We start from the raw sequence: 111,032 nt of genomic DNA, 5'->3' as shown, positions 1-111,032 counted from the left end.
GTCCACCTCGAGGTGGAGCTTCACCTTGGTCCACGCCTTGTGCTTCGCCCAGGTGTTCCACTCATTGCCGGCGCCGGCCGCGGGGTGGTAGCCGCGCTCCTCCTTGGCCTTCTTGCCGGTGAGGTACGGAACGGCCCGCAGGATCGCGTCGTGGGGGCTCATGTCGTACTTCGTGTCGTAGCTGTAGGCCACGAGCGCCCACGCCTTGGCCACGGCGGTGGCGTCGCGACGGTCCGGCTTCGGCTCTTCGGGCACGTGCGCGTCGGGACCGAGCGGTTTCGCCGAGGGCAGCGGGGCCTTCTCGGCGAACGAGGGCTGAGTCGGTTTGGCCTTCGGCTCGGGCCGGTCCAGACCGGGAAGGCCACAGCCCGCGAGCACGCACAGGCTCGCGGCGACCGCCGTGGCCAGACCTGCTCGTCGTGCGCCGGCCGGCGTCATGATTGCCACCGCGAACCCCCCGCTTCCCGCCGTCATTTCTTCCCGATCCCGAGCCATGGGGCCGGGTCCACGTACTGACCGTCCACCTGCACCTCGAAGTGGCAGTGTGCACCGGTGGAGAAGCCCGTGGAACCCACCGCCCCCACCTGGTCGCCGGTCTTGACCTCCTGCCCCACATGGACGTTGATCGCCGACATGTGGTTGTACGTCGTGGACACCTTCTTGCCGTCCATCGTGCCGTGCGAGACCACCACGCGGTTGCCGTAACCCGTCGACCAGCCCGCGAAGGTCACCTTGCCCGCCAGCGCGGCCCGCATCGGGGTGCCCATCGGAGCCCCGAAGTCGATGCCGGTGTGGAGCTTGCGGACGTGCAGCGTCGGATGCATGCGCATGCCGTAGGGCGAGGTCACCGGCGGATTGCCGCCTACCGGCATGGCCATCTTCTGGCCTGCGGGAATCGTGACGCCGCCGCCCTGGGCCTGTTCGTACTTGGCGATCAGCGACTTGATCCGCGCCACATACGCGGTCGTCTCGTCGTACGGCGGCATGCCGTTGTATTTCTGGACCGCGCCGGGGCCCGCGTTGTACGCGGCGAGCGCCAGATCGAGGACGTTACCGCTCTTCGCATACGGTTTGATCTGCCGGGCGAGTGCGCAATCGTAACGGCCCTGAGCCATGATGGCGTCGCCCGCGTCGTACGGAGATATCGTGCCGCTGTTGTCGTCGTCCCGGCCCCAGGTTTTCCATGTGCCGGGCATGAACTGCGACAGCCCTTCGGCGCCGACCGGAGACACGGCTTTCGGGTTCCAGCCCGATTCCGCCTCGATCTGCGCGGCGATGACCGCCGGTCCGATTTCCGCACACTGCGCACCGGATTTCAGTACCCAGGGCACGTATTCCGCGGGGACCTGCTTGCTGTTGAGTCCGCCGGTGCCGGTGGAGGGCGGGTCCGGGTCGTCTCCGTCGCCACCTGTAACGCCCATGAAAAGGACAACAGGTGCCAAAACCACGGCCACCGCGCCCCCGACTATCCATGCGGCAGCACCGCCCCCACCCCGTGACATGCGATCCCCCATGCGCTTGCAGATGTCTGGGTAGCGCGTACCTTATCGCGGCTGGCATCATGTGCCGCACAGGTATCGACTGAACCATCGTCATCCTGTTACGCAATGCTGGCGCGTGGCCATGTGACTTCTTGTGAGTTCTTGGGCGGGCCCGGCGAATTGATGGTTACGGGGGAGAGAAGATCAGTGCGGGGGAGTGTGGCGGAGACGCCCTTTGGACCCGAAATCTGGGTCCGGGGGCCGGTGGTGACGGAAAGCGGATTGCCGCCTTCCGATTCTCGTGCGGAACCCCAACAGCGTTCCGCGCCACAGCAGTTTTCCTGGGTGAATGTCCACGGCGGTGCGGGCGCATCGACCCTTTCGGGGCTGCTCGGCGGTGCTGACGTAGGGCAGCGCTGGCCGGACCTCGCACGCGGTGAGCCGCCCGTCCTGCTGCTCGTGGCGCGTACGCACGCGGCCGGACTGCGGGGCGTATCCCAGACGTTGGACATCTTCCGCCGCGGTGAGCAGCCGGCCGGTCTGCAGATCGCCGCCGTGGTGCTCGTCGCCGACGCCCCCGGCCGCCTGCCGCGAGAGCTCAACCAGCGGATAAAGATCCTCGGTTCGGCGGTCGCCGTGCACCGGGTGCCCTGGATCGCGGCCTGGCGGACGGGCGCAAAGCTCGATGGCTCGATTCCCCGGGAACTGCTGGCGCTGGCGCGCCTCGTCGGTCACCCCGTCCAGTGATGTGGAGCAAAAGTGAACGCATTTTTGTTGGCGGGGCCGCCCTCGAACGTGACGACACCGCTGAATGAAGCCATGGGCTACGTCGCCTGGGTGGCCACGGCGGCGGGGGTCATGGGAATACTGATCGTCGGGGCCAGGATGGCGCTTTCGCTGCGCCAGGGTGAAGGCCAGGAGCACATCGTCCAGCTCGGCACCGTGCTGGCCGCCTGTGTCATCGCGGCCACCGCCGGGCCCCTCGTGAACTTCATTCTCTAGCAGGCCTAAGCCGGGACTCGCAGAAGTCGTCGGCCTCGCCGGTGAGTTCGATCACCGCGCGGACAAGAATTCCCACTCGCTTGTGATATCGAGCCGGACCGGCCGTAGCGAGTGGTCCATAAACGAACAAGGAGAATGCCATGAAGATGGCAGACGTATATCGCTACCTGGCCGACGGTGGTGTGCCCCAGCCGACGAAGAACGCCCCGGACGCACTCACCAACAAGGTGGACACGGTGCTCGGCATCGTGGCCTGGGCGGGCACGGCGGCGGGTGTCGCCGGAGTACTCATCACCGGCGCCATGATGGCGATGTCGATGCGCCGTGGCGAGGGGTCCGAGCACATGGGCCGGCTCGGCATGGTGCTGGGCGGCTGTGTCCTGGTCGCCACGGCCGGGCCGCTCGTCAACTTCGTGTTTGCCTGAGCCGGCGGAATAAGGAGACGTAACCGATGGCAGCGAAGCGTTCGCAGAGCAGCGGCGAGTGGGAGAAGCCGTTCTGGCAGCAGCGCGGCTGGGTCATTTCGGCGGGCTTCCTGCTGGCCATGCTGGCACTTGCCGCGGTGGCGTTCATGATGCGCAGCGGAGGTCCGGACCAGCCGGCGGCCGAGGACCCGACGCCGCACGCTTCGCCGTCGGCGACGAAGGGGGGCGGCTCGCAGGCCGACGACCGGCCGGCGGGCTGCAAGACGGACGACAGCGACCAGGAGAAGCCGACGAAGGCGCCGGCGGACATGCTGTGGAAGAGCTACGGGAGCGTTCCGGTTCCGGTGTCCTCGACCTACGGGCCGACGAAGTTCGACGGCAATGTCTGGTCGTGCTATTCCCACACCCCCATGGGTGCGGCGCTGGCGGTCAACGCCATCACGGACAAGCTGCCGTACCCCGGCTGGCGTGACGTGGTGGAGAAGCAGTTCGTGCCCGGAGACGCGCGCGACAAGCTGATGCGGGACCGCGCCAAGGAAAAGGACGACCCCCGGAACAGCACGAAGGAATCCGGCGGAAATTTCTACGGATTCTCCGTTTTGACGTACTCCAAGGAGCAGGCGACTGTTCAGGTCCTCCTCAGGATCGGCGATGAGTACGCCACGACCTCCGTGTCCCTCAAGTGGCTCGACGGTGACTGGAAGGTCGAGGCGCAGCCGAACGGCTCGCCGTACAGCGGTTTCTCGCAGACCTCGGGCCCCGATGGCTTTGTGAAGTGGGGCAATTGACATGGGGATGGGGGAGTGCATCAAGCACCCGATCAACTGCGGTAAAGATGCCGTCAGTTGGGGCGCCGACAAGATCGCCGGCGGTGCCGAGTCCGTAGCGAAATCCGCCTTCGGCGGTGCCGTGCGCGCCTTTGCCGAGGCCATCGGCAAGGCCGTCGACGCGGTCATGCATGCCCTGAACGGCTTGTGGATGAAGGTGGACGCCACCGGGGCCTATCACGGCAGTGGCGGCGGGCCGATCGACAGAATCCAGGGGCAGCTCAACTGGCTCGTCGGCTATGTCGCCGTCGCCTCCTTGCTCATTGCCGCCATCCGGATGGCGCTGGACCGAAAAGGCCAGTCGATGCAGCAGGCATTTCACGGAATGTGGCGAGTGGTCCTTGTGTCCGGTGTGGCGGTGGCCGCCATGCAGGCCCTCACCGTCGCATCGGACAACTACGCGTCGTACATCTACGGCCAGGCCCACATCGGCGACAACGGCGCGCAGGTGGTCGGCGGGGGCGTGCTGGCGCTGGGCCCGATGGCCGCGACCAGCCCCGGGCTCGTCATCATCATCGGGCTGCTCACGGTGCTGGCCGTCACGGTCCAGATCATTCTCATGTACCTGCGCATCGGCGTCCTGGTCATGCTGGTGGGGACGCTGCCCCTCGCCGCCGCCGCTTCGATGACGGGGTGGGGAAGCGGCTGGTGGAAGAAACACATCGGCTGGCTGGCCGCCTGGCTGCTCTACAAGCCCGCGGCGGCACTCATCTTCTATGCCGGTACGGCCATGACGACCGGAACCGATGATCTGAACCAGATCATCGCGGGACTGGGCGTCCTGATGCTGGGCATCTTCGCGCTGCCCGCCCTCCTCAAGCTTGTCGTTCCCGCCACCGCCGCGCTCGGTGAGACCTCCGGCGGTTCGGTGGCCATCGGCGCCGCCAACAACATCGCCAGCGGTGCGGTCAGCATCGCCGGTGGTGGCGGCGGGGGTGGTGGCGGCGGCGGAGGTGGCGGCGCCGGCGGGGGCGGTGGCGGCGGCGGTGGCGCGCGCAGCGCCCCCCAGGGCTCGCCCTCCAGCGGCGCGGGCGCCTCTGCCGGAGGCGGCGGCGCAGGTGCCGGTGGCGGCGGCGCAGGTGCCGGTGGCGGCGGAGCGTCGGCCGCGGGTGGCGGTGCGGCGGCCGCGGGCGGTGCCGCGACGGCCGGTGCCGGAACGGCGGCGCAGGCCGCGGCGATCGCCGTACAGACCGGTGTGCAGGCAGCCAGCGAAGTCGTCAACTCGCTCGGCGACAACGACGGGAACAAGGGCCACAACGAGTAGCGGGCGCATGACGCGGGCCCGCGCCCACCTCAGTACGTGACGGCGTTTCGTCGACCGCGTCGCAGAAGCAGTGTTCGCCCGGTACGGCCCGGCGCCGCAGGGACACCTTGAAAGGAACTCCATGGCCAGCGAAGTCGCGCGTCCCACGTATGGAAACTGGCGGCGCCCCAGACGTCCGGGGCTGGGGCCGCTCGGTCTGCTGGGCACCGTCGTGACCTTCGGCGGGCTGGTGGTGGTCCTGCTGGCCTCGCTGATCTCCCTGGTAGCGGCGATCACCGTCCTGGTACCGCTCTTCTTGCTCGTCGCCCCCGTAGCCGTCCGCACCGTGGACGGCCGGAACATCTATCAGCTGCTCGCAGTACGGATCGGTTGGATGCGAAGAAAGTCCAAAGGCTCACACATCTATGTCTCCGGCCCGCTGTCGCAGCGGCCGGGCGGACGTTTCTCGCCGCCCGGGCTGCTGGCCCGGGTGAAGATGCGGGAAGGACGGGACGCGTACGACCGTCCGTTCGGAGTGCTGCACCATCCCGGCCGCAATCTCTACACGGTCGTCCTCGGGTGCGAACCCGATGGCGGCTCGCTGATCGATGCCGACCAGATCGACATCTGGGTGGCGTCCTGGGGCGACTGGCTGGCCCGGCTCTCCCACGAGCCGGGGCTGCGCGGCGCGTCCGTGGTGGTGGAGACCGCACCCGACACGGGCACCCGGCTGGCCGCCGAAGTCCTGCCCAGGCTCTCGCCCACCGCTCCGGCCGCCGCCCGCGCCGTGATGGAGGAGGTCGTGCAGCGCTACCCCTCGGCCTCCTCCGAGATGCACACCTACATCACGCTCACGTACGGGACCGTCGGCACTCGCCGCGACCCCGAGGCCGTGATCACCGACCTGGCCATGCGGCTGCCGGGCCTGCTGTCCGGACTGGTGGCGGCCGGCGGTGGCGCGGCCTTCCCGCTCTCCGCCGAGCAGATCGCGGAGACCGTCCGCGTGGCGTACGACCCGGCCATCGCCCCGGACGTGCTGACCGCGCGGGCCGAGAACACCTCCACGGGGCTGGAGTGGGAGGACGCCGGTCCGGCCGCGGCGGTGGAGTCGGTCACCTCCTACCAGCACGACTCGGGCGTCTCCCGCAGCTGGCTGCTCACCCTCGCGCCGCGCGGCACCGTACGGTCCAACGTGCTGCGTGGCCTGCTGGAGCCCGCGCCGGGGACCCGGCGGAAGCGGGTGTGCCTGGTCTACCGTCCGATCGATCCGGCGACCTCCGCCCGCATCGTCGAAGCCGACCGCCGCAACGCCCACTTCACCGCCTCCTCGGGCCGCGGCCTGGTCCAGGCCCGGGCCTCCAACGAGATGCGGGCGGCCGAGCAGACCGCCGCCGAGGAGGCCTCGGGCGCCGGACTCGTGGAGTTCTCCTTGATGCTCACGGTGACGGTCGACAACGAGGAACAGCTCGCGGACGCGGCCACGACCGTACGGAATCTTCAGGCCTCGTCCCGGGTGCTGATGCGCTCCGCCGACCGCATGCAGGCCTCCGCCTTCACCTGCACCCTCCCCGTCGGCATCCTGCCCTGGGAGCACACGCTCATCCCGCGCGAGATCCGGGAGGCGCTGTGAGCAGGAAGAACAAGTCCCAGGCGCGGCAGGCGGCGCCGCGGGTGGCTCCGCCCCGGGGCTGGTTCGGTCCCGGTGGCGGCCAGGTCGCTCACCTCGACCCGCCGTCGCTGTGGCGCGCCACCACGGTGCAGGCGTGCGGGCTGTGGCCGTTCGCGGCCGGTTCCGGCGCGCCCATGACCGGCGTGCCGCTCGGCCAGCACCTGCACACGGGCGCGACCGTCTGCGGCGACCCCATCTCGTGGTTCACCCGGGCCCGTTACATCTCCAACCCCTCCCTCTTCATGCTCGGGATGCCGGGCCTCGGGAAGTCGACGCTCGTCAACCGGATGCTCATCGGGCTGGCCGCGACCGGCGTCGTGCCGCTGGTCCTCGGCGACCTCAAGCCGGACTACGCGGACACGGTGCGGGCCCTGGGCGGCCAGGTGATCTCCATCGGGCGTGGTGTCGGCGGCATCAACGTCCTCGACCCCGGTGCCATGGGCGAGGCGGCGCAGCGGCTGGGCGGCGAGGCCGGGCGGGCGCTGGCCTCGGAGGCCCACGGCCGCGTACTCAACATGGTCGCCGCGCTGATCACCATCGTGCGCGGACAGCCCATGGGCGACCACGAGATGTCCGTGGTGTCCGCCTGCCTGCACCACCTCAGGGAGCGGACCACCGCCGGGCGTCCGCCGCTCCTTCCCGACCTGCTCAGGGTCCTCGACGAGGGGCCGGACCGGGTCCGTGCGGTCACGCTCGACCGCGGTGACATGTCGCGTTACCGGGAGGCCGTCGACCCGCTGCACCGGTCCCTGCTGGGCGTACTGGACGGCCCGCTGGGCAGTACCTTCGCCTCCGAGACCTCGACCCGCATCGACGCCAACTCGCCGGCGGTGTGCATCGACATCTCGCGCATCGGCGAGGCCGACACCCAGCTGACCGCGGCGGCGATGCTCGCGGCCTGGTCGGACGGGCTCGGCACGGTCGCCGCCGCGCACGCGCTGTCCGACGCCGGGCTGGCGCCGCGGCGCTGGTTCTTCACCGTCCTCGACGAGCTGTGGCGGCCGCTGCGCGCGGCGTCCGGCATCGTCGAGCGGATCGACGCGCTGACCCGGCTGAACCGTTCCCTGGGTCTCGGCGACGCCAAGATCACGCATACGTTGAAGGACGCGGAGGCACTGGGGAACGAGGCGGACCGGGCGAAGGCCCGCGGCTTCGTGGAACGTGCCGGAATGGTGGTCTGCGCCGGCCTGCCCAAGGCGGAGATGCAGGACCTCAGCAACATCGTCGGGCTTTCGGAGCGCGAGATCGACCTGGTGTCGTCCTGGTCCTCGCCGCCGGGCTGGGCGGGAACCGGCGGGAACGAGGAGCCGCCGGGGCGCGGCCGCTTCCTGATCAAGGTGGGCGGACGCCCCGGCATCCCGATCCGGGTGGCCATCACCGACACCGAGCGCGAACTGCACAACACCAACACGCGCTGGATCGGCGCCGGGAATCCGGTGGAAGACCTGGGGAGACGGTGATGAGCAAGCCGTACACGGGCGGGCGGAAGAGCGGCGCGGGCGCCGACGACATCCTCCCCTGGGTGATCGTCGCCGTCGCCGCCTTCTGCTTCCTCGCCTTCTTCGGCGCCTGGATCGGCGGCACGCTGGGCGCCGCGGTGTCCGGAGCGGGATGGCACCCGCCGCCCTTCTCCCTGCGGTCCATGGCCGACCTGGTGCAGCAGGGGCCGTCGGCGCTCTGGCCCGACGCACCGGCCGGAGCGGTCATCGCGGGCATCGTGGCGCTCTTCGTCCTCGCGCTCGCCCTGATCGTCGTGGTGCTCATGGCCTTGCGCGGCCGGGCGTCCAGGCCCAAGGGCCTCGCCGGACGAAAGGAGCTGGCGGCGCTGCTGCCCAAGGAGGCGGCGAAGAAAGCACGTTCGCTGCGGCCCTCGCTCGCGAGGACGGCCAAGCTCGATCCCGACGACATCGGCAATCTGCTGGGGAATCTCGAACCGAACGGCCCGGAGCTGCGTTCTTCGTACGAGGACGTGGAGCTGCACCTGATGGCACCTCGCTCCGGAAAGTCCACCGGAATCGCCGCTCCCCGTGCGCTGCGTGCGCGTGGCCCGGTCGTCCTCACCTCCAACAAGGCCGATGTCTACACGGTCACCAAGGCGGAGCGGGAACGGATCGGTACGGTGTGGACATTCGACCCGCAGGGCATCGCCCACACCCCGCGCACCATGTGGTGGGACATGCTGGCGGAGGCGTCCACCATCGAAGGGGCGATGCGGCTGGCCGGTCACTTCGTGGGTGCGGTCAACGACGACGCCTCGAAGAAGGACTTCTGGATCTCCGCGGCCCAGAACACTCTCACCGCCCTCCTGCACGCCGCGAACCGCGGTCAGCGGCAGGTCACCGATCTGCTCGGCTGGCTGGCCGACCCGGCCGACCGTACGCCGATCGACCTGCTCAACGATGCGCAGATGCCGGCCCTCGCCGCGCAGTTGCAGGGCACCATCCAGGGCGCGGTGGAGACCCGCGACGGCATCTACGAGACGGCCCGGCAGTGTGTCGCCTGCCTGCTGGATCCCCGGATCGTGGCGTGGGTGACACCGGACCCGCGGGTCGCGCAGTTCTCACCGCACCGGCACGCGCTCAGCCGCGACACCCTCTACCTGCTCTCCAAGGACGGCGGTGGTTCGGCCGCCGGTGTCATCGCGGCGCTGGCCGACTCGGTGATGCGCGCGGGGGCCATGGCGGCGGAGCGCCAGGGCGGGCGGCTGGACCCGCCGATGACCGCGGTGCTGGACGAGGCGGCCAACGTCTGCCGCATCAGCGATCTTCCCGACCTGTACTCGCACTTCGGCTCGCGCGGCATCAACGTCGTGACGCTGCTGCAGAGTTACCGGCAGGGCAGCCGCGTCTGGGGCGAAGCCGGCATGGACGCCCTGTGGAGCGCGGCGACGATCAAGCTCTTGGGCGCCGGGCTGGACGACGCCGACTTCGTGGAGAAGGTCTCCAAGCTCGTGGGCGAGCACGACGTCAGTACGGTGAGCGTCTCGCGCAGCAAGGACGGGCGTACCCGCTCGACCTCCTACCGGCAGGAGCGCGTGATGCCGGTCGACCGCATCCGCGCCCTTCCGAAGGGCACGGCGCTGCTGCTGGCGACCGGTATCCGGCCGGCCCTGATCCGGCTGCGCCCCTGGTACCAGGAGCCGGGCGCGGACCGTATTCAGGCAGCCGCCCAGGCAGAGGTACAGGCGATGACGGCACGCGCGGCGCGGACAGTGATGGAGAAACCGTGACAGCCCAGACGTTCGACGGCGGCACCGGTGGTGACGTCGACATGCAGGCCCCGCCCTTCATTCTCTACCTGGAGGGTGAGGAGTACGCGGAGGAACTCCGGCAGCTCGCCCTGTGGGTCAACGGCCTGCTGGTGCCGGTGTACGGCCGTGAGCCCCGCTCCCAGGCCCCCTGGTGTCCCCGCTGGTGGGAGCACCAGGAGGCGGTGGCCCGGCTGCACGCCCTCTGGCTCGCGTGGCAGGAGCTCACCGATCCGGCATCGGGGGCCAGCGGGCCCGCGGTGTGGCATCGCGACCACCTCGGCCCGACCATGCTCGAACTCCGCGACCCTGCGGGCCCTTTCGCGGGCTGCAAGGCCGGCGCACACCGGGCGAAGGCCGCACCGGAGGTCGACGCGTACGACGGATGACCGGGTACCGGAGCGAGGGGGCCGGATGGGCCGGACAGACCTGAGCCGGCTGGCCGCGGCCGTCCACAGGATCGTGGGCGGGACTTCGGTCGCCGAGGTACGGGAGGAGCCCGCCGGCGGCGTCGTCATCGAGCTTCGGCTCGGTGGACGCACCGTTGTGGTGGAGCACGCGCAGGGGCTGTGGCGGGTGTCGGTGGGCTTCCCGACGAGCGGGGAGTCCACTCCGCCCAGGACCCTCTTCGCCACGCTGGAGGAAGCGCTCGCCATCGCCGCACAGCTGCTCCACGAGGAAGAACCCGCCCCGAAGAAGGCGGCCGAACCGCCGTCGAGACGTCGGACGGACCCACCCTCCCGTACACCGCAGGGCGTCGCGGCCCGCACCCCCCGTCGGCTCCCACCGGGCCCGGCCCGATCCCGCTGACCAGCCCGTACAGATCCGTACAGAGAAGTGAGGACGTTCGTGCGTAGCGCAAAGGCGCTGTTGAGTGTGGTGTTGGCCGGAGCGTTCCTGGCCGGGTGCGGCGACGGGAGTACCGCCACTCCCAAGGATTCCGGGAAGAACGGCAAGAACGAGCGCGGCGGCGCGACGGCCGAACCGCTCACGGAGATCACCGCGCCCTCCGGTTACCAAGGCCGCGAGGGGTGGCAGCAGAAGCTCACCTGGCTCCCGGAGGAGCCGACCTCCGTACCGGTGGCCGCGTCGGGACCGGCCAACAGGGTCGCCTATCTGACCGCGGTCGACGAGACCGGCTACGCGGTCCAGGTGCGGAACGCCTCGTCCGGTGCCGTCGAGTGGACCGGCAAGCCGTGGAGCCCGCCGACTCCGCTGTCGGAAGTGGCCGACTCGAGCCAGTACCAGAGCGGCGACGCGGAGCTTCCCGGCCTGACGACGGTGCATCAGGACGGCCACGACTACGTGGTCGCCTGGGCTCATGGCGTCCGGGGCAGGGACGAACTGAACAACGGCAGGGAAGTCGTCGAGCTGGAGATCTTTCCCCTCGACGCTGCCGGCAAGAGCGTCGCCCCGACGCACCGTGTCTCCGTGCCCCTCAAGAACGATGACGACAGCGACCCCATCGTCAGCGCCCAGCCCGAGGACCTCCACGTCCGGGACGGCGGTGCGGGACTCGTCGTCACGTGGCACGGCTACGCGACGTTCGGCGCCTCGGTGGACATGGAGAGCGGCAAGGTCACGAGTTACGGCAACGGCAGCAAGCTGGGCGTCGATTGCGACGTCGAGGGGTGTACGGCTCAGGTCGCGGCGATCACGGCCGACGGCCCGGTCGCTACCAGCGAACTGGACGGCGGCTTCGAGGTGCCGGGGCAGTGGAGCAGCCAGGACGTGACCCCGGACGGTGCCGCCACCGGCCCCCTCCGCGCGAGCGGCAACCGCAACGGCGAGGTCGTCGGCACGATCGGTACCCGTCTCGTCGCCGAATGGGCCCCCGAGGGGGAGGACGCGGAGGACGACCGGATCTGGTCCGTGCACGACGCGAAGACCGGCCGGATCCAGGCGAGTACCGCGTGCGGCGGGCCCGATCTCACTTCGCTGGACAGCTCGGACGAGCCCGAGCCCGTGGCATCGCCCGACGGCCGGTACGTGGCGTACGGGACCGTCCTCTTCGACACCCGCGACCGCAAGGGCACCTGCCTCGCGGGCGACGAGAACCGCAAGGGCGTCCTGATCCGCGCGATCCGCGACGACGGCACCGCCTACGGCGCCGTCCCGTCCGCCGACACGGAAGGCACCGTCGCCGAGGTGCGGAGCTCTGACGGAACGGTCAAGGCCCTGCCCATCGGTACGGAGCTCCCCCTGCAGCCCCTGCGGGACTCGGGCCTCTTCGTCACCCGGAACAACGGTGCGGGGCTGCTCGTCTCAGTACTCAAGAACCGCTGAAGCACATCTCTGCAGGAGTACCCATGAATCACGCGTCCGTCCATCGCTTCACAGGCATCGTCCACTGGCGGCATCGCCGGGCCGGAGCCGCTCACTCCCTGGTCCGCGCGGCCCACGACCCGGCGGCCCGGCAGACGGTCGTCGTCGTGTCCGAACTGGCGAGCAACCCCACCGACCGAGGCGTCACCGACGACTTCGGCAGCGTGGCCGACGCCGTGGTGCCCGCGCTGCAGGATCAGCTGGCGCAGGACCTGGGGAATGTCGTCTGGATCGCCCACTTCGGGCAGTTCTCATACAACGATCCCACCGGTCCGGAGACTTTCCACCGCATCAACGTCACCGGCGATGCCGACAGCGGGCACCAGGACGACTTGCGGGGTGACAAGCCGCTGTCCGTACAGGAGGTGGACACGCTGCTCAAGGGGTGGCACCTGGATCCGGTCGCGCAGGTGCTGACCGCTCTGGGCCACCAGGGCTGACGGCTGCAGATGACCGAACACGTATCGGGCAGGGAGGTGCTGGGGCAGGCCCGTTCTCTGTACCAGCACTACAAGGATGTCGTGGAGCCCACCGGCAAGCGGGTGGCGATCATCCGTTTCGAGCCTGCCGCGACCGATCCGCCCGAATGGCAGGCGCGGCTTCAGGCCTCCAGGGTGTCCGCGGAGCAGAAGGTGAAGAGCTTCGAGCATCTGGGCTTCCGAGCGGACCACATAGTCCTGCCTCCGGATACCGACCGTGCCCGGTTCGCCGGCGTTCTGGAGCAGTGCAACCGGGATGCCGACACCCGCGCGATCATTGTGCAGTTCCCCCCGCCGGCCCACCTGATGCCGCTGGTGCAGCGGATGGACCCGCAGAAGGACATCGATGCCCTCCTGAAGGACCGGTCCCCTTACCGGGCCTGTGCCACGGCTGAAGGCATCTGCCGGGTGGTCGAGCCCTTCGCGCAGGACAACCCGACCATCGCGGTCGTGGGCGCCAAGGGGTTCGTGGGCCAGGGCGTGGTGACTCAGCTGAAGGAGAACGGCCACCGTCCCATCGAGCTCGACGCGGGGGACGACCTGACCCGGGTCCGGGACGCCGACATCGTCGTCTCGGTCACCGGCAACCCGGGCATCCTCGGGCCGGAACACCTGCGGCCGCATCACCGGCTGGTGGTCGACTCGGGGTTCGTGCCGCAGCCGGACGGCAGCGTGCGCGGTGACGTGCGCCGCGAGGCCTACGACATCCCGCAACACCTCACGCCGGTGCCCGGAGGTATCGGACCGGTGGAGATGGCCACGCTCATGGAACGGGTGGTGCGCAAGGAGGTGGATCCCCACGTCACACCGTGGCAGGTGGCGGCGAAGCCGTACCTGAACCGCGAACAGTCCGCCCAGGCACAGGCCACGAACAGCGCCGGCGCGGCGCAGGGGCCCAAGGCCCCGGTGGCCCAGGCCGCCAGGCTCAGGAGCCGGTCCATGCAGGGGCCGCAGGCCGCACCGGCGGCCGGGCAGTCGGCGGCGCGTCCGCAAGCCGCGCCGGCGCGCCCGCACATTCCCCGCCCGCCGTCGGGGCCTTCCGGCGGGCATGGCCGCTGATGCACCCGGAAGCGTACGGATCGCTCACCGCCGGTCAGGTCGCCGCGGCCGTGCAGGCGGGAGACCTCAGCGCCCGCGAGGTCGTTTCCGCCGCGCTGGCACGGATCGAGCACGTCGATCCGGATCTCCATGCGTTCACCGAGGTATGGCGGGGCGAGGCGCTCATCCGGGCGCGCGAGGTCGACCGTCTGGTGGCCGCGGGAACACGACTGCCGTTCGCGGGGGTGCCCCTGGGCGTCAAAGGCGTCCGAGGTGTGCGGTCCGTCGCCGCGCGGGCCTTGACGGCGGCGGGCTGCGTGCCGCTCGGGGCGACGTCCGTGCCAGGGCCCGGTACCCCCTGGCAGACCTGGGGGATGGGGCAGGCCGGACGCACCCGCAATCCCTGGCGCTCGGACCGGACCCCCGGCGGCTCCTCGGCCGGCTCCGCCGCCGCGGTGGCGGCCGGGCTGGTGCCGCTGGCAACAGGCAGCGACGGCGCGGGTTCGGTGCGTATCCCGGCCGCCTGGTGCGGGGTGTTCGGCTTGAAGATCACCAACGGCCTGCTCCCCTCACCGGACCGCACGGGGCTCGCCGCTCCCGGAGTGCTCACACGGTCCGCTTTGGACGCCATGGCGTACTGGCGCTGTGTGCGTGGAGACGAGCACGGCGCAGCCGGTACGGAGTTTCCCGCCACCGCCGTATGGTCCGCCGACCTGGGCTTTGCCGAGCCGGACCCGGAGCCGGCCGCGATCGCCCACCGCGCGGCAGGGCGGCTGGCCGAGGCAGGAGTCGTACGGCTGGCCGAGGACGGCACGGTGGATCTTGTCGACCCGGGGCGTGCCTGGCTCTCCCTGCGCGCACCTGGCGAGGCCCCGGCCGCCGCGGCGGCGGTCCGGGCCGACAACGACCTTCGTCTCTCGGCGGTCTTCGCACGGGCCCAGCTCCTGCTGACTCCGGTCACCCCGAATCAGCCGCATGGTCATGATGGGCCGGGTGATCGCTACAGCACGGCACTGACCTGGGCGTTCAACCTCAGTGGGCACCCAGCGGTGAGCATCCCGGCGGGCTTCGGTACGGATGGCTGTCCGGTAGGCCTGCAAGTCGTGGCGGCACACGGATCCGAGCGCCTGCTTCTCGATGTCGCCCATGCGGCGGAGACGCATGCCGGTCTGTGTCCGCGCCTGGCCAAGCCGTGACATCGCAGCTGGATCGGGTGCCGAACGCTGATCACCCAGAGGAATCGCGGCCTCCTGTAAATACCGCAAAGGGGGATATTAAGCCCTTGGGCAGGTGACCCCCATCACTTTTCGTGAACCTCTGCGCATGAGGAACACATAAGGGGGGAGGGGTCGATGTTGCTGGCGTGACCAGCGGGCACAAACGGCAAGTGGAAGTGAAGGGCTGAGCGGACGTGTCGGCAATCGAGACCATTCACGTAGACGGGGTGTGGCGTGGCGCCGCATCCGACGCCACGCGGGAGGTCCTCGACCCCGCCGATGCGACGGTACTGGCAGTCGTGTCGGAAGGCGGCGTCGAGGACGTGGACGCGGCGGTCGCCGCCGCGTCCCGGGCATTCGGCGGCGGGGCCGGTGAGTGGCCGCGCACGGCTGCCGCCGAGCGGGCCGCGCTGCTGCGCCGCGTCGCGGATCTCCTGCAGCGGGACCGCGAGGAGATCGCGCTGATCGAGAGCCGGGACACCGGCAAGACCCTGGAAGAGGGCCGGGTCGACGTCGACGACGTCACCAACGCCTTCCGGTACTTCGCCGACCTCGTGATGAACGAGAGCGGCGGGCGGGTCGTGGACGCGGGCAGCGAGGACGTGCACAGCGTCGTCGTGTACGAGCCGGTGGGCGTGTGCGCGATGATCACGCCCTGGAACTACCCGCTGCTGCAGGCCAGCTGGAAGGTCGCCCCCGCGCTGGCGGCCGGCAACACCTTCGTGATCAAGCCCAGCGAGGTCACGCCGATGTCCACCGTGCATCTGGTGAAGCTGCTGGTGGAGGCCGGGCTGCCGGCCGGTGTCGCGAACATCGTCACGGGCGCGGGCGTGCCCGTGGGGCAGCGGCTCGCCGAGCACCCGGACGTGGACCTGTTCTCGTTCACCGGTGGGCTGGTCAGCGGTACGAAGGCGGGCGCGGCCGCGATCTCCGGCGCCAAGAAGGTCGCGCTGGAGCTGGGCGGCAAGAACCCCAACGTGGTCTTCGCGGACGCCTGCTCCACGGACGAGGAGTTCGACACCGCCGTCGACCAGGCGCTGAACGCCGCCTTCATCCACAGCGGCCAGGTCTGCTCGGCCGGTGCCCGGCTGATCGTCCAGGCCTCGGTCAAGGACCGCTTCGTCGCCGAGCTGGCCCGCCGCGCCGAGCGCATCAAGCTCGGCCGGGGCACCGAAGAGGGCGTCGAGTGCGGCCCGCTCGTCTCCCAGCAGCAGCTGGACAAGGTCGAGGCGTACGTCGAGTCCGCGATGGAGGAGGGCGCACGGCTGCGCTGCGGCGGTTCCCGCCCCAAGCCGTCCGATGTCCGCCCCGAGGGCGGCTACTTCTACCTGCCGACCGTCCTGGACAACTGCCACCGCGGCATGAAGGTCGTCCGCGAGGAGACCTTCGGGCCGATCCTGACGGTGGAGACCTTCACCACCGAGGACGAGGCCGTCGAGCTCGCCAACGACACTGAGTACGGCCTGGCCGGTGCGGTGTGGTCCGGCGACACCGCGCGCGCCCGCCGCGTCGCGGCGCGGCTGCGCCACGGCACCGTCTGGATCAACGACTACCACCCCTACCTCCCGCAGGCGGAGTGGGGCGGCATGGGCAAGTCCGGCGTCGGCCGCGAGCTGGGCCCGGCCGGCCTGGACGAGTACCGCGAGAGCAAGCACATCTACGAGAACCTGCGCCCGGAGCCGGTGCGCTGGTTCGCGGGCTGACGAGTCCGCGGTGACCGGGCGGGCGGCGGCACCCCGCAGCCCGCCCGGCCACCCGCTGTCCGCCCCTCCGAAGCGGGCCCGGCCACCCCATCTCCCGAAGGCCCGGCCCGCCCCCCGTACTTCCCCGGCCGCGACGAAGCGGCCCAGCGGATCCGCAGCCCCGCCGAGCGCACCCGCTCCCAAGCACTGCGCAGCCGCTCGAACTTTGGAAAACACAAGGAGCTACCCATGTCTCCCGCAGCAGCGAAGAAGATGTCCGCGGACTATGTGATCGTCGGCGGTGGCACCGCAGGATCGGTGATCGCCTCCCGCCTGACCGAGGACCCCGACGTCACCGTCGCCGTCATCGAGGGCGGCCCCTCCGACATCGACCGCGAGGACGTGCTGACGCTGCGCAAGTGGCTCGGCCTGCTCGGCGGCGAGCTGGACTACGAGTACACGACCACCGAGCAGCCGCGCGGCAACTCGCACATCCTGCACAGCCGCGCCAAGGTCCTCGGCGGCTGCTCGTCGCACAACACCCTGATCTCCTTCAAGCCGCTGCCGTCCGACTGGGACGAGTGGGAGGAGGCGGGCGCCGCCGGCTGGAACGCCAAGGCGATGGACCCGTACTTCGGCAAGCTCCGCAACAACATCGTGCGGGTGGCGAAGAAGGACCAGAACCAGATCGCGACGGACTGGATCGAGGCCGTCAAGGACGCCCTGGATGTTCCCGAGGTCGTGGGCTTCAACGATCAGCCGTTCGAGGAGGGTGTCGGGTTCTTCGATCTCTCCTACCACCCGGAGAACAACAAGCGGTCGTCCGCTTCGGTCGCCTACCTGCACCCGCACATGGAGGCCGGTGACCGGCCGAACCTGACGCTGCTGCTGGAGACCTGGGCGTACAAGCTGGAGCTGGACGGTACGACGGCGCGCGGCGTGCACGTCCGTACCAAGGACGGCGAGGAGATCTACCTGGAGGCCGGGCGCGAGGTGCTGGTCTGCGCCGGCGCGGTGGACACCCCGCGGCTGCTGCTGCACTCCGGCATCGGTCCGAAGAAGGACCTGGAGGCGCTGGGCATCGAGTGCGTGCTCGACCTGCCGGGCGTCGGCGAGAACCTGATCGACCACCCCGAGTCGGTCATCGTCTGGGAGACCAATGGTCCGCTCCCCGGCAACTCCGCGATGGACTCCGACGCGGGCCTGTTCGTGAAGCGGGACCCGGACCACAAGGGCCCGGACCTGATGTTCCACTTCTACCAGATCCCCTTCACCGACAACCCCGAGCGGATGGGCTACGAACGCCCCGAGCACGGCGTGTCGATGACCCCGAACATCCCCAAGTCCCGCGCGCGCGGCCGTCTTTACCTGACCTCCGCCGACCCCGAGGTCAAGCCCGCGCTGGACTTCAAGTACTTCGAGGACGAGGGCGACTACGACGGGCAGACCCTCGTCGACGGCATCAAGCTGGCGCGGAAGGTCGCGCAGGCCGAGCCGTTCGCCAAGTGGCTCAAGCGCGAGGTCTTCCCCGGCCCCGACGTCACCGACGACGCGGAGATCAGCGAACTGGTCCGCAAGGCCGCACACACCGTGTACCACCCGGCCGGTACCTGCAAGATGGGTGCCATCGACGACGAACTGGCTGTCGTCGACCCGCAGTTGAAGATCCGCGGTCTGAACGGTATCCGTATCGCGGACGCGTCCGTCTTCCCGACGATGCCCGCCGTGAACCCGATGATCGGCGTGCTGATGGTGGGGGAGAAGTGCGCCGAAATCCTCACCGAGACCCCGACCCAGGGAGGTGATGCGTGATGGCCAGCACCGTCGTCGACGCATCCGGCACCGAGAAGTCCCCCACCACGCCCACCGGTTCGCAGGCGGAGCAGGACGCGGTCTTCGCGGTCCGTCACCTGTGGAAGGTCTTCGGGCCCAAGGCCGAGAAGGTGCCGGAGGACGCCTCCCTCACCGAGCTCTCCGCGCAGGAGCTGCGCGAGCAGACCGGCTGCACCGCCGCCGTCCGTGACGTCTCCTTCGACGTCAGGAAGGGCGAGGTCTTCGTCGTCATGGGCCTCTCCGGGTCCGGCAAGTCCACCCTGGTCCGCTGCCTGACCCGGCTCATCGAGCCGACCAGCGGCGACCTGGAGATGGACGGCGAGGACGTGCGCGGCATGGACCGGTCCGCGCTGCGCGAGCTGCGCCGGCACCGCGCCGCCATGGTCTTCCAGCACTTCGGCCTGCTCCCGCACCGCTCGGTGCTGGACAACGTCGCGTACGGCCTGGAGATCCAGGGCGTCGGCAAGGCCGAACGCCGCGCCAAGGCCATGGAGACGATCGAGAAGGTCGGCCTCGACGGCCTGGAGCAGCGCAAGCCCGGCCAGCTCTCCGGCGGTCAGCAGCAGCGCGTCGGCCTGGCCCGCGCGCTCACCGTCGACCCCGAGATCCTGCTCTTCGACGAGCCCTTCAGCGCGCTGGACCCGCTCATCCGGCGCGACATGCAGGAGGAGGTCATCCGCCTGCACAAGGAGGAGGGCCGCACGATGGTCTTCATCACCCACGACCTCGCCGAGGCCCTGCTGCTCGGCGACCGCATCGCCCTGATGCGGGACGGGAAGATCGTCCAGCTCGGCACCCCCGAGGAGATCGTCGGCTCGCCGGCCGACGAGTACGTACGCGACTTCGTCCGCGACGTGCCCCGCGAGCAGGTGCTGACCGTGCGCCGCGCCATGCGGCCCGCCGAGTCCGGCGAGGCCGAGGACGGCGCCGCGCTCGCCCCCGACACGCTGATCTCCGACGCCATCGAGGCCGTGGTCCGCTCCGGCGGCGCGGCGCGCGTCGTCGAGGACGGCCGCTGCCTGGGCATCGTGGACCACGAGTGCCTGCTCAACGTCGTGGCCCGGCTCGACGAGGACGCGCCCGACAAGGGCGTCGCCGACCACGGGAAGGCGGTCGCCTGATGCACCCCCGTACCGTCCCCACGGTCCCCGTGACGCTGAACCTCAGAGCCCGCCCCGCGGCCGCCCGGCCGCTGACCCTGCGAGGGCTGCGTGCAGTGGCCCGCCGGTACTGGCACGAAGCGCAGCGCGCCGCCGCGCTGAACGTGCCCACCGGTACCGCGAAGCGGGGGCGCGTGTGAGTGCCGCCACGACCAGCCCCGCGACCACCGCACCGGCCGCCGCCTCGCCGCGCGCGGCCCGCCTCACCGCCTCCCTGCGCCACGGCGCCCTCGGCAAGCTGCTGATCCTCGCCGTCGCCGCGGCCGTCCTCGCCCCCCTCGTCAACGCCAAGTGGGCGAGCGGCGTCTGGCCGCACGCGCTGACCGTCGACCTCACCGGTCCGTTCGGCGACGCCAGCACCTGGATCGTGGACAACCGCGATTCTCACTGGCTCTTCGTCTACTTCCTCGGCCACCTCAGCAACGCCGCGGTCATCTCCGTACGCGCTGTCTACCTCCTCCTGCTCACCCTGGGCTGGACCGGCGTGACCGCCCTCGTCACCCTCGTCGCCTGGCGCGTCGCCGGCCTGCGCATCGCCGCGACCGCGCTGATCTCCCTGCTGGTCAGTGGCGTCCTCGGGATGTGGGTGCCGACCATGCAGACCATCGCGCTGATGGCCGTCTCGGTGCTCGCCTCGATCGCCGTGGGCGCGCTGCTCGGCCTCATCGGCGGCCTCTCGGACCGGATGTTCCGCATCCTGCGGCCGGTCCTGGACACCATGCAGGTGCTGCCCGCGTTCGCGTATCTGCTGCCGTTCGTCATGGTCTTCGGCATGGGCGTCCCCGCGGCGCTGCTCGCCACCGTGATCTACGCGGCCCCGCCGATGGCCCGGCTCACCGCCCTCGGCCTGCGCGGCGCCGACGCCGGTGTGCTGGAGGCCGTCGCCTCGCTCGGCGCGACCGGCCGGCAGCGGCTGCTGACCGCCCGGCTGCCGCTGGCCCGCAAGGAACTGCTGCTCGGCATCAACCAGACGATCATGATGGCGCTGTCCATGGTCGTGATCGCCTCGATGATCGGCGCGGCCGGTCTCGGTGACCGCGTGTACCAGGCGCTGGCCTCCGTCGACGTCGGTGCCGCGCTCGCCGCCTCCATCCCGATCGTCCTGCTGGCCGTCGTCATGGACCGCACCACCGCGAAGGCCGGCGAGCGGCTCGGCGCCGATCAGGGCAGCGGCCCCGCCTGGCTGCGCGGCCGGTTCGTCTGGCCCGCCGTCGCCGTCGTCACCGCGCTCGCGGCCGTCGTGGGCCGGGTCACCGGCTCGCTGGTCTGGCCGACCGCCTCGGTGGTCGACATCGCCCCGCCGGTGAACAACTTCAAGGAGTGGATGGTCGACCACCTCTACTCCGGCATCCCCGTCATCGGCGGCACCGCCGACTGGGCCGCGGCCTTCACCTCCTGGGTGCTCAACCCGCTGCGCGACGGCCTCACGGCGCTGCCCTGGTGGGGCGCGCTGCTGATCGTCGCCGCGCTGGCCTGGCTGATCGGTACCTGGCGTACGGCGCTGACCGCGACGCTCGCCCTGGCAGTCATCGGCGTCCTGGGCGTCTGGGTGCCGTCCATGAACACCCTCTCGCAGGTGCTGGCCGCCCTGGTCGTCACGCTCGTCGTCGGTGTCGGCGTGGGTGTACTGGCCGCCGGCAGCGCCCGTATGGAGGCGATCCTGCGCCCGGTCCTGGACGTCTGCCAGACCATGCCGCAGTTCGTGTATCTGATCCCGGTGGTCGCGCTGTTCGGCGTGGGCCGCGCCCCGGCCTCCGCGGCGGCCGTCGTCTACGCGCTGCCCGCCGTCATCCGCATCACCACCCAGGGCCTGCGCCAGGTCAGCCCGGCCGCCATGGAGTCCGCGCGCTCGCTCGGCGCCACCCGCTGGCAGCAGCTGCGCCAGGTCCAGCTCCCGCTGGCCCGCCCCGCGCTGCTCCTGGCGGTCAACCAGGGCGTCGTGCTCGTCCTCGCCGTCGTCATCATCGGCGGCCTGGTGGGCGGTGGCGCGCTCGGTTACGACGTGGTCGCCGGTCTGGCCAAGGGCGACCTGGGCCTCGGCATGATCGCCGGTATCGCGATCGTCGGCCTGGGCCTGATGGTCGACCGGGTCACCCAGCCGACCGAACGCCGCGCGCAGAAGGGAGCCTGAGCCATGTTCCGTACGGGCACCATGCGTCCGCGGACGCTCACGAAGGCCGCCGGCGCGACCGCGCTGGCCGGGGCGCTGCTGCTGTCCCTCAGCGGCTGCGGCAAGGCCGACATGACCAAGCAGACCTCCCCGTTCGCGGCGGCGGCCGGCACCAAGACGGTCACGCTGTCGGTGCAGACGTGGGTGGGCGCGCAGTCCAATGTGGCGGTCGCCAAGTACCTGCTGGAGCACGAGCTGGGCTACCGGGTCGACACCGTGCAGGTGGACGAGACCCCGGCCTGGGACGCGCTCAGCCAGGGCCGCGTCGACGCCATCATGGAGGACTGGGGCCACCCCGACCAGGAGAAGCTGTACATCGACGACAAGAAGACCGTCGCCCGCGGCGGCGATCTGGGCGTCGAAGGACACATCGGCTGGTGGGTCCCCAAGTACTGGGCGGACAAGCACCCGGACGTACTGAACTGGAAGAACCTCAACAAGTACGCCAAGCAGCTGAAGACCGCCGAGAGCGGCGACAAGGGCCAGCTGATGGACGGCTCGCCGTCCTATGTCACCAATGACAAGGCCCTGGTGAAGAACCTCAAGCTGGATTACGAGGTGGTCTTCGCCGGGTCCGAGGCGGCCCAGATCACGCAGATGCAGCAGTTCGCCAAGGAGAAGAAGCCCTTCCTGACGTACTGGTACGAGCCGCACTGGCTCTTCAACCAGCTGCCGCTGAAGGAAGTCAAGCTTCCGAAGTACACGAAGGACTGCGCGGACAAGGGCACGAAGGATCCGACCACGATCGACTGTGCCTATCCGAAGACTCCGCTGAAGAAGTTCTTCAACGCGGACTTCGCCAAGGGCAACAGCTCGGCCGCGAAGTTCCTGAAGAACTTCAAGTGGACGGTGGACGACCAGAATTACGTCTCGGAGCTCATCGCCGACAAGCACATGCCCGCGGACGAAGCGGCCGCGAGCTGGGTGAAGAAGAACCCGGACATCTGGAAGAAGTGGATTCCGCGGAAGTGACCCGTTGAGAAGCGGCGCTGCCGCGAGTATGCGGTGAGCGAGTGCGCGGTAAGCGGCCGGGCGTCCCTCATGGGGTGCCCGGCCGTCGCCATTCCGCGGCGGTCAGCGCGTATTCGACATCACCGTGTTCGGCACCCGGCAGCGGGTCGGCCCATTCCTCGTGGAACGTACGGACATACCGCAGCCCGCATTTCTCCATCACCCGCCGGGACCCGGTGTTCACCGCCATCGTTGTGGCCGTCACGCGCTCGACGCCCAGCTCCGCGAAGCCCTTGCGGAGCAGCGCCCGGGAGCCCTCCGTCGCGTAACCCCGCCCCCAGGCGGCGCGCCGGAGCCGGTATCCCAGCTCGACCTCGTCCGTACGGCCGTCCCGCACGGGCCGGAATTCGAACCAGCCGAGAAATGCCGCGGTGGTCCGTTCCTCGGCGACCCAGTATCCGAAAGGAGCGGGGCGCGCATACTGCGCGACGAGCACCTCGGGCGCCGGCTGACCGCTGTCCAGAAATCGCATGACTTCGGGATCTGCGTGCAGCTCACGCAGATTGTCCAGGTCCGCCCCGGTGAAAGCGCGCAAACGCAGCCGTTCCGTCTCCAGTAAGACGTGCATCACAGTCCCCTACTCGCGCGTCAACCACTCCTTGGCGGCATAGTAGGGGCCCGCCCCTGAATGGGGGCATGACAAAACAGTGGTTACCAGGGGGAGCACAACTCCATGCCATCCATACGCCGTACCGCAGCAGCCGCCGTGGCGGTCGCCGCGCTGCTCGTCACCGCCACCGCCTGCGGGCCCGAGGACACCAAGGCCGCGGGCCAGGACAGCGCGGCGGAGAACGGCGGCACGTCCGGGGGGCCCAAGCTCCCCAACGGCCTGCCCCACAGCCTGGACTCGCTGAAGAAGTGGGAACAGGGCGGCTGGAAGGACTGGGACAAGGACACCTGGGCCCGCAAGGCGTCCGAGTTCGCCAACCCGGTCATCAAGGACCTGTGGAAGCCGTCCCGGATGGCGAAGGCCGCGGACGCCCCCGCGGTGACCTCGCAGAGCACCGGCACGGGCAGCGGTCCGAGCTCCACCGACCCCGAGCCGCGCCCGGTGACCGCGCAGCAGGTCGAGCGCCCGTACCACCAGCACATGGCGCCCATCGGGAAGATCTTCTTCGACAGCCCCGACGGCCCGATGGTCTGCTCCGGCACCGTCGTCGCCGACCCGGCCAACCCGGGGAAGTCCAACCTGGTGTGGACCGCGGGCCACTGCGTGCACTCCGGCAGGGACGGCGGCTGGATGCGCAACATCGTCTTCGTGCCCTCGTACAACGACAACGGGCTGCCCGCGAAGCAGGTCTCCGCCTCCTCGCAGCAGAACGTCACCCCGTACGGCACCTGGTGGGCGGACTGGTCGCAGACCTCCTCGCAGTGGATCGACGGTGGCGGCCACAGCGGCAACGCCGCGTCCGCCTACGACTTCGCCGTGCTGCACGTGAAGCCGGAGGACGGCGGCGGCAAGTCCCTGGAGGAGACCGTCGGCGCCTCCGTACCGGTCTGGTTCGGCGCCCCCTCGGGCAGCGGCGTGACCGGCCTCGGCTCCACGAAGGCCATCGGCTACCCGGCGGCGCCCCCGTACGACGGCGCGAAGATGATGAACTGCCTCGACCGCCCGGTGCGGCTGACGATGGCCCAGGGCACCCCCGCCATGCACTGGATCGGCTGCACCATGACGGGCGGCACCTCCGGCGGCGGCTGGCTCACCGACCACAACGGCGAACTCTCCCTGGTCTCCAACAGCTCCATCGGCTCCCTGGACCACACCTGGCTGGCCGGCCCGCACCTCGGCGCGGAAGCGAAGGGCGTCTTCGACGCGATCAGCAAGAAGTACGCGGGACAGTGACGGGCCGCGGGGCGCGGTAGGCACGAGACGCGGCCGCCTCCGTACGGACTCGTACGGAGGCGGCCGCGCCTTGCGTTCAGCTGCCCGACCGCAGCTCCGTCGCCACCGCGCGCAGTGTCTCCATGGCCCGGTGCTGGAGTCCGCCGCCGAAGGTGACGCGGGAGGCGCCGGCGGCGCCCAGGGCGCGGGGGGACGGGCCGTTCGGCACCGCGAGGGCGTTGACCGGTGCGCCGATGGCGTCGGCCAGCTCGGCCAGCAGCTCCGGCGGGGCGAGGATCGGGTACACGCAGTCGGCGCCCGCGGCGACGTACCGCAGACCGCGCGCCACGGCCGGTGCGGCCCCGGTCTCCCCGCGCAGGAAGGTGTCGATACGGGCGTTGATCACCAGCGCGTCCCCGGCGGCGGACCGCACCTCGGCCAGCCACTCGGCCTGCCGCTCGGGATCGCGCAGGGTGCCGGTCGCCGCGTCCGAGTCCTCCAGATTGCAGCCCACCGCGCCCGCGTCCAGCAGCCGTTCGACCAGCTCCTTGGCGGGCAGGCCGTACCCGGCCTCCACGTCTGCGGTGACCGGCACGTCGACGGCCCGGGTGATCCGGGCGATCGCCGCGAACATCTCGTCCGGCGGGGTGTGCCCGTCCCCGTACCCCAGCGACTCGCCGATCCCCGCGCTCGGCGTGGCCAGCGCCTCGAACCCGGCCTCAGCGAAGACCCGCGCGCTCGCCGCGTCCCACGGGCCGGGCAGTACGAGCGGGTTCTCCGGCGCCCGGCGCAGGTGCAGGGCGCGCAGCGCCGCGGCGCTCACGCGAGGGACTCGGGGGTCAGCCGGCAGGTCACGCCGAAGCGGTTCCAGGCGTTGATGGTGGTGATCAGGGCGAGCAGCCGGGCCAGTTCGGCCTCCTCGAAGTGCGCGGCGGCCCGCTCGTACACCTCGTCCGGCACGTATCCGTCGGTGAGCACGGTGACGGCCTCGGTGAGCGCGAGCGCCGCCCGCTCCTTCTCCGTGTACGCGCCGGCGGCCTCCTCCCAGGCGCTCAGGAAGTAGATCCGCTGCTCGGTCTCGCCTGCCTTGCGGGCGTCCGTGATGTGCATGTCGATGCAGTACGCGCAGTGGTTGAGCTGCGAGGCGCGGATCTTGACCAGCTCGACCAGCGTGGGGTCGAGGCCCTTCCTGGCGGCCGTCTCCAGGCGGACCATGGCCTGGAAGACATCGGGGGCGAGCTCCGCCCAGTTCAGGCGGGGGCCGGACGCGCCGGCGCCCCCGCCCGTCGTCGTGTTCGTCGTCATGGGCCCGACCGTACGACGCTCCTGGCCGCTGGGTAGGGTCCTTCCCGGCCTTCGCCGGGGAATTCGCCCTGTCGGGGCGATCGCCCGCCGCCCGCCGAGGAGTTCACCATGACCGTGCGCCCCGTCACCCTCGTCACCGGCGGCAGCCGCGGCATCGGTGCCGCCACCTGCATTCGGCTGGCCGCCGCGGGCCACGACCTGGCGCTGTCCTACGTACAGGACGCCGGGGCCGCCGAGCGTACCGCCGAGGGGGTACGCGCCGCCGGGGCCCGCTGCGTCGTCGTGCGGACCGACACCGCCGAAGAGGCCGACGTGGACCGGCTGTTCGACGCGGCGGCCGAGCGGCTCGGCCCGGTCACCGGGCTGGTGAACAACGCGGGCGTGACCGGACCGCTCGGCAGGCTCGCCGACGCCGACACCGCCGTGCTCCGCCGCGTCCTGGACGTCAACGTCCTCGGCGCGCTGCTCTGCTGCCGCCGCGCCGCCCAGGTCATGGCCCCGCGCCGGACCGGCGCCATCGTCAACGTCTCCTCGGCCGCCGCCACCCTCGGCAGCCCCGGCGACTACGTCCACTACGCCGCCTCGAAGGCGGCCCTCGACGCGCTGACCGTCGGGCTCGCCAAGGAACTCGGCCCCGACGGCATCCGCGTCAACGCCGTGGCCCCCGGCATCACCGACACCGACATGCACGCCGCCATGGGCGCCCCCGACCGCGCCGCCCAGGCGGCCCCCGGCATCCCCCTCGGCCGCGCCGGCGCCCCCGACGAGATCGCCGCCGCCATCACCTGGCTGCTCTCCCCGGACGCCTCGTACACCACGGGCACGGTCCTGCGGGTGGCCGGCGGGCGGTGAGCCTGGAGGCCGTCGCGGACCGAGGCCGGGATGGGGATCAGTTGTTGATCATGTCCCGGGTCTGGGCGTACACCGTCGCGTCGCTGAGCAGCTCGGTGTGGCCGAGGCAGGCGGTCTCGGTGTTGGACGCTCCGGACAGCGCCACGGAACTGTCCGGATTGATCACCGTGTCGCACGGTGACCACCAGGTCGCGTACCGGGGCGACCCGGGGGTTTCGTCGCCCGAGTTGAGGGTGTTCAGGAAGCCGGAGCCGATGCGCATCTCGGTACAGGAAGTGTCGAAGCAGCTGTTGGCGCTGTCGGTCCCGTGGTTCGGACCGCCCAGTGACACCCAGGCGTCGGTCTTGGATGCCCCGCCGAGGTTCTTCAGGTAGTAGCGCGAGGCAAGCCCTCCCATGGAGTGGCTGACGATGTCGACCTTGGCGGCACCGGTGGCGGCGAGCAAATGATCGACTTCAGTGGCGAGTTGCTGGGCGGTGGTGGCGTTCGACTGCCGAGAGTCGTACGACCACTGGTCCAGGTAGGAGGACGGCCAGCCGTCGGTTCTGAAGCGGTCGGCCATGGTGTTCCAGTTGCTGCCGTTGCCGCTGTAACCGTGCACGAAGAGGACCGGGTTGCTGGAGGAGCCGAAGGCGGAGGCGCTCGACGCCGCGGCGGGACCGGCTGCCTGGAGGGCGACGAGGGCGCCGGTCGCGGCGACAGCCATGGCCACGAGGGATTTCTTCACGGGGAGTCTCCCGGAGTGGGTGCGGAAAGCGCTCAGGAGCGCATCAGGCGCGGAGGGGGACAGCGCTGGGCAATCGCAATTTCCCGGGTCACGGGAGATTCCTGCGGGACACGCGGGGGCATTCCGTGGGGACGGTTCGCCGCAGCCGCGTGGGGAGGACACCGGTGCCGTTCGAGGGGTGGCGTGAGCCTACTGGCGCGTAGGGAACAACCGTCAAGACGCGCGCGCCGAGTTCTTCTCGTCGGCCGGCCGGGCGGACTACGGCCACTGAGTACATCGGACTCGATCATCTAGGCTGGCGGGAGCACGACAATCGCTTCTACGGGGGACGACGCACCATGGCGGAAAAGGCACGGCGGAGGCTGCGGTCGAGCACGGTGATCCTGGGTGGGATGGGCGCGCTGGCCGCGGCCCTCACCTCCTGCGGTTCCGAGCCCGACAAGCGCTGCGTGGACCGCAGCAGTTACGACGCGCTCAACGGATACCGCATCGTCGATTCCAAGAACTGCACGAGCCACGGCAGCACGGGCGGCAAGGGCGGATCCTCGGGCGGCATGAAGAGCGGCGGGTACGGCTCCGGCCGCCCGGTCGACGGGCAGTGGTACTACGACGCCGACGTGGACGGCCGGCGGGCCGACTACGGGACGTTCAGCCGGAGCCAGGCCGTGGACCGGGGCGGTTTCGGCTGCTCGGGCTCCGGCGGCTCGCACAGCGGCGGTTACCACGGCTCCTTCGGCGGCTGAGCGGGCGAGCGGACGAGCGGACCAGGACCATGCGACGCCACCTCATCGACCCCCGCCCCGACTGGCAGGAGACGGTCGAAGCGCAAGGGGTGATCTACCCCCTGACCCGGTTCCCGGACGACTCGCTGCGTCCGTACTGGGACGAGAGCGCGTACTACGAGTTCGACCTCCCCGAGGTCGAGGCCCTGGAAGAGGTCGTCGAGGAGCTGCACGGCATGTGCCTGGCCGCGGCCGCGCACATCGTCGAGCACCGGCGCTTCGCCGACCTCGGCATCACCGACCCGCGGCTGTGCGCCCTGATCGCCGAGTCCTGGTACCGCCGAGCCGAACTCCCTTCCGTGTACGGGCGGTTCGACCTGCGCTACGACGGGCGTGGACAGCCGGCGAAGATGCTGGAGTACAACGCCGACACCCCCACCTCCCTCGTCGAGGCGGCCAGTGCCCAGTGGTTCTGGATGGAGGACCGCTTCCCCGGCGCCGACCAGTGGAACTCGCTGCATGAACGGCTGGTGGAGGCATGGCGGCGGCAGGCGAAGCTGCTGCCGCCGGGCGCCCCCGTGCACTTCGCGCACTCGGCCGGTGACGAGCTGGGCGAGGACCTGATGACCGTCGCCTATCTGGAGGAGACCGCCCAGCAGGCCGGCCTGGAAACGGTCGCGATCTCCATGGAGGAGATCGGCTGGGACCCGCTCTCGGGCCGCTTCGTCGACCAGCGGCTGAAGTTCATCCGCTCCTGCTTCAAGCTCTACCCGTGGGAGTGGCTGGCCGCCGACCGCTTCGGCCCGCAGGTCCTGGACACCCTCGACAACGGCGGCGGAACCGGCTCCACCCTCTGGATCGAGCCGGCCTGGAAGATGCTCCTCTCCAACAAGGCGCTGCTGGCCGTCCTGTGGGAGCTGTTCCCCGGCCACCCGAATCTGCTGCCCGCCTACCTCGACGGCCCGCGCGACATGGCCGGTACGACGGGGTACGTCGCCAAGCCGCTGCTCGGCCGCGAGGGCGCGGGCGTCACCGTCCACGGACCGGGCGCCGAGGACACCGCCGTCCGGGAGGAGCCGGTCTGTTACCAGGAACTGGCCCCGCTGCCCGACTTCGACGGCAACCGTGTCGTGCTCGGCGCGTGGGTCGTCGAGGACGAGGCGGCGGGCCTGGGCATCCGCGAGTCGTCGGGGCTGGTCACGGACGAGTACGCCCGCTTCCTGCCGCACGTGATCCGCTAGGGGTGTCTTACGGAGCAGGCCGGACTCTCCGTGGCAGTGGCCGCTGCGCTCCGTGACGCCAGCCGGTCGCCCGCCGCGTACGTGCCGTCGTCCACCCTGTACCCGCCGGTCGTCCGCCCCGTACCTGCCGGTATTCCCACCGGCGGCCAGGACGGGCCGGGGACCTGAGAGAATGAGTGGCATGGCTCTCGATCGTCCGCGTGTGCTCTCCGGTATCCAGCCCACCGCCGGCTCCTTCCACCTCGGCAACTACCTCGGCGCTGTCCGCCAGTGGGTAGCGCTCCAGGAGTCCCACGACGCCTTCTACATGGTCGTGGACCTGCACGCGATCACCGTGCCTCAGGACCCGAAGGAGCTGCGCGCGAACACCCGCGTCGCGGTCGCCCAGCTGCTCGCCGCCGGTCTGGACCCCGAGCGCTGCACCCTCTTCGTCCAGAGCCACGTGCCGGAGCACGCGCAGCTCGGCTGGGTGCTGAACTGCCTCACCGGCTTCGGCGAGGCGTCCCGGATGACCCAGTTCAAGGACAAGTCGGCCAAGCAGGGCCAGGACCGCACGACGGTCGGCCTCTTCACATACCCCGTGCTGATGGTCGCGGACATCCTGCTGTACCAGGCCAACCAGGTCCCGGTCGGCGAGGACCAGCGCCAGCACCTGGAGCTGACCCGCGACCTCGCGGACCGCTTCAACACGCGCTTCGGTGACACCTTCACGATTCCGAATCCGTACATCGTGAAGGAGACCGCGAAGATCCAGGATCTTCAGGACCCGCTGATCAAGATGAGCAAGTCGGCGTCCTCGCCGAAGGGCATCATCGACCTGCTCGACGAGCCCAAGGCCACGGCCAAGAAGATCAAGAGCGCGGTGACCGACACGGACACGGTGATCCGCTTCGACCGCGAGGCCAAGCCCGGCGTGTCCAACCTCCTGACCATCCTCTCCACCCTCACCGGCACGGACATCCCGCAGCTGGAGAAGGACTACGAGGGCAAGATGTACGGCGCGCTCAAGACCGACCTGGCCGAGGTGATGGTCGACTTCGTCACACCCTTCCGGGACCGTACGAAGGAATACCTCGACGACCCCGAGACGCTGGACTCGATCCTGGCCAAGGGTGCCGAGAAGGCCCGCGCGGTGGCCGCCGAGACGCTGGCCACCACGTACGACCGGATCGGCTTCCTGCCCGCCAAGCACTGACAGCACGCCGGGACGCGCCGCGGCCCCCGCACAGGGGGCCAAGGTCCCGCCGACGGCAGGACCGACGCCGCTCGCCGTAAAGGCGGCGCACCCGGCACACTGGCATCCGGGGACACCATCCGTTTCAGGGAGGAGAACGCAGTGGGGACCGTAACGCTCGGCGTTTCGATCGCGGTCCCGGAGCCGTACGGCCGCTTCCTCCAGGAGCAGCGCGCGCGCTTCGGGGATCCGGCCGCGCACGCCATCCCCACTCATGTCACCCTCCTGCCGCCCACCGAGGCCGACCCCGCCGATCTGCCGCGGGTCGAGAAGTACCTCGCCGAGGTCGCGGCGGACTTCCGGCCCTTCACGCTGCGCCTGAAGGGCACGGACACCTTCCGGCCGCTCTCGCCCGTCGTCTTCGTCAAGCTCGTCGACGGCATGGCGGGCTGCACGGCGCTGCAGGAGCGCATCCGCGCCGCGTCCGGGCCGTGCGCCCGTGAGCTGCAGTTCCCGTACCACCCGCACGTCACCGTCGCGCACGGCACGTCCGAGGAGGAGATGGACCGGGCCCAGCGGGAGCTGGCGGACTTCGAGGCCGCGTGGACGATCGGCGGCTTCGCGCTGTACCAGCAGGGCGCGGACGGCGTGTGGCGGCTGGAGCGCGAGTACCCTTTCGGCGCGCCGGTCGGCGGCGTGCCGCGGCAGGCCGACCTCACCCGGCCGCCGGCGCCCTCCCGGTAATCCCGGCCCTGGCGCGTCTGCGCCGTACGCGGCGATCCGGAAGCTAGGGTTCCGCCGGATGGGGGACAACGGCACGGGAAGGGGTACCCGCGGCTCATGGAGTGGCTGACCAGGCTGCCGCTGATCGGACCCGCGGTGGTGTGGCTGATGCGCACCCACCTGTGGCGGGCGTACCAGCGGATGGACCGCGTGCACTGGACCCGGCTGGCAGCGGCCCTCACCTTCACCAGCTTCGTGGCGCTCTTTCCGCTGCTCACGGTGGCGGCGGCCATCGGTGCCGCGCTGCTCAGCGACGCGCAGCTGCGCGAGTTCCAGGGCCGGCTCGCCGACCAGGTCCCCGGCATCGCCGGGCAGCTGGACATCGGCTCGCTGGTGGACAACGCGGGCACGGTCGGGGTGATCGCCGGTGCCGCGCTGCTCTTCACCGGCGTGAGCTGGGTCCAGTCGCTGCGGGACTGCCTGCGGGCGGTGTGGGAGAACGACGACGAGGACGGCAATTTCTTCCTCGCCAAGGCCCGGGACGGCGCGCTGCTGCTGGGCCTGGGCGGGGTGGCGCTGGTCTCGCTGGCCTGCTCGGTCTTCGCCTCGGCGGCGGTGGGCCGGGTGGCGCAGGCCATCGGCATCCCCGAGGACGGCGCGGGCAGCGTCCTGCTGAAGCTGGCGGGCTTCCTGATCGCCGTGCTCGCGGACTTCCTGCTGCTGGCGTACGTCCTGACCCAGCTGCCCGGCGCGGAGCCGCCGCGGCGCGCCGTGGCCGTCGCGGCACTGATCGGCGCGGTCGGCTTCGAGGTACTGAAGTACGCCCTCAGCGGCTATCTGCAGGGCGTCGCGTCGAAGAACATGTACGGCGCGTTCGGCACGCCGATCGCGCTGCTGCTGTGGATCAACTTCACCGCGAAGCTGCTGGTCTTCTGCGCAGCCTGGACGGCCACCCAGAAACCGGCCGACGAGCCGGTGGAGGTGCCTGCCGCCACCCCGGGCGGGTCCGGCGGGGCCGCGGAGGACGCCGCGTAGCGCCTCCCGGGCCGCCGCGCCGCCGCGCCGGCCTCGGCGGTTACCGGCGGAGCCGGCGGGACTGGCCGCGCAGCTTGGGCATCCAGCTCGGCCCCCAGGTCATGATGGCCGCCGTCGCGGCCAAACTGCCGAGTACCACGAGGAAGGCGCCCGGATAGAGGTGGTTCACCCAGCATGGCGCCCACTCGCTGGTGCAGGGCTTCGAGGAGGTCCTCCTTCCGGGGATCGCGCGGGAGACGGCCATCCCGCTCACCACGGCCACGGCCGCCCACGCGATGCCGGCCACGGCCCATCGAGGCGAGCGCTCACCCTCGGCCGGGTTGACCCGGCGGAAGGAGCGCTTGGCGGCCGTGAACGTGATCGGCAGCAGCACGCCGACGGTGACGCCGAATCCGATGCCGGTAGCCGGCCAGTACACGGCCAGATCCCACAGCTCGTCACCGAGCCACAGCGATACCGCAAGGAATCCGACGAGGGCGATGACCGCAGCGACCTGCTTGACGTTCTTCTTCCGGCTCGCCTCGGAACGGTTCATCAGCGGATCCTCTCGGTGGTCCTGTGCGTGCGGTCGGTGCATGGCCGTGGCCTCGGGGGGACGGCTCAGCGCCCCCGGCGTCGTACCAGGTCCGGGAGGGGCCAGCGGCGGTGGACCGTGAGGGCTACGGCGCCGAGGACGATCAGTGCGCCGCCCGCGATGCCCAGCGCGGCCCACGCGCCGCTCCGCCCGTCGCCCTCCGTGGCGGCCAGGTGCGCCGCGCCCTGCTTGCCGTGCTGCTTGGCGGTGCTGTGCTTGCCGGCGTCGCCCTCCTCGCTCTTCGGGCCGACCAGCCGCCCCACCGGCTCGACCTTGTCCCGCGCGGCGAACCCCCAGTCGAACAGCGCGGCGGTCTCCTTGTAGACCTCGTTGAGGTCCTTCTTGGCCGGGTTCATGACCGTGACGAGGAGGACCTTGTCGCCGCGCTGCGCGACGCCGGTGAAGGTCGAGCCCGCGTTCGTGGTGTTGCCGTTCTTCACTCCCGCGATGCCCTTGTACGGCTTCATGCCGAACGCGCCGGTCAGCAGCCGGTTGGTGTTCTGTATGCCGAAGGTCTCGCGCTTCTTGCCCTTCTTCTGCTCGCCGGGGAACTGCGTGAACGCCGTCGAGCAGTACTCCCGGAAGTCGGCGTTCTGCAGCCCGGAGCGGGCGAACAGGCTCAGGTCGTACGCGCTGGAGACCTGCCCCTTCGCGTCGTAGCCGTCCGGGGTGACGACGTGCGTGTCGTGCGCGTTGAGCTGGTCCGCGTGCGCCTGCATGTCGCGGACGGTCTGCGGCACGCCGTGGTTCATCGCGGCGAGGGTGTGCACCGCGTCGTTGCCGGAGCGCAGGAAGACGCCCAGCCACAGGTCGTGGACCGTGTAGGTCTGGTTCTCCTTTATGCCCACCAGGCTGCTGCCCTCGCCCATGCCCGCCAGGTCCTCCGGCGCGACCTTGTGCTTCTCGGTCTTGGGGAACTTCGGCAGCAGGGTGTCGGCGAAGAGCATCTTCAGCGTGGAGGCGGGCGGCAGCCGCCAGTGCGCGTTGTGCGCGGCGAGCACGTCACCGGTCTCCGGGTCGGAGACGATCCAGGAGCGCGCGGAGAGGCCCTTGGGCAGCTTCGGGGCGCCGTCTTTCAGCCGGACCTGCGTGCCGGGCTTCGCCAGCAGGTCGCCGCCGACCGCGGACATCGCGGCGGGCGGCGTGGGCGTCTTCGAGGGCTTCGCGTCGTCGGCGTGGGCAGGTGCGGCCACGGCCAGCGGTGCGGTCAGCGCGGCGCACACCAGGGCGGCGGCCGCGGTCGTACGGGCGGTGCGGCGGCGGGTGGGGGACGGGGTGGCGGAGGGAGAGATCGTCGGCACGACGGTGAACGTACCCGCCGTGCCCGGCGCTGCCGTCGCCGCCCCGCGCGACACGGCCCCTGACGACAGCCCTACGGACCCGCCGCTCATACTGGAAGGCATGAAGCTCTCGCGCCCCGTCTCCTGGTTCCTGCTCGCCTTCGGGGTCTGGAGCTGGTTCATCTGGATCACTTTCGTCAAGAATCTGGTCAAGGACGGAAGTGGTCTCGCCTTCGATGACGCAGGTGACCCGACTGCCTATTTCTGGGTGCATCTGGCGCTCGCCGTGACGTCCTTTCTCTTGGGGACGGCAATCGGAGTGATCGGGTTCCGTGGCGTACGGGCCCTGCGGCGCGGCGCCGCGGCCCCGGCGGGCGAGAAGTCCGGTACGTGATCTTCCTCCTGGTCGTCGCGGCGATCTTCGCGCTGCTCGGCGCGGTCCACTGGTACCTGTGGCGCCGCCTGGTCCGCGACACGACCGCCCGCGGCGGGGCCGCGCGCCGGACCGGCACCGTGCTCGCCGTGCTGCTGCCGCTGCTCACCGTCGGCGCGCTGGTCGCGCCCCGCGCGGGCGCGCCGTTCCGCCTCCAGCAGCTCCTCGCCTGGCCGGGCTACCTCTGGCTCGCCCTGGTGCTCTACCTGACCCTCGCCCTGCTGGCGGGCGAGGTGGTACGCGCGGTGTGGCTGCGGGTGCGGGTGCGCGAGGCGGTGCCGAAGCCGGTAAGAGTGCCGGAGCCAGTACGAGAGTCGGAGCCGGTGCCCGCAGGCGCGGGCGGCGACGTGGCGGCCGGGAGCGCGCCTCCCGCCGTCGCCCCCGCCGCCCCCTCCCGGCGGCTCTTCGTCGCCCGTTCGGTGGCCGTCGGGGCGTCGGCCGCCGCCGCCGCGACGGTCGGGTACGGCACGTACAGCGTGCTCAGCGGGCCGCGCCTGAAGCGGGTGACCGTGCCCCTCGCCAAGCTGCCGCGCGCCGCGCACGGCTTCCGCATCGCCGTCGTCAGCGACATCCACCTCGGCCCGGTCCTGGGCCGCGCGCACACCCAGCGGGTCGTGGACACGGTCAACCGCGCGAACCCCGACCTGATCGCGATCGTCGGCGACCTCGTCGACGGCAGCGTGGCGGACCTGGGCCCGGCCGCGGAGCCGCTGCGCGCGCTGACCGCCCGGCACGGCGCGTACTTCGTCACCGGCAACCACGAGTACTTCTCCGGCGCGCACGCGTGGGTGGACCACGTACGCGAGCTGGGCGTCCACCCGCTGGAGAACGCCCGCGTGGAGCTGCCCGGCTTCGACCTCGCCGGCGTCAACGACATCTCCGGCGAGAATCACGCCGACGGGCCGGACTACGACCGCGCCCTGGGCGACCGCGACCGGTCCCGTGCCTCCGTGCTGCTCGCCCACCAGCCGGTGATGATCCACGAGGCGGTACGGCACGGCGTCGACCTCCAGCTCTCCGGGCACACCCACGGAGGCCAGCTCTGGCCCGGCAACCTGATCGCGGCGACCGCCAACCCCACCGTCGCGGGCCTGGACCGCTACGGCGACACCCAGCTCTACGTCACCCGCGGCGCGGGCGCCTGGGGTCCGCCGGTCCGCGTCGGCGCCCCGCCGGACGTCACGGTCGTCCAGCTCGCGTCCCTGCACGCGTAGCAGAAAAACCGGGCGACGCCCGTCCGTACCGCCTGTTAGCTTCAGGATCATGGACCCGCTGGCAGAACCCGACATCCGCGCATCCTTCGTGAACTGTTCGAAGGGCGAGGCGCAGCGGCTGAACCTCCCCGCAGGGCTCGCCGCACTGCCGTGGGCCGACCTGGACTTCCTCGGCTGGCGGGACCCCCAGGCGCCCGACCGGGCCTATCTCGTCGTGCCGCGCGCGGACGGCCCGCTCGGCGTCACGCTGCGCCGCCCCACGAACGTCCGCCGCACCTTCACCAAGACCACGGTCTGCTCCTTCTGCCTCACCGGGCACGGCGGCTCGGGCGTCAGCCTCCTCGCCGCCCGCCGCGCGGGCGCCGCGGGCCGGCAGGGCAACACCGTCGGCGCCTACGTCTGCGCCGACCTCGCCTGCTCCCTCTACCTGCGCGGCAAGAAGCAGCCGGACCTGGCGAGCCGCTACGAGGAGCACCTCACGGTCGAGGACAAGGTGGCCAGGATGACCCTGAACCTCGACGCGTTCCTCGACAAGGTCACCGAGACGGAGGCCGGTCGGGGCCGGGCGTGAGGAAGTCGTCCAGCAGATCGGTCAGTTCGCGCACCAGCGGGCGCAGCAGCCGGTAGCGGGACGCGGCGACGGCGCGGGCGATCAGCGGCGCCGTACGGGCGGCCAGCGCGCGGCTGCGGGCGCAGTCCGGCGACCGGTCGTACACCCAGAACAGCACTAGGCCCATCTGGTGCAGCCACAGCAGCCGCGGGAGCTGCTCGGCCAGCTCGGGCGCCGCCTTCACGCCCGCGCCCGCCAGCACCTCGCGGTGCAGCGCGACGGCGGCCTCGCGGGGGCCGCGGGACGCCTCGGAGAAGGGGCTGAGCGGGCTGTCGGGGTCGGCGGCGTTCTTGAAGAACTGCGCGGCGAACCGGTGGTACGGCGCCGCCACGTCCAGCCAGGCCAGCAGCACCCCGCGGATCCGGTCGGCGAGCCCGTCCTCGGTGGCCAGCACCTCGCGGGCCGCCGCCGCGTGCTCCTCGGCGATCCGGTCGTAGAACCCCTGGATCAGGTGTTCCTTGGAGGCGAAGTAGTAGTACGCGTTGCCGGTGGAGACGCCCGCCTCCTGGGCGATGGCCCGCATCGTCGTCCGGTCGTAACCGCGTTCCTCGAAGAGCCGCATCGCGGTGGCCAGAATCAGCGCCCGCGTCTGCTCTCCCCGGGATACCTGCTTCGCGTCGTCCACGCCCCGACCCTAAGTGAGCGGCCGGGACGCGGGGGACCGCAGGGGCTGCTTAGAGGCCGTGCGCGGCGAGGAAGCCGGTGATCAGCCGCTCCCACTCCTCGGGGCACTCGTACATCGGCACGTGGCCGGCCGCGAGCTCGGCGTACTGCGCGCCGGGTATGTGCTCGGCCAGATAGCGGGAGTGTGCGGGGTCGACGAGCTGGTCGTGGAGGGTGGCGATGACGAGCGTCGGGACGGCGATCCGCGGCAGGTCGGCGCGGGTGTCCAGGGTCCGTACGAGCGCCGCCTGGTCCGCCGAGCCGTCGGGCACCAGCTCCGGGCAGGGGTCCAGCAGTGCGTCCAGGTCGGCGTGCGGCAGGTCCTGGAGGCGGCCGGGGGACCAGCCGCTGAGCGTGCGGGCCAGCGCGAGGCCCGCGTAGTCGTCCTGCGCCAGCAGGCGTTGCCAGAGCGCGAGCCAGAGGTCGATGCGGCGGTCCGGGACGGCCAGCCCCGCGGTCAGCACGAGGCCGCTGACGCGCTGCGGGTAGCGGGTGGCGGTGCGGACGGCGACGGCCGCGCCGAGCGAGTACCCGACCAGGGTGAAGGTCTCCAGGCCCGCGGCGACCGCGCCGTCCACGACCGCGTCGGTGAGGCCGTCCAGGGTGAGCGGCCCGGCCGCGCGCGGGGTGCGGCCCGAGCCGGGGTAGTCGGGCGCGACGACGGTGTGGGAGGCGGCGAGCGCCGGTAACAGGCGGGCGTAGTTGTCGTCGATGCTGCCGGTGGCGCCGTGGGCCAGGACGATGCCCGGGCCGGAACCGGTGACGGTGGCGGAGAGCGGAGGCAGGGGCCGGTGCGGGGAGAGGGGGGCGGTGTCGTTCGTCATACGACTGAGCATTCCCCGGCACGGCGGGCGTACCTACGCGAAGAGCCCCTGTCCGGTACGAAAACCGGACAGGGGCTCTTCACAGGCTCAGGCCGAGATCAGAAGCGCCGGGTGATCAGCGCTCGCTTGACCTCCTGGATCGCCTTGGTGACCTCGATACCGCGCGGGCAGGCGTCCGTGCAGTTGAAGGTCGTACGGCAGCGCCAGACGCCGTCCTTGTCGTTCAGGATCTCCAGGCGCTGCTCACCGCCCTCGTCACGCGAGTCGAAGATGAAGCGGTGCGCGTTGACGATCGCCGCCGGGCCGAAGTACTGGCCGTCGTTCCAGAACACCGGGCACGAAGAGGTGCACGCGGCGCACAGGATGCACTTGGTGGTGTCGTCGAAGCGCTCGCGGTCCTCGGCGGTCTGCAGCCGCTCGCGGGTCGGCTCGTTGGTGTCCTTCGTGATCAGGAAGGGCATCACGTCGCGGTACGCCTGGAAGAACGGCTCCATGTCCACGACCAGGTCCTTCAGGACCGTCAGGCCCTTGATGGCCTCGACCGTGATGGGCTTCTCAGGGTTGATGTCCTTGATCAGCGTCTTGCAGGCCAGCCGGTTCTTGCCGTTGATCCGCATGGCGTCGGAGCCGCAGATGCCGTGCGCGCAGGAGCGGCGGAAGGTCAGCGTGCCGTCCTGCTCCCACTTGATCTTGTGCAGACCGTCGAGCACGCGCTCCTTCGGGTCCAGCTCCAGCTGGAAGTCCTGCCAGCTCGCGTCCGCCGAGACCTCCGGGTTGAACCGGCGGATGCGGAAGGTGACGGTGATCTTCTGGGCGGCGGTGCTCTCGGCCGCGTCCAGCGCCGCCGAGTGCTTGTCAAGCGTGGGGGTGCTCATCAGTACTTACGCTCCATCGGCTGGTAGCGGGTCTGGACGACCGGCTTGTAGTCGAGGCGGATCGACTCCTTGCCGTCTGCGCCGACCTCGCGGTACGCCATGGTGTGCCGCATGAAGTTGACGTCGTCGCGGTTCGGGTAGTCCTCGCGGTAGTGACCGCCGCGGGACTCCTTGCGAGCCAGCGCCGAGACCGCCATGACCTCGGCCAGGTCGAGCAGGTTGCCCAGCTCGATGGCCTCCAGCAGGTCGGTGTTGAAGCGCTTGCCCTTGTCCTGGACGGACACGTTCAGGTACCGCTCGCGCAGCTCGCCGATCTTCTCGACCGCCGTCTTGATCGTCTGCTCGGTGCGGAACACCATCACGTTGGCGTCCATGCACTCCTGCAGCTCGGTACGGAGCTTGGTCACGCTCTCCGTGCCGTTGGAGTCGCGCAGCCGCTCGACCTGGTCCTGGACCTGCTTGGCCGGGTTCTCGGGCAGCTCGACGAACTCGTTGGCGTGCGCGTACTCCGCGGCGGCGATGCCCGCGCGGCGGCCGAACACGTTGATGTCCAGCAGCGAGTTCGTGCCGAGGCGGTTGGCGCCGTGCACGGAGACACAGGCGACCTCGCCGGCGGCGTACAGGCCCGGCACGACGGTGGTGTTGTCGGCCAGCACCTCGCCCTCGACGTTGGTCGGGATGCCGCCCATGGCGTAGTGCGCGGTCGGCTGGATCGGGATCGGGTCCGTGTAGGGCTCGATGCCGAGGTAGGTCCGCGCGAACTCGGTGATGTCGGGCAGCTTGGCGTCCAGCTGCTCCGGCGGCAGGTGGGTCAGGTCGAGGTAGACGTGGTCGCCCTCGGGACCGCAGCCGCGGCCCTCGCGGATCTCCGTGTAGATGGAGCGCGAGACGACGTCACGGGACGCGAGGTCCTTCATGACCGGCGCGTACTTCTCCATGAAGCGCTCGCCGTCCTTGTTGCGGAGGATGCCGCCCTCACCACGGGCGCCCTCCGTCAGCAGGATGCCCATGCGCCAGATGCCGGTCGGGTGGAACTGGAAGAACTCCATGTCCTCCAGCGGCAGCCCGCGGCGGTAGGCCGCGGCCTGGCCGTCACCGGTCAGCGTGTGTGCGTTGGAGGTCACCTTGAAGAACTTGCCGGTGCCGCCGGACGCGAAGATGATCGACTTCGCCTGGAAGACGTGGATCTCGCCGGTGGCCAGCTCGTACGCCACGACGCCCGCGGACTTCTTGACGCCGTCGACCTCCTGCAGGAGCAGGTCGAGCACGTAGAACTCGTTGAAGAATTCCACGCCCTCCTTGACGCAGTTCTGGTACAGCGTCTGGAGGATCATGTGGCCTGTGCGGTCCGAGGCGTAGCAGGACCGGCGGACCGGGGCCTCACCGTGGTTACGGGAGTGACCGCCGAAGCGGCGCTGGTCGATCGTGCCGTTCGGGGTGCGGTTGAACGGCAGGCCCATCTTCTCGAGGTCCAGGACCGAGTCGATGGCCTCCTTCGCCAGGATCTCGGCGGCGTCCTGGTCGACCAGGTAGTCGCCGCCCTTGATCGTGTCGAAGGTGTGCCACTCCCAGTTGTCCTCCTCGACGTTGGCGAGGGCGGCGGCCATGCCGCCCTGCGCCGCGCCGGTGTGGGAGCGGGTCGGGTAGAGCTTCGTCAGGACGGCGGTGCGGCTGCGCTTGGTCGACTCGATGGCCGCGCGCATGCCGGCGCCACCCGCGCCGACGATGACGGTGTCGTACTTGTGGATCTTCATTGTTCCAGTCAGCCCCGGCTTTAGCGGATGTTCGGGTCGAAGGTGAAGATCACCAGCGTGCCCAGAAGGACGGTGAACACCGTGGCGGCGTACAGCAGCATCTTCAGCCAGAAGCGGGTGTTGTCCCGCTGCGCGTAGTCGTTGATGACCGTACGCAGGCCGTTGGCGCCGTGCAGCATCGCCAGCCACAGCATGATCAGGTCCCATGCCTGCCAGAACGGCGAGGCCCAGCGACCGGCCACGAAGGCGAAGCCGATCTTGCTCACGCCGCCGTCCAGCACCAGCTGGAGCAGCAGATGGCCGAGGACCAGGACGACCAGCACGATGCCGGACAGCCGCATGAACAGCCAGCCGTACAGCTCGAAGTTGGTCCGGGTCGACCGCGGGGTCTTCTTGGTACGGGCGCGGGGCGGCTCGATGACGGGAGCCGGGTTGTCCACGTCGTACAGGGACACGGAGTCGTTCACAGGAGTCGTCTCAGCAGAGGACATCGCGCTTCATCAGCTCCCGAACAGCGTGCGCAGGGTGTGCTGCAGCACGGGGTAGAAGGCGCCGGCCATCAGGACAAGCCAGACACCGACAACGGTCCACAGCAGCTGCTTCTGGTACTTCGTGCCCTTGGACCAGAAGTCCACGGCCACGACGCGCAGGCCGTTGAGCGCGTGGAAGAGGATGGCGGCCACGAGGCCGTACTCCATCACGTTGACGAGAGGCGTCTTGTACGTGGCGACGACGTCGTCGTAGGCCTCCGGGGAGACACGGACGAGAGCGGTGTCGAGCACGTGCACGAACAGGAAGAAGAAAATGAGGACGCCGGTGACTCGATGAGCCACCCAGGACCACATACCTTCCCGGCCGCGATACAGCGTTCCAGCCGGCACGGAAAAACCCTCCGGGAGCGGGGACTGGGGCCTGCCGGCTTCACTGTCGGTCTGGCCCGGCCGGGTACGGTCCACCGGCCCTGGCCATCGTAGCGACGACTTGTCGGTTCCTCCCGCCGGGGTCCTCAGGTGTGATCAAACAAGCACGGACGGGCTATCGGACGGGCCGACGGACAGGGAGGAATACGGAAATCACGGACCTTCGCCCGCAACACCCGCAAGATGGGCGAGCCGCCCCCGCGCGATCCGGCGCAGCTCGTCGGCGGCGATGGCGCGCTCCTCGTCCGGCTCGTGCCCCAGCCGGTCCCTGATCCCGCTCAGCACGCGGTCCAGCAGCTCCTCCTCGCGCAGCCCGTCCAGGCAGATCACGAAGGCGTGCCGGAAGCGGCGCTCGTACTCGGCGTGCGCGGCGCGCAGCGCGGTGTGCGCCGCGAGGGTGCCTCGGCCGCGGGCGCCCGCGAGCGGCTGCGGGGAGAGGGACTCCTCGGCGAGTGCTTCGGCGAGGTCGCCCGGGCTGAGGTCGTAGCTGGCCTCGTCGGCGGCGGCCAGCAGCGCTTCCAGGTCGGGGTACGGGCGGTGCGCGGCGATCCGGCGGGCCCAGCGGCGGCTGCCGCAGCAGGCCAGCAGCGCGGCCTCGGCGGCGCCGGCGGCGGCCGAATTGAAGCGGTCGAGTCCGGACGCGCCGTCGGGAGGCGTCCGGCGCGGCCGGCACTTCTGCGAAGGTATGCCGGAGGGGGGAGCGTGCAGCGTGGTCGGCGGGGCGGCCGGGGGCTCACTGGACAGCGTGATCTCCTCGGGCAGCAGGGACAGCGCGCGCGGCGCGCGGGACCGGGACGACTCCGGCGGGGCCGGCACGCCGTCGGGGGCGGCGAGGGCCCTGGGAAAGGAGGGCCTGTCGGCGCTCGCGCCGTCTTCCGGGGATGGAGGTGGGTGACGGGCGGGCGAGACGTCACCGTAACGACGCAAGTCGCCTTCTGTCCGACGGATGCGCGAATTTCACCCGGATGAGAGAGCTTTCGCGCGCGTAGTGGACGGGACATTTCTCTAGCTGGCCATACTTCGCCCTGGAAAGGGAGGTTTGCGTAGATGAGGAAGCTGACGGCATGGGTGGCACTGGCCGCCTCGGCCCTGACCATCACCGGCTGCTCGGACAGCTCCGCGCAGCACGGCGGCGGCAGCGGTACCGGAAACCAGGATTCCAAGTCGCCCACGTCCGCCGCGTCCTCCGCAGCGCCCACGCCCCGCTGGGCCGCGGTCAAGGGACCCCCGCGCACGATCCCCGCGGTCCGCGGCTTCAAGGCCGCCGACGGCACCGGCTGGCGCGTCTCGAAGAACGCCCGCGTGGTCGTGCCCGCCGGCCGGAACAGCCCGGTCGCCGACGAGGCCCGCCGGCTCGCCGCCGACCTGGGCGGCCTGAAGCTGTCCTGGAAGGACGACGCGCGCCCCGGCGACGTCGAGCTGACGCTCTCGGGCAAGGGCAAGGCGGCGGACCAGAACAACGCGGCCCCCGCGAGCACCGCCGACGAGGCGTACACGCTCACCGCCCGCGACACCCGCCTCACCCTGTCCGCGCCCACCGACACCGGGATCTTCAACGCCACCCGCACGGTCGTGCAGTCCGTACGGGCCTCCGGCGGCGTCCCCGAGGGCACGATCCAGGACCGGCCCGACCGTGCCCAGCGCGGCCTGCTCGTCGACACCGCGCGCAAGCACTTCAGCGCGGACTGGCTGGAAAAGCGCGTCCGGGAGATGGCCGACCTCAAGCTCAACCAGCTCCAGCTGCACTTCTCCGACGACCAGGCGTTCCGCATCGAGAGCTCCAGTCACCCGGAGATCGTCTCCCCGGACCACCTGACCAAGGCCCAGGTCCGCCACCTGGTGAAGCTCGCCCGCGAGCTGCACATCACCGTCATCCCCGAGATCGACTCCCCGGGCCACCTCGGCGCCGTGATCGACAAGCACCCCTCGCTCCAGCTGCGCAGCGCCGCCGGTACCAGTCAGCGCGGCGCCATCGACATCTCGCAGCCCAAGGCCGCGCAGATCGTCGACGACCTGCTGCGCGAGTACGCCAAGCTGTTCGCCGAGGAGGGCGTGCCCGGGCCGCGCTGGCACCTGGGCGGCGACGAGTACCGCGCCCTGACCGTGAAGTCGCCCGGCACCACCTATCCGCAGCTCGCGCGCGCCGCCACCAAGAAGTACGGCGCCAAGGCCACTGTGCAGGACCTGACGACCGGCTGGCTCAACGACCGCGAGAAGACCCTGCGCAAGGCGGGCGTGCGGCACGTCGAGGCCTGGAACGACGGCTTCCACGACAGCAAGGTCGTCACCCCCGACAAGGACCGCACGGTGGCGTACTGGACCGGCAAGGAGATCGGCGCGAACGACCCGGCCGCGTTCCTGAAGGAGGGCCGCACGGTCGTCAACCTCAACGACGAGTACCTCTACTACGTCCTCGGCCAGCCGAACGACTTCACGTACCCGACCGGCGAGCGCATCTACAAGGAGTGGACCCCGGCCGTGCTGCGCGGCAGCAAGGCGGTCCCGGCCTCGCTGGCCGGGCCCGACCGCGTCCCCGGCGCCCGCTTCGGCGTCTGGTGCGACCTCGCCCAGTCCCAGACCACCGAGCAGGTCGCCCGCGGCATCCGGCTGCCGCTCGCCGCGCTGGCCCAAAAGGTCTGGGACCCGCGCAAGCCGTCGCTGTCCTGGACGGACTTCAAGGCCCGGGCGGCGACGGTGGCACCCACGCGCTGAAAAGCCCGGACGTACGCCTTCATGCCGCTTCGTCCCGGTCCGCTGTGACGTTCCCGCGCCCCGGCACGCAGTACTCCCAGCAAGGAAGTGCCGGGTGCGGAGGGAAGGCGTACGTCATGAGCCTGGTGGAACTGCTCGCGCGGGCCGATGCGCGCGGGCTCGCGGCGAGCGGCCTCGCCTGCCTGGACCGCTGCCTGCCGCTGCTCGGCGCGGACGACGACGCGCTGCGCCCGCTGTGGGCGAGCCTGACGGCGGACGGCGCCGAGTGGGGCACCCAGCTCGCGGCGGTACGGGCCGTGCTGCCGCCGGGCCCCGCGGACGGGGCGCCGGACGGGACCGAGCCGGCCGTACTGGCCCGCCGGATGCTCGACGCCGCACCGGCCACGGGCTCCGACGAGGAGGCGCTCCGCGCCTGGGCCGACGCCTGCTCCGGCACGGCGCTCCACCTCCACCACCTGCTGGATGCCGCCGGCAAGCCGTACGAGGGCGCGGACACCCTGGAGGACCGGCGCGCGGGCCGTACGGACGGCATGACCCCGCTGGTCGAGGCCGAGGTCCGGCGCCAGACGACCATCCTGGAACTGCTGGCCGGGCACGGCTCGGCGGGCCTGCGGCAGGCGGTGGAGGTCTCCGCAGAGGGGCGCCGCGTGCTGCGCGCGGTGGTCTCGCGACAGGCACGCGGCGCCGTCTGAGCCGCAGGCTTCCGGGGCCGGTACCGGATCAGGGCGTCAGCTGTTGCCCCAGCCGGGCGCCCGTCGGCGTACCGAGCTGGGTCAGGCCGAAGTAGACGGCCTGCGACGGGCTGACGCCCGTGCTGTTGCTCGGGATGTGCAGCAGCGTGCCGTTGCCCGCGTCCTCGCCCTCGGCGCCGAGGGTCAGGTCGGCGCGGCCGTAGCCGGAGAGGTCCGTCAGCGAGGCGGCGGAGCCCAGCTTGTCGTCGGTCTCGGTCGCGCCGGACACCCCGCTGGTGTCCTGGTGGAGGGAGAGCGCGCCGGTTCCGGTGAGGCCGGTCGAGGTGCCGCGCAGCAGGAGCGAGGTGCCCGAGTTGCTGCGGTTGGTCCCGTCCCGGGTGGTGTCCTCATTCGGGGCGCCCGCCAGCACGTCCGCGAACCCGTCGGCGTCGTAGTCGCCCACCGAGACCGACCAGCCCAGCGCGTCGCCCGACTCGGCGGCGCCCGGGACCCCGGTGGTGTCCTGGTGGACGGTCTTCATGCCGGTGGTGGTGAAGCCGGTGGCGGTGCCGGGGACCACGGTGACCTGGCCGCCCGCGTACGCGCCGGACTCCGAGGTGTACGGCTGGCCGATGGCGATGTCGTCGTAACCGTTGCCGTTGACGTCGCCCGCGGCGATCGAACGCCCGCCCTTCACGGAGAGCGTGCCCACCTTGGTCAGGCCGTTCGCGCCGCCCTTGAACCACACGACGCGGCCGATGAGGCCCGTGTCGCGGTAGTTGAGCGCCACGTCCGCGTAGCCGTCGCGGTTGAAGTCGCCGGAGGCGGCGTCCGCGTACGCCAGCGCGCCGGACGCCGTGCTGATCGTCGAGGCGTCCTCACCGCCCTTGCTGTACCGCGCTGCCCACGTGCCGCCGGTGCCGGTGGACGCCGCGAAGACGTCCGCCTTGCCGTCGGCGTCGAAGTCGCCGACCGCGACCGCGGAGCCGAACTTGGCCCCGGTGTACGAGAAGCCGTCACCGAGCTGCATGGTCGTGCCGGTGTTCAGGGCCGGGCCGTACAGCAGGGTGACCGCGCCGCGGTCCGCGTGGGAGGAGTCGTCCTCGCCGGGGGAGCCGACCGAGAGGTCCGCGTAGCCGTCGCCGTTCAGGTCGCCCCAGGCGGTCGCGGCGCCCCACTGGTCGCCGGACTCGTTCGCGCCGGGCACGCCCGCGCTGGACTGGGTGAGCGCGGTCTTCTTGGCGGCCACCGGGCCGTTGATGCCGCCCGGCAGCACGGTGACCCGCCCGCCCGAGGACGCCTTCGGGGTGCCGGCGACCAGGTCGCTGATGCCGTCCCGGTCGACGTCGGAGGTGGCCAGGGCGTGCGAGACGCCGGGGTTCGCCGCCAGGTCGGCGATCAGGCCCAGCTTGTCGTTGAGGTAGTCGCCGGGGCACAGGGTGGTGTTGGTGGCGCGGTGGCCGAAGACCCGCGGCAGCTCGACGGACTGACCCTTGGGGATCTTGTTGCCGTCGACGTCCTTGTCGGAGCCCGAGGTCAGCGTGACCTTGCCCCGCGGGTCGATCCCGTACATCCCGAACTTCCAGGCGACGACCCGGGCGATGGCGTCCAGCGCGGCCCGGCTCGGCTTGGCGCTCATGTAGTTGCCGATGTAGGAGATACCGACCGTGTTGGTGTTGAAGCCGATGTCATGGGCGCCCGTGACGGGCAGCTCCATGCCGCCGCTGCGGCCCTCGAAGATCTGCCCGCACTTGTCGACGACGAAGTTGTAGCCGATGTCGTAGTAGCCGCGGGTGAAGTGCTCCTGCTGGATGGTCCGCATCCGCTGCCGGGACTCGGCGCAGGAGATCTTGTTGTCGCTGTCGACACCGGTGTGGTGGATGACGGCGGCCTTGATCTCGGTGCCGTACGAGGGCGTGCCGTCGTAGTCCGTGGAGGCGCCCCACTCCTGCTGCGTGATGACCGGCGGCTTCACCACCGTCGACGGGCGCGGCGCGGGAACCGTCGAGGTGGGCGCGGGCGAGGGCGTCGCGGTGGCCGTCTCCGTCGGGGTGGCGGAGGGCGTGCCGGTGGCCGGTGCCGTGGGGGAGGGCGAGGGGGCGGCGGTGCCGTCCGCCGGGGCGGTGGGGGTGGCCGTGGGGTCCTCGGCGTACGCCGCCGGAGCCGCGTACGCCGCCGGGGCCGCGTACGCCGCCGTCGCCGGCCCGGAACCGGTACCGGGGTCGAGGAGGTTCACCTCCAGGCCGGCCGGCTGCCCGGGGGCCGCCGAGCCGTCCGCGCGCACCAGCCGCACCTCGACGCCGTCCGCGTCACCGGTCCACACCGAGGTGGTGCCGCCGCGCGTCCCCGCCCGCTCGGCCTCCGCGCCGTCCGCGGAGTACGGGTCGTCCGGCAGCTTCGTCCAGCCCGACCACTCGTCGGTCCCGGCGGCGCGGTAGCGCACCTCGGGCACGCCCTTCACCTTGGCGTGCGGGTCGTTCCAGGACACCATCACGGCGCTGAACCGGTCGGTGTCCCGCTTCGGCAGGCCCTTGCGGCCCGAGCCGAGGTCGGCCAGCCGTACGTCGTGGACCGCGGGCTTGCGGGCCTTCCCGTCGGGGCCCGCGGGACCGGCGACGGCGTACGTCGCCACCCCCGCGCCGCCCAGCAGGACGGCACCGGCCGTCACCCACACCCTGCTGCTCAGGCTCATCGGCCGGTACGCGTGCGACGTGCGCGGCAAGCGCGACGTGCGCGGTCTTCGAGGGCTCACGTGCCCACTCCTCAGTGATCGGCGAGAAAACCGGCTGGTTATACCGCAGGGCACGATGTCCACTCCAGTGAGCGGACTTTGCGGGGCAAAACGCACTATGGAGGCGTGTCCTGTGATGATTCGCGGTCCGCGTCCGCTGGGTCTTGTGGGAAACCGGACCGGGCCTCCCGGTATCCGGTCCAGCCGAGGGGGAGCAGATGGACGAGGCCGCGAGACAGGTGCCGGCGGCGGAGATGCGCGGCCGGGCGGCGGCGTTCGTCGCCCGGGTGACGGCGCGGAACCGGCTGCCGCTCGACTACACCGTGGCCAGCCTGCGGGTGGCCGACTTCCTCGTCGACGGGCTGCGCAAGGGCGGTACGGGGCGGGCGCGGCCCGCGGACGCGCTCTTCGGACTCGGCGCGTACGTCGGCGAGGTGCTGGTCCGCCAGGCCGGTGCCGTGTGGGTCGACCTCGACGAGGCGCAGCGCGCGCACTTCGGGCAGCCGGTCGGCGTACGGATGCCCGACGGGCGGGTGTGGAACCCGCTGGGGCGGGTGGTGAACCGCTTCGAATTCGGCACCGAGGACTCGCTGCGGACCTTCTATCTCCAGCTGCACGGCCGGGGCCGCGCCGGCGCGGCACTGTGACATTTCCGTCCGCTCGGACGCTGATGACTATGGAGGCACAGGTGCCCTGATCCGTACCGCGCCGCCGCGGACGCCGCGGATCCGCCGAGAAGGGGACAACGGGGTTGGGCCGGGGAGGGGAACCCCGTCGCGTGCAGGCGCACGACGGGGAGCTGGGCGCGGCAGTGGCACGGGCGCAGCAGGGGGACGAGGCCGCCTTCGCGGCCGCGTACCGCCTGGTGCAGCCGGGGCTGCTGGGCTACTTGCGCGGCCTCGTCGGCGACGAGGCCGAGGACGTGGCCGCCGAGGCGTGGCTGGAGATCGCCCGCGACCTCGGGCGGTTCAGCGGGGACGGCGCGGGATTCCGCGGCTGGACCGCGACCATCGCCCGGCACCGGGCGCTGGACCTGCTGCGCCGCCAGAAGGTACGGCCGCGCGCTGCCGCGTTCGAGCCGGACCTGGTCGAGCTCCCGGGCCCGCACAGCACCTCCGAGCAGGCCCTGGAGACACTCTCGACCGAACGGGTGCTGGCCCTGATCGCGGGACTGCCGCGCGACCAGGGCGAGGCGGTGCTGCTGCGCGTCGTGGTCGGCCTCGACGGCCCGGCCGCCGCCCGCGTACTGGGCAAGCGGCCCGGCGCCGTCCGCACGTCGGCCCACCGCGGGCTGCAGCGGCTGGCGGAGCAGCTGGGCGTGCGGCGGAACGGGGAAGAACGAAGCGGAACGAAGGACAAGAGGCGAAGGTGAGGAAGCCACGCATGGGCGGCGGTTCCAGGAACGCCGGTGCGGCGTCCGGAGAAGACGACACCGGCGGCCTCTCCGGGCTGGCCGAACTGCTCGGCGCCGCGGTGCGCGCGGGCGCGGCCGCCACTCCGGAAGGGGAGCGGCAGGCGGTCGCCGCGTTCCGCGCCGCCCGGGACGCCCGGGCGTCCGCGGCGGACACTCGACGCCGGGGCGCCTGGCTGCGGGGCGACCGGCTGCGGGGCGACCGGCGCCCGTGGCGTACCGGGCGGCCGGTACGTGCCGCGCTCGGCGCGCTGCTGGCGACGGCGCTGCTGGGCGGCGTGGCGGTGGCGTCGGTCGGTACGTTCAGCGGCAGTACCCCGGAGCGCCCCGCCCCGTCCCCCACCGCGCCCGGCCACGCCGTACCCCCGTCCGGCCGCCCGTCCCTGCCCGCGCGCCCCAACGTCCCGCTCCTCCGTCCGCCGCGGCCCTCCACGGAAACCCCACGGACGCCGGAGGGACCGGGGAAGTACAGCCACCACGGCCATCACGGCCACCACGGCAAACCGAAGCCGGGGCCGAAGGCGAAGCAGGGGCCGAAGCACACGAAGCCCGCGAAGCGGCCGAAGCCTCATCAGGAAAAGGGAGAGCCCCCGAAGCCCCGGCAGGAACAGGGGCGGGGGCACACGGCGAAGCAGTCGCACACGGGGAAGCCCGGGAAGCGGGCGAAGCCGCCGCACAAGGCGAACAAGTAAAGAACAGAAGGGGGACGGCCGGGGCCGCCACCCCCCACAGGAGAGGCCCCGGCCGTCGTTCGCGGGAGGGCCGCACCGGGCCCTCATCCTCTACAGCGCCACCGGGCCCGAAAGCGTCACAGTGGCGTCACTCGCCGTACGGACGACCGCATCCCGGCGACTCTGGACGCAGGGCGGCCGATGCCCGTAACGTGCAGGTCCGCGCCGGTCGGTGCGCTTGCCACGCGTCCTGCGGCGGCCCTGCGGGCCCGGCGGACGGGCGCCAGGCGTACTTACTTCGGCGTAGGGGGCACCACGGGATACCGTCGGCGCCAGAAGCAGTTCCTTTACCTGCGGTAGCCGGACGCCGGCAGCAGACGTAGGCAGCAACGACCGGGCGGCGGATGCTCCGCGTGCGACAGGATGGACCCGTGCAAGGGGACGACACTCAGCCGGACGACAGCCGGTTGACGGTCGCCGTACAGGCGGCACAGGACGGTGACGAGACGGCCTTCCGTACCGTCTACCGGGCCGTACATCCCCGTCTGCTGGGATATGTACGGACCTTGGTGGGCGAAGCGGACGCCGAGGACGTCGCCTCCGAAGCCTGGCTGCAGATCACCCGGGACCTCGCCCGCTTCAGCGGTGACGCCGACCGCTTCCGCGGCTGGGCGGCCCGCATCGCCCGGAACCGCGCGCTGGACCACATCCGTATGCGCGGCCGCCGCCCGGCCATCGGCGGCGACGAGAGCGAGCTCACAGAGAAGCCGGGCCCGTCCGACACGGTCGACGAGGCCCTGGAGTCGCTCGGCACCGGACGCGCGTTCCGGCTGATCTCCCAGCTCCCGCAGGACCAGGCCGAGGCCGTCGTGCTGCGGGTGGTCGTCGGGCTGGACGCCAAGAGCGCGGCCGGGGTGCTCGGCAAGCGCCCGGGCGCGGTCCGTACGGCCGCCCACCGCGGGCTGCGCCGGCTCGCCGAGCTGATCACCGACCGCGAGGACGGCCCGGCCGCCCGCGAAGGAGCCGTGCCGGACGGGCAACCGGAAGGGCTTCCGGACCGTCCTGTACCAGGGAGCAGGCCGGCCGGCGGGCCCGTGGGAGGTGTGCCCTTCCCGCGCCGCGGTTGTCGGACCGGCGGAACGGAATCGTACGTACCAGGTGTGACGGAAACGGCCGCACGGACGCAGAAGGACATGTGATGGCCGACGACCGGTACAGCTGGCTCGACAAGAACGCCGCGGAGAGTTTGCTGCGCGGCGAACGGGTCGATGCCGGCGGCGGCTTCGGCGCGGACGAACTGAACGACCTGCTCAACGCCGCAGCCGTGGCCGGCGCGCACCCGCCGGCGGACGCCCCGCTGCCCGGCGAGGAGGCCGCTGCCGCCGCGTTCCGCCAGGCTTCGGCGGGACGGTCTACGCGCGACACTGCCGCGGCCGGCGGCGCGGCGCGGGCCACCGCGGAGGACGGCATACCCGTGGTGCGGTCCGTGCCCGGCGGCGGCGCGTCCCGCACCACCGAACGCACTCGCATCGGCCGCCCGTTCCGGCGCGGCCTCGCCGTCGCCCTCGCCGGCTGCGCGCTCGGCGGCGTCGCGGTGGCCGCCGGCACCGGCGTCCTCCCCACCCCCTTCTACGGCGGCCACGCCGACCCGTCCCCGAGCGCCACGGCCGCCGTCACCCCCAGCCTGCTGGAGAGCCAGGGCCCCGGAGCGGATGCCTCGGACGACGCCGGGCGATCGCCCGACGCGAGCCCGGACTCCTCGGCGCCCGCCACGCCCACGTCCCCCGGCTCGTCGGACGGCACGCCGACGCCCGGTCACAAGGGCGGCGGCGCCTCGAAGGACCCGCTGCCGCAGCTCACCCCCGGAGGGGGCGGCCTGGGCACCGGCACGGCGAAGCGGCGGGCGGCGGTGCTCGCGCTCTGCCGTGACTACGAAGCGGGCCGGACCTCGCCCGGCGACCGGCGGCGCCTGGAGCGCGCGGTGGGCGGCGCGGAGAAGCTGCACGCCCTCTGCAAGCAGTACCTCCAGCAGAACGGCGTCACGGGCGGCCTCGGCGGCTCAGGGCCGACCTCCGGCTCCGGCCTCACCGGCGGCTCCGGCTCCACCGGCTCCGGCGGCTCCACCGGCTCCGACGGCGACTCCTCGGGCGGCGACACGTCCGGCGGCGACGACTCCTCCGGCGGCCACGAGTCGGGCGACGGCAGCAAGGCGGGCGACGACGCAAGCCACCCAGAGGTGGCTCCGACGACTTCCCCGGCTCCCGCGCCCACCCTGACGGCCACGCCCGAGCCAACGCCGAGCGCTTCCACCGCAACCACCCATTGAGCAACCCCTGGGGCGCCCAGCCCCCTCCGGGGGAGCGGCGCCGGCTTGGGCGCAAAGAAAGGGCGCGAGCGGGGCCGGGGGAACGTGCCCCGCTCGCGCCGAACGCGCGGTGCCGTAGGTACGGGGGGAACCCCGGCTCCCGCGCAGCCGATGACCAGTCGGCTTCAGTACGTACAGCGTCACGGTCGCCAAAAACGTCACACCTGCCGCGCCGGACGCCCGCACGGCCCGCCGCCTACTTGTATATGACGACCTTCGTGCCCGGGCTGACCTGCTGGAACAGGGCGGCGAGCTTCTTTTCGTCGCGGACGTTGACGCAGCCGTGGGAGGCGCCCGTGTAGCCGCGGGCCGCGAAGTCGCTGCTGTAGTGGATCGCCTGGCCGCCGCTGAAGAACATCGCGTACGGCATGGGCGTGTGGTAGATCGTCGAGACGTGGTGGCGGCTCTTGAACGTGATGCCGAAGGTGCCCTCGCGGGTGGGGGTGTACTGCGAGCCGAAGCGCACGTCCATCGCCGAGACGACCTTGCCGTCAACCATCCATGCCAGCGTGTCACTCGTCTTGCTGATGCAGATCACCCGGCCCGTCAGGCACCGCTTGTCGGGCGCCGCCACCGGCCGGCTGGTGGGCGGGTACAGCTCGGTGCGCGTCGGGTGATGGGTCCGTACGCGGAGGGCGCTCAGCGTCGCCGCGTCCGCGCTGCCGGTGCGGGGGAGGCCCTGGGCGCGCTGGAAGGCCGTGACCGCGGCGGCCGTGACGGAGCCGTAGAACCCCGTCGGATTCCGGTCGAAGTGCTTCAACTGGCGAAGGCGGGCCTGTAGTTCGCGTACTCGTTCGCCGCGGGCGCCTGCGGCGAGCACCGGCTTCGGGGCGGCCCGGGTGGGCTTCGGGTGCGTCGCCGGCGGCCGGGGCGCGGGCGCGCGCGTCGAGGGCGGTGCGGCCGGTGTTGTCGGGAGGGAGGCGCGCGGCGCGGGAGCGGCATGCCCTGCGCCCTTGCCGTCGTCGAGCCGTACCCGCATCTCCTTGCAGCCGGCCGTCACCGACAGTGCGGCGGTCAGCGCCAGCGTGCCCGTCAGCGCGTGGACCGTTCTGCTACGACGCATGCGACGCATATCCCACCCCTGGGGTCTCACCCGCCCCTCCTCATGCTTCCCGGCGCTGCGGCCCGCCGAACCTGCGGTCATGCTGGGAGTCGTGCTGTGAGCAAGGTCCTAGGCCGCTCCCCTCCACGGGGCGCACGGCCACCGCTACAGTCCGTCGCGAAGGCACTCGATTACTGAGCAGTAGCACAGCGGGAGGCAGGCACCATGGCGCGCGAGTCCGGCAGCTCTCGATTCACCGAGAGCGGTTTGCCCATCGAGCCCGTTTACGGTCCGGACGCCCTCGGCGACTGGGACGCGGCGGAGAAGCTGGGCGAGCCCGGTGCATACCCGTACACCCGGGGCGTGTACCCGACGATGTACACCGGACGCCCCTGGACGATGCGCCAGTACGCCGGGTTCGGTACGGCCGCCGAATCGAACGCCCGGTACAAGCAGCTGATCGCGAACGGCACGATGGGTCTGTCCGTCGCCTTCGACCTGCCGACGCAGATGGGGCACGACTCCGACGCGCCGATCGCCAGCGGCGAGGTCGGCAAGGTCGGTGTCGCCATCGACTCGATCGAGGACATGCGGGTGCTGTTCGGCGGCATCCCGCTGGACAAGGTCTCCACCTCGATGACCATCAACGCGCCCGGTGCCCTGCTGCTGCTCCTGTACCAACTCGTCGGCGAGGAGCAGGGCGTCGACCCCGCCAAGCTCACCGGCACCATCCAGAACGACGTGCTGAAGGAGTACATCGCCCGCGGCACCTACATCTTCCCGCCCAAGCCCTCGCTGCGGCTGATCGCCGACATCTTCAAGTACTGCAAGGCCGAGATCCCGAAGTGGAACACCATCTCGATCTCCGGCTACCACATGGCCGAGGCCGGCGCCTCGCCCGCGCAGGAGATCGCCTTCACCCTCGCGGACGGCATCGAGTACGTACGGACCGCGGTCGCGGCCGGCATGGACGTCGACGACTTCGCGCCCCGGCTGTCGTTCTTCTTCGTCGCCCGGACGACCATCCTCGAAGAGGTCGCCAAGTTCCGTGCGGCGCGCCGCATTTGGGCCCGGGTGATGAAGGAGGAGTTCGGCGCGAAGAACCCCAAGTCGCTGATGCTGCGCTTCCACACCCAGACCGCGGGCGTACAGCTGACGGCCCAGCAGCCCGAGGTCAACCTCGTGCGCGTCGCCGTCCAGGGCCTGGGCGCCGTCCTCGGCGGCACGCAGTCGCTGCACACCAACTCCTTCGACGAGGCCATCGCGCTGCCGACCGACAAGTCGGCGCGGCTGGCGCTGCGTACGCAGCAGGTCCTCGCGTACGAGACGGACGTCACCGCCACCGTCGACCCGTTCGCCGGGTCCTACGTCGTCGAGAAGATGACCGACGACGTCGAGGCCGCCGCCGTCGAACTGATGGGCAAGGTCGAGGAGATGGGCGGCGCGGTCGCCGCCATCGAGAACGGCTTCCAGAAGAACGAGATCGAGCGCAGCGCGTACCGGATCGCGCAGGAGACGGACTCGGGCGAGCGGGTCGTGGTCGGCGTCAACCGCTACACGCTCGACGAGGAGGAGCCGTACGAGCCGCTCCGCGTCGACCCGGCCATCGAGGCGCAGCAGGCCGAGCGCCTGAAGAAGCTGCGCGCCGAGCGGGACCAGGCCGCGGTGGACGCGGCGCTGGCCGACCTGAAGAAGGCCGCCGAGGGCACGGACAATGTCCTGTACCCGATGAAGGACGCGCTGAAGGCCAAGGCGACGGTCGGCGAGGTCTGCAACACCCTGCGCGAGGTGTGGGGCGCTTACGTCCCGACGGACGCGTTCTGAGCGAGCGGACGCGTTCTCCGCGGGTGGGCGCGTTCTGAGCAGGTGGGCGCGGGCGGTGCTGCCCGCGCCCTGCGTCAAACTGGTCTCATGTCGTCACCCCGTCGCACCTGTCCCGTCTGCACCAGAGAGATCGCCGTGGTCGGCGGGCGGTTCGCCCGGCACGATCCGCCGGGCCGGCGTACCGGGCTCGAACTGATCTCGTGTCCCGGCTCGCGGCGGATGGCGCCCATGATGGCGCCGGCGGAGAAGCTGTTCGACCCGGAGGAGCCGCCGATGCCGGGGCAGCAGCCGCTGTTCTGAATCCCGTGCCCGGCGCGCCTACGGCGCGAGGATGTCCAGCTCCGCCATCGCGCCGACGGTGATCTCGCGGGTCAGCTCCTCCGCGCGGGCCGCGTCGCCCGTGCGCACCGCCTCCGCGACCTGGACGTGCAGGGTGACCGCCGCCGGGTCGGGGTCGGTGAACATCACGTGGTGGTGGGTGCGGCCGGTCAGGATCGCCGCCACGACGTCGTTGAGCCGGGCGAACATCTCGTTGCCCGAGGCCGTGAGCAGGGTCCTGTGGAAGGCCGTGTCGTGGACGAGGTACGCCTCCAGCTGCTGGCCCCGTGACGTGGCGACCATGCCCATGGCGTGCTCGGTGAGCGCCGCGCACTGGTCGGGCGTGGCGTGCCGGGCGGCCAGGCCCGCGGCGGCCGGCTCGATGGCGCAGCGCAGCACGGTGAGCGAGCGCAGCTGGCGGGGCCGGTCGGCGCCGGCCAGCCGCCAGCGGATGACCCGCGGGTCGAAGACGTTCCACTCCTCGGTGGGGCGTACGGTCACGCCCACCCGGCGCCGGGACTCGACCAGGTGCATGGACTCCAGGACCCGGACCGCCTCGCGGATGACCGTGCGGGAGACGTCGTAGCGCTGGGCCAGCTCGTCGGTGCGCAGAACAGTGCCCGGGCGGTGCTCGCCCGCGGCGATCTCCGGCCCGAGGGACTCCAGCACCCTGGCATGCAGTCCCTGCCCCGTGTTCTCCATGGGATAAGCCTACGTTCCGGGTCCCGGGAAGAATAAGTATGACGTTTGCATCACAGACTCTTGAATACGTCGTACCTAATGGGTTTCAGTGGGGTGATGCATTCGAGCCACGCAGGTGGTCTCGACACGCCAAGTCAATGAGGACGAAGAGCGAGGTAGACCGCGATGAGCACCCCCCATGTCATCGTCGTGATGGGAGTCGCCGGCACCGGCAAGACGACGATCGGACCGCTCGTCGCCGCCGCGCTGGACGTCCCGTACGCCGAGGGAGACGACTTCCATCCCCCGGCCAACATCGCCAAGATGTCCGCCGGCACCCCGCTCGAGGACGCCGACCGCTGGCCCTGGCTCGACGCCATCGGCGCCTGGGCGCACGGCAGGGCCGGCAAGGGCGGAGTGGTCAGCAGCTCCGCGCTCAAGCGGGTCTACCGCGACCGGCTGCGGGCCGAGGCCCCCGGCGTCGTCTTCCTGCACCTCACCGGCTCCCGCGAGCTGATCGAGGGCCGCATGGCCGAGCGCAAGGGCCACTTCATGCCGACCGCGCTCCTCGACTCCCAGTTCGCCACCCTGCAGCCGCTCGGCGACGACGAGCGGGGCGTGGCGGTGGACGTCTCCGGGACTCCGGAAGAGATCACCGAGCGGGCCGTCGCCGCGCTGCGGCAGCTCGACGGCGCCTCCCCGGCCACCACCGAGCTCTGATCAGGAGCCGCACCCCCGAGCTCTGAACCGGCCCCTTCCCCCCGGGGTCCGGTCCCGAGCCGTACCCCTGAGCTCCGATCGTGAGACCGGGCTCCAACCGAAGGAAAAGCCGTGACCCATCTCAGCGTCGAGATGATGGCAGCGGACGCGGCCGAGCCGATCACCTCGGCCGGCAACGCGCAGCTGGGCATCTCCGTGCTCGTCGGCATCGCCGTCATCGTCCTTCTCATCACCAGATTCAAGCTGCACGCCTTCCTGTCGCTGACCATCGGCTCGCTGGTGCTCGGTGCGGTGGCGGGCGCGCCGCTGGACAAGGCCATCACCAGCTTCACCAACGGTCTCGGTTCGACCGTCGCGGGCGTGGGCGTACTGATCGCGCTCGGCGCGATCCTCGGCAAGCTGCTCGCCGACTCCGGCGGCGCCGACCAGATCGTCGACACCATCCTCGCCAAGTCCAGCCGCCGGATGATGCCCTGGGCGATGGTCCTGATCGCCGCGATCGTCGGCCTGCCGCTCTTCTTCGAGGTCGGCATCGTCCTGCTGATCCCGGTGGTCCTGCTGGTCGCCAAGCGCGGCAACTTCTCCCTCATGCGGATCGGCATCCCGGCGCTGGCCGGCCTCTCCGTCATGCACGGTCTGATCCCGCCGCACCCCGGCCCGCTCGTCGCCATCGACGCGATCAAGGCGAACCTGGGCGTCACGCTCGCCCTCGGCGTGGTCGTCGCGATCCCGACCGCGATCCTGGCCGGCCCGGTCTTCTCCCGCTTCGCCGCCCGCTGGGTGGACATCGCGCCCCCGGAGAAGATGATCCCGCAACGCCCCTCCGAGGACCTGGAGAAGCGCCCCAGCTTCGGCGCGACGCTCTCCACCGTCCTGCTGCCGGTCGTCCTGATGCTGGCCAAGGCGCTGGTCGACATCATCATCGACGACCCCGAGCAGCACGTGCAGCGCGTCTTCGACGTGATCGGCTCGCCGCTGATCGCGCTGCTGGTCGCGGTGCTGGTCGGCATGTTCACCCTGGGCAAGGCCGCGGGCTTCAGCGCGGGCCGCCTCTCCACCACCGTCGAGAAGTCCCTCGCGCCCATCGCCGGCATCCTGCTGATCGTCGGCGCGGGTGGCGGCTTCAAGCAGACCCTGGTCGACGTCGGCGTCGGCGACATGATCCTGGACCTGTCCAAGGACTGGGGCCTGCCCGCGCTGCTGCTCGCCTGGCTGATCGCGGTCGCCATCCGGCTCGCGACCGGCTCCGCGACGGTCGCCACGGTCTCCGCGGCCGGCCTGGTCGCCCCGCTCGCCGCCGACATGAGCACGACGCACGCGGCGCTCATGGTCCTCGCGGTCGGCGCCGGCTCGCTCTTCTTCAGCCACGTCAACGACGCGGGCTTCTGGCTGGTGAAGGAGTACTTCGGGATGAAGGTCGGCCAGACGGTCAAGACCTGGTCCCTGATGGAGACGGTCATCTCCGTCGTCTCGATCATCTGCGTACTGCTGCTGTCGCTGGTGGTCTAGCTCACCTGCTGCCAAGGGCCGCACGAACGGAACCCCGTTCGTGCGGCCCTTAGCTTGTTTTTATGGTTTGTGAGCTTTGAGTTGATTATGTTCGGCGATGGTCTCGGGGCGTCTGGTCGTTTTGCCCACGTCATAGCGGGTGGCGGGTCGTCGGTTCTTTGAGCCAGGTGGGCGTCCTGGGTCTGAAGTTGAGGGTTTAGGCGCACGGGCCGGGCAGAGCAAGTGGCGACGGATGTTCCTGAACCCGCGGCGGACGCGGGCCGGGGTGAGTCGGTTGGGTTCGGTCGGCTTCTCCCAGGGGCGGCGGAGATCGGCCGCGGCCTCGCGGCTGAGTCGAAGCTGGGTGTGCGCCGCGATCACGAGCCACGTCCACCGATCCGCGGCCTCGGGAATACGCAGCTTGGAACGCGTCCAGCCAAGCGTCTGCTTTACAAAACGGAAAGTATGTTCAAGATCGAATCTGCGGAGGAAGGCCTGCCGGCGCAGGTCGACGTCTTCGCTGTTCATGCCGGTCCTGGAGGACCACAGCCGGACGGGCAGTGGGTCACCTCCGCCGGGTCAGGTGATCGACCTGGAGCCGAATCAGCGTGCCTTCGATGACGGGGAGTTCGCCGTCGTGGTCGATGCCCGCGGAGCGGGTGGTGAGGCGAGGGTGGATGCGGTCCCAGGCCATGGCCTGGGCGGTGCCGTACCGGTCGGTGACCTGCACGGCTTCGGAGTCCGGCTCACCCCAGGTGTCCGGCTTGGCGAAACGGAACTCCCTGCCGTGCTTCGGCGGTCGCCCGCCCTGGGGATAGGCCAGGGCGTACTCCTTCAGCGAGGGCTTCGGACGGCGCATCACCCGGTCCGAACGCATCCGTCCCAGCACCTCGAGGGGGAGCCCGTCGATGAGGTAGGCGATGCGCGGGGCGTCGTAGCCGGCGTCGAAGACGACCAGGATGTCCGGGTCACCGTCCTCCCACTGGCCTTGGCCGATCAAGTCGTTCACGACGCGGCGGACCTGGGCCGCGGTGACCTCGGCGACATCGTCGTCGGGGCCGAGCCGGACCGCGTCGAACAGCTGGCACCACGAGGTGCGGCCCGTCTCCAGCGCGGCGACGAATGAATACGGCCAGCCGGGGATGAACTGGTCGCTGGAGCGTCCCGAGCGTCCGTAGACGTGACAGAACAAACGGTCTGGGCTGGTCGGCGCGTCAGGCCGCAGCCACGCGGAGACATCGACGGCCAGGACCAGGCGCCCGCCCGCGGCCTTGGGCTGCGGCAGCACGGCCAGCGCCTTGCGCAGCCTGGCCACGTCGATGCGGCCCTGATTGAGCGCGTCGTACATCGCGCCGTGCCCACGCCGGTGCTCGGCCAGCAGCGTCAGGTCCACCGGCGAGATCACCGGCCCGTTCTCGCAGAGCATCGCGTCGCAGATCTCGAACAGGGTGTCACCGCGGCGGGGCAGACAAGAGTAGGTGTCCTCCCGAAAGTGGGACGTGGAGTCGAATACCTCGTCCCGGGCATCGTGGTGCAGCAGACTCACCCCCTGCGGCCTGCGGCCTGCGTATGAGTGCGGTTCTGTGACGGAACGCATGCTCATGCGAGGGCCGTCCGCCTGTCCGGCGAAAGCCCGTCTGAGCGATCAAGTTCGGGTCACCGTTCGAGGCTGCATCGCGTGACGAAAGCTCAGCTTCTGAACGTCTCGTCGATGGCGGGCATCGGCTTCCCGCCCGGATGCCACCTGCTGAGGAAGCTGGCCTGCCTGCCGACGTCAACGAGTTCGATCCGGGCACCGATGCTGTCCATCTGGTGATAGGCGAACGGCCGGCCATAGGGGCAGCCGGAGAAGTCCACGGGCATGTCCTCTTCTTCCAGACGCTGGGAACCGTGCCGCACATCGCTGGTCCAGAAGCCGATGTGATCGAACCTGGCTCCCTTGGACGCGTCCCAGGGACTGTCTAGCGGCCCTTCAATGAGCTCGATGAAGGGCGGCCCGCCTGCGGTGAAGACGATGCGGTAGTCCCATTCACCGAGCCGGTCGGACACAGGATCACTCCACTCGACCCCGGCCGCACGCTGAAGGTCGTGCATCGCCTGCTCGATGTCCGGGACCACAAAGCACACATGGTAAAAGGCAGTCATTCACCCATGATCGGGCACGTCACCCCAGAGGCCCAGAGCTTAAAAGCCAAGCTTAGAGCCTGTGTCTAAACCCCGGCCGGGCGCCCGCCGCCTGGCACGCACTCTCGCGGCGTTGCCGAAATGCCCTAGTAGCTCCTCCCCCAAGGCCTTGACGGCCAGGGAGGTGCCCCCATCGAGGGCCTTCCGGCGCCTTGCGATAGCACGCACCAGACGACGTGCGCTGATCCGACCAGGGTTTAGACACAGGCTCTTACGCATGCGCGGGCGGCGTCCAGACGTACCGGATGTCCGGCTCGCGCTCCTCGTTGTCGCGGCCGTCGGTGCGGAGCCGCTCGCGGAAGCCGTGGCGCAGGTAGAAGCGCTGGGCGGGGCGGTTGGCCTGGAAGGTCCACAGGGCGAGGCCGGCGGGGCGGCGCTCCTTCGCCAGCGCGACGAGGCGGTCGCCGAGGCCCTGGCCGCGCCGTTCGGGGGCGAGATAGAGCTGGTCCAGCTCGTCCGGGCCGTGCAGCACCATCATCCCGGCGATCTCACCGCCCGCGTCCGCGACCCAGGTCTCCCGCTCCGGTACGACCACCTCGCGGAACCACGCCCGCACCGCGTCGTCCGCGTGGGCCCGGCGTACCCCGGGCAGCGCGGCGGCGTACGACCGCAGCCACACCTCGGCCACGCCCGCCGCGTCCGTGGCCCCGGCTCGCCGCAGGACGGTCCGTTCCGTCTCTGTCTCTTCCATGGATCGGCACCCTGGCGCATATGCGCCGACCGCGCATCCGAAATACCGGTTCTCAGGCGGCCCGCGCCGCCCCGGCGGCCGGGAAGTGGCGGGCCAGCGCGGCGGCGACCGGTCCGGGCCCGGCCGCCGCCACCGCCACGTAACCGTCCGGCCGGACGAGGAACAGCCCGCTGCCGTACGCCCGTCGGGCGTGGCCCTCGGGGTCCGACAGGTCGGGGGTGCGGCCGCCCACGCGGTACGTGCGGACGTGGCCTGCCCACTCGGCGGCGGGCCGGGGCGGCTCCGCGTCACCGAAGGCGAGCAGCGTGAAGTGCGGGCCGCGGAAGGCGTCGAAGAGGCGGAACGGTGTGCCGTCGGGCGCCGCGCACGGCGCGTCCGGCGCGCGGTCGCCGGCCCGCAGCGCGTCCGGACCGAGGCCGTCGCGGTGCTCGCCGGTCAGCGGCGACTCGCGGTAGTGGAGCGTCAGTTGGTGCAGGTCGCGGCCGCGGCGCAGGGAGCCCGAGCGGTGCAGCCGGGTGCTGGTCTCCAGGATGCCGGCGGCGACCGGCACCCGCTCGGTCCCGTACGTGTCCAGCAGCGCGTCGGGCGCGCCGTGCCGCAGTACCTGGCCGAGCTTCCAGCCGAGGTTGTAGGCGTCCTGGACGCTGGTGTTCAGGCCCTGGCCGCCGGCGGGGGAGTGGATGTGCGCGGCGTCCCCGGCCAGGAAGATCCGGCCGTCGCGGAACCGTTCGGCCATGCCCGCCCGGGGCCGGAAGACGGAGGTCCACAGCACCTCGCGGATCTGGTCGGCGGTGAGGTGGGTGTGGGCCGCGAGGGTGGCGCGCACGGCCTCGGGGTCCGTGTCGGGCTCGTCGGCGGAGAGTGCCGCCATGCACTGGAAGTGGTCCGTCCCGGCGAGCGGCAGCAGCATGACGAAGCCGTGGTCCGGCTGCGGGAAGCGGTGCCAGTGGTCCCGGTCCAGGCCGTCGATGCGCAGATCGGCGAGGAGCGCGGCGCCCGGCTCCAGGTCCGGGCCGCTCATCGGGACGCCGAGGTGCCGCCGGACGACGCTGCGGCCGCCGTCGGCGCCGACCAGGTACGCGGCGCGCACGGTGCGGGTCGTGCCGTCGGCGGCCGAGGCCAGCTCGGCGGTGACGCCGGCCGCGTCCTGGCCGATGGCCGTCAGCTCGGTGCCGAAGGCCACGGCGCCGCCCAGTTCCGCCAGCCGGCCGTGCAGCAGCTCAAGATTGCGCCACTGCGGGATCATCAACGTCTCCGCGTACGGCGTGTGCGGGGTCGGCGCCACGTGCTCGACCATCTCGAAGACGTCCGTCTTCCGGCCGTCCCGCCAGGTCGCCATGGGCGGGTACGGGCCGCCCGCGGCGCGCACGGCCGGGAGCACGCCGAGGTCGTCGTACACCTCCTGGGTGCGCGGCTGCAGGCCGGTGCCGCGGGCGCCGGGGGAGAGCCGGTCCTGCCGCTCGACGACCAGCGCGCGCACGCCGCGCCGGGCCAGGTCGATGCCGAGCGCGAGGCCGGTCGGCCCGGCCCCGGCGATCAGTACCTCCACGTCCACGCCCACGTCCCTCTTGACGGCCACGTCCATGCCCGGCTCCCCGTCCTTAACGCTGTTAAGTGCCATGGTGCCGAGGATGGGCTTAACGGTGTTAAGTTGTCAACATGGCTACGCGACTGGACCGGACCCAGGTGGTGGACACCGCCCTGCGGCTGCTGAACGACGTGGGCCTGGACGGGCTCACCCTGCGCCGCATCGCGAAGGAGCTGAACGTCCAGGCTCCGGCCCTGTACTGGCACTTCAAGAACAAGCAGGAACTGCTCGACGAGATGGCCACCGAGATGTTCCGGCGGATGGCCGACGTGTCCGGCTGGGGCCGGGAGGGCGGTGAAGGTGGCATGACCTGGCAGGAGCTGCTGACCGCGTCCTGCCGCGGGCTGCGCCGCACGCTGCTGGGCTACCGGGACGGCGGCAAGGTCTTCTCCGGTACCCGGATGACGGATGACAGCTACGCCGGGCCGATGGACGGCTTCCTGCGCCGGCTGACGGACGCCGGCTTTGCACTCGGCGACGCGGCGCGCGCCTGGTGGACCGCGTACAACTTCACGATCGGACTGGTCATCGAGGAGCAGTCGGTCTTCCCCGAGCCGGGCGCGCCGGAGAAGCGCGGCCCCGAGGCACGCGACCCGGCATACGACCTCGCGGCCCGCGAACGCCGGCTGGCGGACCGATATCCGCTCGCGGCACGCGCGGGCCGGGAGATGTTCGGCGACTTCGAGTACAGCTTCGAGACCGGCCTGCGCATCGTCGTGGCGGGGATCGAGGCGGCGGTGGAGCGCCGCCCCGCGAGCGAACCGCTCACTCCATGAGCGATCGCTTCAGCCGCGGTGTCAGTGGGCGTTCGACGAAGCGGTACAGGCACCATGCCAGGGTGAGCATCAGCGTCAGTACCAGGGGGAGCGTCGCCGCTGCCGGGAGGCCGAGGGTCTGGTGGAAGAGGTGGACGGCGACCCAGCCCAGGTGCTCGTGTATCAGGTAGAAGGGGTAGGTCAGGGCGCCGGCGACGGTCAGCCAGCGCCAGTTCGCCCAGCGCAGTTTGCCGAGCGCGATCGCCGCCACGAGTAGGTAGCCGAGGGTGACGACGGCGACGATGCCGAGTGAGGGCCGGTAGGAGAACGCGTCGGGCATGTTCGCCGGGTGCCAGAGCCGGGAGACCGCGTAGTGCTGGCCGAGCAGCCAGCTGACGGCGACGATCGCCCAGCCGGCGGTGTCCCGGCCGCCGTAGCGGTGGATCAGGTAGAAGCCGATGCCGCCGATGAAGAACGGCGCGTACTCCGGCATCAGGACGGTGTCGAGGAGCGAATTGTTCGCGGCTTCCGCGATGACCGCCGCCAGGGTCCAGCCGGCGCAGAACATCACGACGCGGCCGCGGGTGGCGCCCGGCAGTACGACGCAGAGCGCGAAGAGCGCGTAGAAGCGCATCTCCGCCCAGAGGGTCCAGCACACGCCCAGGACGCGGTCCACGCCCAGCGGCATCTGGAGCATCGTGAGGTTGGTCAGCGCGTCGGTCGGCGAGACCGCCTCGTACGCGACCCAGGGGAGTGCGAAGACGAGCGTGACGAGGATGACGGCCGCCCAGTAGGCGGGGAACAGGCGTGAGACGCGCGAGGCGAAGAACGCCCGCAGCGGGCGTCCCCAGCCGCTCATGCAGATGACGAAGCCGCTGATGACGAAGAAGATCTGGACGCCGAGGCAGCCGTACGCGAAGAAACCCGAGGCGGTCGGGAACTGGTACGCGGGCGAACTGCCCCAGGCGTCGCCGATCTCGCCGTCCCGGCCGCCGTAGTGGTACGCGGCGACCATCAGGGCGGCGAGCAGCCGCAGCCCGTCCAGGGCGCGCAGCCGGGTGGGGCCGGCGGCGCGCGGAGGAGCAGCGGTGGTGGGCGCAGGCGCTCCCGACGGGGCGGTCGGGAGCGTGGGGGGAGCCGGTGCGGTCGTCATCCGAACGCGGCCCGCTTCTTCAGCCTGCGCTGCACGGAGCGGGCCCGCCGGGCGACCCGGCGCACCGTGGCGTTGCGCGGGATGAACGCCAGCTGGACCGGCACGCCGCCGGGCAGCGCCAGCGCGGTGAGCCGGCGGCGCTTGAAGTAGCGCCAGGTGCGCTCGTCCAGGTGCGCCGCGAGGTAGCGCTCGGCGGCCGGCCGCAGGTCCGGGTAGATCTGGTGCTGCATCGCGTAGCCGACCGCCTTGACCAGGCCGGTCAGCTCGCGCGCGACCTCGCCCTCGGTGGGCGGCGACCAGCGGGCCACCGCGGTCGCGTCGGTCAGCGGGGGCAGCAGCGCGTCGACGATCGTGACCGGGACGCGATTGCTGTTCTGGTACGGCGCCAGGCGCTCCAGCAGCAGGTCCGTGCCGATGCGGGCGGCGGGCAGGCCGTAGAACGCGGTGGCGGTCAGCAGCGCGGTGGAGAAGCAGCCGACGACCAGCGCGGGCTTCATGCGCTGGTACAGCACCTCGGCGAGCTGCGGCGTGTCCAGCACGGTCAGCTCGGCGCCCAGCCGCTCCGCCTCCTGCTCCAGGACGCGCGACCAGCGCGCGGGCGCGGTCGGGTGCGGCTTGAAGACCACCCGGCGGTGGCCCAGGTCCACGGCCCCGCGCAACATCTGGACGTGCAGCTCCTCCTCTTCCTCGGGGGTGAGGATGGAGAGCGCGGAGAGGTACTGGCCCAGCAGCAGGGCGCCGCCCTCGGCCGGTACCGCCGCCGTACCGGCCCGGTCCGCTTCCCCCGCCAGCTCGGCGAGGACGGCCAGGAACGGCTCGGTGGGCACGGTCTCGGCGGGCACGCCGAACTCGGTGAGCAGCAGCGGCTTCAGGCCGGGCACGAGGTCCAGGTGGAGCAGCCGCCGGATGCGGGTGCCGACCAGCGGGTCGAGCTTGGAGCGGGTGGGGCCGTAGCTCATCAGGCCGTCGGCGTAGACCTCGACCGGCGCGCCCTGGAAGATCTGGCAGAGGGCCAGGGCCGGGTTGACCTGGATGGATTCGACGATCAGCTCGACGGGGGAGTCACCCAGGTCCCACAGGAGCCGCAGGTGGCGCTCCCACAGGGGCGCGTCGTCGGCGCGCGGGGACCAGCCGCCGGGGTGGAACGGGCTGATCGCCTCGTTCCAGGACCGCACCTCGTCGAAGCGGCCGCGCAGCCGCGCGAAGCCCGGCATCGCGTCCAGCGCGGTGGTGGTCTCCGGGATGGCGGCGTTGTTGCTGACCAGCAGGATCCGGCGGCCCGCCGGCTCGAAGCGGTCGGCGTCCAGCGCGGCGGCCAGCGTGGCGGCGCCGTACAGCGTGGACGCGAAGAAGATCTGCGTACGCGGCCCGGCGGGCAGCGGGGAGAATCCGGCGGCGGACATCAGGCGGCCACCTCCGCCGGGACCGGCTTGCGGCGGAGCCGACGCAGCCGGGAAGCGCGCTGTACATCCATGGAATCGAGGGCTTCCTTCAATACGTCCTGCGGCATTCGCTTCAATGCCGCGGCACTCATCGAACGCAATTTACGGGCCACCTGCGGCTCGAAGCGCTCGATCGAACCGAGGTGGTGGGAAATGATCGCGCAATACGTCCGGACCGCCTTCGGCAGCAGCACCGCGGCGTCCCGGTCCTTGGCCGTCTCGTCGATGACCTGGTCGAACGCGCGGATGAAGTCCAGCTGGCGGACGTCGCCGATCTGGGTCAGCGACGAGGCCACGCCGCGGCGGTAGAACACGCCCAGCGTCCCGAGCACCGCCATCGACTTCGCCTCGCGGTGCAGCCGCCAGATCCACGGCCGGTCCTCGGCCGTGCGCAGCCCGTGCCGGAAGTGCAGCAGCCCGTCGTCCAGCAGCCGCCGGTGGTACATCCCGGCCCAGGCGAACGCGTAGTCCACCGACGTGGAGCGGTCGGCGGGCAGGATCAGCTCGCGCGGGTCCATGACCACGCCGCGCCGGCCGTGCGGCACGCGGTGCACCGAACGGGCCCGCGCCGTGCACTGCACGTGGTCGGTGCGCACGAAATCGCAGCCCAGGTCTTCCATTGCGTCCAGGAGTTCCTGGTAATAACCGGGCGCCAGCCAGTCGTCCCCGTCCAGAAAGGTGATGTATTCACCGCGGGCCGCGTCCAGCCCGGTGTTCCGGGCGGTGGCCAGGCCGCCGTTCTGTTCGTGCCGCAGCAGCCGGGCGCCCGGCAGCTCACGCTCGGCACGCTCCAGAATCTGCGGCGTCCCGTCGCGCGAGCAGTCGTCGACGAGGAGGAATTCGAAGTCGTCACGGGCGTTGGCCGCGAGACTTCTCAGGGTGTCGGGCGCGTATGTCTGCACGTTGTAGAACGGCACGATGACGGAGAGCTTAACCACTCAGGAGACGTTAGGTGCGGCTCCGGCATTCGTCTTTGCCGTATGGGGGCGCTTGGGTGAACGAAGAATGGCGGAATGGTTAACCGCCCTTTCCGGCCTGCCGGTTCTCCGTTCGTCGATGTGCTGTTAACCCGTTGTTGCGACTCAGTTGGCCCGCGAATCGAAATGGCTTCCTAGCGTCTTCGACGTGCCATCACGTACACCTTCTCAGCCGCGGGTCGCAGTGCTCGCCGACTCGGACACCCGGTGGAAATGGGGCGCCCTCACGGCGCACCGTCTCCAGCCCGGCTGCCGGCTCGACGGCTTCCTGCTCCGCGGCCGCGCCACGCCGACAGTCCGCCAGCTCGACGAGGTCGGGGCCCGGGCGGACGCGCTGCGCGAGATCCGCGGGGTCGACTTCGTACGGTCCGTCGACCGTACTGGTTATGACGTCGTCCTGCTGTCCTGCGTGGGCGGCGCGGTGCAGGCGATGCTGCACGGCCTGGCCCGCGCCTGGGAGGGCAGCGGCCGCCGCCCCGTCGTCGTCACCGGCTACGTCGGCGTCGTCTACGAGAAGCTCGCCGACGGGCTGCTGCTGCGGCACGGCGCCGACGTGGTGCTCGCCAACTCCGGCCACGACGCGGACCGCTTCCGCGCGGTCTACCGGGGCGTCGACGCCGACGAGCGCAGCGTCGTGGAGTGCGCGCTGCCCTTCCTCGGCGGCGCCCGGCACGACCGTACGGACGAGGTGCGCACCGTCGTCTTCGCCGTCCAGCCCTCCGTGCCGGACAACCGGAACGACCGCGCCTACCTGCTGCGCCGCGCCGTCGAGCACGCCCGCCGGCACCCCGGCCGCGAGGTGCTGATCAAGCTCCGCAGCAAGCCGGGCGAGCACACCACGCACATCGAGGAACTCCCGTACCAGAAGCTCGCGGCCCGGACGCCCGGCGGCCTGCCCGCCAACTGCCGCCTGGTGTACGGGAACATGGGCGAGGTCCTGGACCGCACCGACCTGATGGTCACGGTCTCCTCGACCGCCGCGCTGGAGTCCCTGCACCGCGGCGTCCCCACCGCCGTCCTCACCGACCTGGGCATCCGCGAGGCGCTGGGCAACCACCACTTCCTCGGCTCCGGCTGCCTGGCCTCCTGGGACGAGCTGGACGCCGGCCACCTGCCCGAGCCGGACCCGGAGTGGCTGGCCCGGCAGGGCGTCTGCGCCGACGGAACGTACGAGAACGCCTTCGACGCGGCCCGCACGCGCGTCAGCGAACTGTCCGAGGCCGCCGAACTGCCGCCGCTCGCCCCGTACTACACGCCCCGTACGGCCCCCGGCTACCTGCCCGGGATCCTCGCCCGGCACGGCCTGGACGCGACGGGCGAGCCGCTGCCCGGCTACGCGGCCGAGGCGGATGAGCCGACCGGGCTGCGCCGGATGGCCCGCGACACCGTCCGCGAGGCGGCGCGCGGCGCCTACCGGCACGGCGTGCAGCGCGTCGCCCCCGCCATCCGCCGCTGGGGCCAGCTGTGAACTTCCCCCTCTACCGGTCTCCGGAAGGAGCCTGAGATGCCGCAGACCGACCGGCCCACCGTGGTGGCCGTCATCCCCGCCAGAGGCGGATCGAAGGGCGTGCCCGCCAAGAACCTGGCCGCCGTCGGCGGCGTGCCGCTGGTGGCCCGCGCGGTGCGCGAGTGCCTGGCGTCCCGCCTGATCACGGACGTCGTGGTCTCCACCGACGACGACGCGATCGCCGCCACGGCCCGCGGCGCGGGCGCCGTGATCGTCCGCCGCCCCGGCGCCATCGCCGGCGACACCGCCACCAGCGAAGCCGCCGTCCTGCACGCCATGGACGCGTACGAGACCGAGCACGGCGCCGCCGTCGACGCGGTCCTCCTCGTCCAGTGCACCAGCCCCTTCCTCGCCCGCGAGGACATCGACGGCGTCGCGTCCGCGGTCGTCGAGCAGGGCGCCGACTCCGCGCTGACCGTCGCCCCCTTCCACGGCTTCGTGTGGCGGGACGCGGCGGACGACGCGGACGCCGCGGCCCGGACCACCGGCACCCGCAGCGCCGAGGGCGGCGAGGCGATCGTGACCACCGTCGGGACCGAGACCGGCGGCTACGGCGTCAACCACGACAAGTCCTTCCGGCCGCGCCGCCAGGACCGTCCCCAGGACCTCCTGGAGACCGGCGCCGCGTACGCCATGGACGCGGCCGGCTTCCGCACCGCGGGCCACCGCTTCTTCGGCCGTACCGAACTGGTGCGCACCGACGCGGCACGCGTGCTGGAGGTCGACGACCCGCACGACCTGGCCCGCGCCCGCGCCCTCGCGCCGCTCCTGGACGGTCCCCGCCCCGGGGCGCTGCCCACCGTGGACGACGTGGACGCGGTCGTACTCGACTTCGACGGCACCCAGACCGACGACCGGGTGCTGATCGACTCCGACGGACGGGAGATCGTCGCCGTGCACCGCGGCGACGGCCTGGGCATCGCGGCCCTGCGCAAGTCGGAGCAGCTGAAGCTGCTCGTCCTGTCCACGGAACAGAACCCGGTCGTCGCGGCGCGGGCCCGGAAGCTGCAGATCCCGGTCCTGCACGGCATCGACCGCAAGGACCTCGCGCTCAAGCAGTGGTGCGAGGAGCAGGGCATCGCGCCCGAACGCGTGCTCTACGTCGGCAACGACGTGAACGACCTCCCGTGCTTCGGCCTCGTCGGCTGGCCCGTGGCGGTCTCCAGCGCACACGACGTCGTGCGGGGCGCGGCCCGCGCCGTCACCTCGACTCCCGGGGGCAGCGGGGCGATCCGTGAGATCGCCTCCTGGCTCCTCGGTCCGTCTCTCTGAGGCACCCCGTCCCGGACCCCTCCGGAACAACCGTCCCCCGTCTCTGCGAGAGACACCCGACAAAGAAGGAACTCTCCTCCATGACCAGCAACAACCGCCTCCGCAGCCTCGGCAACCGGATCGCCGGCCCCGGCCACCCGGTCTACGTCACCGGCGAGATCGGCATCAACCACAACGGAGACCTGGAGAACGCCTTCGCGCTCATCGACGCCGCCGCCGACGCCGGCTGCGACGCGGTGAAGTTCCAGAAGCGCACCCCCGAGATCTGCACCCCCCGCGACCAGTGGGACATCGAGCGCGACACCCCCTGGGGCCGGATGACCTACATCGACTACCGCCACCGCGTGGAGTTCGACGAGGACGGCTACCGCGCCATCGACGACTACTGCAAGAAGCGCAACATCCAGTGGTTCGCCTCCCCGTGGGACGTCGAGTCCGTCGCCTTCCTGGAGAAGTTCGACGTGCCCTGCTACAAGGTGGCCTCCGCCTCGCTGACCGACGACGAGCTGCTGAAGGCCATGCGCGCCACCGGCCGCACCGTCATCCTCTCCACCGGCATGTCCACCCCGAAGCAGATCCGCCACGCGGTCGAGGTCCTGGGCAGCGACAACATCCTGCTCTGCCACGCCACCAGCACCTACCCGGCCAAGGCCGAGGAGCTGAACCTGCGGATGATCAACACCCTGCAGGACGAGTACCCGAACGTCCCGATCGGCTACTCCGGCCACGAGACCGGCCTGCAGACCACCCTCGCCGCCGTCGCCCTCGGCGCCACCTTCGTCGAGCGCCACATCACCCTGGACCGCGCCATGTGGGGCTCGGACCAGGCCGCCTCCGTCGAGCCGGGCGGCCTGACCCGCCTGGTCCGCGACATCCGCACCATCGAGGAGTCCCTCGGTGACGGCGTCAAGAAGGTGTACGAGAGCGAGCTCGGCCCGATGAAGAAGCTCCGCCGCGTCGCGGGCGTCGTCGCCGAGACCGAGGCCGCCGAGGCCGACCGCGAGCCGGTCTCGGTCTGAACAGGAAGCGCGACGACACCGTGAGCGCAGCAGAGGGGGCCCGGCGCCCCTGGAGGGCGTCCCGGCGGCACTCGGACGCCGCCGGGGCCACCCTCGCCTTCGTCGAGAGCCCCGTGCAGCTGCTCAACGTCCTGGAATGGGCGCATACCGAGCAGGCTGCGCAGGCCGGCGGCATCACGGTCGTCGTGCTCTCCCCGCACGACCCGATGACCCGCGGCCAGCTGCGCCGGATGGCGGAGCTGGCCCGGGACGAGGGATACACGGTCCGCTGGGAGGAGGCGCGCGGCGGCGCTGCCGCCCCCCTGCGGACCATCGGGGGCCTGGCGCCGCTGCTGCGCCGCGCCCGCCGCATCGTCATCGGCGACCCGTTCTCGCGCTACGTCCAGCTGCTGCTGACGCTGGCCCGGGCCCGGGACCTCGTCGTGGTCGACGACGGCACCGCGACCATGGAGTTCATCTCCCAGCTGGCGCGCGGCGAGCGGCTGGTGCGCTGGCACCGCAGCGGCGGCAGCCGCGGGCCGCGCGACCTCCTCTTCGCGCCGTTCTCCGCCGTCGCACGCCGCCGGCTGACCCCCGTACCCGACAGTGACGGCCGTACCGTCGGCGTCTTCTCCTCGATGCCCGTCGAGCCCCCGCCGGGCGTCCGCGTCACCGCCAACGACTTCGCCTGGACCCGGGCCCGCTTCGGCCCGCCCCGGCTCACCCGCGGCACCGACATCGTCGGCACCTCCCTCGTGGAGACCGGCGTCGTCGACCCGGACCACTACCTCACGGCCGTCCGCGCCCTGGCCCGTACGCACGGCGCCACCCGCTACTTCGCGCACCGCAGGGAGAGCGCCGACAAGCTGCACGCGCTCGCGGCGGCCACCGGCCTGGAGATCGTCCGGCCCGACCTGCCGCTCGAACTGATCGCCCGGCGCGGCCCGATCGGGCGCACGATCCTCAGCTTCCCGTCCACCGTGGTGCACACCCTGCCGCTCGCGCTGATCGGCACCGGTGTGAAGGTCGCGGTGTGCGACGTGGATCCGGCCTGGCTCACCACCAAGGCGTCCCCGCGCGCCCAGGGATTTCTCTCCGGCGTCACCGGCACCGCCCGTGACGTGCAGCGACTCACCTACGCCGGGACCTGCTGACGGCCGCAGGGCCGGGTGCCGCCGGCAGGTCGGGGGTTTGGGTTTCGCCGATACGTGAAACCCTTCGTCATACCCCCTCGATGACCTGTCCATGCGCCGGGCGGCCTAGATTGTCTTCCCCTAACGGGCTGAACTTTTGTTGATCGACGGACAGTTGCCCCGCTCGGCCCCGTAACCTTCAGCGGGTGAACCAACTGATGTCCCGCGGACCCGAAGCCGATGCCAGCCCCGTACACGGTTCCCTGCCCGGAGCGCTCACCGAGGAGTTGCGCGCCGAACTCATCGCCTTCCGGCGGGACTTGCACATGCACCCGGAGCTGGGGAACCAGGAGTTCCGGACCACCGCCGCGCTCAAGGCGCGGCTGGAGAAGGCCGGCCTCGCCCCGCGGGTGCTGGACACCGGTACGGGTCTGATCTGCGACATCGGCACGGACCCCGGTACGACACCGGCCGCCGGGCGCCCCATGCTCGCGCTGCGGGCCGACATCGACGCGCTGCCCATCCCGGACACCAAGACCGTCGACTACCGCTCCACGGTGCCCGACCGCGCCCACGCCTGCGGCCACGACGTGCACACCACCGTCGTGCTCGGCGCCGGGCTGGTGCTCGCCGACCTCGCGGCGCAGGGCCTGCTGCCCGGACCGGTACGGCTGCTGTTCCAGCCCGCCGAGGAGGTGCTGCCCGGCGGCGCCACCGACGCGATCGACTGCGGCGTACTGGAGGGCGTGGGCCGCATCCTCGCGGTGCACTGCGACCCGAAGGTCGAGGTGGGCCGCATCGGGCTGCGGACCGGCGCGATCACCTCCGCCTGCGACCGGCTGGAGGTCGCGCTGGAGGGCCCCGGCGGCCACACGGCCCGCCCGCACCTGACCACCGACCTGGTCACCGCCGCCGCGCGGGTCGCCGTCGACGTGCCCGCGCTGATCGCGCGCCGGGTCGACGCCCGGGCCGGGCTCGCCGTGACCTGGGGCCGTCTGGAGACCGGCCACGCGTGCAACGTCATCCCGCAGCGCGCCGAGCTGTCCGGCACGATCCGCTGCCTGGACCTGGACGCCTGGCGGCAGGCGCCGGACCTGGTCTACGCCGCGATCGACGAGGTCGCCACGCTGCACCGCGCCAAGTCGCAGATCACGTACGTGCGCGGGGTGCCGCCCGTGGTCAACGAGCCGATGACCACCTCGCTGCTGCAGAACGCCATGACGGCCCGCCGCGGCGCCGAGTCGGTGGAGGACACCGAGCAGTCCCTCGGCGGCGAGGACTTCTCCTGGTACCTGGAGAAGGTGCCGGGCGCGATGGCGCGGCTCGGCGTGAAGCCGGTCGGCGACCCGACCGGACGCGATCTGCACCAGGGCGACTTCGACGTGGACGAGGAGGCGGTACGGGTGGGCGTCGAGCTGTTCACGGCCGCCGCGTTGCTCGACCGCAACGCACTGTAGACACAGCCGTCGGCCGCGCTTCGCGACGATCCGATAACGGCTTCCAGACACCCCTTTATCTGGCATCTACGCGCGTTACGATGCGGCGGAATCAGCGCCGTAGGAGGCGCTACGAGCCGAAGGGGACCCCTCGTGCGCCGGGTAACCAAGATCGCTGCCGCGGGTATAGCCTCCGCGGCCCTCGCCTGTTCGCTGACCGCGTGCGGTGAATCCTCCACCGAGGCCGCCGGCAAGGACAAGGGCGTCGGCCTCGCCTTCGACGTCGGCGGCCGGGACGACCACTCGTTCAACGAGGCGGCCGCCCGCGGCACCGACAAGGCCGTCAAGGAGCTGGGCGTGAAGTCCAAGCTCATGACCGCCAAGAACGGCGAGACGGAGGCCGACCGCGAGCAGCGGCTCACCTCCCTCGCCGAGGCCGGCTTCAACCCCGTCATCGGCGTCGGCTTCAACTACGGGAACTCCGTCAACAAGGTCGCGAAGAAGTTCCCCAAGACCACCTTCGCGGTCGTGGACTCGCCGTCCACCGCCAAGAACGTCTACGGCATCAACTTCTCCGAGAACGAGGGCTCCTACCTCGCCGGCGTGGCCGCGGCCCTGAAGACGAAGACCAAGAAGGTCGGCTTCATCGGCGGCGTGAACAACGCGCTGATCCAGAAGTTCCAGGCCGGCTTCGAGCAGGGCGTCAAGGACACCGACCCCAAGGTGAAGGTGACCTCGCAGTACCTCTACGCCAACGACGACAAGGGCTTCAACGACCCGGCGGCCGCCAAGGGCAAGGCCAAGGGCATGCTCGACGACGGCAAGGACGTCATCTACACCGCGGCGGGCCAGTCCGGCTCCGGCTCGATCGAGATGGTCGCCGGCAAGAAGGGCGCCTGGGCGATCGGCGTGGACTCCGACCAGTACGCGCAGCCGGGCCTGGCCAAGTACAAGGACCACATCCTGACCTCCGTCGTGAAGAACGTCGACGTGGCGGTCTTTGATGTGATCAAGAGCGTCAAGGACGGCAAGCCGCTGCACGGCACCGTCCACCGCACGCTGAAGCAGGACGGCGTCAGCCTGGCCACCTCCGGCGGCTACATCGACGACCTCAAGGGCAAGCTGGACGCGGCCAAGAAGCGGATCGTCGACGGCAAGGTCAAGGTCGCCGAGACCCCCGCCAAGTAAGAGCTCCACGAGCCTGTGTCCGAGGGCGGGGACCTGCTCCGCCCCGCCCTCGCTCCTTCCCTCCGAGGAGAGTGCGCCATCACAGCGTCCAGCAGCCCCCCGGCAGAGCGCGCCCCCGCCGCGGCCCCTGCCGTCGAACTCCGCGGCATCACCAAGCGGTTCCCCGGCGTCGTCGCCAACCACGACATCGGCATCACCGTCCGGCGCGGCACCGTGCACGCCCTGGTCGGGGAGAACGGCGCGGGCAAGTCCACCCTGATGAAGATCCTCTACGGCATGCAGAAGCCGGACGAGGGCACCATCGGGATCGACGGCGAGCAGGTGAGCTTCGCGAGCCCCGCCGACGCCATCGCCCGCGGCATCGGCATGGTGCACCAGCACTTCATGCTCGCCGACAACCTCACCGTCCTGGAGAACATCGTCCTGGGCGCCGAGAAGCTGCACGGCATCGGCGCGGCGGCCCGCGCGGCCGTCATCGAGGTCTCCGACCGGTACGGGCTGAACGTCCGCCCCGACGTCCTGGTCGAGGACCTCGGCGTCGCCGACCGGCAGCGCGTGGAGATCCTCAAGGTCCTCTACCGCGGCGCCCGTACGCTCATTCTCGACGAGCCGACGGCCGTGCTGGTCCCGCAGGAGGTCGACGCGCTCTTCGACAACCTGCGCGAGCTCAAGGCCGAGGGCCTCACGGTCCTCTTCATCTCGCACAAGCTGGGCGAAGTGCTCTCCGTCGCCGACGACATCACCGTCATCCGGCGCGGCACGACCGTCGCCTCGGTCGTGCCGGGGGAGACCACCCCCAAGCAGCTGGCCGAGCTGATGGTCGGCAGCGAGCTGCCCTCGCCGGAGACCCGCGAGTCCACCGTCACCGAGACGCCGATGCTGACGGTCGACGGGCTGCGGCTGAGCGCCACCGACCCCGACGGCGTCGCACGGGCCGTCCTGGACGGCATCGGCTTCACCATCCACAAGGGCGAGGTCCTGGGCATCGCCGGCGTCGAGGGCAACGGCCAGGCCGAACTGGTCGAGGCCATCATGGGCATGCGCGACCCGGACGGCGGCACCATCACCCTGGACGGTACGGACATCAGCCACGCGCCCACCCGCAAGCGGCGCGAGGACGGCATCGGCTACGTCCCCGAGGACCGGCACCGGCACGGCCTGCTGCTGGAGGCCCCGCTCTGGGAGAACCGCATCCTCGGCCACGTCACCGAGAAGCCCAACTCCAGGGGCCGGCTGCTGGACCTGAAGGCGGCCCGCGCCGACACCGAGCGGATCGTCGCCGAGTACGACGTCCGCACCCCCGGCATCGAGGTCACCGCGGCCTCGCTCTCCGGCGGCAACCAGCAGAAGCTGATCGTCGGCCGCGAGATGAGCCACCACCCCAAGCTGCTGATCGCCGCCCACCCCACGCGCGGCGTGGACGTCGGCGCGCAGGCGCAGATCTGGGACCAGATCCGCGAGGCCCGCCGCGAGGGCCTGGCCGTCCTGCTGATCTCCGCCGACCTGGACGAGCTGATCGGCCTGTCCGACACCCTGCGGGTGATGTTCCGCGGCCGGCTGGTCGCGGACGCGGACCCCGCCACCGTCACCCCCGAGGAGTTGGGCTCGGCCATGACCGGCGCCGCCAGCGGCCACCTGGAGCACGCCGAGGACGGCACGGAGACCGGGGGAGGCGCTGCGGAGTGAAGAAACTCGACCGTACGAAGCTGACCCTGGGCATCGCCGCCCCGGTCCTCGCCATCGTCGCAGCCCTGCTCATCACCTCGGTGATCATCCTGGCCACGGGCAAGGACCCGCTGCACGCCTACGCCGTGATGGCGGACTTCGGCTCCAAGAGCGACAGCCAGGTCTGGATCATCAACAAGGCCGTCCCGTACTACCTCTCCGCGCTGGCCGTGGCCATCGGCTTCCGGATGAACCTCTTCAACATCGGCGTGGACGGCCAGTACCGCATCGCGGCCTTCTTCGCCGCGGTCGTCGGCGGCGCGCTCACCCTGCCCGGCTTCCTGCAGATCCCGATCGTCATCATCGTGGCGATGCTGGTCGGTTCGGTCTGGGCGGGCATCGCGGGCGTACTGAAGACCACCCGCGGGGTCAGCGAGGTCATCACGACCATCATGCTGAACTCCATCGCGGCCGCCGTGATCGGCTACTTCCTCCAGGAAGGCCGGCTCGCGGTGAAGGACGGCAACCTCTTCCACACCCCGGACCTGCCGGCCTCCAGCCACTTCTTCACCATCCCGACCCAGCCCGACCCGCTCGACGGCTTCCTCGTCGTCGCGGCCGTCGTGGGCCTCGCGTACTGGTTCGTGCTCGGCCGCACCCGCTTCGGGTTCGACCTCCGTACGGTCGGCCGGTCGGAGTCCGCGGCGCAGGCCGGCGGCGTCAGCGTCAAGCGCATGATTGTCACGTCCATGCTGCTCTCCGGCGCGGCGGCGGGCCTGATCGGCATGCCGACGCTGCTCGGCGTCTCGTACAACTACGGCACCGACTTCCCCGTCGGCATCGGCTTCACCGGCATCGCCATCGCGCTGCTCGGCCGCAACCACCCCCTCGGCATGGCCGCCGGCGCGCTGCTGTGGGGCTTCCTGGAACGCACCGGCACCCAGCTGGAGTTCGAGGACTACGAGCAGGAGATCGTCGGCGTGATGCAGGGCGTCATCGTGCTGTGCGTGGTCATCGCCTACGAAGTCGTACGCCGCTACGGCCTGCGGATCCAGCAGCGCAAGGTCGGCGAGGAGCTCGCCGCGCAGGCCCGCAAGACCGACAAGGCGGAGGTGTCCGCGTGAGCCAGAACCTCACGGCCCCGGTCGCGAAGGACCCCGGCGGCAAGGGCGGCCGGCTCGCCGCCGCTCGCACGAAGCTGACCTACCCCAAGGTCCTGCTGATCATCGCGGGCGCCCTCGTCCTGCTCTCCCTGCTCCGCGTCGTCACCGGCGCGACCGACCTCACCGGCTCAGGGCAGTACACCGCGGCCCTCAACGCCGCCGTCCCCATCGGCCTCGCCGGGCTCGGCGGCCTGTGGGCCGAGCGCTCCGGCGTCATCAACATCGGCCTCGAAGGCATGATGATGCTCGGCGCGTTCTCGGCCGGCTTCGTCGGCTGGGAGCACGGGCCCTGGGCGGCCGCGCTGGCCGGCGTCCTCGGCGGCGCGCTCGGCGGCCTCATCCACGCGATCGCCACCGTCACCTTCGGCGTCGACCACATCATCTCCGGCGTCGCCGTCAACATCATGGCGCTCGGCCTGACCCAGTTCCTCGCCAAGCTGTGGTTCGGCGCGGAGGGCAGCGCGGCCGCGCAGGCCGGCGGCAACGACAAGCAGTCGCCGCCGATGGACGACATGCCGACCTTCACCGTCCCCGGCCTCTCCGACTGGCTGCTGTCCATCGAGAAGCACCACTGGTTCCTGGTCTCCGACCTGGCCGGCATCCTCGGCTCGCTGGTCACCAACGTCTCCTGGCTCGCCGTGCTGGCCGCGGTCGTCTTCGCGCTCAGCTTCTTCGTTCTGTGGCGCTCGTCCTTCGGGCTGCGGCTGCGCTCCTGCGGCGAGAGCCCGGTCGCGGCTGAGTCGCTGGGCGTCAACGTGTACACGTACAAGTACGCGGCGGTGATCGTCTCCGGCGCGCTGGCCGGCCTCGGCGGCGCGTTCCTCGCCATCTACGTGCACATCTACCAGGACGGCCAGACCGGGGGCCGCGGCTACATCGGCCTCGCCACCATGATCTTCGGCAACTGGCGGCCCGGCGGCGTCGCCATGGGCGCGGGCCTCTTCGGCTTCATGGACGCCTTCCAGCTGCGCGGCGGCGGCACCACCGTGCACGCGCTGCTGCTCCTGCTCGCGGTGCTGCTGGTCGGCCTCGCGATCTGGAAACTGCGCGGCGGCCACCGCCTCCAGGGCATCGCGAGCCTCGTCGTCGCCGCGCTGCTCGCCCTCTGGTACGCCACGACCGACACGGTCCCGCTGGAAATCGTCTCCGTCGCGCCGTACATCGCTACGCTGCTGGTCCTGTCGCTGTCCGCCCAGCGGCTGCGGGCACCGAAAGCCATCGGCAAGGCGTACCGAAGGGGCCAGGGCAAATGACCGACGTACAGCGAGGGGGCTCGCGCACGTGACCGACGCTCCCGACTGGGAGAAGCTGCGCGAACGGGCCCGGGACGCGATGTCCCGGGCCTACGCGCCCTACTCCGGCTATCCCGTCGGTGCGGCGGCCCTCGTGGACGACGGCCGCACCGTCACCGGCTGCAACGTGGAGAACGCCTCCTACGGCCTCGGCCTGTGCGCCGAATGCGGCCTGGTCTCCGAGCTGTTCGCCACCGGCGGCGGCCGGCTCACCGCGTTCGCCTGCGTGGACCGGTACGGCAAGGTCCTGATCCCCTGCGGCCGCTGCCGCCAGCTGCTGTACGAGCACGGCGGCCCCGACCTGCTGCTCGACACGGAGTCCGGGATCAGACCGCTGTCCGACCTCCTCCCGGACGCCTTCGGCCCGGAACACCTGTCCCGCTGATGTACCGCTGAACTGCATGCGATCACGGAAAGGAAGCCGATGGACGCCATCTCCGTCATCCGCGCCAAGCGCGACCGCGCCGAGCTGACCGGCGATCAGATCGACTGGGTCATCGACGCCTACACCCGCGGTGAGGTCGCCGACGAGCAGATGTCGTCCCTCGCCATGGCGATCCTCCTCAACGGCATGAACCGCAAGGAGATCGCCCGCTGGACCGCCGCGATGATCAATTCCGGTGAGCGGATGGACTTCTCCTCGCTCGCCCGCCCCACCGCCGACAAGCACTCCACCGGCGGCGTCGGCGACAAGATCACGCTGCCGCTGGCCCCCCTCGTCGCGGCCTGCGGCGCCGCGGTACCGCAGCTCTCCGGCCGCGGCCTCGGGCACACGGGCGGCACGCTGGACAAACTGGAGGCCATCCCCGGCTGGCGCGCGCAGCTCTCCAACGCCGAGATGCTGGACGTACTGGGCTCCGTCGGGTCGGTCGTCTGCGCGGCGGGCGCCGGCCTCGCCCCCGCCGACAAGAAGCTCTACGCGCTGCGCGACGTGACCGGCACGGTCGAGTCGATCCCGCTCATCGCCTCCTCCATCATGTCCAAGAAGATCGCCGAGGGCACCGGCTCGCTGGTCCTGGACGTGAAGGTGGGCTCCGGCGCCTTCATGAAGAACCTCGACGACGCCCGCGAACTCGCCGCGACCATGGTCGAGCTGGGCACCGACCACGGCGTACGCACGACCGCCCTGCTCACCAACATGGCCACCCCCCTCGGCCGGACCGCGGGCAACGCACTCGAAGTACGCGAGTCCGTCGAGGTCCTGGCGGGCGGCGGCCCCGCCGACGTGGTCGAGCTGACCCTCGCCCTGGCCCGCGAGATGCTGGACGCGGCGGGGCTGGGGGACGCCGACCCCGCCAAGGCGCTCGCCGACGGATCCGCGATGGACGTATGGCGCCGCATGATCCGCGCCCAGGGCGGCGACCCGGACGCGGCGCTCCCCGTGGCCCGCGAACAGCACACCGTCCACGCGTCCGCCTCCGGTGTCCTCACCACCCTCGACGCCTACGCCGTCGGCCTGGCCGCCTGGCGCCTGGGCGCCGGCCGCGCCCGCAAGGAGGACCCGGTACAGGCCGGCGCCGGCGTCGAACTCCACGCCAAGCCCGGTGACCCGGTCACCGCGGGCCAGCCCCTCCTCACCCTCCACACGGACACCCCGGAAAAGTTCCCCGCGGCCCTGGAGGCCCTGGACGGCGGCGTACTGATCGCCCCCGAAGCCAAGCCCGCCACGCCGCCCCCCGTCGTGCTGGAACGTATCGCCTGACCTGGGGTTTTCTCGTACGGGTGAACGGGACCGGTGGACCGCCACCGGTCCCGTTGGGCGTGCTGGTATGGCGTGACCTACGACAGGGGCCCGCAACGACCGGATCGCCAAGGCCGTGGGGTACGCACGAGCCGGCGTCCCGCTGTACCTTCTCATCGACCAGTGGGCTCCCGCCGGCCCCGCCATCACCCTCTACGGCGAGACCACGGACGACGTCTACCGCGTGCTGTGGAGCGGTAAGTTCGGCGATCAACTGGACCTGCCCGCTCCCTTCGGTCTCACCCTCGACACGGGGCTCTTCCCCGTCGACCGATGACGAACAGACGAAGGGGCCGTCCCGCCAGGACAGGTGGCGGGGCGGCCCCTTCGGGCTTGGGGGCGGCTATGCCGCCTTCTGCAGGTGCAGGACGCGCTGTTCGGCGACCGCCTTGCGCGTGGCGTACAGCGTGACCGACGCCGCCGCGACCATGGCCAGGAGGCCGAGGGCGACCGTGGCGGGCCAGCCGCCGGCGTGGAAGGCGGCGGCGCCGAGCGCGCCGCCCACGCTGGAGCCGATGTAGTACGCGCTCTGGTACAGCGCCGACGCCTGCGCACGGGCCGTCTTGGCCGTGCGGCTGACCGCCGAGGACGCCACCGCGTGGCCCGCGAAGAAGCCGGCGGTGATCAGGACCAGGCCGAGGACGACCAGGACCAGGACGTCGGCGAGGGAGAGGAGCAGGCCCGCCGCCGTCGTGCCGACGGCCAGGTAGAGGGCCCCTCGGCGGCCCAGCCGGCCGACCAGGCGACCGGCCGCCGCGGAGGAGACCGTACCGACCAGATAGACCAGGAAGACCGAGCCCGCGATGCCCTGCGGCAGCGAGAACGGCTCGCCGACGAGGCGGTAGCCGATCACCGTGTACACCGCGCCGAAGACCGTCATGAAGAGCGCGCCGATGGCGTACAGGCGGCACAGCAGCGGGTCGGAGAGGTGGCCGAGGATCGTCCGGCCGAGCGCCTTCGGGCCGACCGCCTTCGGTACGAAGTGCCGCGCCTTCGGCACCATCAGCCGGAAGACCACCGCGCACACCACGGCCATCACGCCGACCGCGCCCAGCGCGGCCCGCCAGCCCCAGGCCTGGGCGACCCAGCCGGTCACGATACGGCCCGACATGCCGCCGATGCTGTTGCCCGCGACGAACAGCCCCACCGCGGCGACCAGCGCCTTGGCCCGTACCTCTTCCGCCAGGAAGGCCATCGCCGAGGCCGGGACGCCGGCCAGCGCCACGCCCTGGAGCCCGCGCAGCGCAATCAGCGATCCGAGGGAGGGCGCGAACGGCACCAGCATCGCGATCACGGCGGCGACCGACAGCGAGACGGTCATCATCGTGCGGCGGCCGAACCGCTCGGAACAGGCGCTCAGCGGCAGCACCGCGAGCGCGAGCCCGAACGTCGCCGCCGACACGGTCCAGCTGGCCTGGTCCGGGCGCACCCCGAGGTCGTCGGAGATGGCGGGCAGCAGCGCCTGCGTGGAGTACAGGAGGGCGAAGGTGGAGATGCCGGCCGCGAAGAGGGCGAAGCTCATCCGGCGGTAGCCGGGGCCCCCGGGCCGCAGCTTGCCGGCCTCGGGGTCGGCAGCGGGGGCGGCGGAATCGGCGGTGGTGGACGACAGGGCAGAGGCGTCCGCGCGGGTGACGGCGGACGCCCTGGTATCAGCAGGAGGCATGACTCGAACGTACGGCGGCGCGTTTCATGCGTCCAATGCATAGAAACGCGATAATCGATGCCATGCGGCATGATCACAGCTCACAGCGCCCCCTGTTGCAGGTTCGCAACAGAAAAGACACCCTCGATTCGTCCTGGGCGCTGGCACTGGCGCCCCGCCTCGCCCAGTTCGAGGCGGTGGCGCGGCACGAGCACGTGACCCGCGCCGCGTACGAACTGGGCATGCCGCAGCCGACCCTCAGCCGCGCGATCGTCCGCCTGGAGGAGGAGCTGGGTGTCGCGCTCTTCGCGCGGCACGGCCGCACGCTCTCCCTCAGCCCGGCCGGCCGCGCCTTCCTCGGCTCCGTCGAGCGCGCGCTGACCGACATCGAGCGGGCCGCCGAGTCCGTACGCGCCGACGCCGACCCGGCCGCCGGCAAGGTCGCCTTCGGCTTCCTGCACACCCTCGGCTCCGAGACCGTACCGGGCCTGATCCGGACCTTCCGCGCCGACCATCCCCAGGTCCGCTTCCAGCTGATCCAGGGCTTCGGCGAGGCCATGCTCGACCGGCTGCGCGCGGGCGATCTGGACCTCTGCCTGACCTCGCCGGTCCCCGACGCGCCCGAGCTGGTCGCCCGCCGCCTGGACGAACAAAAGCTGCGCCTGGTCGTCCCCGACGACCACCCCCTCGCCACCCGCAAGCGCATCCGGCTCGCCGAGGCCGCCGACGAGCTGTTCGTGACCCTCGAAGAGGGCTTCGGGCTGCGCCGCATCACCGACGCGCTGTGCGCCGAGGCCGGCTTCACCCCGAAGGTCGCCTTCGAGGGCGAGGAGGCCGAGACGCTGCGCGGCCTGGTCGCCGCGGGCCTGGGCGTCGCCCTGCTGCCGCCCCCGCCGGTCCCGCGACCGGGCGTCGTCGAACTGACCGTCACAGCCCCGCGCGCCGTCCGCGAGATCGGCGTCGCCTGGCTCGACGGCCACGTCGACACACCCCCGGTGGCCGCGTTCAAGAAGTTCCTCCTCAGCCGCCGGGGGCAGTTGCTGCACTGAGGGCGGGGCGGCTCGCCTGTTTCCTGGCAGGGCCCCTCCCTCTCCCCACAAGGGGCAGCCCCCGGGAGCCCGGTGACGAGGCCCCTCCCCCACCTCCGCCACACTGCTCCCGAAGCTACCGCGCCCCACTGACAGTCCGACCCGAGCCGGCTCACACCCCCAGCGAAGCCCCGAAGCCCGCTGCCAGGGGCATGCGGAGGCCGAGGGGCGGGGGTGCGGCCATGGCGTCCTGGACGGGGCGGGAGTAGGCGCGGTGGAAGAGGGAGCCGAGGACGAAGTCGGCGGTGAGCGAGCGGACTTCGGAGCGGTGCTGGTGGAGGCCGTGGCCGTCGGAGTGGACCTCGAAGCGGCAGGTGTCGCGGTTGATCTTCTTGGCGCGTTCGGCGTAGCGGTAGGACAGGTCGGGGTCGATGCGTTCGTCGTTGGTGCCGTGTACGAGCAGGACGCGGCGGCCGACGAGCTGTTTGACCGGGTCGGGCGGGGTGGCGTCCGGGCCGGCCGGGAGCCAGGGGGCGATGCCCAGGACGGAGTTGACCGCCGGGTGGCCGGCGGCGAGGAGCGCCGCGCGGGCGCCCGTGCCCGTACCGACCAGGCAGACCGGGACGTCGCCGTAGCGGCGGACGACCTCGGCCACCGCCCACTCCGCGTCCCGCGCGGGGTGCGCCGCGTCGCCGTTCCAGCCGCGGCAGCGGAAGCGCAGGACGTGGGTGGTCAGCCCGTCCCCGCGGCCGGCCCGCGCCAGGCCGGCGGCCAGCGCGCGGGCCGTCAGCGTGGCCACCGGCGAGGGGCGCCCGGTGCCGGTCTCGCCGCCCTCGGGGAGTAAGAGGGCGACCGCGTTCACCGCGCCGCCCGCCTGCCCCGTACCCGCTCCCAGTCGTTTCCCCAGCCGGGCCGTACGCCCGGACAACGATTGCCCATCCATGGGCAGAACGATGGCAGACGGGGGGTCGGTGGCCTACCCCGTGTACGGGTCACTGTTCCGTATCGGTGGCACGGGCGGCCGGGCGCGCCCGGAGGCGCCCGGCCGCGAGCCGTACCCCGGTGGCTCGAAGCCCGCCCAGAAGGGGCTGAATCGCTAGTGCGTTCTACGCGCGTAGGGGCTACAGTGCCGCAATGACGAGCCAGACCACCCATCTCCCGACCGCAGAGCAGATCCGCCGCGCGCCGAAGGTGCTGCTCCACGACCACCTCGACGGCGGCCTGCGCCCCGCCACGATCGTCGAACTCGCCCGCGAGACCGGGTACGACGGCCTGCCCGAGACGGATCCCGAGAAGCTCGGCATCTGGTTCCGCGAGGCCGCCGACTCCGGCTCGCTGGAGCGCTATCTGGAGACCTTCGCGCACACCTGCGCCGTCATGCAGACCCGCGACGCGCTGGCCAGGGTGGCCGCCGAGTGCGCCGAGGACCTGGCCGCCGACGGCGTCGTCTACGCCGAGATCCGGTACGCGCCCGAGCAGCACCTGGAGAAGGGGCTGACCCTCGAAGAGGTCGTCGAGGCGGTCAACGAGGGCTTCCGGGAGGGCGAGCGGCGGGCGCGGGCCAACGGCCACCGCATCCGCGTCGGCGCGCTGCTCACCGCGATGCGGCACGCGGCGCGCGCCCTGGAGATCGCCGAACTGGCCAACCGCTACCGCGACCTGGGCGTGGTCGGCTTCGACATCGCGGGCGCCGAGGCCGGCTACCCGCCCACCCGCCACCTGGACGCGTTCGAGTACCTCAAGCGGGAGAACAACCACTTCACGATCCACGCGGGCGAGGCGTTCGGGCTGCCCTCCATCTGGCAGGCGCTGCAGTGGTGCGGCGCCGACCGGCTCGGGCACGGCGTGCGGATCATCGACGACATCCAGGTCGACGACGACGGCGGCGTGAAGCTGGGCCGGCTGGCGTCGTACGTGCGCGACAAGCGCATCCCGCTGGAGATGTGCCCGACCTCGAACCTCCAGACCGGCGCGGCCAGTTCGTACGCCGAGCACCCGATCGGGCTGCTGCGCCGGCTGCAGTTCCGGCTCACGGTCAACACGGACAACCGCTTGATGAGCGGCACGAGCATGTCGCGCGAATTCGAGCACCTGGTCAGGACGTTCCAGTACACGTTCGACGACATGCAGTGGTTCACCGTCAATGGGATGAAGAGCGCCTTCCTTCCTTTTGATGAACGTCTGGCCATGATCAACGACGTGATCAAGCCCGGTTATGCCGAACTGAAGTCGGAATGGCTCTTTCCGAAGGGCACCACGGCGTCCGTGTGAGCAGGGCGTACTGACGCTGAGTGAGGCGCTGGGGCGGGGAGTTCGGGACGTCCGCCGAGGCGGCGAACCGGGCATGTGGGATGTTTGCGGCTTGGGCGATCATGTCTTTAGCGTCAAGTGCCGGACAAAACCCCGTCACGAGGACAAAAGTTGATGAAGCAGGGAACCGTCAAGATCATCGGTGCCGCGGCCCTCGGAGCGGCCTTCGCCGCCACCGCGGCCGGCACCGCCTCCGCCGCTTCTCCCGCCGAGCCGGTCACCGGTGCCGCCAGCGGCCCGCTGCAGGGTCTCACCGGTCAGGTGGCGCCGTCCTCCGACGACGGCGGCACCAAGAGCACCACGAACGCCAAGGGGAACCTCCTCGGCGGACTGCCGGCCGGCGGCGTCACCAAGGGGCTGGGCGGCGGCCTCCCCCTCGGCGGCTGAGACGCCGCCACGCACCGCGCCCCGGCCCGTACGTCATCCGTACGGACCGGGGCGCGGCTGTGCGCGGTGGATCACCAGTCTTCGCCGTACCGGATCACCAGGCTTCGTTGTACTTCTTCTCCGCCGGCAGGAAGATCCACAGCGCGAGGTAGACGAGGAACTGCGGGCCGGGCAGCAGACACGACAGCACGAAGATCACGCGCATCGTGGTGGGGGTCGTGCCGAAGCGCCGGGCCAGGCCCGCGCAGACTCCGGCGATCATCCTGTTGTTGCGGGGGCGGACCAGTGCGGCGGCCATGGGGCTCGACTCCTTGCTCGGTTTCCGGGTCCGCTTCCGGTGCGACCCGATAGCTCCACGCTAGGTCCGCGAGCCGGACAGGACGTCGGCCTGCGGAGCGATACCGACCCTGGGGATCGTCGGGGTAGTGGCCACCCCCGCGTACTCCCGACGGCGGAGCCGGGCCCTGACCACAGGGACGACCACCAGGTGCGCCAGCGCCACCCCCAGCGTGTTCAGCAGCACCACGTCCACGTCCGGCACCCGCCCCGGCACCGTGCCCTGCAGCACCGCGACGGCGAACGCGATCATCGCGCCCGTGAAGACCGTACGGGTGAAGGACCCCAGCGCCGAGGCGGTCAGCCGGCCGCCCGCGAGCGGCAGCAGCACGCCCAGCGGCGCCATCAGCAGCACCGCGCCGCCCAGCTGGTGCACGGCCTCCCAGGGCCCCAGCGCCAGCGCGGCACGGATCGTCTCCAGTGGCCGGAGATTGGCCGCGGGTACCCAGGGCACCGCGCGTGGGCGCAGCATCACGGAGTAGACGATCGACAGGTGCGCCAGAAGGAGGACGAAGCCCGCGGCGCGCATACGGAGCCCGGCCCCGCCGGAGTCATGACGCTGCACACCGGACCAGACGCCACGACCGGCGGCGGCGGTTCCGTGCGGGTGGTCACAGTGGGAACCGGTCCGGGACCGGGGATCAGCCCTTCCCGTCCGCCCCGTCCGCCCCGTCCGGGGCCGGCACCGGGCTGCCCCAGTCGGCGTGCCGGGCGATGTCGGGGTGGCGCAGGACGGCGTCGGAGCAGCTGTAGTGGCGGGGGGCCGCGGTGTCCGGGCCGCCGAGCACGGCGGCCCGCTTCCCGTCCACCGGCAGCCGCGTCCCGTACGTGCACACCAGCTGTGCGAGCGCGAACGACGGCAGGTCCTCGGGGCGGACGTTCAGCCGCAGCGCGTCGTCCGGGTCGCCCGCGCGCGGCCCGGACACCGTCAGATCGTCCGGTACCGCGGTGTCGAAGCCCGCGTCCTCCTCGCCGGGCGCGGGCCGCTGCCGCAGCTCGTTCAGGAGCGTACGGGCCACCTCCGGCCGGTCCTCGGACGTACCGCCCTTGGGCAGCGACACGGTCCGCTCCACCGGGACCAGTCCCGAGCCGCACACCAGGTAGATCGTGACCGGGTCGCCGACCGGCACCTCGGGCACCCCGGCCGGCTCCTCGGCCCGGCAGCTCACCCGCGAGGGCGCGCCGCCCGCGTCCACCGGCACCGACGTGCCGCGGATGCCGCAGCCGGCGGCGGCCAGGAGCAGCGCCAGGGCAGCGGCGGCCCGCCGGGCCTGCCGCCTCGTGGCCCGCCTCATCGCTCGCCCTCCGACGCCGAGCCGCCGTCGCCGTCCGGCTGCTTGCGCTCGGCGGACGCGAGCCGCGAGGCGTCCCTCGGGAGCCGCAGCGTGAAGACCGCGCCGCCCTCTTCGGAGTTGGCGGCGGTGATCTCGCCGCCGTGGATGTGCGCGTTCTCCATGGCGATGGACAGGCCGAGGCCCGAGCCCTCCGAGCGCGGCCGGGAGGCGCTGGCCTTGTAGAACCGGTCGAAGACGTGCGGCAGCACCTCTTCCGGGATGCCGGGCCCGTGATCGCTCACGCGCATGAGCAGCCACTCGCCCTCGGTACGGATCGATACCCGCACCGGCGAGCCACCGTGCTTGAGCGCGTTGCCGATGAGGTTCGCCAGGATCACGTCGAGGCGGCGCGGGTCCAGCCGCGCCATGATGCTGCGCTCGGCGTCCAGCTCCACCGCGTCCAGCCAGGCCCGCGCGTCGATGCACGCGGTCACCTGGTCGGCGACGTCCACGTCGTCCAGGACCAGCCGCGCCGTCCCCGCGTCGAAGCGGGTGACCTCCATCAAGTTCTCCACCAGGTCGTTCAGCCGCCGGGTCTCGCTGACCACCAGCTGCACAGCGGGCGCGATCATCGGGTCCAGCGAGTCGGCCTCGTCCTCCAGGACCTCCGTCACGGCCGTGATCGCGGTCAGCGGCGTCCGCAGCTCGTGCGACATGTCCGCGACGAACCGCCGCGAGGACGCCTCCCGGGCGCTCAGCTCCTCCACCCGCTGCTGCAGCCGCTCGGCGGTCCGGTTGAACGTACGGGAGAGATCGGCCAGCTCGTCGGTGCCGGTCACCCGCAGCCGGGTGTCCAGCTTGCCCTCGCCCAGCTCGCGCGCGGCCGTGCCGAGCCGCTGCACGGGCCGCAGCACGGTCGTCGCGGCGGCCTGCGCCAGCAGCGCCGAGCCGACCAGCGCGAGCAGCGTCGCCACCCCCAGCGACCACGCCAGGGAGTTGAGGTCCTGCCGCTCGGTGGCCAGCGACTTCAGCATGTAACCGGTCGGGCCGCCGCCGATCATCTTTGCCCCGGCCACGAAGTACGGGCCGTCGTCGATCTCCTGCCGCTGCCAGTACAGGTGGTGCGGCGCCTTGTTCGACGCGTCGACCGGCCGGCGCTGCTCCACGGCCTTCTGCAGCGTCTTCGGCACGGTCGTGAGGTTGAGCAGGTCCTTGTCGGTGGTGGCCGCGCAGGGCTTGCCCTCGCTGTCCTCCGCGATCAGCAGCACCGCGTAGTTCTGCGGCCCGGCGGCCATCTGGCGTGCGGCGTCCCGCAGTTCCTCGCAGGCCGGATGGAGCGGCAGGGACCGCGTGCGCTCCGCGAGCTGGGTGCGGAAGTCCTTCAGCGCGGCGTTCTGCGTGCGGTCCAGCACGGTGTTGCGGTTGAGCCAGTACGCGATGCCGGACGCCGAGACCGCGGCGGTCAGCGCCACCAGCGCGAAGACCACGACCAGGCGCAGCCGCAGGCTCGTCCAGCGCAGCAGGCCCGAGGCGACACCGCGCAGCCGGCCCGGGGCCGGTTCGCTCACTGCGGGGTGTCCAGCCGGTAACCGACCCCGCGGACCGTGCGGATCAGCGTCGGCGAGGACGGCACGTCCTCCACCTTGGCGCGCAGCCGCTGCACGCACGCGTCCACCAGGCGCGAGTCGCCGAGGTAGTCGTGCTCCCACACCAGGCGGAGCAGCTGCTGTCTGGACAGCGCCTGCCCGGGCCGGCGGCTCAGCTCCAACAGCAACCGCAGCTCGGTCGGCGTCAGTTGCAGGTCCTCGCCGTTCTTCGTGACGGTCATCGCCGAACGGTCGATGACCAGCGACCCGAACGTCGCCGAGTCGCTCGACTCGCGTTCGCCGCGGCGCAGCACCGCCCGGATGCGGGCGTCCAGCACCCGCCCCTGCACCGGCTTGACGACATAGTCGTCGGCACCGGACTCCAGTCCGACGACCACATCGATGTCGTCGTTGCGCGCGGTCAGCAGGATGATGGGCAGTTGGTCCGTACGGCGGATCCGCCGGCACACCTCGAAACCGTCGATCCCCGGCAGCATCACGTCCAGGACGATCAGGTCGGGGCGCTGCTCGCGCAGCAGTTTCAGGCCGTCCTCGCCCGTCGCCGCGGTCACCACACGGTGACCCTGGCGCGACAGCGAGAGTTCGAGGGCCGTGCGGATGGCGTCGTCGTCCTCGATCAGCAACAGGAAAGGCACGTGCGCCATTCTGGCGCATGGCGCGGCCGGACTTCGACCGGCGGCGTCCCCCGCCCCTCCGCGCAGCCGCCCCACCCGCCCCGGCGTACGCCCGAAGCGGGCGCTGTGAACCTCGCGCGGCCCCCTGTGACAGGGCTGTGACAGTCGGCGGACACCGCGATGAAACTGCCGCGGCAGAGTTTCTGTCACCGGGTGGGGAAGACGGCCCGGCAAGCAGCTGAACGAGCCGGCTCTACCGACGGGGGGCGCGAGATGAACACACTGCACAGCACCGCCAACAGCGCAGTAATCACGCGGCTTCACGATGTCGTAAGGGCCGGGGAGAAGTCCGGTGCCGCGATCGGGCGGGGGTGCGCTCGCGGCACCGGGCGTCAGCGCCAGGCCGCGTTCTTCGTGACGCCGGTCGAGGCCGTTGACACCGTCGTGGGGGGAACCAACGGGGGAAGCGACGGGGGAAACGCGTACGGGGAGGCCACGGGGGAACGGAGCCCCGCGTCGGAGGCCGTGGACAGCGAAGCCGAGTTCACCGCCTACGTCCAGGAGCGCCGCGCCTCCCTGTACGCCACCGCCTACCACCTGACCGGTGACCGCTTCGAGGCCGAGGACCTGCTGCAGAGCGCGCTGTTCTCGACCTACCGGGCGTGGGACCGGATCAGCGACAAGGGGGCGGTCGGCGGGTACCTGCGCCGCACGATGACCAACCTGCACATCAGTGCCTGGCGTCGGCGGAAGCTCAACGAGTACCCCACCGAGGAACTGCCGGAGACGGCCGGCGACCACGACGCGATGCGCGGCACCGAGCTGCGCGCCGTGCTGTGGCAGGCGCTGGCCAAGCTGCCCGAGACCCAGCGCACGATGCTCGTCCTGCGCTACTACGAGGGCCGGACGGACCCGGAGATCGCCGACATACTGAACATCAGCGTCGGCACGGTGAAGTCGAGCATCTGGCGTTCGCTGCGGCGGCTGCGCGAGGACGACGTCCTCAGCTTCGGCCGCGACCAGGAGGAGTCCTTCGGCGCGCTGGTGGCCTGAGGGGCCGGCCCGAGGGGGGCCGGGAAAACGGGGGAGGCACGGGGGAAGAGGGAGCGGGAACCGGCAGCCGGGGGGTCTGCCGATTCCCGCTTCTTCATGCTGTCCGGCCGGTTTCCCGGGGCGCGGGCGTACGGGGGCCGGGGGCCGCCGCCGCTATCCGCGCCAGCGCCTCCGGCTTCGCGCAGGCGTACGCGCCCAGCGCGGTCTGCCGCGCCACCACCGACCGCTCGGCGCGCAGCAGCCGCAGCCCCCGGCGCACCAGATACCCCGCGGGCTTGCGGGCCTCGCGCAGGTCCCGCAGCAGCCGCCGCCGGAAGGTCGTGGTGGCCCTGCCGCGCAGACACAGCGCGTCGGCCAGTACGCCCGCCGCCCGGCAGTCCGCGACGATCTCCGCGGCGAAGATGCCCTCGGCGATGAAGAGCGGCGCCCCCGCCAGCTCCAGCTTGCCCTCGCCGACCCGGGAGCTGCTGGCGATGTCGTAGTCGGGGACGGCCGTGCGGCCCGTACGGCACAGCTCCTCGACGGCCGCGAGCGCGGCGGCCGCGTCCCACGACAGCGGCGAGTCCCAGTCGGCGCCGCCGCCGTCCGGGAGCTGCGGCAGGGAGGCGTCCGTGGCCTCCTTGTAGAAGTCGTCCAGGCGCAGCACGGGCAGTCCCGTGCGGGCGGCGAGGGAGGACTTTCCGGAGCCGGAGGGGCCGGTCAGCAGGACGACGCGCGCGTACGGTGCACCGAGGAGAAAGCTCACGGGCACCCATTGTCCCGCATTCGCCCGTGTGAGCTACCCCAGCCGCACAAGGTGGAATGTGGACACATCCGTCAACTACGCTGCGCATCCGACCCATTACGCACGATCAGGACACCGGCGGCGGTGCGGCGGTCGGCATCGCCGCCGCCACGCGATCCACAGGCAGGTGCTCATGGCCTCTCACGCACGTCCTCCCCACCATGTCCGCACCGCGCGCGGGCTGTTGCTGCGCGCCGGGCTGGCGGTGTCCGTGGCGGGCGCCGCACTCGCCGCCGGCGCCTCGACCGCTTCCGCCGCCGACGGGAAGTCCGACCCGGCGAGCCTGGAGGACATCCGGGCGGCCACGAGCTCCACGGTCGGCGCGCTGCAGCAGGCCACCAGCAGCGGCCTGGGCACGGTCAAGAACCTCCGCCTGAACCCCCTCGCCGGCACCGGCACCGACCCGCTGGACAACGCCGTCGGCACCCAGATCGCCGACTTCAAGCCGATCAGCACGGCGGTGCTGACCGCCCCGCTGACCAGCGGCGCTTCGCTGGGCCAGCTGCCCGTCGTGGGCACGCTGACGCAGGCCCTGCCGGGGTAGGACGCCCCGTATACGCGCAGGGCGCCCGCAGCCGTCCGTACGTACGGCTGCGGGCGCCCTCGCGTGCGCCGTGCGGCGTCCTCAGACGCCCATCGGGTGCCACACCGTCTTGGTCTCCAGGAAGGCCAGCATCCGGCCGGTGCCCGGGTCGGCGGCCCAATCCACAGCCTGTGGACGCAGGACGCGCTTGAGGTTGTCGGCCGCGGCGGTTTCCAGCGCGGTCGCCTCCGCCGCGTCGCCGGACACGCCCGCGAGGTCGATCGCGTTGACGTCCTGGTGCGCGGCCAGCGGCCCGGCGATCTCCGCGGTACGGCCCGACAGTACGTTCACCACGCCGCCCGGCAGGTCGGAGGTGGCCAGCACCTCGGCCAGCGACAGGGCCGGCAGCGGCGCCTTCTCGCTCGCGACCGCCACGACGGTGTTACCGGTGACGATCGCCGGCGCGAGCACCGACACCAGCCCCAGGAACGAGGACTCCTGCGGCGCCAGTACGGCCACCACGCCGGTCGGCTCCGGCGTGGAGAGGTTGAAGTACGGGCCCGCGACCGGGTTGGCGCCGCCCGCGACCTGGGCGATCTTGTCGGACCAGCCCGCGTACCAGACCCACCGGTCGATGGCCGCGTCCACCTGCGCCGACGCCTTGGACTTCGACAGGCCCTCGGCGTCGGCGACCTCCGCGACGAACTGCTCGCGGCGGCCCTCCAGCATCTCGGCGATCCGGTACAGGATTTGCCCGCGGTTGTACGCGGTGGCGCCCGACCAGCCGCCGAACGCCTTGCGCGCCGCGACGACCGCGTCCCGGGCGTCCTTGCGGGAGGCGAGCGGGGCGTTGGCCAGCCACTTCCCCTTTGCGTCCGTCACCTCGTACACCCGCCCGCTCTCGGACCGGGGGAACTTGCCCCCGACGTACAGCTTGTAGGTCTTGAAGACGCTCAGCCGATCAGACATTGAGGTACGCCTCCAGACCGTGCCGGCCGCCCTCGCGGCCGAAGCCCGACTCCTTGTAGCCGCCGAACGGCGAGGCCGGGTCGAACTTGTTGAACGTGTTGGACCAGACGACGCCCGCGCGCAGCTTGCCCGCGGTCCACAGGCTGCGGGAGCCCTTCTCGGTCCAGATGCCCGCCGACAGGCCGTACGGCGTGTTGTTCGCCTTGGCCACGGCCTCCTCCGGCGTACGGAAGGTCAGTACCGACAGTACCGGGCCGAAGATCTCCTCGCGGGCGATGCGGTGTGCCTGCGTGACGCCGGTGAACAGGGTCGGCGCGAACCAGTACCCCTCACCGGGCAGTTCGCAGGCCGGCGCCCAGCGCTCGGCGCCCTCGGCCTCGCCCGCGGCGGCCAGTTCCTTGATGCGGCCGAGCTGCTCGGCGGAGTTGATCGCGCCGATGTCGGTGTTCTTGTCCAGCGGGTCGCCGACGCGCAGGGTCTGCATCCGGCGCTTGAGCGCGTCCAGCACCTCGTCCTGGACGGACTCCTGCACCAGCAGCCGGGACCCGGCGCAGCACACATGCCCCTGGTTGAAGAAGATCCCGTTGACGATGCCCTCGACGGCCTGGTCGATCGGCGCGTCGTCGAAGACGATGTTCGCGGCCTTGCCGCCCAGCTCCAGGGTGAGCTTCTTGTCCGTCCCCGCGACCGTGCGGGCGATGGCCTTGCCGACCTCGGTGGAGCCGGTGAAGGCCACCTTGCCGATGCCCGGGTGGGCGACCAGCTCGGCTCCGGTCGAGCCGTCGCCGGTCAGGATGTTGACGACGCCCTTGGGCAGGCCCGCCTGGCGGCAGATGTCCGCGAAGAACAGGGCGGAGAGCGGGGTGGTCTCGGCGGGCTTCAGCACGACCGTGTTGCCGCAGGCCAGCGCCGGGGCGATCTTCCACGCCAGCATCAGCAGGGGGAAGTTCCAGGGGATGACCTGGCCCGCGACGCCCAACGGCCGCGGGTCCGGGCCGAGGCCCGCGTGGCCGAGCTTGTCGGCCCAGCCCGCGTAGTAGAAGAAGTGCGCGGCGACCAGCGGCAGGTCGGAGTCGCGCGACTCCTTGATCGGCTTGCCGTTGTCCAGCGACTCCAGCACCGCCAGCTCGCGCGAGCGCTCCTGGATCAGCCGCGCGATCCGGAAGAGGTACTTGGCGCGCTCGGTGCCGGGCAGTGCCGACCACTTCTCGAACGCCTTGCGCGCCGCCTTCACGGCGCGCTCGACGTCGGCGGTCCCGGCCTGCGCGACCTCGGAGAGCACCTCCTCGTTCGCGGGCGAGACGGTCTTGAAGACCTTGCCGTCGGCGGCCTCGGTGAACTCGCCGTCGATGAACAGGCCGTAACTCGGCGCGATGTCGACGACCGCGCGCGACTCCGGCGCCGGCGCGTACGCGAAAGTCTGCTTTTCGAATGCCATGGGGTCTCAGTCCACCGTCACGTAGTCGGGGCCGGAGTAGCGGCCGGTGCCGAGCTTCTGGCGCTGCATCAGCAGGTCGTTGAGGAGGCTGGACGCGCCGAAGCGGAACCAGTCGGCGGTCAGCCACTCCTCGCCGAGCGTCTCGTTGACCATGACCAGGTACTTGATCGCGTCCTTGGACGTGCGGATGCCGCCGGCCGGCTTCACCCCGACCTGTACCCCGAGCTGCGCGTGGAAGTCGCGTACGGCCTCCAGCATCAGCAGGGTCACCGGGGGAGTGGCGTTCACGCCGACCTTGCCGGTGGAGGTCTTGATGAAGTCGGCGCCCGCGAGCATCGCGAGCCAGGAGACGCGGCGGACGTTGTCGTACGTCTGGAGCTCGCCGGTCTCGAAGATGACCTTGAGGTGCGCCGCGCTGCCGTCCGCGCGGACGCACGCCTCCTTGACGGCCCGGATCTCCTCGAAGACGTCCAGGTACCGGCCGGAGAGGAACGCGCCCCGGTCGATCACCATGTCGATCTCGTCGGCGCCGGCCGCGACCGCGTCCCGGGTGTCGGCGAGCTTCACCGGCAGCGCGGCGCGGCCCGCGGGGAACGCGGTGGCCACGGAGGCGACGTGCACACCGGAGGCGCCGAGCGCGTCCTTGGCCGTCGCCACCATGTCCGGGTAGACGCAGATCGCGGCGACCTGCGGCACGGTGCGGTCCGTGGGGTCGGGGCTGACGCCCTTGGCGCACAGGGCCCGGACCTTGCCCGGGGTGTCCGCTCCTTCGAGCGTCGTCAGGTCGATCATCGAGATGGCGAGGTCGATGGCGTACGCCTTCGCCGTGTTCTTGATCGAGCGGGTGCCGAGCGCGGCGGCGCGGGCCTGGAGCCCTACCGCGTCGACGCCCGGGAGTCCGTGCAGGAAGCGGCGCAGCGCCCGGTCGTCGGCGGTCACGTCCGCCATCGTCGCCAGACGCCCCGCGGCCTCTTTGCCGTATGCGGGAACAGTGGTGGGCATGGTCACGAGGGGAGCATATCTACGCGCGTAGTGATGCGTCACCCCTCCGGGTGGAACCGCGGAATTCCCGGCGCCCCGCCCGAAGCCGCGCATCGATGCCGGACCGCAACGTCCGAATGCCGGACTCTCGGGCACAATCGCCCCTATGACGAGCCCGGACAACTCCTCCACAACCCCCGCGCAGCCCTACGCGGACCGCAGCTACCGGTCGCCCGCTGCCCTGGTCGGCGGCGTCCTGCTGCTCGCGCTGCTCGCCTGGCTGGGCATCGACGCGCTGGTGCGCGGCAGCGCGCACACCCGCCTGCTGGCGGTGGCCGGGCTGCTGTTCGCCGTGCCGCTGGTGACCGCGTACACGCTGCGTCCCGTGGTCCGCGCGAACGAGGACCGGCTCACCGTACGGAACCCCTTCCGCACGATCGTGCTGCCCTGGGCCGCGGTGGACGCCCTGCGCGCGTCCTTCTCCTGCGAGGTGCTCGCGGGCGAGAAGAAGTACCAGCTGTGGTCGATCCCGGTCTCGCTGCGGCAGCGCAAGCGGGCGAACCGCGCGTCGGCGAAGGCCGGGGCCGCGGGGCCCGGCGCCGAGCCGGCCGAGGTGCGGCGGGCTTCGGCGGACCGGTCGCTGGACGAGCTGCGGGAGCTGTGCGAGCGGTACGCCTCCGGCGAGGGTGCGCAGGGGGCCGTCACGGTCCGCTGGGCTTACGAGGTCATCGCGCCGATCGTGGTCGGCGGGGTCGGGCTGGCGGTGCTGGTCGCGCTGTAGGCGCGAAAATCCAGCCTGTCCGGCGCCTGAGGGCCGGATCCGGGGGTGGGCGGTGCGGCCCGGACGCCGGGTGCCGCGCCGTTGTGGCTGGTCGCGCAGTTCCCCGCGCCCCTGATGGGGCGGGCCCGGAGGCCCGCCCCCAGGGCGATCAGAGGCCGGCGGCCGCCGACAGGTCGGCCTTCACCGAGGCCAGCGCGGCATCCGCCGCGACCCGCGCGTCCGGGAGCCCCTCCCGCGACGCGACCGGTACCACGGCCTCCAGGTAGCACTTCAGCTTCGGCTCGGTGCCGCTGGGCCGGACGACGACGCGCCCCGCGGCGACGGAGCCCGCGCCGGAGAGCGTGTACCGCAGGCCGTCGGTCGGCGGCAGCGTCTCCGTCCCCCGCGACAGGTCCTCGGCCGCGGCCACCGCGAGCCCGCCGAGCGCGGCCGGCGGCTGCTCGCGCAGCCGGCGCATCGCGTCGGCGATGACGGACAGGTCCTCGACGCGTACGGAGAGCTGGTCCGTGGCGTGCAGCCCGTGCTCCACGGCCAGGTCGTCCAGCAGGTCGGTCAGCGTGCGCCCGTCCCGCTTGAGGACGGCCGCGAGCTCGGTGATCAGCAGCGCCGCCGTGATGCCGTCCTTGTCCCGCACCCCGGCCGGGTCCACCGCGTAGCCCAGCGCCTCCTCGAAGGCGTACCGCAGGCCGTCGACGCGGGCCAGCCACTTGAAGCCGGTCAGCGTCTCGGTGTACGGCAGGCCGGCCGCCGCGGCGATTCGGGAGAGCAGCGAGGAGGAGACGATCGTCGTGGCGAGCGTGCCCTGCGCGCCCGTGCCGACCACATGGGCGGCGAGCAGCGCGCCGACCTCGTCACCGCGCAGCATCCGCCAGCCCGAGGGCGTCCCCGGGGCCGGTACGGCGACGGCGCAGCGGTCCGCGTCCGGGTCGTTGGCGATGACGATGTCGGGGGCCTGCGCGGCCGTACGGGCCGCCTCGAAGGCCAGGTCCATCGCCCCCGGCTCCTCGGGGTTGGGGAACGCGACCGTCGGGAAGTCCGGGTCGGGGTCGCCCTGCTCGGCCACCACGACCGGCGCCGGGAACCCGGCCCGCTCGAACGCCGCCACGAGGACATCGCGGCCGACGCCGTGCATCGGCGTGTAGACGACGCGGGTGTCACGGGGCGAGCCGGGGGTCAGCACCGCCTCCGTACGGGCCAGGTAGGCCTCCAGGACGTTTTCGCCGAGCACGTCCCAGCCGCGCTCCGGGCGCGCCACGCCGGTGAGCGGGCCGACCGCGGCGATGCGGGCGGCGATCTCGCCGTCGGCGGGCGGCACGATCTGCGAGCCGTCGCCGAGGTAGACCTTGTAGCCGTTGTCGCGGGGCGGGTTGTGGCTGGCGGTGACCTCGACGCCGGCCACGGCGCCCAGGTGCCGGATCGCGAAGGCGAGCACGGGCGTGGGCAGCGGGCGGGGCAGCAGCGCGGCCTTCAGGCCCGCGCCGACCATCACCGCGGCGGTGTCCCGCGCGAAGTCGGCGCTCTTGTGGCGCGCGTCGTAGCCGATGACGACCAGGCCGTCGCCCTGGCCCTGGTCCTTGAGGTACGCGGCCAGCCCGGCCGCGGCGCGGATGACGACGGCGCGGTTCATCCGCATCGGGCCCGCGCCCAGCTCGCCGCGGAGCCCCGCGGTGCCGAACTGCAGGGTGCCGGCGAACCGCTCCGCCAGCGCGTCGGTGTCCTCGGTCTCGATGAGCTTGGCCAGCTCTTCGCGGGTCTCCGGGTCGGGGTCCTCGGCCAGCCAGACCTTCGCCCGGCCGGCCAGCTCCTCGGGGACGGTTGCCACGGTGATGCTCCTGCCTGTGGGTGCGTGAGGGGTGCCTGTGGGTGCGGTACGGGTGCGGTACGGGACCGGGGCGTGCGCGTGCCTTACGGACGGGCCGGCGTACGCCCTGGTTCCCTTCCCGGGGCGCACGTGCCGGTTCCCGGACGCTGCGGACCCGGGCGCGCGCGTGCGGCGCGTGCCCGGGTGCACGGGGACGGCGCGTGTCCCGGTGTACGGGGACGGCGCGTGCCCAGGCGGTACGGGGACGGCGCGTGTCCCGGCTCGTAACCCATACCCCGCGCCCGGCGCGAACGGCGGGAACCGGCCGCTTCCTGGCCGGTTCCGTGCCGCCGGGTCAGATCTTGCCCAGCACCTGGCCGAGCAGGCTGCCCATGCGGGTCGCGGAGTCGCGGCCGGCCTGGAGCACCTCTTCGTGGTTGAGCGGCTCGCCGGTCATGCCCGCGGCGAGGTTGGTCACCAGGGACAGGCCCAGCACCTCGGCACCCGCCTCACGTGCGGCGATGGCCTCCAGGACGGTGGACATGCCGACCAGATCGGCGCCCAGCGTGCGGATCATCCGGATCTCGGCGGGGGTCTCGTAGTGCGGCCCGGGGAACTGGGCGTACACGCCCTCTTCCAGGGTCGGGTCGACCTCCTTGCACAGCGCGCGCAGCCGCGGCGAGTACAGGTCGGTCAGGTCGACGAAGTTCGCGCCGACGATGGGGGAGGTGGCGGTGAGGTTCAGGTGGTCGCTGATGAGGACCGGCTGGCCGGGGCGCATGCCCTCGCGCAGGCCGCCGCACCCGTTGGTGAGCACGATCGTCTTGCAGCCGGCGGCCACGGCGGTACGGACGCCGTGCGAGACGGCGGCCACTCCGCGGCCCTCGTAGTAGTGCGTGCGGCCGAGGAAGACCAGCGCGCGCTTGTCGCCGAGGGCGTACGAGCGGATCTTGCCGCCGTGGCCCTCCACGGCCGGGGGCGGGAAGCCCGGCAGTTCGGTGACGAGGAATTCGTGCTCGGGCTCGCCCAGCGCCTCGGCGGCCGGGGCCCAGCCCGAGCCCATGACCAGGGCAACGTCGTGGGTCTCGGCGCCGGTCAGCTCGCGCAGGCGGTCGGCGGCGTCGGTGGCGGCGGTACGCGGGTCGCTCGCCAGGTCCGGGGTAACTGATGCGTTCACGCGGACGAGGGTAGCCGGTAATCGCCTACGCGCGTAGATGTGTCTCGTCACGGACCTCCGGCGCAGCGGTTGTGGCTTCCTATGAGAGGGCCGTCGGCCGGCCCCTCAGCACGGCCGTTTCCGCAGCTCCATGACGTAGTCGTGGGGTGCGCCCGCCGACTCCGCGGCGTCGGCGATCTCACCGAGGTACCGGGCGGAGGGCAGCCCGCCCTCGTACCCGTTCAGGACGTACAGCCAGGCCGCCTCGTCGCCGTCCAGGGTGTGCACGCGCACCCGCATCCGGCGGTATATGTCCATCCCGACGCCCTCCCAGCGGTCCATCGACTCCTCGTCCATGGGGGCGATGTCGTACAGCGCGACGAAGACCTGGGAGCGCGGTGCCTCCACCAGCGTGGCGAGCGCTCCCTCCCAGCCCATCTGCTCCCCGCCGAACGTGAGCCGCCAGCCGTTCAGCCAGCCGGTGCCGCGCAGTGGTGAGTGGGGAGCGCGGCGGGACATCAGCCGCGCGTCGAGGTTGCCGGCGTAGGCGGCGTAGAGCGACATGGCTCAGAGGGTACGGGAGCGCGGGCCGCGTCCCGTGGATCCGCCGGGGCCACCGCGTCCGGCCTGCGGTCATGAGGCCCGCGGTCCATACGGCGGCCCCCGCGCTGAGCGCGCGAGCGGCGTGCGGGACAATGGAGTACGTACTGCATCCCCCCGGGGGGCGACCCCCGGACCCCCGGCCGGTACCGCGCCGGGTGGGCCGGAAACGAGAGCGCGAGGCGTAATCCCCTTGACCCGGATCGTGATCATCGGTGGCGGACCCGGCGGCTACGAAGCGGCGCTGGTGGGCGCCCAGCTCGGCGCGGAGGTGACCGTCGTCGACTGCGACGGCCTCGGCGGCGCATCGGTGCTCACCGACTGCGTGCCTTCGAAGACGCTGATCGCGACGGCCGAGGTGATGACCACCTTCGACTCGTCGTACGAAGAGCTCGGCATCATCGTCGAGGACGACACCCCGCACATCGACCGCCCCGCGCGCGTCGTCGGCGTGGACCTCGGCAAGGTCAACCGCCGCGTGAAGCGCCTCGCGCTCGCCCAGTCCCACGACATCACCGCCTCCGTCACCCGCGCCGGCGGCCGGGTCCTGCGCGGCCGCGGCCGGCTGGAGCCGGGCCAGGCCGTGGACGGCTCCCGCAAGGTCACGGTGACCGCCGCCGACGGTACGGAGGAGACGCTCACCGCCGACGCCGTACTGGTCGCGACCGGCGCCCACCCGCGCGAGATCCCCGACGCGCAGCCCGACGGCGAGCGCATCCTGAACTGGACGCAGGTCTACGACCTGGACGAGCTCCCCGAGGAGCTCATCGTGGTCGGCTCGGGTGTCACCGGTGCCGAGTTCGCCGGCGCGTACCAGGCCCTCGGCTCCAACGTCACCCTCGTCTCCTCCCGCGACCGCGTGCTCCCGGGCGAGGACCCGGACGCCGCCGCCGTCCTGGAGGACGTCTTCCGCCGCCGCGGCATGAACGTCATGTCCCGCTCCCGCGCCGCCTCCGCCAAGCGGGTCGGCGACCGGGTCGAGGTCACTCTTTCGGATGGTCGGACGATCTCCGGCACGCACTGCCTGATGGCCGTCGGCTCGATCCCGAACACCGAGGGCGTCGGCCTGGAAGAGGCCGGCGTCAAGCTCAAGGAGTCCGGCCACATCTGGACCGACAAGGTCTCCCGCACCTCGGCGCCCGGCGTGTACGCGGCCGGCGACTGCACCGGCGTCTTCGCGCTCGCCTCCGTCGCGGCCATGCAGGGCCGGATCGCGATGTACCACTTCCTCGGCGACGCGGTGGCCCCGCTGAACCTCAAGACGGTCTCCGCGAACGTCTTCACCGACCCGGAGATCGCCACGGTCGGTTACAGCCAGGCCGACGTCGACAACGGCAGGATCGACGCCCGGGTCGTGAAGCTGCCGCTGCTGCGCAACCCGCGCGCGAAGATGCAGGGCATCCGCGACGGCTTCGTCAAGCTCTTCTGCCGCCCCGGCACGGGCATTGTCGTGGGCGGTGTGGTCGTATCACCGCGCGCGAGCGAACTGATTCATCCGATATCGATCGCGGTCGACAACAATCTGACGGTGGAGCAGATCGCCAGCGCCTTCACGGTCTACCCCTCGCTGTCCGGCTCGATAGCCGAGGTCGCACGGCAGTTGCACACGCGCAAGACCGCCGGGGAGTGACGCCGGGCGTCCGTTGCGAACACGTTCGCACGGACGCCCGCCCTATATCACTCGCGGGTGTCGCAGACGAACAACTTCCGATAATTGGTGCAACCTGCTGAAAACAGACGGTCGTTGGCGTTACTGTCAGTTTCGTGTTCGCTGCAGAACGTCGCCAATTGATCCTTGAAATGGTGCGAGCGAACGGAGCGGTTTCGCTCCGTGAGCTCGCCCGCGTCGTCCAGACCTCAGAAGTGACCGTACGGCGGGACGTGCGGGCACTGGAGGCAGAAGGACTGCTCGACCGCCGGCACGGCGGTGCGGTGCTGCCGGGTGGCTTCACCCGCGAATCCGGCTTTCCGCAGAAATCCCATCTAGCAACCGCGGAGAAGACGGCCATCGCCGATCTCGCCGCGGGCTTCGTCGAAGAAGGCGAGGCGATCGTCGTCGGCGCGGGGACGACCACACAGGAGCTGGCCCGCCGGCTCGCCCGGGTACCGGGCCTCACCGTGGTGACCAACTCCCTGCTGGTCGCCCAGGCCCTGGCGCACGCCAACCGCGTCGAAGTCGTGATGACCGGCGGCACGCTCCGGGGCTCCAACTACGCGCTGGTCGGCAGCGGCGCCGAGCAGTCCCTCCAGGGGCTGCGGGTCTCCCGTGCCTTCCTGTCGGGCAGCGGCCTGACCGCCGAGCGCGGACTCTCCACCTCCAACATGCTCTCCGCCAGCGTCGACAGAGCGCTGGTGCAGGCGGCGGCCGAGGTGGTCGTCCTCGCCGACCACACCAAGCTCGGCACGGACACCATGTTCCAGACCGTGCCGACCGACGTCATCACCCGCCTGGTGACCGACGAGCCGCCCGGCCACGACGACCGTGCCGCGACCGAACTGCAGGCCCTGGCCGACCAGGGCGTACAGATCACGGTCGCCGGCGGGGCCGCGGCCGCGGCCGCCCAGGGCCAAGGAGGCGCGGAGGGCACCCCGGCGGCCGACCGCCGGGGGCCGAGAAGGGAGGTACCACTGCCCGGCCAGCGCCGCAGTCATCCGACGGCGGGCCCCGGCGCAGCGCCACAGCTGCGCTCGGCCCCACTGACCGCCGATCCGCAGGGCGGCCGGGTCGCCGACCTGGCGCCGCGACGGCGCTGAGCGCTGGGAACCGCGGGGTCCCAGCCGCTCGGACGCGCTTCAGTACGTCGCTTTACGTCGCTGTACGCCGCTCACAGCCGGGTTCGTACGCCGTCGCTCACCGGCCGGCCTTCAGGCCGGTCAGCGTGAGCGTCAGCAGCCGGTCGGCCAGTTCCGGGTCGTCCGGCGACTCCTCGGCGGCCAGCGCGATGCCGTTGGTCAGCTGCATCAGGTCGCGGATGTCCACATCGGGCCGCACGGCGCCGGACCGCTGGGCGCGGGTGAGCAGCACGCCGCCCGCCTCCCGCATCGGCCGGCTGCACCGTGCCAGCCCGGAGCTCTCGTCGGCCGGCGCCGCCATCAGCGCGCGCGACAGGCCGCGGTAGGTACTGGCGTGCGTGATGATCGCGCGCAGCCACTCCACGAGCGCCGTGCAGGGCTGCGGCGCGTCCCCCAGCTCCCGCGCGCGGGTCAGCAGGGCGTCCACCTCCCCCTGGAAGACGGCGCCCATCAGCGCGGTGCGGTTGGGGAAGTGGCGGTAGAGCGTCCCGATGCCGACGCCGGCACGGCGCGCGATGTCCTCCAGCGAGGTGTCCGTGCCGCGCTCGGTGAAGGCCGTACGCGCCTCCGCCAGCAGCCGGTCGTAGTTCCGGCGCGCGTCGGCACGCATGGGGCGTGCGGAATCGGTGTGCGCCGTCTCGGTGGCCATCGCCGTCCTTCCTGTACCTGCCCGTCCGTAGGCAGGGCTCACCTCAACGGTATCGGGTGGCCGTGGTGTCCGGCCGGGCTGCCGCAGGGGCCCCATACGACGCGAGGAGCGCCCGGCTCGGCCGGCCGGGCGCCCCTCACTCGCGTACGACGGTCCTGCCGTCCGCGCTCAGTCCTCGATCCGGCGGATCAGTCCTTGATCTCGCAGATCACGGCGCCGGAGGTGACGGAGGCGCCGACCTCGGCGGACAGGCCCTTGACGGTGCCGGAGCGGTGGGCGTTCAGCGGCTGTTCCATCTTCATGGCCTCCAGGACGACGACCAGGTCGCCCTCCTTGACCTCCTGGCCCTCCTCCACCGCGATCTTCACGATGGTGCCCTGCATCGGCGAGGCGAGCGCGTCGCCGGAGGCGGCGGAGCCGGACTTCTTGGCGGCCTTGCGCTTGGGCTTGGCGCCCCCGGCCACCGCGGCGCGCGCCAGCGGCATGCCCAGCGAGGCCGGGAGGGAGACCTCCAGGCGCTTGCCGCCGACCTCGACCACGACGGTCTCGCGGGTGTCGGTCTCGGCCTCGTCGGCGCCGGGCGCCGCGAACGGCTTGATGTCGTTGACGAACTCGGTCTCGATCCAGCGGGTGTGGACCTGGAACGGCTCGGTGGAGCCGGTCAGCTCCGGCGCGAACGCCGGGTCCTTGACGACCGTCCGGTGGAAGGGGATGGCGGTGGCCATGCCCTCCACGGTGAACTCGTCCAGGGCGCGGGCCGCGCGCTGCAGCGCCTGCTGGCGGGTGGCACCGGTAACGATCAGCTTGGCCAGCAGGGAGTCCCAGGCCGGGCCGATGACGCTGCCGGACTCCACGCCCGCGTCCAGGCGCACGCCCGGGCCGGCCGGGGCCTCGAACTTGGTGACCGTGCCGGGCGCCGGCAGGAAGCCGCGGCCGGGGTCCTCGCCGTTGATGCGGAACTCGAAGGAGTGGCCGCGCACCGGCGGGTCGTCGTAGCCCAGCTCCTCGCCGTCCGCGATGCGGAACATCTCGCGGACCAGGTCCAGCCCGGTGACCTCCTCGGTGACCGGGTGCTCGACCTGCAGACGGGTGTTGACCTCCAGGAAGGAGATCGTGCCGTCCTGGCCGACCAGGAACTCACAGGTGCCCGCGCCCTCGTAGCCGGCCTCCTTGAGGATGGCCTTGGACGCCCGGTACAGCTCGGCGTTCTGCTCCTGCGTCAGGAACGGCGCGGGCGCCTCCTCCACCAGCTTCTGGTGGCGGCGCTGCAGCGAGCAGTCACGCGTGGAGACCACCACGACGTTGCCGTGCTTGTCGGCCAGGCACTGGGTCTCCACGTGGCGCGGCCGGTCCAGGTAGCGCTCCACGAAGCACTCCCCGCGGCCGAAGGCGGCGACCGCCTCGCGCACCGCGGAGTCGTACAGCTCGGGAACTTCCTCCAGGGTGCGGGCGACCTTCAGGCCGCGGCCGCCACCGCCGAAGGCCGCCTTGATGGCGATCGGCAGCCCGTGCTGCTCGGCGAAGGCGACGACCTCGTCCGAGCCGGAGACCGGGTCGGAGGTGCCGGCCACCAGCGGGGCGCCGGCGCGCTGGGCGATGTGCCTCGCTGCGACCTTGTCGCCCAGGTCGCGGATGGCCTGCGGCGGCGGGCCGATCCAGATCAGCCCGGCGTCCAGCACGGCCTGGGCGAACTCGGCGTTCTCGGAGAGGAAGCCGTAGCCGGGGTGGATGGCATCCGCGCCCGAATCGGCGGCCGCGGCAAGGACCTTGGCGATGTCCAGGTAGCTGGTGGCAGGAGTGTCACCGCCCAGGGCGTAAGCCTCATCCGCCGCACGGACGTGCAGGGCATCCCGGTCAGGGTCGGCGTAGACGGCTACGCTCCCGATCCCGGCGTCCCGGCATGCCCGGGCCACGCGGACAGCGATTTCGCCACGGTTGGCGATGAGCACCTTGCGCACGATGGCTCCCTCCTCGAAACAAGCTGAGTTTAGGGACTGACGACACCACGTGCCGAGTCGCCCCTGAGGGTGAGCTTCCCCACAAGGCGCCGGTGTCCGGCGCGAGCCACGCGCCGAAGTCCCCTGCATTCCAGGGTATGCCCGGAATCCCGGGCGCACGACGGAGACCTGGTGTGGGCAAGGTCTCGGTTGACCCGACTTCCCTACGGCGCGGTTTCTTTGTGGAGACCCTACGAATGGCGGAACGAAACTTTGCCGGGTGGGTGTCGGGTGCGACGCACGGGAAGCCCGCTTGCCGCACACCCCTTGTCCTGTCTATTACCCAGCAGTAGCGTGCACCCGTCTTCTGTACTCGCGGTAACAGGCGCGCGAACGCGCCGGACAACAGCGGAAGTGGGTGGGTGCGGTGGCGGCACGCAGGCCGGTGGCCGTGGTGACGGCGGTGGTACTGGTCCTGGAAGCGGCCGGGATCGTGCTGCTCAACTGGATCCTGAGCGTCTTCGTCGACAAGCAGCAGATGTCGATGGCGGGCCTCAAGACACACGCGATGGCGGCCGGGGCGTGGATCGGCGGCCTCGTCTTCGGGCTCTACCTGCTGTTCTGCGCGTACCTCGCGCTGCGCTGCGCGATCCGCGACCGCGCGCCCGGCGGCTTCGCCCGCGTCGTACTGATCGGCTGCGCGGTGATCCACGGCGTGGTCGGCGCGTTCACGGTCGGCCTGGTCGGCTGGACCGCGTTCATCGGCGCGATGGTCGTCCTCGGCCTGCTCATCTTCACCCTGCTGGCGTACGCCCCGACGACGGGGACCGCCGAACCGGCGGGCGGTCCCGAATCGGCCGGCGGTCCCGAGCCGGCCGCTACCCCCACAGCTCCGTGATCCCGACCCCCAACTCCGCCAGTTGGCGGCGGAGGAGGGGCAGGGAGAGGCCGATGACGTTGCCCGGGTCGCCGTCGATGCCGTCGATGAAGGGGGCCGAGCGGCCGTCGAGGGTGAAGGCGCCCGCGACGTACAGCGGTTCGCCGCTGGCCACGTAGGCGGCGATCTCCGCGTCGGACGGCTCGCCGAAGCGGACCGTGGTGGCGGCGGTCGCCGAGACCCGGCGGCCGCTCTCCGTGTCGATGACGCAGTGCCCGGTCTGCAGCACGCCCGACCGGCCGCGCATCGACTTCCAGCGCGCCGTGGCGTCCTCGGCGTCGGCCGGCTTGCCCAGCGCGCGCCCGTCCAGCTCCAGTACGGAGTCGCAGCCGACGACCAGAGCGCCGGCGGCCTCCGTGCGCCGGGCCACGGCGTCGGCCTTGGCCTCGGCCAGTACGCGGGCCAGCTCGCCCGGGGTGTCGGCGGACAGCGCGTCCTCGTCCACGCCGCTGACGATGACCTCGGGGGCCAGGCCGGCCTGGCGCAGCAGGCCGAGGCGGGCGGGGGACTGGGAGGCGAGCACGAGGCGGCGGGGCTGTTCGGTCATGCGGGTCATGGTAGGCCGAAAGGGTCAGGCGGAGGCCCTCACCCCAGGCGGGCCGAGATCTCCTCGGCGGCGGCCGTGACCGGGGTGACGGCGGCCTCGGCGATGTCCTGGCGGTGGGTGATCAGGTTGATGCCGGCCGGGCCGTCGGGGTGGGCGGTGCGGATCGGGGCCGCGACCGCGAAGGTGCCCGTCACCACCTCGCCCGCGGTCAGCGCGTACCCCCGCTCCCGGGCCTCGGTGACCCGGGCCGGCTCGCCGGCCGCCGGAGGGCCGCCCGCGAGCAGGGCGATGCCGGCCGCGCCGCGGTCCAGGGGGTCGCGGTTGCCGACGCGGTAGGAGAAGCGCGGGCCATGCGTGGCGGGTTCGACGACCGTGACGGCCACCGCCGCGTCGTCGTCGCGCACGACCAGGCAGGCGGTCGCCTCCAGTTCGTCGGCCAGCCGGCGCAGCACCTGTTCGGCGACCTCCCGCAGCCGCGGCCGCACCTGCTCGGCGAGCCCCACCAGGTCGGCGCCGACCCGGTAGCGCGCCTCGTCGTCCCGTACCGCGAAGTGCTGGCGTACCAGGGACATCAGCAGCCGGTACGCGACCGAGCGGTGCACGCCCAGTGCGGCGGCGATCTCGGTCGCGGTCATCCCGTGCGGTGCGCCGGCGATCAGGCGGAGCGCGCGCAGCCCGCGTTCCAGCGTCTGGGACCCCTCGGCGGGGCGCGGCTCGTCCATTCCCACCTGCTCAGTCTTCCATGCCGTCAGGGCCGGCCCGGCGAGCCGGCCGGCGGGCTATTGACAGGCGTGCGGTGCGCGGCCACAGTCGGTGACGCGTTCGGATATCAGTGAGCAGTGTCCGTTATTTGCAACGCATCCGCTCCGAGGGTGCGAGGAGGGGGCGCTCGACCCCATGCCGTACTACCGTCGCGCCGGCGAGGTCCCGGCCAAGCGGCACACCCAGCACCGCCGTCCCGACGGCGGTCTGTACTACGAGGAGCTGATGGGCGAGGAGGGCTTCTCCTCCGACTCCTCGCTGCTCTACCACCGGGCGATCCCCTCGGCGATCACCGGCAGCCGGGCCTGGGAGCTGCCCGACCTCACCACCGTCGCCAACCACCCCCTCAAGCCCCGGCACCTGAAGCTGCCCGCGCTCTTCGCGGCCGCCGACCCGGCCGCCACGGACGCGGTCACCGGGCGCCGCCTGCTGCTCGGCAACGAGGACGTGCGGATCGGTTACGTCGTGGCGGGCGCGGTCTCGCCGCTGTACCGGAACGGCGTCGGCGACGAGTGTGTGTACGTGGAGAGCGGTACGGCCCGGCTGGAGACCGTCTTCGGCGTGCTGGACGCGGGGCCCGGCGACTACCTCGTCATCCCGCGAGCCACCACCCACCGCTGGGTGCCCACCGGGGACGCGCCGCTGCGCGCGTACTGCGTCGAGGCGAACAGCCACATCGCCCCGCCGGCCCGCTACCTGTCCCGGTACGGGCAGCTGCTGGAGCACGCCCCGTACTGCGAGCGGGATCTGCGCGGGCCCGAGGGGCCGCTGCTCGTCGAGGCGGCGGAGGAGGGGGAGGCGGAGGTTCTGGTCAAGCACCGCGGGCCGGGGCCCGGCGGGCTGGCCGGATCGGTACTGACCTACCCCACCCACCCCTTCGATGTGGTGGGCTGGGATGGCTGTCTGTACCCGTACGCCTTCAGCGTCCACGACTTCGAGCCGCTGACGGGGCGGGTGCACCAGCCGCCGCCCGTCCACCAGGTCTTCGAGGGGCACAACTTCGTGATCTGCAACTTCGTGCCGCGCAAGGTCGACTACCACCCGCTGTCGATCCCGGTGCCGTACTACCACTCCAACGTCGACTCCGACGAGGTCATGTTCTACTGCGGCGGCGACTACGAGGCACGCAAGGGCTCCGGCATCGGGCAGGGCTCGGTGTCGCTGCACCCGGGCGGGCACGCGCACGGCCCGCAGCCCGGCGCCTACGAACGCAGCATCGGCGCGGAGTTCTTCGACGAACTGGCCGTCATGGTCGACACCTTCCGCCCGCTCGGTCTCGGCGAGGGCGGTGCCGCCTGTGAGGACGAGGGGTATGCCTGGACGTGGGCCGGTGGCCACGGACCTCTGGAGGCGTGAGCGATGACCGTATCCGCGTTGTACGAACGGCTCGTGGACGATGCCGGGCTCTTCCCGCCCGAGCAGCTGGAGATGGCCGCCGCGGTCGCCCGGCACCGTGCCGACGCGGCGGCCGGCGATCCGCGGCTCAGCCACCGGTTCCTGTGCCCGGCGGGGCGGCTGCCGGAGCTGTCGGCGGCGCTGGGCGAGGAGGACCGCTTCCGGGTGGGGCTGATCAGTCCGCTGGAGTGGGGCGCGCTGGTCGACGCGCACCGCCGGCTCGCCGCCGACGGCCGGCTGCGGCTGGTGGCACTGGAGGGCCCGGCGCCGGAGGCGCCCGACCTGGTCACGGCCGTCCGGCAGGCCGCCGACGCGCTCAAGAACCTGCCGTACGGGCCGCCGCCCGGCTTCCCCCAGTACGTCGAGATCCCGCTCACGGACGGGTGGGAGGCCGCCCTCGACGAGCTGGGCGCCGCCGGGCTCGCCGCCAAGGTGCGCTGCGGCGGCGTCCGTCCCGAGCTGTTCCCCGCGACCGAGCAGCTGGCGGTGTTCGTGTCCGCGTGCGTGCGGCGCGGGCTGCCCTTCAAGGCCACCGCCGGGCTGCACCACGCCGTGCGGTACCGCGACGCGCGCACCGGCTTCACCCACCACGGCTTCCTCAACCTGCTGCTGGCGGTCTGCCGGGCGGCGGACGGCGCCGCGCCCGACGGCGTCGAGGCCGTGCTGCGGTCCACCGATCCCGTCGCGCTGGCCGCCGAGGCCCGCGCGGTGACCCCGGCCCTCGCCGCGCGTACCCGCGCGGTGTTCGCGGGGTACGGCTCGTGCAGTACCCGCGAACCACTGGAAGACCTGCGGGCCATGGGCCTGACCGGCCCCGGCCCCTCCACCGACACCCCCACCGACAGGGAGCTGGACGCATGACGACCCGATCCTGGGTGCCCGTACCGGAGCACTCCGACTTCCCCGTGCAGAACCTGCCGTACGGGATCTTCTCCCGCGCGGGGGAGCCGCCGCGGGCCGGCGTGGCGATCGGCGAGCACGTCCTGGACCTGTCACGGCTCGGCGCGGACGCCGGACTCCCGTACGCGGAGGACTTCGCGGCGCCGACCCTGAACCCCTTCATGGCGCGCGGCCGGGAGGCGTGGCGTGCGGTGCGGGCCCGGCTGACCGAGCTGCTGACCGACGCGCGCCACCGGGCCGCCGTCGAGCCGCATTTGGTGCCGCGGGACGCGGTGACCCTGCACCTGCCGTTCGAGGTCGCCGACTACGTCGACTTCTACGCGTCCGAGCACCACGCGTCCAACGTGGGCCGGGTCTTCCGCCCGACGCAGCCGCCGCTCACCCCGAACTGGAAGCATCTGCCGATCGGTTACCACGGCCGCGCGGGCACGGTCGTGGTCTCCGGGACCCCGGTCGTGCGGCCGTGCGGCCAGCGCAAGGCCCCCGACGCCGAGGCGCCCGGCTTCGGCCCGTCGGTCCGGCTGGACATCGAGGCCGAGGTCGGCTTCGTCGTCGGTACGCCGTCCGAGCTGGGCCGCCCGGTGGCCGCGGCGGACTTCGCCGACCATGTCTTCGGCGTCGTCCTGGTCAACGACTGGAGCGCGCGCGACATCCAGGCGTGGGAGTACGTGCCGCTGGGCCCGTTCCTCGGCAAGTCCTTCGCGACCTCGGTGTCCCCGTGGGTGGTGCCGCTGGAGGCGCTGGAGGCGGCGCGGGTGGCGCCGCCGGCGCAGGACCCGGAGCCGCTGCCGTACTTGCGTACGGACGAGCCGTGGGGCCTGGACCTGGCGATCGAGGTGGCGTGCAACGGCGAGGTGGTCTCCCGGCCGCCGTTCCGCACCATGTACTGGACGGCCGCCCAGATGCTCGCCCATATGACCGTCAACGGCGCGAGCCTGCGCACCGGCGACTTCTACGCCTCAGGGACGGTCTCGGGCCCGGACCCCGACCAGCGCGGCTCGTTCCTCGAACTGGGCTGGAACGGCACCGAACCGGTCAAGCTCGCCGACGGCTCCACCCGCGCCTACCTCGCCGACGGCGACACCGTCACGCTCCGTGCCACGGCGCCGGGCCCCGACGGCACCCGCCTCGGCTTCGGCGAGGTCACGGGCACGGTACGGCCGGCGCACGGCGCGGCGGGATCAGCCCGACAGGCCGAGCAGCAGCAGTAAAAGCACCGCGGCCACCGCCAGCACGATGCCGGCCCGACGGAGCATGGCCTCGGCCTTGCGCAGCTCCTCGGAGGGATCGTCGGGCGGATCGGACCACAGCATGCTTCCGATCGTGCGCTTCTCGCCGCGGCGGCGCCTGAGTACGCGTACTCCAAAGCCGCCGCGACGTCGACCGGTCAGCGCGGCCCGAAGCTGGTACGCCCGGCGGGTTGGAACGGGTTCGGAATCCATCGCGGTACGA

At 71.7% G+C, this 111,032-nt stretch carries 109 protein-coding genes and 1 pseudogene (1 of these 110 running past the window's edge); 66 read left to right on the top strand and 44 right to left on the bottom strand.

Annotated features, from left to right (window positions below; translation table 11 throughout):
- Both ACZ4MH_RS10260 and ACZ4MH_RS10255 read right to left on the bottom strand, forming a co-directional pair.
- Positions 1-438 carry the 5' portion of a hypothetical protein gene (locus ACZ4MH_RS10260; protein ID WP_467754472.1) on the bottom strand. The gene continues 222 nt to the left of window position 1, outside the view, so the window shows 438 of its 660 coding nt (coding positions 1-438); it begins with the start codon at positions 436-438; the stop codon falls past the left edge of the window.
- A 32-nt stretch (positions 439-470) separates the two neighbouring features.
- Positions 471-1,454 (bottom strand): peptidoglycan DD-metalloendopeptidase family protein, encoded by a 984-nt coding sequence (locus ACZ4MH_RS10255; RefSeq protein ID WP_351599660.1) that lies wholly within the window; start codon positions 1,452-1,454, stop codon positions 471-473.
- A gap of 372 nt (positions 1,455-1,826) precedes the next feature.
- On the opposite strand from ACZ4MH_RS10255, the gene ACZ4MH_RS10250 reads away from it, so the two are divergent.
- The 20 genes from ACZ4MH_RS10250 (at position 1,827) to ACZ4MH_RS10155 (ending at position 22,770) form a co-directional block, all read left to right on the top strand.
- A complete protein-coding gene (locus ACZ4MH_RS10250; protein ID WP_351599661.1) occupies positions 1,827-2,228 on the top strand; it encodes a hypothetical protein in 402 nt (133 codons plus the stop codon).
- 12 nt (positions 2,229-2,240) lie between these two features.
- Entirely contained in the window at positions 2,241-2,483 is a 243-nt protein-coding gene (locus tag ACZ4MH_RS10245) for a hypothetical protein (protein ID WP_351599662.1), read from the top strand.
- A gap of 146 nt (positions 2,484-2,629) precedes the next feature.
- Positions 2,630-2,908 (top strand): hypothetical protein, encoded by a 279-nt coding sequence (locus ACZ4MH_RS10240; protein WP_351599663.1) that lies wholly within the window; start codon positions 2,630-2,632, stop codon positions 2,906-2,908.
- Positions 2,909-2,934: 26 nt separating this feature from the next.
- A complete protein-coding gene (locus ACZ4MH_RS10235) occupies positions 2,935-3,696 on the top strand; it encodes a DUF8175 domain-containg protein (protein WP_351599664.1) in 762 nt (253 codons plus the stop codon).
- A gap of 1 nt (position 3,697) precedes the next feature.
- Positions 3,698-4,999, top strand: coding sequence for a hypothetical protein (locus tag ACZ4MH_RS10230; RefSeq protein WP_467754452.1), 1,302 nt, complete (start codon positions 3,698-3,700; stop codon positions 4,997-4,999).
- 121 nt (positions 5,000-5,120) lie between these two features.
- Positions 5,121-6,608: an SCO6880 family protein gene (locus tag ACZ4MH_RS10225; protein WP_351593921.1), complete on the top strand. Its 1,488-nt coding sequence runs from the start codon at positions 5,121-5,123 to the stop codon at positions 6,606-6,608.
- Positions 6,605-8,107, top strand: a complete 1,503-nt coding sequence (locus tag ACZ4MH_RS10220) for an ATP/GTP-binding protein (protein ID WP_351593919.1) — start codon at positions 6,605-6,607, stop codon at positions 8,105-8,107. Before ACZ4MH_RS10225 ends, ACZ4MH_RS10220 begins: the two co-directional genes overlap by 4 nt.
- Positions 8,107-9,876: a type IV secretory system conjugative DNA transfer family protein gene (locus ACZ4MH_RS10215; protein WP_351593916.1), complete on the top strand. Its 1,770-nt coding sequence runs from the start codon at positions 8,107-8,109 to the stop codon at positions 9,874-9,876. The genes ACZ4MH_RS10220 and ACZ4MH_RS10215 overlap by 1 nt, the downstream gene beginning before the upstream one ends.
- Positions 9,877-9,917: 41 nt before the next feature.
- Complete coding sequence (locus tag ACZ4MH_RS10210; RefSeq protein WP_351593928.1) at positions 9,918-10,283, top strand: DUF4913 domain-containing protein; 366 nt, start codon at positions 9,918-9,920, stop codon at positions 10,281-10,283.
- Between the two features lie 25 nt (positions 10,284-10,308).
- Positions 10,309-10,704 carry a hypothetical protein gene (locus ACZ4MH_RS10205; RefSeq protein WP_351593913.1) on the top strand — a complete coding sequence of 132 codons (396 nt, stop codon included), beginning with the start codon at positions 10,309-10,311 and terminating at the stop codon, positions 10,702-10,704.
- 39 nt (positions 10,705-10,743) lie between these two features.
- Positions 10,744-12,180: a hypothetical protein gene (locus ACZ4MH_RS10200; protein WP_351593909.1), complete on the top strand. Its 1,437-nt coding sequence runs from the start codon at positions 10,744-10,746 to the stop codon at positions 12,178-12,180.
- A gap of 23 nt (positions 12,181-12,203) precedes the next feature.
- Positions 12,204-12,659, top strand: a complete 456-nt coding sequence (locus ACZ4MH_RS10195) for a hypothetical protein (protein WP_351593906.1) — start codon at positions 12,204-12,206, stop codon at positions 12,657-12,659.
- 9 nt (positions 12,660-12,668) lie between these two features.
- Positions 12,669-13,757, top strand: coding sequence for a bifunctional 5,10-methylenetetrahydrofolate dehydrogenase/5,10-methenyltetrahydrofolate cyclohydrolase (locus ACZ4MH_RS10190; RefSeq protein WP_351593903.1), 1,089 nt, complete (start codon positions 12,669-12,671; stop codon positions 13,755-13,757).
- Complete coding sequence (locus ACZ4MH_RS10185) at positions 13,757-14,932, top strand: amidase (RefSeq protein ID WP_351593900.1); 1,176 nt, start codon at positions 13,757-13,759, stop codon at positions 14,930-14,932. The genes ACZ4MH_RS10190 and ACZ4MH_RS10185 overlap by 1 nt, the downstream gene beginning before the upstream one ends.
- A 215-nt stretch (positions 14,933-15,147) precedes the next feature.
- The gene (locus ACZ4MH_RS10180) at positions 15,148-16,656 is read left to right on the top strand and encodes an aldehyde dehydrogenase family protein (RefSeq protein WP_351593897.1); all 1,509 of its coding nucleotides are present in this window, start codon (positions 15,148-15,150) and stop codon (positions 16,654-16,656) included.
- A 228-nt stretch (positions 16,657-16,884) separates the two neighbouring features.
- A complete protein-coding gene (locus ACZ4MH_RS10175) occupies positions 16,885-18,447 on the top strand; it encodes a GMC family oxidoreductase (protein WP_351593894.1) in 1,563 nt (520 codons plus the stop codon).
- A complete protein-coding gene (locus ACZ4MH_RS10170) occupies positions 18,447-19,589 on the top strand; it encodes a quaternary amine ABC transporter ATP-binding protein (protein ID WP_351593892.1) in 1,143 nt (380 codons plus the stop codon). The genes ACZ4MH_RS10175 and ACZ4MH_RS10170 overlap by 1 nt, the downstream gene beginning before the upstream one ends.
- Positions 19,589-19,768 (top strand): hypothetical protein, encoded by a 180-nt coding sequence (locus tag ACZ4MH_RS10165; RefSeq protein ID WP_351593889.1) that lies wholly within the window; start codon positions 19,589-19,591, stop codon positions 19,766-19,768. The genes ACZ4MH_RS10170 and ACZ4MH_RS10165 overlap by 1 nt, the downstream gene beginning before the upstream one ends.
- Positions 19,765-21,759 (top strand): ABC transporter permease, encoded by a 1,995-nt coding sequence (locus ACZ4MH_RS10160; protein ID WP_467754451.1) that lies wholly within the window; start codon positions 19,765-19,767, stop codon positions 21,757-21,759. The genes ACZ4MH_RS10165 and ACZ4MH_RS10160 overlap by 4 nt, the downstream gene beginning before the upstream one ends.
- Positions 21,760-21,762: 3 nt before the next feature.
- Positions 21,763-22,770, top strand: a complete 1,008-nt coding sequence (locus tag ACZ4MH_RS10155) for an ABC transporter substrate-binding protein (protein ID WP_351593886.1) — start codon at positions 21,763-21,765, stop codon at positions 22,768-22,770.
- A 67-nt stretch (positions 22,771-22,837) separates the two neighbouring features.
- On the opposite strand, the gene ACZ4MH_RS10150 is transcribed toward ACZ4MH_RS10155, so the two are convergent.
- On the bottom strand, positions 22,838-23,377 hold the full coding sequence (locus tag ACZ4MH_RS10150; protein WP_351593883.1) for a GNAT family N-acetyltransferase: 540 nt from the start codon (positions 23,375-23,377) through the stop codon (positions 22,838-22,840).
- Between the two features lie 105 nt (positions 23,378-23,482).
- Here ACZ4MH_RS10150 and ACZ4MH_RS10145 point away from each other — a divergent pair, with 105 nt between their 5' ends.
- Complete coding sequence (locus tag ACZ4MH_RS10145; protein WP_351593880.1) at positions 23,483-24,652, top strand: trypsin-like serine peptidase; 1,170 nt, start codon at positions 23,483-23,485, stop codon at positions 24,650-24,652.
- A 76-nt stretch (positions 24,653-24,728) separates the two neighbouring features.
- On the opposite strand, the gene ACZ4MH_RS10140 is transcribed toward ACZ4MH_RS10145, so the two are convergent.
- Entirely contained in the window at positions 24,729-25,454 is a 726-nt protein-coding gene (locus tag ACZ4MH_RS10140) for an isocitrate lyase/PEP mutase family protein (RefSeq protein ID WP_351593877.1), read from the bottom strand.
- Positions 25,451-25,936: a carboxymuconolactone decarboxylase family protein gene (locus ACZ4MH_RS10135; RefSeq protein ID WP_351593874.1), complete on the bottom strand. Its 486-nt coding sequence runs from the start codon at positions 25,934-25,936 to the stop codon at positions 25,451-25,453. Before ACZ4MH_RS10135 ends, ACZ4MH_RS10140 begins: the two co-directional genes overlap by 4 nt.
- Before the next feature lie 108 nt (positions 25,937-26,044).
- Between ACZ4MH_RS10135 and ACZ4MH_RS10130 the strand changes: the two genes are divergently transcribed.
- A complete protein-coding gene (locus tag ACZ4MH_RS10130; RefSeq protein WP_351593871.1) occupies positions 26,045-26,788 on the top strand; it encodes an SDR family oxidoreductase in 744 nt (247 codons plus the stop codon).
- 37 nt (positions 26,789-26,825) lie between these two features.
- Here ACZ4MH_RS10130 and ACZ4MH_RS10125 read toward each other — a convergent pair whose 3' ends face one another.
- On the bottom strand, positions 26,826-27,515 hold the full coding sequence (locus ACZ4MH_RS10125; protein ID WP_351593868.1) for an esterase/lipase family protein: 690 nt from the start codon (positions 27,513-27,515) through the stop codon (positions 26,826-26,828).
- Between the two features lie 338 nt (positions 27,516-27,853).
- Here ACZ4MH_RS10125 and ACZ4MH_RS10120 point away from each other — a divergent pair, with 338 nt between their 5' ends.
- From ACZ4MH_RS10120 to ACZ4MH_RS10100, 5 genes are all read left to right on the top strand, one after another.
- On the top strand, positions 27,854-28,258 hold the full coding sequence (locus ACZ4MH_RS10120) for a hypothetical protein (protein ID WP_351593865.1): 405 nt from the start codon (positions 27,854-27,856) through the stop codon (positions 28,256-28,258).
- Between the two features lie 29 nt (positions 28,259-28,287).
- Complete coding sequence (locus ACZ4MH_RS10115; protein WP_351593862.1) at positions 28,288-29,478, top strand: glutathionylspermidine synthase family protein; 1,191 nt, start codon at positions 28,288-28,290, stop codon at positions 29,476-29,478.
- 181 nt (positions 29,479-29,659) lie between these two features.
- Complete coding sequence (gene trpS / locus ACZ4MH_RS10110) at positions 29,660-30,673, top strand: tryptophan--tRNA ligase (RefSeq protein ID WP_351593859.1); 1,014 nt, start codon at positions 29,660-29,662, stop codon at positions 30,671-30,673.
- A gap of 141 nt (positions 30,674-30,814) precedes the next feature.
- The gene (locus ACZ4MH_RS10105) at positions 30,815-31,396 is read left to right on the top strand and encodes a 2'-5' RNA ligase family protein (RefSeq protein ID WP_351593856.1); all 582 of its coding nucleotides are present in this window, start codon (positions 30,815-30,817) and stop codon (positions 31,394-31,396) included.
- A 96-nt stretch (positions 31,397-31,492) separates the two neighbouring features.
- Entirely contained in the window at positions 31,493-32,410 is a 918-nt protein-coding gene (locus ACZ4MH_RS10100) for a YihY/virulence factor BrkB family protein (protein ID WP_351593853.1), read from the top strand.
- 40 nt (positions 32,411-32,450) lie between these two features.
- Here the strand turns inward: ACZ4MH_RS10100 and ACZ4MH_RS10095 are convergent, their stop codons facing one another.
- Both ACZ4MH_RS10095 and ACZ4MH_RS10090 read right to left on the bottom strand, forming a co-directional pair.
- A complete protein-coding gene (locus tag ACZ4MH_RS10095) occupies positions 32,451-32,945 on the bottom strand; it encodes a hypothetical protein (RefSeq protein ID WP_351593850.1) in 495 nt (164 codons plus the stop codon).
- Between the two features lie 65 nt (positions 32,946-33,010).
- The gene (locus ACZ4MH_RS10090) at positions 33,011-34,285 is read right to left on the bottom strand and encodes a D-alanyl-D-alanine carboxypeptidase family protein (protein WP_351593847.1); all 1,275 of its coding nucleotides are present in this window, start codon (positions 34,283-34,285) and stop codon (positions 33,011-33,013) included.
- A gap of 100 nt (positions 34,286-34,385) precedes the next feature.
- On the opposite strand from ACZ4MH_RS10090, the gene ACZ4MH_RS10085 reads away from it, so the two are divergent.
- From ACZ4MH_RS10085 to ACZ4MH_RS10075, 3 genes are read left to right on the top strand one after another with little or no spacing between them, the layout of a single operon-like run.
- On the top strand, positions 34,386-34,658 hold the full coding sequence (locus ACZ4MH_RS10085) for an SCO4848 family membrane protein (RefSeq protein ID WP_351593844.1): 273 nt from the start codon (positions 34,386-34,388) through the stop codon (positions 34,656-34,658).
- Positions 34,655-35,911, top strand: coding sequence for a metallophosphoesterase (locus ACZ4MH_RS10080; protein ID WP_351593841.1), 1,257 nt, complete (start codon positions 34,655-34,657; stop codon positions 35,909-35,911). The genes ACZ4MH_RS10085 and ACZ4MH_RS10080 overlap by 4 nt, the downstream gene beginning before the upstream one ends.
- 49 nt (positions 35,912-35,960) lie before the next feature.
- The gene (locus tag ACZ4MH_RS10075; protein ID WP_351593838.1) at positions 35,961-36,482 is read left to right on the top strand and encodes an FBP domain-containing protein; all 522 of its coding nucleotides are present in this window, start codon (positions 35,961-35,963) and stop codon (positions 36,480-36,482) included.
- Here the strand turns inward: ACZ4MH_RS10075 and ACZ4MH_RS10070 are convergent.
- From ACZ4MH_RS10070 to ACZ4MH_RS10040, 7 genes are all read right to left on the bottom strand, one after another.
- Positions 36,448-37,146, bottom strand: coding sequence for a TetR/AcrR family transcriptional regulator (locus tag ACZ4MH_RS10070; protein WP_351593836.1), 699 nt, complete (start codon positions 37,144-37,146; stop codon positions 36,448-36,450). The two genes, ACZ4MH_RS10075 and ACZ4MH_RS10070, sit on opposite strands and share 35 nt — an antisense overlap.
- Before the next feature lie 49 nt (positions 37,147-37,195).
- Entirely contained in the window at positions 37,196-38,008 is an 813-nt protein-coding gene (locus tag ACZ4MH_RS10065) for an alpha/beta fold hydrolase (protein ID WP_351593833.1), read from the bottom strand.
- Positions 38,009-38,106: 98 nt separating this feature from the next.
- The gene (locus ACZ4MH_RS10060; RefSeq protein WP_351593831.1) at positions 38,107-38,883 is read right to left on the bottom strand and encodes a succinate dehydrogenase iron-sulfur subunit; all 777 of its coding nucleotides are present in this window, start codon (positions 38,881-38,883) and stop codon (positions 38,107-38,109) included.
- Positions 38,883-40,637, bottom strand: coding sequence for a succinate dehydrogenase flavoprotein subunit (gene sdhA, locus ACZ4MH_RS10055; RefSeq protein ID WP_351593828.1), 1,755 nt, complete (start codon positions 40,635-40,637; stop codon positions 38,883-38,885). Before sdhA ends, ACZ4MH_RS10060 begins: the two co-directional genes overlap by 1 nt.
- Before the next feature lie 20 nt (positions 40,638-40,657).
- On the bottom strand, positions 40,658-41,128 hold the full coding sequence (locus ACZ4MH_RS10050) for a succinate dehydrogenase hydrophobic membrane anchor subunit (RefSeq protein WP_031060017.1): 471 nt from the start codon (positions 41,126-41,128) through the stop codon (positions 40,658-40,660).
- Positions 41,129-41,137: 9 nt separating this feature from the next.
- Positions 41,138-41,518, bottom strand: coding sequence for a succinate dehydrogenase, cytochrome b556 subunit (sdhC, locus tag ACZ4MH_RS10045; protein ID WP_030609578.1), 381 nt, complete (start codon positions 41,516-41,518; stop codon positions 41,138-41,140).
- 192 nt (positions 41,519-41,710) lie between these two features.
- The gene (locus ACZ4MH_RS10040; RefSeq protein WP_467754450.1) at positions 41,711-42,373 is read right to left on the bottom strand and encodes a 2-oxo-4-hydroxy-4-carboxy-5-ureidoimidazoline decarboxylase; all 663 of its coding nucleotides are present in this window, start codon (positions 42,371-42,373) and stop codon (positions 41,711-41,713) included.
- A 231-nt stretch (positions 42,374-42,604) separates the two neighbouring features.
- Between ACZ4MH_RS10040 and ACZ4MH_RS10035 the strand changes: the two genes are divergently transcribed.
- Together ACZ4MH_RS10035 and ACZ4MH_RS10030 are read left to right on the top strand one after the other, a co-directional pair.
- Positions 42,605-44,269 carry a beta-N-acetylhexosaminidase gene (locus ACZ4MH_RS10035; protein ID WP_351593824.1) on the top strand — a complete coding sequence of 555 codons (1,665 nt, stop codon included), beginning with the start codon at positions 42,605-42,607 and terminating at the stop codon, positions 44,267-44,269.
- Positions 44,270-44,385: 116 nt separating this feature from the next.
- Positions 44,386-44,961, top strand: coding sequence for a hypothetical protein (locus ACZ4MH_RS10030; protein ID WP_351593822.1), 576 nt, complete (start codon positions 44,386-44,388; stop codon positions 44,959-44,961).
- Positions 44,962-44,989: 28 nt separating this feature from the next.
- On the opposite strand, the gene ACZ4MH_RS10025 is transcribed toward ACZ4MH_RS10030, so the two are convergent.
- Complete coding sequence (locus ACZ4MH_RS10025; protein ID WP_351593820.1) at positions 44,990-47,692, bottom strand: FG-GAP-like repeat-containing protein; 2,703 nt, start codon at positions 47,690-47,692, stop codon at positions 44,990-44,992.
- Between the two features lie 197 nt (positions 47,693-47,889).
- Between ACZ4MH_RS10025 and ACZ4MH_RS10020 the strand changes: the two genes are divergently transcribed.
- The 5 genes from ACZ4MH_RS10020 (at position 47,890) to ACZ4MH_RS10000 (ending at position 52,079) form a co-directional block, all read left to right on the top strand.
- The gene (locus ACZ4MH_RS10020; RefSeq protein WP_351593818.1) at positions 47,890-48,318 is read left to right on the top strand and encodes a hypothetical protein; all 429 of its coding nucleotides are present in this window, start codon (positions 47,890-47,892) and stop codon (positions 48,316-48,318) included.
- Positions 48,319-48,422: 104 nt separating this feature from the next.
- A complete protein-coding gene (locus ACZ4MH_RS10015) occupies positions 48,423-49,043 on the top strand; it encodes an RNA polymerase sigma factor (protein WP_467754449.1) in 621 nt (206 codons plus the stop codon).
- Positions 49,040-49,774 (top strand): hypothetical protein, encoded by a 735-nt coding sequence (locus ACZ4MH_RS10010; protein WP_467754448.1) that lies wholly within the window; start codon positions 49,040-49,042, stop codon positions 49,772-49,774. The genes ACZ4MH_RS10015 and ACZ4MH_RS10010 overlap by 4 nt, the downstream gene beginning before the upstream one ends.
- A 410-nt stretch (positions 49,775-50,184) precedes the next feature.
- Positions 50,185-50,952: an RNA polymerase sigma factor gene (locus ACZ4MH_RS10005; protein WP_467754447.1), complete on the top strand. Its 768-nt coding sequence runs from the start codon at positions 50,185-50,187 to the stop codon at positions 50,950-50,952.
- Complete coding sequence (locus ACZ4MH_RS10000; RefSeq protein WP_351590806.1) at positions 50,952-52,079, top strand: hypothetical protein; 1,128 nt, start codon at positions 50,952-50,954, stop codon at positions 52,077-52,079. The genes ACZ4MH_RS10005 and ACZ4MH_RS10000 overlap by 1 nt, the downstream gene beginning before the upstream one ends.
- A gap of 235 nt (positions 52,080-52,314) precedes the next feature.
- Here ACZ4MH_RS10000 and ACZ4MH_RS09995 read toward each other — a convergent pair whose 3' ends face one another.
- A complete protein-coding gene (locus ACZ4MH_RS09995; RefSeq protein WP_351590809.1) occupies positions 52,315-53,190 on the bottom strand; it encodes a L,D-transpeptidase family protein in 876 nt (291 codons plus the stop codon).
- Between the two features lie 195 nt (positions 53,191-53,385).
- Here ACZ4MH_RS09995 and ACZ4MH_RS09990 point away from each other — a divergent pair, with 195 nt between their 5' ends.
- Both ACZ4MH_RS09990 and ACZ4MH_RS09985 read left to right on the top strand, forming a co-directional pair.
- On the top strand, positions 53,386-54,984 hold the full coding sequence (locus tag ACZ4MH_RS09990) for an acyl-CoA mutase large subunit family protein (RefSeq protein WP_351590812.1): 1,599 nt from the start codon (positions 53,386-53,388) through the stop codon (positions 54,982-54,984).
- An 87-nt stretch (positions 54,985-55,071) separates the two neighbouring features.
- Positions 55,072-55,284: a hypothetical protein gene (locus tag ACZ4MH_RS09985; RefSeq protein ID WP_351590814.1), complete on the top strand. Its 213-nt coding sequence runs from the start codon at positions 55,072-55,074 to the stop codon at positions 55,282-55,284.
- Positions 55,285-55,302: 18 nt separating this feature from the next.
- Here the strand turns inward: ACZ4MH_RS09985 and ACZ4MH_RS09980 are convergent, their stop codons facing one another.
- A complete protein-coding gene (locus ACZ4MH_RS09980) occupies positions 55,303-56,004 on the bottom strand; it encodes a FadR/GntR family transcriptional regulator (protein ID WP_351590815.1) in 702 nt (233 codons plus the stop codon).
- 165 nt (positions 56,005-56,169) lie between these two features.
- Between ACZ4MH_RS09980 and ACZ4MH_RS09975 the strand changes: the two genes are divergently transcribed.
- Both ACZ4MH_RS09975 and ACZ4MH_RS09970 read left to right on the top strand, forming a co-directional pair.
- The gene (locus tag ACZ4MH_RS09975; protein WP_351590817.1) at positions 56,170-56,703 is read left to right on the top strand and encodes a gluconokinase; all 534 of its coding nucleotides are present in this window, start codon (positions 56,170-56,172) and stop codon (positions 56,701-56,703) included.
- 111 nt (positions 56,704-56,814) lie between these two features.
- A complete protein-coding gene (locus ACZ4MH_RS09970) occupies positions 56,815-58,212 on the top strand; it encodes a GntP family permease (RefSeq protein ID WP_351590819.1) in 1,398 nt (465 codons plus the stop codon).
- A 60-nt stretch (positions 58,213-58,272) separates the two neighbouring features.
- On the opposite strand, the pseudogene ACZ4MH_RS09965 reads toward ACZ4MH_RS09970, so the two are convergent.
- The 4 genes and pseudogenes from ACZ4MH_RS09965 to ACZ4MH_RS09950 form a co-directional block, all read right to left on the bottom strand.
- Positions 58,273-59,731 (bottom strand): annotated as a pseudogene (locus ACZ4MH_RS09965) (NF041680 family putative transposase).
- Positions 59,732-59,880: 149 nt separating this feature from the next.
- Positions 59,881-60,336, bottom strand: coding sequence for a VOC family protein (locus ACZ4MH_RS09960; RefSeq protein WP_351590821.1), 456 nt, complete (start codon positions 60,334-60,336; stop codon positions 59,881-59,883).
- A 250-nt stretch (positions 60,337-60,586) separates the two neighbouring features.
- A complete protein-coding gene (locus ACZ4MH_RS09955) occupies positions 60,587-61,066 on the bottom strand; it encodes a GNAT family N-acetyltransferase (protein WP_351590823.1) in 480 nt (159 codons plus the stop codon).
- Positions 61,067-61,118: 52 nt separating this feature from the next.
- Complete coding sequence (locus tag ACZ4MH_RS09950; protein ID WP_351590954.1) at positions 61,119-62,651, bottom strand: FAD-dependent monooxygenase; 1,533 nt, start codon at positions 62,649-62,651, stop codon at positions 61,119-61,121.
- 74 nt (positions 62,652-62,725) lie between these two features.
- Here ACZ4MH_RS09950 and ACZ4MH_RS09945 point away from each other — a divergent pair, with 74 nt between their 5' ends.
- Positions 62,726-63,430 (top strand): TetR/AcrR family transcriptional regulator C-terminal domain-containing protein, encoded by a 705-nt coding sequence (locus ACZ4MH_RS09945; protein WP_351590825.1) that lies wholly within the window; start codon positions 62,726-62,728, stop codon positions 63,428-63,430.
- On the opposite strand, the gene ACZ4MH_RS09940 is transcribed toward ACZ4MH_RS09945, so the two are convergent.
- The 3 genes from ACZ4MH_RS09940 to ACZ4MH_RS09930 are packed head-to-tail and all read right to left on the bottom strand — an operon-like array spanning position 63,420 to position 66,942.
- Positions 63,420-64,562, bottom strand: coding sequence for an acyltransferase family protein (locus ACZ4MH_RS09940; protein WP_351590828.1), 1,143 nt, complete (start codon positions 64,560-64,562; stop codon positions 63,420-63,422). The genes ACZ4MH_RS09945 and ACZ4MH_RS09940 overlap by 11 nt on opposite strands.
- Positions 64,559-65,965: a polysialyltransferase family glycosyltransferase gene (locus ACZ4MH_RS09935; RefSeq protein ID WP_351590831.1), complete on the bottom strand. Its 1,407-nt coding sequence runs from the start codon at positions 65,963-65,965 to the stop codon at positions 64,559-64,561. The genes ACZ4MH_RS09940 and ACZ4MH_RS09935 overlap by 4 nt, the downstream gene beginning before the upstream one ends.
- Positions 65,965-66,942 (bottom strand): glycosyltransferase family 2 protein, encoded by a 978-nt coding sequence (locus ACZ4MH_RS09930; RefSeq protein WP_351590834.1) that lies wholly within the window; start codon positions 66,940-66,942, stop codon positions 65,965-65,967. The genes ACZ4MH_RS09935 and ACZ4MH_RS09930 overlap by 1 nt, the downstream gene beginning before the upstream one ends.
- A 223-nt stretch (positions 66,943-67,165) precedes the next feature.
- Between ACZ4MH_RS09930 and ACZ4MH_RS09925 the strand changes: the two genes are divergently transcribed.
- From ACZ4MH_RS09925 to ACZ4MH_RS09870, 12 genes are all read left to right on the top strand, one after another.
- Positions 67,166-68,449 (top strand): DUF6716 putative glycosyltransferase, encoded by a 1,284-nt coding sequence (locus ACZ4MH_RS09925; RefSeq protein ID WP_351590956.1) that lies wholly within the window; start codon positions 67,166-67,168, stop codon positions 68,447-68,449.
- A gap of 36 nt (positions 68,450-68,485) precedes the next feature.
- Positions 68,486-69,760 (top strand): acylneuraminate cytidylyltransferase, encoded by a 1,275-nt coding sequence (locus ACZ4MH_RS09920; RefSeq protein ID WP_351590837.1) that lies wholly within the window; start codon positions 68,486-68,488, stop codon positions 69,758-69,760.
- A gap of 80 nt (positions 69,761-69,840) precedes the next feature.
- A complete protein-coding gene (locus ACZ4MH_RS09915) occupies positions 69,841-70,779 on the top strand; it encodes an N-acetylneuraminate synthase family protein (RefSeq protein WP_351590840.1) in 939 nt (312 codons plus the stop codon).
- Between the two features lie 113 nt (positions 70,780-70,892).
- On the top strand, positions 70,893-71,912 hold the full coding sequence (locus ACZ4MH_RS09910) for a hypothetical protein (protein ID WP_351590959.1): 1,020 nt from the start codon (positions 70,893-70,895) through the stop codon (positions 71,910-71,912).
- A gap of 197 nt (positions 71,913-72,109) precedes the next feature.
- Positions 72,110-73,348: an amidohydrolase gene (locus tag ACZ4MH_RS09905; RefSeq protein ID WP_351590962.1), complete on the top strand. Its 1,239-nt coding sequence runs from the start codon at positions 72,110-72,112 to the stop codon at positions 73,346-73,348.
- Positions 73,349-73,480: 132 nt separating this feature from the next.
- The gene (locus ACZ4MH_RS09900; protein WP_351590843.1) at positions 73,481-74,515 is read left to right on the top strand and encodes a BMP family lipoprotein; all 1,035 of its coding nucleotides are present in this window, start codon (positions 73,481-73,483) and stop codon (positions 74,513-74,515) included.
- A gap of 15 nt (positions 74,516-74,530) precedes the next feature.
- Positions 74,531-76,201 (top strand): ABC transporter ATP-binding protein, encoded by a 1,671-nt coding sequence (locus ACZ4MH_RS09895; protein WP_351590846.1) that lies wholly within the window; start codon positions 74,531-74,533, stop codon positions 76,199-76,201.
- Entirely contained in the window at positions 76,198-77,304 is a 1,107-nt protein-coding gene (locus tag ACZ4MH_RS09890; protein WP_351590849.1) for an ABC transporter permease, read from the top strand. The genes ACZ4MH_RS09895 and ACZ4MH_RS09890 overlap by 4 nt, the downstream gene beginning before the upstream one ends.
- On the top strand, positions 77,301-78,596 hold the full coding sequence (locus tag ACZ4MH_RS09885; RefSeq protein WP_351590852.1) for an ABC transporter permease: 1,296 nt from the start codon (positions 77,301-77,303) through the stop codon (positions 78,594-78,596). The genes ACZ4MH_RS09890 and ACZ4MH_RS09885 overlap by 4 nt, the downstream gene beginning before the upstream one ends.
- A gap of 79 nt (positions 78,597-78,675) precedes the next feature.
- Entirely contained in the window at positions 78,676-79,020 is a 345-nt protein-coding gene (locus ACZ4MH_RS09880; protein ID WP_351590965.1) for a cytidine deaminase, read from the top strand.
- A gap of 39 nt (positions 79,021-79,059) precedes the next feature.
- The gene (locus tag ACZ4MH_RS09875; protein WP_351590855.1) at positions 79,060-80,337 is read left to right on the top strand and encodes a thymidine phosphorylase; all 1,278 of its coding nucleotides are present in this window, start codon (positions 79,060-79,062) and stop codon (positions 80,335-80,337) included.
- A 115-nt stretch (positions 80,338-80,452) separates the two neighbouring features.
- Positions 80,453-80,653, top strand: a complete 201-nt coding sequence (locus ACZ4MH_RS09870; RefSeq protein WP_351590858.1) for a hypothetical protein — start codon at positions 80,453-80,455, stop codon at positions 80,651-80,653.
- A gap of 66 nt (positions 80,654-80,719) precedes the next feature.
- Here ACZ4MH_RS09870 and ACZ4MH_RS09865 read toward each other — a convergent pair whose 3' ends face one another.
- Positions 80,720-82,039: an MFS transporter gene (locus tag ACZ4MH_RS09865; RefSeq protein ID WP_351590861.1), complete on the bottom strand. Its 1,320-nt coding sequence runs from the start codon at positions 82,037-82,039 to the stop codon at positions 80,720-80,722.
- A gap of 62 nt (positions 82,040-82,101) precedes the next feature.
- Between ACZ4MH_RS09865 and ACZ4MH_RS09860 the strand changes: the two genes are divergently transcribed.
- Positions 82,102-83,067: a LysR family transcriptional regulator gene (locus ACZ4MH_RS09860; protein ID WP_351590864.1), complete on the top strand. Its 966-nt coding sequence runs from the start codon at positions 82,102-82,104 to the stop codon at positions 83,065-83,067.
- A 151-nt stretch (positions 83,068-83,218) separates the two neighbouring features.
- Here the strand turns inward: ACZ4MH_RS09860 and ACZ4MH_RS09855 are convergent, their stop codons facing one another.
- On the bottom strand, positions 83,219-83,989 hold the full coding sequence (locus ACZ4MH_RS09855; RefSeq protein WP_351590867.1) for an alpha/beta hydrolase: 771 nt from the start codon (positions 83,987-83,989) through the stop codon (positions 83,219-83,221).
- 191 nt (positions 83,990-84,180) lie between these two features.
- Between ACZ4MH_RS09855 and ACZ4MH_RS09850 the strand changes: the two genes are divergently transcribed.
- Together ACZ4MH_RS09850 and ACZ4MH_RS09845 are read left to right on the top strand one after the other, a co-directional pair.
- Positions 84,181-85,317, top strand: a complete 1,137-nt coding sequence (locus ACZ4MH_RS09850; RefSeq protein ID WP_351590870.1) for an adenosine deaminase — start codon at positions 84,181-84,183, stop codon at positions 85,315-85,317.
- Positions 85,318-85,470: 153 nt separating this feature from the next.
- Positions 85,471-85,743 carry a hypothetical protein gene (locus tag ACZ4MH_RS09845; RefSeq protein ID WP_351590873.1) on the top strand — a complete coding sequence of 91 codons (273 nt, stop codon included), beginning with the start codon at positions 85,471-85,473 and terminating at the stop codon, positions 85,741-85,743.
- A 94-nt stretch (positions 85,744-85,837) separates the two neighbouring features.
- Here the strand turns inward: ACZ4MH_RS09845 and ACZ4MH_RS09840 are convergent, their stop codons facing one another.
- From ACZ4MH_RS09840 to afsQ1, 5 genes are all read right to left on the bottom strand, one after another.
- Positions 85,838-86,041 (bottom strand): PspC domain-containing protein, encoded by a 204-nt coding sequence (locus tag ACZ4MH_RS09840; RefSeq protein ID WP_351590876.1) that lies wholly within the window; start codon positions 86,039-86,041, stop codon positions 85,838-85,840.
- Positions 86,042-86,101: 60 nt separating this feature from the next.
- Positions 86,102-86,644 (bottom strand): VanZ family protein, encoded by a 543-nt coding sequence (locus ACZ4MH_RS09835; RefSeq protein WP_467754446.1) that lies wholly within the window; start codon positions 86,642-86,644, stop codon positions 86,102-86,104.
- 76 nt (positions 86,645-86,720) lie between these two features.
- Positions 86,721-87,374, bottom strand: a complete 654-nt coding sequence (locus ACZ4MH_RS09830; protein ID WP_351590879.1) for a hypothetical protein — start codon at positions 87,372-87,374, stop codon at positions 86,721-86,723.
- Positions 87,371-89,020: a sensor histidine kinase gene (locus ACZ4MH_RS09825; RefSeq protein WP_467754445.1), complete on the bottom strand. Its 1,650-nt coding sequence runs from the start codon at positions 89,018-89,020 to the stop codon at positions 87,371-87,373. The genes ACZ4MH_RS09830 and ACZ4MH_RS09825 overlap by 4 nt, the downstream gene beginning before the upstream one ends.
- Entirely contained in the window at positions 88,918-89,595 is a 678-nt protein-coding gene (afsQ1, locus tag ACZ4MH_RS09820) for a two-component system response regulator AfsQ1 (RefSeq protein WP_131124765.1), read from the bottom strand. Before afsQ1 ends, ACZ4MH_RS09825 begins: the two co-directional genes overlap by 103 nt.
- A gap of 252 nt (positions 89,596-89,847) precedes the next feature.
- On the opposite strand from afsQ1, the gene ACZ4MH_RS09815 reads away from it, so the two are divergent.
- Complete coding sequence (locus ACZ4MH_RS09815) at positions 89,848-90,627, top strand: SigE family RNA polymerase sigma factor (RefSeq protein WP_351590886.1); 780 nt, start codon at positions 89,848-89,850, stop codon at positions 90,625-90,627.
- Between the two features lie 94 nt (positions 90,628-90,721).
- On the opposite strand, the gene ACZ4MH_RS09810 is transcribed toward ACZ4MH_RS09815, so the two are convergent.
- Entirely contained in the window at positions 90,722-91,372 is a 651-nt protein-coding gene (locus ACZ4MH_RS09810) for a uridine kinase family protein (protein ID WP_351590889.1), read from the bottom strand.
- A 172-nt stretch (positions 91,373-91,544) separates the two neighbouring features.
- On the opposite strand from ACZ4MH_RS09810, the gene ACZ4MH_RS09805 reads away from it, so the two are divergent.
- Positions 91,545-91,955 (top strand): hypothetical protein, encoded by a 411-nt coding sequence (locus tag ACZ4MH_RS09805; protein ID WP_351590892.1) that lies wholly within the window; start codon positions 91,545-91,547, stop codon positions 91,953-91,955.
- An 81-nt stretch (positions 91,956-92,036) separates the two neighbouring features.
- Here ACZ4MH_RS09805 and ACZ4MH_RS09800 read toward each other — a convergent pair whose 3' ends face one another.
- From ACZ4MH_RS09800 to deoC, 3 genes are read right to left on the bottom strand one after another with little or no spacing between them, the layout of a single operon-like run.
- Positions 92,037-92,903, bottom strand: a complete 867-nt coding sequence (locus ACZ4MH_RS09800; protein WP_351590894.1) for an aldehyde dehydrogenase family protein — start codon at positions 92,901-92,903, stop codon at positions 92,037-92,039.
- Complete coding sequence (locus tag ACZ4MH_RS09795; RefSeq protein WP_351590896.1) at positions 92,896-94,341, bottom strand: aldehyde dehydrogenase family protein; 1,446 nt, start codon at positions 94,339-94,341, stop codon at positions 92,896-92,898. Before ACZ4MH_RS09795 ends, ACZ4MH_RS09800 begins: the two co-directional genes overlap by 8 nt.
- Before the next feature lie 6 nt (positions 94,342-94,347).
- Complete coding sequence (gene deoC, locus ACZ4MH_RS09790; RefSeq protein WP_351590898.1) at positions 94,348-95,343, bottom strand: deoxyribose-phosphate aldolase; 996 nt, start codon at positions 95,341-95,343, stop codon at positions 94,348-94,350.
- Between the two features lie 145 nt (positions 95,344-95,488).
- Here deoC and ACZ4MH_RS09785 point away from each other — a divergent pair, with 145 nt between their 5' ends.
- Positions 95,489-96,103, top strand: coding sequence for a PH domain-containing protein (locus ACZ4MH_RS09785; protein WP_351590901.1), 615 nt, complete (start codon positions 95,489-95,491; stop codon positions 96,101-96,103).
- 148 nt (positions 96,104-96,251) lie between these two features.
- On the opposite strand, the gene ACZ4MH_RS09780 is transcribed toward ACZ4MH_RS09785, so the two are convergent.
- The 3 genes from ACZ4MH_RS09780 to ACZ4MH_RS09770 form a co-directional block, all read right to left on the bottom strand.
- Positions 96,252-97,925: a phospho-sugar mutase gene (locus ACZ4MH_RS09780; protein ID WP_351590903.1), complete on the bottom strand. Its 1,674-nt coding sequence runs from the start codon at positions 97,923-97,925 to the stop codon at positions 96,252-96,254.
- Between the two features lie 334 nt (positions 97,926-98,259).
- Positions 98,260-99,081 (bottom strand): purine-nucleoside phosphorylase, encoded by an 822-nt coding sequence (locus ACZ4MH_RS09775; protein WP_351590906.1) that lies wholly within the window; start codon positions 99,079-99,081, stop codon positions 98,260-98,262.
- 105 nt (positions 99,082-99,186) lie between these two features.
- Positions 99,187-99,624: a gamma-glutamylcyclotransferase family protein gene (locus ACZ4MH_RS09770; protein WP_030254019.1), complete on the bottom strand. Its 438-nt coding sequence runs from the start codon at positions 99,622-99,624 to the stop codon at positions 99,187-99,189.
- Positions 99,625-99,853: 229 nt separating this feature from the next.
- Between ACZ4MH_RS09770 and ACZ4MH_RS09765 the strand changes: the two genes are divergently transcribed.
- Both ACZ4MH_RS09765 and ACZ4MH_RS09760 read left to right on the top strand, forming a co-directional pair.
- Positions 99,854-101,290, top strand: coding sequence for an NAD(P)H-quinone dehydrogenase (locus ACZ4MH_RS09765; RefSeq protein ID WP_351590910.1), 1,437 nt, complete (start codon positions 99,854-99,856; stop codon positions 101,288-101,290).
- Positions 101,291-101,424: 134 nt separating this feature from the next.
- Positions 101,425-102,414: a DeoR/GlpR family DNA-binding transcription regulator gene (locus tag ACZ4MH_RS09760; RefSeq protein ID WP_351590913.1), complete on the top strand. Its 990-nt coding sequence runs from the start codon at positions 101,425-101,427 to the stop codon at positions 102,412-102,414.
- A 97-nt stretch (positions 102,415-102,511) separates the two neighbouring features.
- Here the strand turns inward: ACZ4MH_RS09760 and ACZ4MH_RS09755 are convergent, their stop codons facing one another.
- Positions 102,512-103,102, bottom strand: coding sequence for a TetR/AcrR family transcriptional regulator (locus ACZ4MH_RS09755; protein WP_467754444.1), 591 nt, complete (start codon positions 103,100-103,102; stop codon positions 102,512-102,514).
- 188 nt (positions 103,103-103,290) lie between these two features.
- Entirely contained in the window at positions 103,291-105,060 is a 1,770-nt protein-coding gene (locus tag ACZ4MH_RS09750) for an acetyl/propionyl/methylcrotonyl-CoA carboxylase subunit alpha (RefSeq protein WP_351590916.1), read from the bottom strand.
- Positions 105,061-105,466: 406 nt separating this feature from the next.
- On the opposite strand from ACZ4MH_RS09750, the gene ACZ4MH_RS09745 reads away from it, so the two are divergent.
- Positions 105,467-105,937, top strand: a complete 471-nt coding sequence (locus tag ACZ4MH_RS09745; protein WP_467754443.1) for a hypothetical protein — start codon at positions 105,467-105,469, stop codon at positions 105,935-105,937.
- Here the strand turns inward: ACZ4MH_RS09745 and ACZ4MH_RS09740 are convergent.
- Together ACZ4MH_RS09740 and ACZ4MH_RS09735 are read right to left on the bottom strand one after the other, a co-directional pair.
- Positions 105,918-106,523: a Maf family protein gene (locus ACZ4MH_RS09740; RefSeq protein WP_351590922.1), complete on the bottom strand. Its 606-nt coding sequence runs from the start codon at positions 106,521-106,523 to the stop codon at positions 105,918-105,920. The genes ACZ4MH_RS09745 and ACZ4MH_RS09740 overlap by 20 nt on opposite strands.
- A gap of 38 nt (positions 106,524-106,561) precedes the next feature.
- A complete protein-coding gene (locus ACZ4MH_RS09735; RefSeq protein WP_351590925.1) occupies positions 106,562-107,245 on the bottom strand; it encodes an IclR family transcriptional regulator in 684 nt (227 codons plus the stop codon).
- A gap of 175 nt (positions 107,246-107,420) precedes the next feature.
- Here ACZ4MH_RS09735 and ACZ4MH_RS09730 point away from each other — a divergent pair, with 175 nt between their 5' ends.
- From ACZ4MH_RS09730 to fahA, 3 genes are read left to right on the top strand one after another with little or no spacing between them, the layout of a single operon-like run.
- On the top strand, positions 107,421-108,641 hold the full coding sequence (locus tag ACZ4MH_RS09730; protein WP_351590928.1) for a homogentisate 1,2-dioxygenase: 1,221 nt from the start codon (positions 107,421-107,423) through the stop codon (positions 108,639-108,641).
- A gap of 3 nt (positions 108,642-108,644) precedes the next feature.
- Positions 108,645-109,541, top strand: coding sequence for a hypothetical protein (locus tag ACZ4MH_RS09725; protein WP_351590931.1), 897 nt, complete (start codon positions 108,645-108,647; stop codon positions 109,539-109,541).
- Positions 109,538-110,791, top strand: coding sequence for a fumarylacetoacetase (fahA, locus tag ACZ4MH_RS09720; RefSeq protein WP_351590934.1), 1,254 nt, complete (start codon positions 109,538-109,540; stop codon positions 110,789-110,791). Before ACZ4MH_RS09725 ends, fahA begins: the two co-directional genes overlap by 4 nt.
- Here the strand turns inward: fahA and mmpB are convergent.
- Complete coding sequence (gene mmpB / locus ACZ4MH_RS09715; protein WP_351590937.1) at positions 110,762-110,893, bottom strand: morphogenic membrane protein MmpB; 132 nt, start codon at positions 110,891-110,893, stop codon at positions 110,762-110,764. The two genes, fahA and mmpB, sit on opposite strands and share 30 nt — an antisense overlap.
- Positions 110,894-111,032: the final 139 nt, after the last annotated feature.

Source organism: Streptomyces sp. NPDC026301, assembly GCF_055567935.1.
Note: the sequence above shows the minus strand (reverse complement) of the source record. Positions and strands in the feature narration are given on the sequence as shown.

Excerpts from the sequence above, each read along its gene's own strand:
- ACZ4MH_RS09805 (WP_351590892.1), top strand. The coding sequence starts at position 91,545 with ATGGCCTCTCACGCACGTCCTCCCCACCATGTCCGCACCGCGCGCGGG.
- ACZ4MH_RS09795 (WP_351590896.1), bottom strand. The coding sequence starts at position 94,341 with ATGGCATTCGAAAAGCAGACTTTCGCGTACGCGCCGGCGCCGGAGTCG.
- ACZ4MH_RS10135 (WP_351593874.1), bottom strand. The coding sequence starts at position 25,936 with ATGACGACGAACACGACGACGGGCGGGGGCGCCGGCGCGTCCGGCCCC.
- ACZ4MH_RS10235 (WP_351599664.1), top strand. The coding sequence starts at position 2,935 with ATGGCAGCGAAGCGTTCGCAGAGCAGCGGCGAGTGGGAGAAGCCGTTC.
- ACZ4MH_RS10095 (WP_351593850.1), bottom strand. The coding sequence starts at position 32,945 with ATGAACCGTTCCGAGGCGAGCCGGAAGAAGAACGTCAAGCAGGTCGCT.
- ACZ4MH_RS10205 (WP_351593913.1), top strand. The coding sequence starts at position 10,309 with ATGGGCCGGACAGACCTGAGCCGGCTGGCCGCGGCCGTCCACAGGATC.
- ACZ4MH_RS10210 (WP_351593928.1), top strand. The coding sequence starts at position 9,918 with ATGCAGGCCCCGCCCTTCATTCTCTACCTGGAGGGTGAGGAGTACGCG.
- ACZ4MH_RS09990 (WP_351590812.1), top strand. The coding sequence starts at position 53,386 with ATGGCGCGCGAGTCCGGCAGCTCTCGATTCACCGAGAGCGGTTTGCCC.
- fahA (WP_351590934.1), top strand. The coding sequence starts at position 109,538 with ATGACGACCCGATCCTGGGTGCCCGTACCGGAGCACTCCGACTTCCCC.
- mmpB (WP_351590937.1), bottom strand. The coding sequence starts at position 110,893 with ATGCTGTGGTCCGATCCGCCCGACGATCCCTCCGAGGAGCTGCGCAAG.
- ACZ4MH_RS09940 (WP_351590828.1), bottom strand. The coding sequence starts at position 64,562 with ATGACGACCGCACCGGCTCCCCCCACGCTCCCGACCGCCCCGTCGGGA.
- ACZ4MH_RS09770 (WP_030254019.1), bottom strand. The coding sequence starts at position 99,624 with ATGTCGCTCTACGCCGCCTACGCCGGCAACCTCGACGCGCGGCTGATG.
- ACZ4MH_RS10120 (WP_351593865.1), top strand. The coding sequence starts at position 27,854 with ATGGCGGAAAAGGCACGGCGGAGGCTGCGGTCGAGCACGGTGATCCTG.
- ACZ4MH_RS09840 (WP_351590876.1), bottom strand. The coding sequence starts at position 86,041 with ATGGCCGCCGCACTGGTCCGCCCCCGCAACAACAGGATGATCGCCGGA.
- ACZ4MH_RS09845 (WP_351590873.1), top strand. The coding sequence starts at position 85,471 with ATGAAGCAGGGAACCGTCAAGATCATCGGTGCCGCGGCCCTCGGAGCG.
- ACZ4MH_RS09950 (WP_351590954.1), bottom strand. The coding sequence starts at position 62,651 with ATGGACGTGGCCGTCAAGAGGGACGTGGGCGTGGACGTGGAGGTACTG.
- ACZ4MH_RS10100 (WP_351593853.1), top strand. The coding sequence starts at position 31,493 with ATGGAGTGGCTGACCAGGCTGCCGCTGATCGGACCCGCGGTGGTGTGG.
- ACZ4MH_RS09980 (WP_351590815.1), bottom strand. The coding sequence starts at position 56,004 with ATGGAGAACACGGGGCAGGGACTGCATGCCAGGGTGCTGGAGTCCCTC.
- ACZ4MH_RS09785 (WP_351590901.1), top strand. The coding sequence starts at position 95,489 with ATGACGAGCCCGGACAACTCCTCCACAACCCCCGCGCAGCCCTACGCG.
- ACZ4MH_RS09755 (WP_467754444.1), bottom strand. The coding sequence starts at position 103,102 with ATGGCCACCGAGACGGCGCACACCGATTCCGCACGCCCCATGCGTGCC.
- ACZ4MH_RS10240 (WP_351599663.1), top strand. The coding sequence starts at position 2,630 with ATGGCAGACGTATATCGCTACCTGGCCGACGGTGGTGTGCCCCAGCCG.
- ACZ4MH_RS10000 (WP_351590806.1), top strand. The coding sequence starts at position 50,952 with ATGGCCGACGACCGGTACAGCTGGCTCGACAAGAACGCCGCGGAGAGT.
- ACZ4MH_RS10190 (WP_351593903.1), top strand. The coding sequence starts at position 12,669 with ATGACCGAACACGTATCGGGCAGGGAGGTGCTGGGGCAGGCCCGTTCT.
- ACZ4MH_RS09985 (WP_351590814.1), top strand. The coding sequence starts at position 55,072 with ATGTCGTCACCCCGTCGCACCTGTCCCGTCTGCACCAGAGAGATCGCC.
- ACZ4MH_RS09995 (WP_351590809.1), bottom strand. The coding sequence starts at position 53,190 with ATGCGTCGCATGCGTCGTAGCAGAACGGTCCACGCGCTGACGGGCACG.
- ACZ4MH_RS09880 (WP_351590965.1), top strand. The coding sequence starts at position 78,676 with ATGTCCCGGGCCTACGCGCCCTACTCCGGCTATCCCGTCGGTGCGGCG.
- ACZ4MH_RS09875 (WP_351590855.1), top strand. The coding sequence starts at position 79,060 with ATGGACGCCATCTCCGTCATCCGCGCCAAGCGCGACCGCGCCGAGCTG.
- ACZ4MH_RS09800 (WP_351590894.1), bottom strand. The coding sequence starts at position 92,903 with ATGTCTGATCGGCTGAGCGTCTTCAAGACCTACAAGCTGTACGTCGGG.
- trpS (WP_351593859.1), top strand. The coding sequence starts at position 29,660 with ATGGCTCTCGATCGTCCGCGTGTGCTCTCCGGTATCCAGCCCACCGCC.
- ACZ4MH_RS10145 (WP_351593880.1), top strand. The coding sequence starts at position 23,483 with ATGCCATCCATACGCCGTACCGCAGCAGCCGCCGTGGCGGTCGCCGCG.
- ACZ4MH_RS09945 (WP_351590825.1), top strand. The coding sequence starts at position 62,726 with ATGGCTACGCGACTGGACCGGACCCAGGTGGTGGACACCGCCCTGCGG.
- ACZ4MH_RS10020 (WP_351593818.1), top strand. The coding sequence starts at position 47,890 with ATGGACGAGGCCGCGAGACAGGTGCCGGCGGCGGAGATGCGCGGCCGG.
- ACZ4MH_RS10075 (WP_351593838.1), top strand. The coding sequence starts at position 35,961 with ATGGACCCGCTGGCAGAACCCGACATCCGCGCATCCTTCGTGAACTGT.
- ACZ4MH_RS09935 (WP_351590831.1), bottom strand. The coding sequence starts at position 65,965 with ATGTCCGCCGCCGGATTCTCCCCGCTGCCCGCCGGGCCGCGTACGCAG.
- ACZ4MH_RS09740 (WP_351590922.1), bottom strand. The coding sequence starts at position 106,523 with ATGACCGAACAGCCCCGCCGCCTCGTGCTCGCCTCCCAGTCCCCCGCC.
- ACZ4MH_RS09905 (WP_351590962.1), top strand. The coding sequence starts at position 72,110 with ATGTCCCGCGGACCCGAAGCCGATGCCAGCCCCGTACACGGTTCCCTG.
- ACZ4MH_RS10060 (WP_351593831.1), bottom strand. The coding sequence starts at position 38,883 with ATGAGCACCCCCACGCTTGACAAGCACTCGGCGGCGCTGGACGCGGCC.
- ACZ4MH_RS09850 (WP_351590870.1), top strand. The coding sequence starts at position 84,181 with ATGACGAGCCAGACCACCCATCTCCCGACCGCAGAGCAGATCCGCCGC.
- ACZ4MH_RS10115 (WP_351593862.1), top strand. The coding sequence starts at position 28,288 with ATGCGACGCCACCTCATCGACCCCCGCCCCGACTGGCAGGAGACGGTC.
- ACZ4MH_RS09960 (WP_351590821.1), bottom strand. The coding sequence starts at position 60,336 with ATGACTGCCTTTTACCATGTGTGCTTTGTGGTCCCGGACATCGAGCAG.
- ACZ4MH_RS10165 (WP_351593889.1), top strand. The coding sequence starts at position 19,589 with ATGCACCCCCGTACCGTCCCCACGGTCCCCGTGACGCTGAACCTCAGA.
- ACZ4MH_RS09730 (WP_351590928.1), top strand. The coding sequence starts at position 107,421 with ATGCCGTACTACCGTCGCGCCGGCGAGGTCCCGGCCAAGCGGCACACC.
- ACZ4MH_RS10035 (WP_351593824.1), top strand. The coding sequence starts at position 42,605 with ATGAGGAAGCTGACGGCATGGGTGGCACTGGCCGCCTCGGCCCTGACC.
- ACZ4MH_RS10030 (WP_351593822.1), top strand. The coding sequence starts at position 44,386 with ATGAGCCTGGTGGAACTGCTCGCGCGGGCCGATGCGCGCGGGCTCGCG.
- ACZ4MH_RS10195 (WP_351593906.1), top strand. The coding sequence starts at position 12,204 with ATGAATCACGCGTCCGTCCATCGCTTCACAGGCATCGTCCACTGGCGG.
- ACZ4MH_RS09725 (WP_351590931.1), top strand. The coding sequence starts at position 108,645 with ATGACCGTATCCGCGTTGTACGAACGGCTCGTGGACGATGCCGGGCTC.
- ACZ4MH_RS09815 (WP_351590886.1), top strand. The coding sequence starts at position 89,848 with ATGAACACACTGCACAGCACCGCCAACAGCGCAGTAATCACGCGGCTT.
- ACZ4MH_RS10185 (WP_351593900.1), top strand. The coding sequence starts at position 13,757 with ATGCACCCGGAAGCGTACGGATCGCTCACCGCCGGTCAGGTCGCCGCG.
- ACZ4MH_RS10230 (WP_467754452.1), top strand. The coding sequence starts at position 3,698 with ATGGGGATGGGGGAGTGCATCAAGCACCCGATCAACTGCGGTAAAGAT.
- ACZ4MH_RS09955 (WP_351590823.1), bottom strand. The coding sequence starts at position 61,066 with ATGGAAGAGACAGAGACGGAACGGACCGTCCTGCGGCGAGCCGGGGCC.
- ACZ4MH_RS09975 (WP_351590817.1), top strand. The coding sequence starts at position 56,170 with ATGAGCACCCCCCATGTCATCGTCGTGATGGGAGTCGCCGGCACCGGC.
- ACZ4MH_RS10215 (WP_351593916.1), top strand. The coding sequence starts at position 8,107 with ATGAGCAAGCCGTACACGGGCGGGCGGAAGAGCGGCGCGGGCGCCGAC.
- ACZ4MH_RS09830 (WP_351590879.1), bottom strand. The coding sequence starts at position 87,374 with ATGAGGCGGGCCACGAGGCGGCAGGCCCGGCGGGCCGCCGCTGCCCTG.
- sdhA (WP_351593828.1), bottom strand. The coding sequence starts at position 40,637 with ATGAAGATCCACAAGTACGACACCGTCATCGTCGGCGCGGGTGGCGCC.
- ACZ4MH_RS10175 (WP_351593894.1), top strand. The coding sequence starts at position 16,885 with ATGTCTCCCGCAGCAGCGAAGAAGATGTCCGCGGACTATGTGATCGTC.
- ACZ4MH_RS09920 (WP_351590837.1), top strand. The coding sequence starts at position 68,486 with ATGCCGCAGACCGACCGGCCCACCGTGGTGGCCGTCATCCCCGCCAGA.
- ACZ4MH_RS10085 (WP_351593844.1), top strand. The coding sequence starts at position 34,386 with ATGAAGCTCTCGCGCCCCGTCTCCTGGTTCCTGCTCGCCTTCGGGGTC.
- ACZ4MH_RS10225 (WP_351593921.1), top strand. The coding sequence starts at position 5,121 with ATGGCCAGCGAAGTCGCGCGTCCCACGTATGGAAACTGGCGGCGCCCC.
- ACZ4MH_RS09855 (WP_351590867.1), bottom strand. The coding sequence starts at position 83,989 with ATGGATGGGCAATCGTTGTCCGGGCGTACGGCCCGGCTGGGGAAACGA.
- ACZ4MH_RS10050 (WP_031060017.1), bottom strand. The coding sequence starts at position 41,128 with ATGTCCTCTGCTGAGACGACTCCTGTGAACGACTCCGTGTCCCTGTAC.
- ACZ4MH_RS10155 (WP_351593886.1), top strand. The coding sequence starts at position 21,763 with ATGTTCCGTACGGGCACCATGCGTCCGCGGACGCTCACGAAGGCCGCC.
- ACZ4MH_RS10170 (WP_351593892.1), top strand. The coding sequence starts at position 18,447 with ATGGCCAGCACCGTCGTCGACGCATCCGGCACCGAGAAGTCCCCCACC.
- ACZ4MH_RS09735 (WP_351590925.1), bottom strand. The coding sequence starts at position 107,245 with ATGGACGAGCCGCGCCCCGCCGAGGGGTCCCAGACGCTGGAACGCGGG.
- ACZ4MH_RS09865 (WP_351590861.1), bottom strand. The coding sequence starts at position 82,039 with ATGCCTCCTGCTGATACCAGGGCGTCCGCCGTCACCCGCGCGGACGCC.
- ACZ4MH_RS10150 (WP_351593883.1), bottom strand. The coding sequence starts at position 23,377 with ATGCACGTCTTACTGGAGACGGAACGGCTGCGTTTGCGCGCTTTCACC.
- ACZ4MH_RS09860 (WP_351590864.1), top strand. The coding sequence starts at position 82,102 with ATGCGGCATGATCACAGCTCACAGCGCCCCCTGTTGCAGGTTCGCAAC.
- deoC (WP_351590898.1), bottom strand. The coding sequence starts at position 95,343 with ATGCCCACCACTGTTCCCGCATACGGCAAAGAGGCCGCGGGGCGTCTG.
- ACZ4MH_RS09915 (WP_351590840.1), top strand. The coding sequence starts at position 69,841 with ATGACCAGCAACAACCGCCTCCGCAGCCTCGGCAACCGGATCGCCGGC.
- ACZ4MH_RS10130 (WP_351593871.1), top strand. The coding sequence starts at position 26,045 with ATGACCGTGCGCCCCGTCACCCTCGTCACCGGCGGCAGCCGCGGCATC.
- ACZ4MH_RS10065 (WP_351593833.1), bottom strand. The coding sequence starts at position 38,008 with ATGACGAACGACACCGCCCCCCTCTCCCCGCACCGGCCCCTGCCTCCG.